This window comes from Pseudomonas sp. PB3P13, assembly GCF_054897735.1.
The window spans coordinates 3,599,316-3,713,971 of sequence record NZ_CM142702.1; the positions used below are offsets into that span (position 1 = coordinate 3,599,316).

The window sequence follows — 114,656 nt, forward strand, 5'->3', positions numbered from 1 at the left end:
GCCGAGGCACTCGTCTTACAGGAAGTGCAGCGCTCTGCCGTCATGGAGATATGCAGGCAGGCAATCAGGAAATAACAAAAAAGGCGGTTTAGCCATGTTCAAGCACACGAAAGTACGTCAAGCCGGACTCATTCTTTTCGCCACCACGCTTCTTCTGATTCTGCCGAACCTGACCAAGGTGATCGGCTGATCTCTCAATCAAACTGCTGCAGATTTTATATTGCCTCGCCAAATTGTAACTGGCCCGCTATCCGGGCCAGTGCGGCTGTGCCAACCTTGCGGCACTTCCACGACATGGACGGCGATTCTTGAAAGCCATCATTCTATTGGCGACCTTGCTGTGCGGCTCGCCGCTGTACGCTGCGCAGCTTGATCTGGAGCTGGGCGACCATTCGCGCACCTGGCAAACCGAGGAGTTGCTCAAGCATCCTCAAGTCCAAACCATCACGATCAAAAACGATGTGTCTTACAAGCGGGACATGAACTATCGGGCGGTGCCGCTGGCGGCACTGTTGCCCGGGGTCAAACCTGATCAGCATCTGCAAGCGGTAGCGTCGGACGGATTTGCGGCCGAACTGGCGGCGGCGCCGTTGCTCAATACCGAAGGCGCGCGAGCGTGGCTGGCGATTGAAGACCCGGCAACACCGTGGCCCGACCTGTCCGCAGGCAAGCCCAGCGCCGGGCCGTTTTATCTGGTCTGGACTGACCCGCAGCTGGGCAACATCAGTCCTGAACAATGGCCTTTTCAAGTGGCTGGCATCAAGCGCCTGGCCCCGGTGGCCGAGCGCTTCCCTGCCCTGCTGCCTGATCCTGCATTGAAGAGCGATGATCCGGTGAACCAGGGGCTTGCGTTGTTTCAGAAGAACTGTCTGGCGTGTCATCGATTGAACGGTGCGGGAGATGCGCAGTTCGGGCCGGACCTGAACATTCCGTTCAGCCCGACCGAGTATTTTGGCGCGGATTTCCTCAAGCGCTACATCCGTGATCCGCAGAGTTTGCGTCAGTGGCCGCAAGCGAAGATGCCCGGGTTTTCAGCGGCGCTGTTGCCTGATGGGGACCTGGAGAGGCTGGTGGGGTATTTGAAGCATATGGCGGGGCGCAAGGTCAGGCCTTGAATGTGTGCTGTTGGTGCCGGGGTCTTCGCGAGCAAGCTTTGCCACTTGGGTTGGAAACTGATCCTGTGGGAGCGAGGCTTGCCCGCGAAGGGGCCGGGTCATTGAACATTAATGCTGGCTGACACACCGCTTTCGCGAGCAAGCCCGGCTCCTACCCTACAGGTGCAACCCGCGCTCATTGCTGCTGGACGGAGATCACCGGGGCCGGGATCGGCATCGGTGTTGGAGAGACGAACACTTTGGCGTGCATCTGTTCGCACCCGCCGCCCCGGCGCATGCCGCGAACCGGGCAGGCGTCCAGGTAGTCGAGGCCTACTGCCAGTTTCAGGTGCCGTTCGGGGCGTGCCAGTTCATTGGTTACGTCGAAGCTGTACCAGGCGTCGTCGAGCCAGGCTTCGGCCCAGGCATGGCTGGCCAGGTGTTCGCAATCCTCTGTGTACAGATAACCCGACACGTAGCGCGCGGGGATGCCGAGGCTGCGTGCGCACGCCAGGAACGCATGGGTGTGATCCTGGCAAACGCCCGCGCGTCCGGCGAAGGCATTCGCTGCGCTGGTGTCCACGGCGGTCGAGCCCGGGGTGTAAGTCATGTGCTGATTCAGGCCGTGCATCAGGTCGATCAACGCCGTGCGGTCGCGACGTTGCTTGCACGCCTTGCCCGCAAAAACGCGCAAGGCTTCGTCTGCCTCGGTCAGGCGGGAGAAACGCAGAAAAGGCAGCGCTGACCGGCTCTCATGCTCGGCTTCGCGCAATTCGTCGATATCGACCTGCCCGCGCGCACCAATGATGATTGCCTCGTGCGGTTCATCCATGGTCAGCACGTGAAGGATGTTGCCGAACGGATCGAGCTGCGCGCGCACCGGACGCGGCAGGTCAAGCTGCCAGCTCAGCACGTGCTGGCGCTCGCTGTCGTGGGGCGTCAGACGCAGGTACTGGATGCTCGCCCGCACCTGATCCTCATAGTGATAAGTGGTCTCGTGGCTTATGGAAAGTCTCATGCAGCCTCCAGGTACGAACTGTGTATGGCATTGCCCAGCTGGCGCACCAGCGGGATGAACTCGGTCAGCCAGGCGTGCAGGCCCTCGTCGAGAATTTCGCTGATGCCGGTGTACCGCAGGCGAGCGTCCATCTCGGCGGCCAGTCGTTGCGCGGGTCGACCGTTGGCGCCGGGCAGTTGCGCGAGAATCTGGTCGATCTCCTCGGTGCAGGCGCGCAACGAACGCGGGACGTCAGCGCGCAGCAATAACAATTCCGCCACGTGCCGGGCGCCGGGGGCATCACGGTAAATTTCGGTGTAGGCCTCGAAGGAGGACAAGGCTCGCAACAGGGCGCTCCATTGGTAATACGCGTGTGCCGTGCCGTCATTGACCGCTTCAGCCTGATCGCCGGCCATTTCATAGCGCGCATCGAGCAGACGCAGCGTGTTGTCAGCCCTTTCGATAAACGTGCCCAGACGAATGAAGCGAAACGCATCGTTGCGCATGATCGTGCCGTAGGACGCGCCGCGAAACAGGTGGGACCGTTCCTTAATCCACTCGCAAAAGCGGCTCATGCCGTAGCGACTCAAGCCCTGATCGGCGATCCCGCGAATTTCCAGCCAGGTGGCGTTGATGTTTTCCCACATGTCCGCGGTAATTCGCCCACGCACTGCGTGCGCACTGGCGCGGGCCGAACCGAGGCAACTGTAGATGCTCGCCGGGTTGGCGGCATCCAGCGCGAAAAAATGCAACAGACGCTCGGCGTGCAGTTCACCGTGGCGCTCGAGGTAATCTTCGAGGGTGCCGGTGATCAGCAGCGGCATGGCGAGTTCGTGCAAGCCGTCACCGCGACCATCCTGTGGCATCAGCGACAGCGAATAACTGATGTCGAGCATCCGCGCGAGGTTTTCCGCCCGCTCCAGGTAACGCGACATCCAGTACAAATCCGAGGCAGTTCTACTTAACATGGCAGGCTTCCTTCAATCCTCGACCACCCAGGTGTCCTTGGTGCCGCCGCCCTGGGAAGAATTCACCACCAGAGAGCCTTCACGCAGGGCGACACGGGTCAGGCCGCCGGGCACAACCCGGGTTTCGCGACCAGACAATACGAACGGACGCAGGTCGATGTGGCGCGGCGCGATACCGTTTTCGACAAAGGTCGGACAGGTCGACAGCGACAACGTCGGTTGCGCGATATAAGCATGGGGCTTGGCCTTGATCCGCTGTCGGAACGATTCGATCTCCGCCGCCGTCGCCGCCGGCCCCACCAACATTCCGTAACCGCCCGAGCCTTGGGTTTCCTTGACCACCAGGTCCGGAAGGTTGGCCAGCACGTGGGAAAGTTCGGAAGGATTACGACACTGCCATGTCGGCACATTCTTCAGAATCGGCTCTTCGTCGAGGTAGAAGCGGATCATGTCGGTGACAAACGGATAAACCGATTTATCGTCCGCAACGCCGGTGCCGATGGCATTTGCCAGCACCACATTGCCCGTGCGATAGGACGACAGCAGCCCCGGCACGCCCAGCATCGAATCGGGGTTGAACGCCAATGGATCGAGGAAGGCATCGTCGAGCCGACGGTAGATCACGTCGACCGCTTTTGGCCCGTCCGTGGTCCGCATGAATACCTTGTCGTCGCGCACGAACAGGTCTGCGCCCTCGACCAGTTCAACGCCCATCTCGCGGGCCAGAAAAGCATGTTCGAAAAACGCGCTGTTGAAGCGCCCCGGCGTCAGCACCACCACGCTCGGGTTATCGATAGGGCTGGAGCTTTTCAGGGTGTCGAGCAGCAGGTTCGGGTAATGGTCGATGGGCGCGATGCGCTGGGCGGAGAACAATTCAGGGAACAACCGCATCATCATTTTGCGGTCTTCGAGCATGTAGCTGACGCCGCTCGGTGTACGAAGATTGTCTTCGAGCACGTAGTACGTGCCGTCGCCATCCCGTACGAGATCGACGCCGGAAATGTGCGAATAAATGTCGCGATGCAAATCCAGCCCCTGCATCGCCAACTGATATTGCTCATTGGCCAGAACTTGTTCGGCGGGGATGATGCCGGCCTTGATGATGCGTTGCTCGTGATAGAGGTCGGCGAGGAACATGTTCAGCGCCTTGACTCGTTGAATGCAGCCGCGCTCGACGATTCGCCACTCGCTGGCCGGGATACTGCGCGGAATGGTGTCGAACGGGATCAGCCGCTCTGTGCCCTGCTCGTCGCCATAGAGGGTGAACGTGATGCCGGCGCGATGGAACAGCAGATCGGCTTCGCGTCGCCGCTGGGCCAACAGCTCGTCAGGGGTTTCCGCCAGCCAACGGGCAAACTCCCGATAATGCGAGCGGACCTGGCCGCCGGCATCGTACATCTCATCAAAATAGGTGCGGATCATGCCGTACTCCTTGTCACCCGGACCTGTCATCCATCGCAAGGCTCGTGCCATCGGCACAATCGCTTTCAGATCAATCGGTTGCATGACCGGTGCGAGAACGTCGCACCGTTCCTGGGCGTTTAACGCCCGCGCCTGAAGGGCGGCGCCTCATTGCAAGGCGGGGTACTGGCTGTCAGCGGGTGAACGAAAAACGGCCAACCCGAAGGTTAGCCGTGAGTGGACATTGTCACTGTTCATGGTGTCAGGCAAGTCGCCCCCGCACCTCCTGTTTGACGCCCCACCCTTCGATGATGCCGCCCAAAGGCTCGACCACTGCCTCGAAATCCTGCTCGAAATCGCCGATGCCGTCATACGTTGCCGACATCACTTTGCTCAGTTCCAGATACCACGCGCCGTCATCGCGCACGCTGATCTGTGCGTTCATGGATTCGCCGTTGTAGTGACCTGCCGCCCTGCGTGCCCGCTCCTCGTCCGGGAAAATGGCGTAGAACTCGATAGGATGAAACCGGGAAAAATCGAAACCGCCTTCTTTCATGCGGCGCAGCACGCTGCTGCTGATGTCTTCTTGATAGGCTGTGCTCATGAATCGTCCCCCTCACACTGCTGGATAGACTTTCCGTGTTCCCAACTGCGCAGCCGTGGCGGCGAGTGAAGCGATAACCACGTTACCGCCGGGAAGCAAGCATGTAGCTGACAAGACCAGACCTTAGCGCGATCCGTTCGCTGATCTCGCTTGCAGAGTAGCCGCAAGTCAGAGCTGCTGCCAAGGCCTGGTGTTTCAAAAATGTGCCACGGGGAGTATCAGACGGGGGTGATGCCGAGGATTTGTATGCTGTTCTGGGTCATGAGACTTTTTACGCTGGCGTCGTCGGTGCGGCCATCCAGATCGTTCAGATCCAGTTTGGCTGCGACAGGGAAAAGCCGCTCCTTAAGCAAAGTGGCGGCGTGCTCGTTGTCCGGGCACTCGTCGCACTCAAAGACTTCCTCGACTGTTTCGCCGTGATCATCCACGTAAGTGACTGTCCACTTTTGCATCGGTGCCTCCTCGATAAAACCCGCAAGTGGGCTTACTCCTATCTGGACTTTTGCACCGCGATATCGTTCAACGGGATTAGGCTGTAAGCGTGTGAATGCAAAGACAACTGTGGGAGCCAGCCTGCTGGCGATGGCGGCGTTTGGCTCGACAACGGAGTCGCCTGACAGGCCGCCATCGCCAGCAGGCTAGCTCCCACAGGATGTCGTGTAGGACATTAGTCGTTGCTTGGCTTGTTGACCGCCTGCAGCACGTATTGCGGCAGAGCAAAGGCGCCGATGTGGATTTCCGGGTTGTAATAGCGAGTGATGATGCCGCTGCCGGCGAAGCGCTGTTGCAGGGTTTCGCGGGTCAATTTGCGATAAGCAGTGTTGGTCGCACCCCAGGCAAAGGTCATCGAGCCGCCGATGTATGTCGGTACGGCGGCCTGGTAAAAGTGCCAGTCCGGGAACAGGCTGCGCAAGCGGCCGGCGGTGGTTTTGACTTCTTCGATCTGCATGAATGGCGTGCCGTTCTGAGTCACCAGAATGCCGCCCTCGTTCAGGCAGCGACGGCAGGCCTGATAGAAGTTCTCGGAGAACAGGACTTCGCCCGGACCGATCGGGTCGGTGGAGTCGGAAATGATCACATCGAATTTTTCATTGGTGGTCGCGACGAAACGCATGCCGTCGTCAATCACCAGGTTCAGGCGTGGATCGTCGAACGCACCCTTGGAATGGTTCGGCAGAAACTCTTTGCACATGTCGACCACGGTGCCGTCGATCTCGACCATGGTGATGTGCTCGACGCCGCCATGCTTGGCCACTTCACGCAGCATGCCGCCGTCGCCGCCGCCGATGATCAGCACGCGTTTGGCAGAACCATGCGCCAGGATCGGCACGTGGGTGAGCATTTCGTGGTAAATGAATTCGTCCGCTTCGGTGGTCTGGATGACACCGTCCAGCGCCATGACCCGGCCCATGCGCGGGTTTTCGAAAATCACCAGGTGCTGGTGTTCGGTGCGCACTTCGTGCAGCAGTTTTTCCATGCGAAACCGCTGACCGTAGCCTTCGTAGAGGGTTTCCAGGTATTCGCTGGTGGGGGTGGTGCTCATGGGTAGTGCTCCGATGAATGCGGCGGCAACGGACGGTTACCCGCCCATGAAGGCCAATCGACAGGCTCGATTGCCCGGGAATGGCGCGCATTCTACGTCGCGGAAGATGACAGGTCGAACCTCAGTTGCAGGTCCCGCGTCATTCCTTGTGGGAACTGGCCTGCCAGCGATTGGATTGGCGCGGTGCATCTGACAGACCGCGGTGATGCCATCGCTGGCAAGCCAGCTCCCAGGTGGGTGGTGTTGCCGGGGATTGCGTCAGATCCGCACGTTGCCGCGCGGCCCGGCGATCGCCCAGATGATCAGGCCGAGGACAGGCAGCAGCAGGATCAGCAGCACCCAGACGATTTTCATCCCTGTGGAAGCGCCACTTTTCAGTACGTTGATGATCGCCCAGATATCCAGAGCAAGAATGATCAGGCCGATAAGGCCGTTAAACGTAGAACCCATGATGTCGCTCCCTAAAAGTGGTGTGCATGCTTAGGATAGTCGGCGAATGTCAGGGTTCCGTTTATTCCATCAAACGTGGATCGCCACTTTCAGCGCTTCCAGCGACGGCGCGGCGGTGATGCCGAGTTCGGCGCACAACTGGAGCACGCGCGGCACGTCATTGCCGTAGACCAGCACCACTTGCAGTTCATCGTCGAGCAATTGACTGAAGTTCATCAGCGTGTAACCGCCGTTCTCCTTGTTCATGCTGCCCATCTGTACCTGAATGCGGTTCAGCGCCGTCAGGGCTTCGGTCTTGGCCAGTTGCCTGGGTTTGATATTGAAATCGACGCCCGGGCCGAACGAGGCAACGATCTGCGCGAACAGGTCTACATAAGTGTCAGCCTGAAACAGCACGGTTTCCGGCAGGCTGCCGACCACCACCCACTCGCCCAGCGGAATCGGGAAAGTCTCGTCGTAGTTGATGTCCGGATTGGCTGTCAGAAAAGCCGCGGGGTCGGCGTAGGCCTGAGCCGCTTCGTCAGCGACCTTGAGGATTTCTTCATCGCTCATGCACCCGGAGCTGATTTTGCTGATGAGTTCGACGAGTGCGGCTTTCATGGCGATGGATCCTGTAGCGAGGGAATTTTGAAGGTGCGAAGGATAGCGCATTCTGGATGGGGTTGGCTGTTGATGGGTACGGCTTGAGGGCGCCTTCGGGGGCAAGCCTTGCTCCTACAGACTTGTCTCACATACGAAATCCGGGGAGCAAAGCTCGCTCGCGACGGCGGTTTCACAAGCAGTATCGAGTTTGACCATGGCCGCTATCACTTCGATAGCCAAGCTTGATTCGCCGGGCAGATTGGGCGGGCCTATTCTTCAAGCATGAGTACAACATGGATCGAGGATCAGCATCATGGGCAAACGTCATCCCAACCTGCCCGCCTGGCAATGGCGAGCTTACCCGAACAATCATCAGCATCCGGCCAACCTGGTCTTGCACCTGATTGCCGTGCCGCTGTTTATCGTGGCGTTTTTGCTGCTGGTTTGCGGGGTGTTCGGTCTGAGTTTCGCCAACTTCGCGATTGGCGTCATCGGCCTGATCGCCGCGTTGGGCCTGCAACGTCACGGGCATAGCCTGGAGGCCGAGGCCTCCGAGCCGTTCAGTGGTCGCAAAGATGCAGTCTCGCGGCTGATGCTCGAGCAGTTTCTGACCTTCCCGCGGTTTTTCCTCAGCGGCGGCTGGTGGCGAGCCTGGCGTGAGCGTCACCGTCGGCACTGATCAGGAACAAGGTATCAGGCAAAAATCGTTACAGTCTGCCGACTCATGGCGATCAACTGCCCGTCTGCGCTCCACAGTTTCGCGGCCGCATGACCATAGCCGTCAGCGGCATGTTCGATTTCCACAAGGTATTTGCACCAGTCCAGCGTGTTCAGCGCCAGCAACGGCTGAACGAATTCGATGGTCCACGTCAGTGTGCTGCCCATTGCCGGTTTGTTCAGGTGCGGTAACAGCGCCGGAGGCCAGGCATCGACCAGCGCCAGAATGTGCGACTCGCTCAGCGCCTCCTCCTTCACATCGCCGCGCAAACGCACCCAGCCGCCCATGTCGCGCGACTTGTTACCGGTAAACGGCAAGCCGCCGACGCTCCAGCGCATAGCCGTGTGCCGCATGAATTCCGGGGTCACGCCTTTGATGTAGGGCAATTCCTGGCACTCGTCCCAGTGCTTCATCTCAGGCGCCGGCAACGCCGTGACCGCGACCTCGGACGGACGCGAGGCGCCGAAGCTGCCCTGGATCAGCGTCACCACCTGGCCTTTCTGCAGCGCCCGGCCCAGGACCTGGCTGACGGCTTTGCCTTCGCGCAGCACTTCCACTTCAAAACTCACCGGCACGTCCGGCTCGACGGGGCCGACGAAAGTAATCGCCAGCGAGCGCACCGGGCGATCCGCCGGGACTTTTGCGCGCATGGCTTCGTATTGCAACGCTGCGACCAGCCCGCCAAAGCTGGCCCGTCCCTGCGCCCATTCGGCCGGGATGGTCAGCGCTTGTGGCTGACTGCGAACGGCGTCGAGCAAATCGGAAAAGCGCATGGGGACCTCGGGTAACGGGAAAAAGATGAGGGGATATTAACCAGCTGGCGCGGACGACACAGGGCTTGTTTTGGCCAAAGGAGCGGACAGATAGGCCGGGGCCAGTCATCGACGAGCCCTGTGGGAGCGAGACTGCTCGCGAAGGCGGTTTCACTGGCAGAGTGACAGTGACTGACGGTGCGCCATCGCGAGCAAGCTCGCTCCCACAATTTGGATGTGTGTTGGCTCAGGATTTGAAGCAACTGGCGCTGAGCTTGTCGAGCACACGGTCGGCGCGGGCTTCGGCTTTGGCCATGGTGGTTTGCCACATCGGCACACAGGGTTGCAAATCCGCTTCCTGTTCGGCCCGGGCCAGCCATTGCCAGCAATCATGCCAATCGCCCAGTGCGGCCTGCGCCGATTTCAGACGCGGCGCCGCCGGTTTGGGCAGGCGATCAAGTTCTGGATACGCCTCGATGCCGTAGCGCACGCGCTTGATCAGCAGCCGCAAACGGTGGCGATCATGCGCGGGGTCGTGCAGCGCCTGATCGAGTTTCTTCCATTGTTTGCCGAGACGTTTTTCCACGCGTTTACGCAGCCCCTGGAGCAAGCCCTGATGCTGCGCCGCACGCAAAAAGCGTGGAAATGCATCGAGGATCATCAGCAACTGCGTCACTTGCGCGCTTACGGCAACTTGCGGATAAGCCTTGGCCATCTGCGCCATGCGCCGTTGTGCGGCCTCGGGCTGTTCGTGTTCAAGCAAGTACGCCGCCAGCACTTCGCGGTCGCGCAACGGCGTGGTCAGGTCACCGACGCTCTTGGCCGCCGATTCCAGTTGCTCGACGCCGGGCAAGCCGCGCAAGGGTCGCAGCAAACTGCGCAAGCGGCGAACCGTAGTGCGCAGATCGTGCAACGCTTCCGGGTCGGTGCGCTCACTCAACCGCGCCTGACACACCATCACCCGCACTTCCAGGCCCATCACATGAGCCACTAACCGATCAACCAAGGCCGACATCACTTACTCCCTGACTTGAATTCCCCTGAAGTTTTCAACAGGCCTCAACGGCCCGCGCGCGACTCGCGAATGTAGAAGCGGGCTTTCTCGGCCTTCTTGCTACAGCCTTCAAACGCTTCGAATTGCTGTTGTGTCTTGGCGCCGGTCAACAGCGACAGCGCCTTGGAGTAACTGACGTTGCCGGCGAAACCTTCCGCCTTGGCCAGGTCCAGTTCGCGCCACGCGGCATCGAGACCGCTGGCGCAGCTGTCACGGTAAGCGGTTTTGCCGGCACAACCGGCGAGTGCCAGCGCGATCATGGGCACACAGATCCAGGCTTTCATCAAACACACCTCAACATTAGGTAAACAGTCGTGCACGTATGACGGTCTGGCACTGGAAAAGTGCCTTGCCCCACCGCACAAACCGCAGCGCTGCGAGAATAACCCTGAGCCGCCATGCAGTGTCGAAAAAACGACGCTGTCGCCCCGCCAAGCGACCGTGGCGATTGAAGCGCGACCCACGATGGGTGCATTGTTGAACCTTGTCAAACGAGGGCGGTTCATGAAAAAACGTGTCGCACTGGTGCTGGGCTCGGGTGGAGCCCGGGGCTATGCCCATATTGGCGTCATCGAGGAAATCGAACGGCGCGGCTACGACATCGCGTGCATTGCCGGTTGCTCGATGGGCGCAGTGGTCGGCGGGATCTACGCGGCCGGCAAACTCGAGCACTACCGCAACTGGATCGAGAGCCTGGACTACCTCGACGTGTTGCGTCTGGTGGACGTGAGTTTTCGTTTGGGGGCGATTCGCGGGGAAAAAGTCTTCGGACAGATCCGCAAGATCGTCGGCGAAATCAACATCGAAGAATTGCGCATCCCCTACACGGCAGTGGCCACTGACCTGACCAACCAGCAGGAAATCTGGTTTCAGGAAGGCTGCCTGCACCAGGCCATGCGCGCTTCTGCGGCGATTCCCAGCCTGTTTACGCCGGTGATGCAAGGCAATCGCATGCTGGTCGATGGTGGCCTGCTCAACCCGTTGCCAATCGTGCCGGTGGTGTCGAGTCATTGCGATTTGATCATCGCCGTCAACCTCAACTCCACCAACCAGCGGCACTATCAGTTGCCGGTGATCCCGCGGCCACCTGCGTTCAAAAGCCGCTTCGACAATCTGGTCAGTTCGTTGGGGTCCAGGATGCCGTTTCGGCGCAAGACGGCAGAGAAGTTGTTGTTGCTGGAGCAGGAAGCGCTGAAGGCGGAGGCGGCGGAGATCAATCCGTGGATCGAATCGGCCGAGCCGGAGGCGCAGCAACCGGCGGCCGCGCCGGAGCAGGCGGGTGCGCCGAAGTCGGCTACCGGGTCGTTCATCATCGATAACGTCGGGCCGGCGTCGCTGCTGGATTTGATCAACCAGAGTTTTGAGGTGATGCAGACGTCGCTAGCGCAGTACAAGATTGCCGGGTATCCGCCGGATATTCTGATCAACGTGCCGAAGCGGGTGTGCCGGTTTTTCGAGTTTTACAAGGCGCCGGAATTGATCGCGCTGGGGCGCGAGATTGCCCGGGATACGCTGGACCGGTATGAAAGTGAGCAGAAGCGCGAGCCTTGAATGATGGGTGCGAACAGCTGTGGCGAGGGGGCTTCTGTGGCGAGGGGGCTTGCCCCCGCTGGGGTGCGCAGCACCCCCTAATACCTGCAGTTGCGATTTTTCAGGCACACCGGATGTGTCGGACTGGGGCTGCTGCGCAGCCCAACGGGGGCAAGCCCCCTCGCCACAGAAGCCCGCTTGCCACAAGAGCCCACTTGCCACAGAAGCCCGCTTGCCACAGAAGCCCACTTGCCACAAGAGCCCACTTGCCACAGAAGCCCGCTCGCCACAGAAGCCCGCTTGCGACGAAGGCTTTCGAATGCACATCTCAGCCGCCACCCCCATCCAGCAACCGATACCCTACCCCCGCCTCGGTCACGATAAACCTCGGCCGGGTCGGGTCGTCTGCGAGTTTCTGCCGCAGATGGCCGATGACGATGCGCAGGTAGTGACTGTCCTCGGTATGCGTCGGCCCCCAGATATCCTTGAGCAATTGCTGCTGGGTGATCACCCTTCCCGGATGCCGCGCCAGTTGCGCGAGGACGGCGTATTCCTTGCGGGTCAGCGCGACTTCGGCGCCGTCGAGCAATACCCGGCGATAGGCCAGGTCCACGGTCAACGGGCCAAACGTCAGTGCCGCCTGTTGAATTTCCCCTGCCGGCGCCTGGCGTAACAGCGCGCGCACCCGCGCCAGAAATTCCTGAATGCCGAACGGCTTGGTCACGTAATCGTTAGCGCCGCCGTCCAGCGCTTCGACTTTCTGCCCTTCGCTGGCGCGCACTGACAGCACCAGCACCGGCACCGTCGACCATTCGCGAAATTCACGCAGCACTTGCTGGCCATCCATGTCCGGCAGACCGAGGTCGAGCACCAGCAGGTCCGGTTTGTTCAGCGCGGCTTGCGCCAGGCCCTCACTGCCGGTGCCGGCTTCGAGCACTTTGTAACCTTGGGACACGAGACTGATGCGCAGGAATTTACGGATTTGCGGTTCGTCGTCGATGACCAGAATGGTCGCGGTCTGACTCATGGTTGGCGGTCGCGGCAGAAGGATGGGCGAAGAGTATCAGGCTTCGATTTCAACGCTCACTCTCCAACGCTGGCTGTTCCTGCAAAGGCAGGTGCAGGGTGATGCAAGTACCACGTCCATCGATGCCATCGGCGACGCTGATCCGGCCGCCGTGGGCGCCGACCATGCCCTGACAAATTGCCAGCCCCAACCCGGTGCCCTGCCCGCCTCGATCACCGCGCGCAGCGGTGTAGAACATGTCGAAAATTTTCGCGCGCTCCTCCTCGGGAATGCCCGGGCCTTCATCGCTGACCGAAAAACAAATCTCGCCATCGCTCAAACCAGCGCGCAGTTGCAGCCGTCCGTGGACCGGTGAAAACCGCGCGGCGTTTTCCAGCACGTTGACCAGCGCCTGTTCGATCAAGGCGGCGTGCACGTACAGCAGCGGCATTTCAGCCGGTACCTCGGTGCTGACCTGCAACGGCGTCAACACGGCGCGCAGGCGATTGAGTGAACTGCCGACGATGTCTGCCGGCGCCACCCAGTCCCGCGCCAGCTTCAGCGCGCCATGACCGAGGCGAGTCATGTCCAGCAGGTTTTGAATGTAGCGATCGAGGCGTTCGGCTTCATCGCGAGTGCCTTCGAGCAACTCGCGGCGATCCTCCAGCGGGATCGCCTCACCGAGCGCGAGCAGGCTGTCGATACTACCGCGCATGGACGTCAGCGGTGTGCGCAAATCATGCGAGACCGAAGCCAGCAACGCGCTGCGCAATTGCTCGGTTTCACCATGCAGGCGCGCCGCTTCGAGGTCGTCGACGAGTTGCGCGCGGGCCAGGGCCTGGGCCAGCGGTTGACTCAACGCCGTCAGCAGACGCCGGCGTTGTCCGCTCAGGGTCTGACCTTCTTTGGCGCAGACCCCGAGGATGGCCAAGGGTCCATCCTCCACCGACAACGGCCACCACCACCAACGTCCGCCCGGCAGTGTACCGGTGCCGGCACCTGCCGGTTGATCGTGCTGCCAGGCCCAATCGGCAGCGGCGCGTTCGGTTTCGCTGAACTGCAGCGGGCCACCGGTTTCAACTTTCCAGCCTGCCGGGCCGTCGCGATTGAGCAGGCACACGTGCACATCGGTCCAGCCATCGAGGTGTTGCGCGGCGGCGCTGATTACGGCCTGGCGGTCGGTGGCGGCGGTGAGTTTGCGCGACAGATCGAGCAGTTCGCTGGTTTCTTCCTGAGTGTCGCGCAGCGCTTGCAATTGCCGGCGCTGGCGAGCCGCGAGGTTGCCGGTGAGCGCGGCCATCAAGAGGAAAAACAGCAAGGTCAGCACGTCTTCTTCGCGCTGAATGCTCAGGGAAAAATTCGGCGGAATGAACAGAAAATCGTAAGTCAGAAATGACATTGCCGCGCAGGCCAGCGCCGGGCCGAGGCTGCTGCGCACCGCCACCAGCAACACGGCGGCGAGGAACACCAACGAGATGTTCGGCAGCGGCAAGACGCTCGCCACGGCCCAGGCAAGCGCAGTGGCCAACAGCGTCGCAACCAGCGCCAGCGCATAGTCGAACCACACCAGCGACGGCGCCGAGCGTTGGCGCGGCGGATGCTGCGGAGGATCGCTGTCGAGGACGTTGATTTCCAGGCCGCGAGCGTCGCGCAGCAAACGTGACGCCAGGCCGCCGCCGAACAGCCGCCGACGCAGGCGCTGTCGGGACTGGCCGACCAGCACCAGGCTGGCGCGACGTTCGGCGGCGTGCTGGATCAGGGTTTTCGCCACCTCGCCGGCCCGCAGCAACACCACTTCGCCGCCCAGACGCTCGGCCAGTTGCTGGGCACTTTGCAGGCGCAGGCGCGATTGCTCGTCGCGGGCGCTGCCGTTGTCGACGTGCACCAGGCTCCAGGGCAGATGCCGACGCTGGGCGACGCGACTGGCGTGACGCACCAGACGTTCGGCGTGTTCATCGCCATCGACGCCGACCAGCAAGCGACCGCGCACGGCGGGCGCTGCCTGACCGAGTTGGCGATAACCCTGGGCCAGGTCGTTGTCGACTTGCGCAGCGGCGGTCTGCATCGCCAGTTCGCGCAGCGCGGTAAGGTTGGTCTGGGTGAAGAACGCGTCGATGGCCGCCCGCGCCTGTTCCGGCACGTAGACCTTGCCGTCGCGCAGGCGCTCGAGCAGCTCGCGGGGCGGCAGGTCGATCAGCAGCAGTTCGTAGGCTTCTTGCAGAACCCAGTCGGGCAGGGTTTCGCGGACCTGTACGCCGGTGATGCCACGGACCTGATCGTTGAGGCTTTCGAGGTGCTGGACGTTGACGGTGGTGAACACGTCAATGCCTGCAGCAAGCAGTTCCTGAATGTCTTGCCAGCGTTTCGTGTGGCGGCTGCCGGGGGCATTGCTGTGGGCGAGTTCATCCACAAGCACAAGCTTCGGTCTGGCGGCGAGCAGGCCGTCGAGGTCCATTTCTTCGAGCATCACGCCACGGTATTCCGAACGCACCAGCGGTTGCTGGGGCAAGCCGCCGAGCAGCGCTTCGGTTTCGGCGCGGCCGTGGGTTTCAACGACACCGGCGATGACTTTGACGCCCTGGCGCAGTTGCGTGTGCGCGGCTTGCAGCATCGCGTAGGTTTTGCCGACACCGGGAGCAGCGCCGAGGAACACCTTGAGTCGGCCACGGCCATTGCGGGGCAGGTCTGCCAGAAGTGCGTCGGCGCGGCCGGAATTGCTCATGCTTGAAGCTCACTTTATTCAGATGTTGAAAGGGTGATTGGTCTATCGCCATCGCGAGCAAGCTCGCTCCCACAGTGGGAGCATTTTGCCTGTGCGAGCGAGCTTGCTCGCGATGGCGGCGGCACTGATTTACAGGTTTTCCAGCGCGATGTTCAGCGCCAGCACATTCACCACTGGCGGCCCCACCAGCGGCTGTTCGATGTGCGCATCCAGCAACTGCTGCAGCGTCGACACCGGCAGGTTTCGCGCCGCTGCGACACGCGCCAGTTGATAGGCAATCGCCGACGGAGGCAAGTGCGGATCGAGGCCGCTGCCGGAGGTGGTCAACAGGGCCAGCGGCACCGGGCCTTGTCCTGGCACCAGCAGTTTAGTGGCGTCTTCGTTCACGCGAGTGGCCAGGGCCGGGTTGCTCGATGCAAGGTTGCTGGCACCGCTTGATACGGTGGCGAAAGCGCCGGCGGAGGGGCGCGGGTGAAACCAGGCGTCACCGGTGAAATCCTGAGCGATCAGGGATGAGCCACGGACCTTGCCGTCGGCGTCGCGGACGAGGCTGCCGTTGGCTTGATCGGGGAATGCAATCTGGGCGACACCGGTGACCAGCAAGGGGTATGCGATGCCGGTGATCAGGGTCATGAGCACGAGCAGGCTCAGGGCCGGGCGTATCATTTTGGTCATTTCAGACTCCTCGAATTCTTTGGGAAAACACCAAACTTCTGTGCCACGACATATCTGTGGCGAGGGGGTTTACCCCCGCTGGGCTGCGAAGCAGCCCCCTTCGATCTGCTCACTCATTTCTTCTGGCACACCGCATTTATTGGGCTGGGGGCTGCTGCGCAGCCCAACGGGGGTAACCCCCCTCGCCACAGAGATCTCCTCACCACAGAGATCTCCTTACTACAAAGAGCTCCTCACAACCGACGCGGTGCCATTGCGACCAATCATCAAACCAGATTCAGCGCCGTCAGCAGCATATCGATTGCCTTGATGCCCACAAACGGCACCACCAATCCACCCAATCCATAAATCAGCAGATTGCGTCGCAACAACGCCGCCGCACTCGCCGCTTGCACGCGCACGCCGCGCAGGGCCAGCGGGATCAGCACGACGATGATCAGTGCGTTGAACACGATCGCCGAGAGAATCGCGCTCTGCGGGCTGCTCAATTGCATGATGTTGAGCACACCCAGTTGGGGATAAATCGAAGCAAACAGCGCCGGCAGAATGGCGAAGTATTTGGCCACGTCGTTGGCGATGGAAAAGGTGGTCAGCGCGCCACGGGTCACCAGCAATTCCTTGCCGATCTGCACCACGTCCAGCAGCTTGGTCGGATCGCTGTCGAGGTCGACCATGTTGGCCGCCTCGCGCGCCGCTTGCGTGCCGTCGTTCATCGCCATGCCGACGTCCGCCTGCGCCAGGGCCGGGGCGTCGTTGGCGCCGTCGCCGCACATCGCGACCAGGCGACCGTCGTTCTGCTCGTGACGGATGCGCGCGAGTTTCTTCTCCGGCGTGGCCTCGGCCAGCACGTCGTCGACGCCCGCCTCCGCCGCAATCGCCGCCGCCGTCAGCGGGTTGTCGCCGGTGACCATCACCGTGCGTATGCCCAACTTGCGCAGCTCGGCAAAGCGCTCGCGGATGCCGGGTTTGACCACATCTTTAAGATGGATCGCACCGAGCAATTTACCGTCGGCGCAAACCAGCAATGGCGTGCCGCCGCTCTGCGCGATCCGCTCGATTTCCCGCGTCAATGCCGGGGCCAGATCGGCGCGCTTCATTCCGAGAAAATCCAGCAGCGAATCCACCGCGCCTTTGCGAAACACGCGGCCCTGATAATCCACGCCGGACAAGCGCGTCTCGGCGCTGAACGGCACGCCCGTCAGCAACTCGGCGGCAGGCTCCGGTTGCGGATGCAGGTTGCGCAGAAACTCGACGATGGATTTGCCTTCCGCCGTGTCATCCGCCAGCGAAGCAAACAGCGCACCCTGGGCCAGGTCCATGGCGCTGACACCGGGCGCGGCATACACCGCCGTGCAACGACGGTTGCCGAACGTGATGGTGCCGGTCTTGTCCAGCAACAGCACGTGCACATCCCCCGCCGCTTCCACCGCGCGACCGGATTTGGCGATGACGTTCAGGCGCACCAGCCGATCCATGCCGGCAATCCCGATGGCCGATAACAAACCGCCAATCGTCGTCGGAATCAGCGTCACCAATAACGCCACCAGAAACACCAGCGGCAGGCTGCCGTTCGCAAAATGCGCGAACGGTTGCAGGGTGACGACCACCAGCAGAAAGATCAGGGTCAGGCCGATCAGCAATATGTCGAGCGCCACTTCGTTCGGGGTTTTCTGGCGTTTGGCGCCCTCGACCAGCGCGATCATGCGATCGAGCGTCGACTCGCCGGGGTTGCTGGTGATGCGCACCAGCAACCAATCGGAGACCAGACGCGTGTTGCCGGTGACCGCCGAACGATCGCCGCCGGACTCACGAATCACCGGCGCCGATTCACCGGTAATCGCCGCTTCGTTGACCGCCGCGATGCCCTCGATCACCTCGCCATCGCCGGGGATCATTTCCCCCGCCGCGACGCGCACCACGTCGCCTTTGCGCAGGCTGGTGGCGGGCACGATCTGGAAGCTGCCGTCGGCCGCTTCGCGCCGTGCGCTGAGGCCCTCGCTGCCGGCCTTGAGACTGTCGGCGCGAGCCTTGCCGCGACCTTCAGCCAGTGCCTCGGCAAAGTTGGCGAAGAGCACGGTGAACCACAACCACAGGGCGATTTGCGCGGCGACGAAGGTCGGTACCGCAGGGTCGGGAATAAAGCACAGCACGGTGGTGAAAATGGCGGTCAGTTCGACCACCAGCATCACCGGCGAACGCTTCAACTGACGCGGGTCGAGCTTGACGAAGGCTTGCAGCAGCGCCGGTCGCCACAGCGCCGAAAGCGCGGTTTTTGCTTGCTCCGGCGCCTTCGCGGCAGCCGGTTTGATGGCAGGCATGTTCATTGTTCTGCTCCTAAAAAGAGACCTGAAATCCAGTACCGATCAGCCATGCCGTAATCCGAACTCTGTAGCAGCGCGGGTTTTGTCTGACTGATTGGCATCAGGTTCAGAAACCCAAGCTCAAGTGTTCAGCAATCGGACCGAGCGCCAGCGCCGGCAGGAAGGTCAAACCGCCCACCAGCAAAATGGTCACGGTCAGCAACGTCACGAACAACGGGCCATGGGTGGGGAAACTGTTCGGGCTGATCGGCGCGGCTTTCTTCATCGCCAGGCTGCCGGCCAGCGCCAGCACCGGCAGGATGTAGCCGAAGCGGCCGAGCAACATGCCGAACCCGAGCATCAGGTTGTGAAACGCGGTGTTGGCGCCGAAGCCGCCGAACGCCGAGCCGTTGTTGGCGCTGGCCGAGGTGTAGGCATAAAGCAACTGGCTGAAGCCATGCGCGCCGGGGTTGCTCACCGATGCCACCGGGCCTGGCAGGCTGGCGGCGATTGCGCCGAACACCAATACGCCGACCGGCATCACCAGCAGGGTGACCACGAGCAATTGCACTTCCTTGGCCTGGAGTTTCTTGCCGAGGTATTCCGGGGTGCGGCCGATCATCAAACCGGCAAGGAATACCGCGATCAACACGTTCAGCAACATGCCGTAGAGCCCGGCGCCGACGCCGCCGAAGATCACTTCGCCGACCATCATGTTGACCATCGCGACCATGCCGCTCAGCGGGTTGAGGCTGTCGTGCATGCCGTTGACCGAACCGTTCGACGCGGCGGTGGTGGTCACCGACCAGAGCACGGTGGCGGTGGTGCCGAAGCGCGCTTCCTTGCCTTCGAGCGGCGCGGTCTGTTCGACGGCGGCGTTGTTGAGCGTCGGGTTCGGTTGATATTCAGCCCACAGCGACGTCGCCCCGCCGATCAGGAACAGCGCGAGCATGCAGGCGATGATTGCGCGGCTCTGGCGCAGGTCTTTGACGTAATGGCCGAAGGTGAACACCAGCGCGGCCGGGATCAGAATGATCGAGGCCACTTCGAACAGGTTGCTCCAGGCGCTCGGGTTCTCGAACGGGTGCGCCGAGTTGACGCCGAAGAAACCGCCACCGTTAGTGCCCAGTTGCTTGATCGCAATCTGACTGGCAGCCGGACCGAGCGGGATCACCTGATCGACGCCCTGCAGGGTCACGGCGTTCACATATTGCGCGAAGGTTTGCGGCACGCCCTGCCAGACAAGGTAGAGCGCCAGCAGCAGGCACAGTGGCAACAATCCATAGAGCGTGGCGCGGGTCATGTCGACCCAGAAGTTGCCCAGGGTGCGGCTGGATTTACGCCCGATGCCGCGACACAGCGCGACCAGCACGGCCAGACCGGTGGCGGCGCTGACGAAGTTTTGCACGGTGAGGCCGACCATCTGGCTGAGGTAGCTGAGCGTGGCTTCGCCGCTGTACGACTGCCAGTTGGTGTTGGTCATGAAGCTGACGGCCGTGTTGAACGCTTGCGTCCATTCCTGGCCCGGCAGGTTCTGCGGGTTGAGCGGCAGGTCGTTCTGGAACAGCAGGATCGTGAACAACAACACAAAACCGGCGAGGTTGAAGGCGAGCAAGGCCAGGGTGTATTTCTGCCAGCTCTGCTCGCTCTGCGGATCGACGCCAGCGACGCGATAACAACCGCGCTCGACCGGGCCGAGGACCGGTGACAGCCAGGTCCGCTGGCCTTCCATCACCTTGTAGTAGAACCGCCCGAGAAACGGTGCCGGTATCAGCACCAACGCGAAGAAGGCCAGAATCAGCCAATAGTCATAACTGTGCATTAGCCGCCCCTAGTTCCGGTCCGCGCGCAACAGCGCCACCAACAGATAAATGAACAGCGCCGCTGCCAGCAGCAGCGACACCCCGTCCAGAATGCTCATGGGTCAATCTCCGTGTTACGGCTCGTTGCCGCGAGTGGAGGCATTGTCGGGAGGGAGGGTGTAAAGGCGCGAGATCGAGGGGGTGGGCGGGGCATAAAGAATGTGTAAAGAGTGGGTTTATGCCTTGGTTACAGCGGTGGCGGGATGGGCCTCATCGCGGGGCAAGCCGGATCGCCGCCCGCTTGCTCCTACGGGCGTTGATGCGGTGTGCCTGATGGGACGGTGCTGCTGCGCAGCCCAGCGGGGGCAAGCCCCCTCGCCACGAGTAGCATGGTGTGATGCCTATCGGGAGCTATGGCAAGGCCATTGTGGCGAGGGGGCTTGCCCCCGTTGGGAGCTGGCGCATTTCAAAAAATGTGGACACCACACACACCTCGACAAAATCCAAATCGGATCAACACTTCTATTGCACTACCCCGCTCCTGCCGACAAGCTATGCCCATTAGCGTTATCGACTTCTGAAAAAGGCTGGCATCCATGCGTATCCTCATCACCGGCGGTGCCGGTTTCATTGGCTCCGCGCTTATTCGCGAGCTAATTCAAAACACCAGCCATGAAGTGCTGAACCTCGACAAGCTGACCTACGCTGGCAATCTTGAATCCTTGACCAGCATCGCCAACGACACGCGTTATGAATTCGTCCAGGCCGACATTGTCGATCAGGCGACCGTCAGCGCCGTGCTCGCGCGATTCCAGCCGCACGCGATCATGCACCTGGCTGCAGAATCCCACGTCGACCGTTCCATCGACGGCCCGTCGGATTTCATTCAGACCAATATCGTCGGCACCTACAGCCTGCTCGAGGCCACCCGCGCTTACTGGCAAACCCTCGCCGAGCCGGAAAAAAGCGCGTTCCGCTTTCACCATATCTCCACCGATGAGGTCTACGGCGACCTGCACGGCGTCGACGATCTGTTCACCGAAACCACACCTTACGCGCCAAGCTCGCCGTATTCCGCCAGCAAAGCCGCGTCCGACCACCTGGTCCGCGCGTGGCACCGCACCTACGGTTTGCCGGTGCTGCTGACCAACTGCTCGAACAATTACGGCCCGTTCCATTTTCCGGAAAAACTGATTCCACTGGTCATCCTCAACGCCTTGGCAGGCAAATCGCTGCCGGTGTATGGCAATGGCCTGCAAGTGCGCGACTGGCTGTTTGTCGAAGACCACGCCCGTGCGCTTTTGAAAGTCGTCACCGAAGGTCAGATCGCCGAAACCTACAACATTGGCGGCCACAATGAACAAACCAATATCGACGTGGTGCGCGGTATCTGTGCGCTGCTCGAAGAACTGGCGCCGCAGAAACCTGAAGGCATCGCGTACTACGCCGACCTGATCACCTTCGTTCAGGACCGCCCGGGCCACGACCTGCGCTACGCCATCGATGCCAGCAAGATCGAACGCGAACTCGGTTGGGTGCCGGAAGAAACTTTCGAAACCGGCCTGCGCAAAACCGTTCAGTGGTACCTCAATAATCTGGAATGGTGCCGCCGGGTTCAGGACGGCAGCTATCAGGGCGAACGCCTGGGCGCCATCAATACAAAGGAGTTGCTCGCATGATCAAGGGAATAGTTCTGGCGGGCGGCTCGGGCACGCGTCTGCATCCAATCACGCTCGGCGTATCGAAACAGCTGCTGCCGGTGTACGACAAACCGATGATCTACTACCCGATCTCGGTGTTGATGCTGGCCGGCATCAAAGACATCTTATTGATCTCTACTCCGCAAGATTTGCCGCAATACCGTAATCTTCTGGGTGACGGCAGTCAGTTTGGGGTCAATTTCAGCTACGCCGAACAGCCGTCCCCGGATGGCCTGGCACAGGCCTTTTTGATTGGCGAAGAATTCATTGGCGAAGATCCGGTGTGCTTGATCCTCGGCGATAACATCTTCCACGGCCAGCACTTCGGCGATCAGTTGAAGAGCGCCGTCAAACGCCCGTCCGGCGCCACCGTGTTCGGCTATTGGGTCAAAGACCCAGAGCGCTTCGGGGTGATTGATTTCGATAGCGAAGGCCGCGCCCTGTCCATCGAAGAAAAACCGAAAAGCCCGAAATCCAGCTATGCCGTTACCGGTTTGTACTTCTACGACAACGACGTAATCAAAATCGCCAAAGCGGTCAAACCGTCGCCACGCGACGAACTGGAAATCACCGACGTCAACAACGCGTATCTGGAACGTGGCGATCTGCAAGTCGAACGCTTCGGACGTGGTTTCGCCTGGCTCGACACCGGCACCCACGACAGCCTGCTCGAGGCCTCGCAGTATGTGCAAACTATTGAACATCGTCAGGGCCTGAAAGTCGCGTGCCTGGAAGAAATCGCTTACGAAAACAAATGGATCGACCGCGAGCAATTGCTGGAGCGCGCGCGTTACTTCGGCAAGACCGGTTATGGCCAGTATCTTGCGAAGTTGGCCGGGGAATACTGATGATCGTAAATCTTCCGCTTTTGACTGATAACAAGCCTCATGCAACTGACGTGTGCTTATGAGAATTCTCATCAGCGGCCAGCATGGTCAGGTCTCCCGTGAATTGCAGCGCCGCCTGAGCAGTGTCGGTGAAGTGATCGTAGCCGGCCGCGATCAGCTCAATCTGTTGCAACCGGAGCAGATTCGCCAGCAGGTGCGCACCATTCGTCCCGATCTGATCATCAACGCGGCGGCATACACCGCCGTTGATCTGGCAGAAAGCGAGGCGGAAACGGCGTTTGCCATCAATGCCACCGCGCCCGGAATTTTTGCCGAAGAAGCGCTGGCGCTGGACATTTCGCTGATTCATTACTCCACTGATTATGTGTTTGATGGCACCAAGGTTGGCGCGTACACCGAAGACGATGTGCCCAATCCGCTCGGGGTTTACGGTGCGAGCAAACTGGCGGGCGAACGAGCCATTTCTGATGTTCAGGGTAAACATCTGATCCTGCGCACCAGCTGGGTTTACTCGACCCATGGCCGCAACTTTCTGCTGACGATGCAGCGTTTACTGCAGGAAAAGGCGGAATTGCGAGTTGTTGCGGATCAGATCGGCGCGCCGACCTGGGCCGGCACCATCGCCGACAGCACCCTCGCGCTGATCAAACGCTGGCAATCGGGGACTTCCGCCTGGGGCACCTATCACCTGACCGCTCAGGGCAAAACCTCGTGGTTTGGATTTGCCCAGGCGATTGGCGACGCTTTGCGTCAGCAGGGTAAGCCTTGCGCGGAGTTGCTGCCGATTCCGTCCAGCGACTACCCCACGCCTGCCGCCCGACCACTCAATTCGTGTCTGGATTGCAGTCGATTGCAGCGTGATTGGGGCGTGAGTCAGCCTGATTGGCAAACCGCATTGCGCGAGTGTCTTGCCGAACAGAAGTAGCCGTTAACGCAGAGCTGTAGCCGCTCGCCAGGACACCGCCCCCCCTGTGCGAGCTTGCTCGCGATTGGGCTCTTGCTGCCAACATCAATGTTGCCTGAACCACCGCTATCGCGGGCAAGCCCGGGGCTTGCCCGGCTCCCACATGAACCGGTGTCGTCAGCAAGCCGTCAGCCGCTTCTACAAAGATGTGCGGCACTGGATGCGGTCAGGCATAGAATGGAACCACTGCGATAATCAGTCGCTCAAATAGATATGCACGATCGGTTGACGAAACCCGCCAACCGGCCTGCCCTCAAGGAGAGCCCTATGCCCTGGTATGCCTGGTTGATTCTGGTTGTTGCAATCGGCTCGATCGTTGGTGGCCTGATGATGTTGCGCGATACCGCCAACAAGGTTGAACTGACCGATGAGCAACGCAAACGGGTTGCTGAACGCAATGCGCAAGCGGATGCCAAGGATGCGCAGGACCGCTGAAGCAACCGCAATGACCAACCATGTAGCAGCTGGCGCAGCCTCGGGAGGCTGCGCCAGCTGCTACATGTTCGTTGGCGCAGCCTAGGAATCGTTACTCCTCCCAATCCGCCTTCTCAATCTTCAACCCATGCATCCCGTCATACGCCGCACGCTCGGGCTGGCTCCAACCTTCCAGCAACGAATCCTCCAACCGATAAATCTCCACCCCAAGCGGGCGACAGACGCTCAGCGGATCCTGCGCATCAGGCCCCCACATCGCCAGTGACAAATCCCCACCCGGGCACGTCGAGAGCGCACACAACAAATCAATCTCGGCAAAAAACTCCACGTAATCACCCTTCTGCGCCGGACACGCCTTCATGAAATACATGTCGTCATGATTCAACCCGGTGCACTGGAAGATATTCAGCACATCATGCACGTCGAACTCGGTCAGGCCATGGGGCAAAACTGCCCGTGTCAGATTCGAATGACAGTGATGATGAAAATCCTCGCCCGTCAGCATCTTGTTTACATAGGGATCGCAGCGCGTGCCGAGCAAGTCATGCAAACGGCCGCCATGCTCATCGATGCCGTAACCCGCCAGACTGTCGTCAGTGATCGTCACCAGCGGCCGAAGGAACGGCAGATTCGACCACAACCGGTCATGGGTACTGACATGCGCACCCTGAAGCTGCCGGGTGCGCGCCGCCCATAAACGTTCGCGCGGATCGTTGGCATTCCATACGTTAAAATCACCCACTTGCGGGCCAACCGGTGTGGTCACTCGAAACACATGCCCGGCAGGAACCTTCCATGCGCGACCAGTGCGGATCGGCACTTCGAACTGCTCGATCAGCGTACGACCCTCTTTATCGTCTCGAATCCGTTGATAAAACGCCTTGTCCACCTGCAACGCCGAGCCTTTGCTGACTTGATAGGCCGCCGGGTAATCTTTGTACATGGCACAAATCCTTGATCAGTGACGGGAACGCGTTGTTACACACCGAACGCGTCCGAACAGGCAATCACTATTCGTGCCACACGCAAATTTGCCCAATGTCACTAACACTCCGGCACTAACCCGCCCAGCGCTTGAACAACACGCTGGCATTCACCCCGCCAAAACCGAAGCCATTGGACAGCGCATACTCGATCGCCACTGGCCGCGCCTGACCCTGCACAATGTCCACGCCCTGTGCGGCCGGATCCGGGTTCTCCAGATTAAGCGTTGCCGGCACCATCTGGTCGCGAATCGCCAACAGCGTGAAAATCGCCTCCAGACCGCCAGCCGCACCCAACAAATGCCCGGTAGCCGATTTGGTCGATGTCACCGCAATTTTGTTTTCTGTTCCGAACAACGCCTTGATCGCCGCCAACTCGCCCAGATCGCCAACCGGCGTCGACGTCGCATGCGCGTTCAAATGTTGGACCTGCGCCGGTGAAACGCCCGCCTGGGCCAACGCCTGCGACATCGCCCGGCGTGCGCCGCTGCCATCTTCCGGCCCCGCCGTCAGATGATAGGCATCGGCGCTCGTGCCATAACCGACCAGTTCGGCCAACGGTTGTGCGCCCCGCGCCAATGCATGCTCCAGCGACTCAATCACCAGAAGCCCCGCGCCCTCGCCCATCACAAAACCATCACGATCACGATCAAACGGTCGAGAAGCACACTCCGGTGTACCGTTGAAGCCACTGGACAATGCCCGCGCCGCCGCAAAACCGGCCAGACTGACACGATCAATCGCCGCCTCCGCCCCACCACACACTGCAATGTCCGCTTCGCCGCACCGAATCAACCGCGCCGCATCGCCAATCGCCTGAACACCTGCCGCACACGCCGTTACCGGAGCACCCAACGGACCTTTAAAGCCGTGCTGGATCGATACATGACCCGCCGCCAGATTCACCAGAAAAGAAGGGATCGTGAATGGCGATAACCGTCGCGGACCACGGCTGTCGGTCGTGCGCACCGCATCAGCGATTGCGCCAAAACCACCAACGCCAGAACCGATGATGGTCGCCGTGCGCTCCTGGGCTTCAGCGTCTTGAGGCTGCCAGCCCGCTTGCGCCAGCGCCTGACGCGCCGCCTCCATGGCGAACATAATGAAGCGATCCATCTTCTTCTGCTCTTTAGGCGGCGTCGCCAGGTCCGGGTCAAAACCCGCCTCAGCATCTTCAGCCATCGTAGGCACCGCGCCGCCAACCTTCGCCGGCAAATCCGCCACGACGTCGTCGGGCAAATTGCGCAAGCCAGACTGCCCGGCCAACAACCGCGCCCACACCGCCTCGACCCCGCTACCCAGCGGAGAGACCAAACCCATACCGGTTACAACCACACGACGATCACTCATACCGCAATACCCTCAAATCAATGGAGAACCACTCACTTGTAACGCGAAGCGGCCTTGCTTTTGGACAGGTTCGGCGCCATCACAAAACGCGCCGCCACAAACGCATCCCAATCGGCAGCATCCGGCAACGAAGGAATGGTGATCAGCTCACCCTGGTCCAGACCCGCCAGCGACGCATCGACCATCTCATCCGCGTCCATCACCATGTCCGGCGGAATCTGCGTCGCATCAATCCCCGAGCGCTCCCAAATCTCAGTGCGCGTCACGCCCGGCAATACTGCTTGCACCTTGACACCCGTGCCGTCCAATTCCGCATTCAGCGACTGAGTCAGACTCAGAACATACGCCTTGCTGGCGCTATAGGTCGCATTGAAACGCTCAGGAAAAAGCGCGACCACCGAGGCGATATTAATAATCGTGCCCCGCCCAGCCTTGGCAAAACTTGCGGCGGCGGCTGATGCCAGGCGTGTGATGGTGGTGACATTGAGCTGGATCAGACGGTCGAGTTGGTCGAGATCCGCATTGGCAAGCAGACCGTCGGCGGCGACACCGGCGTTGTTGAGTAAGAGCGTGATGCCGGAATCGCGGCGCAGGCGTTGTTCGAGTTTGAGTACGTCGTCTTTCTGGGTCAGGTCCGCCTTGAGGACTTCGACCTGGATGTTGTGGTCTGCGCGTTTTTTGGTGGCGGCGGTCTGGAGGCGGGTTTCGTCGCGGGCGACCAGTAGAAGGTCGTAGCCGCGTGCGGCCAGGCGCTGAGCGTAGATCGCGCCGATGCCGGAGGATGCACCGGTGACGAGGGCTGTGCCTTGGGGTTGGGGGGAATACATTTGGGTTGCTCCTGTGATGGACGGGGAAACGCACAAACCTCTTCGTGAGGAATCGGAATTATTATAGGCATAATCTTTAACCAATATGATAGCCGTAATTTTTTGCCTGACGACGAAAGGTTCGCAACTGGCCTACCCAGAATGCAAAAAGGCCGGTCAAAGACCGGCCTTCAGCGCTGGGTTACAAGCTTAGTTCAGCTGCAACTTCTCGCGATTTTTATCCAAGATTGCCTTGCCGATACCTTTCACTTCGAGCAACTCGTCAATCGAAGAAAAGGGACCATTACTCTCCCGGTAGGCAACAATGGCCTGTGCCTTTGCCTCGCCGATACCTGCCAGCTCTCGCTGCAGGGTGGCTGCATCGGCTTGGTTCAGATCAACCTTGCTTGAGGAGGCCTTGGTTGCCACCTCCACAACCAGAGGCGCATTGCCAACCTCAGTTTTTGGGGTTGGCGCCGCAACTGCAGATATCGAGACGTTCGTGAGGAAAGCAAAAATCAGAGAGGAGAGATAACCAGTTCGCATAAGTGAAGCTCCATAACGATCGAGTAAGAAAGCAGCTTTTCCGAAGCTGCCATATAAACTTAGGCGACTTTCCGGGATCGTCAAAAAAACGTCCGTTTCAGAATGTGAACGTTTATGGGTGGTACATAGAGATCAGATAACTGTCTGTATAATAAAAAATATGGCTAATCACAATTTATCGCAAGTTTAGGTAATATAAGGCCAATTTAAGCTCTATGAACTTCCGCACCACAACACTAAACACAACTACGTAAAACTGGACGCAATTCGTTATTATTTCAGTTCCTGCGCTTACCGCATACGTCGGATCAGCTTGGCAGTGTCGGATCAAGGAGCCACTATCCGAAATTACGGCGCCACTGCGAACTCTAAATATTCCATGTCGATCAATACAGCGGTGCTGACTAGTCTTGCACTGGATGAATGAGTGGTAGAGACACTGGAGTCGCGGACATCATCCTCAGCGGTGAAAGCCAAGCACGTCATTGTGGAACAGAGGCAGACCCACCAAATCGGCGAAGCATTAAGCAAAAACATCCAACTGTTTCGTACGCCTCGTATTGTCTGGAATGACAAAATTGGCGAAAGTAAGAAATCTGGAGAAGGGTGCCAAAATTGCTAACTGATGCGTTGGTTATAGTTAGAAACAGACAAAGCTACGGTAGTATTGGAGACAATGACAAGAACAATCCAACACCGCGCCCCGTCTGACACTGGCGCATCAATCCCTCCGGGCAGCGGAGTTGTTGGCTCAAAATTCATATTCCTAAAGCATTCGGGGCCTACAATGGTATGGGAGACAGAGAGTTACGGCCTGTTGGTAACGTCATAGGTGTGGGCAATCCTGATACGGCCGGCTGTTTCAATCGTCCGAAGCTATGAAATTCTGGTTGCGAAAATCGGACGGCTTAAGAGATGATGAAAATAGACTAAACCGATAAAGTGAGTCCTAGCAAATTTGCAGAACATTCACGTTACGCTACTCTTAGATGCGTACAGAACTTATTGCTCTTCGGGTTCTAGCGGTGCTATGGAGCATAGCAAATTACGATAGTGATAAATTCCAACTATCAAACATCCGATCAATGGTGAATCGAGTGTTTAAGAAATCCGTCCTCAATCTGATGAATAGAAACAAATAAAATATCGACTTATACCCTTCATATACTGATTTACTACTGTTTAGCCGGGATCCGCCCGCTGTATCCGATGCATCTATCCAAACTCCCTGTTTGTTGGTGTAATTATTTCCTTATGATGGTCGAGTCATTAAGATGAGAGAACGACGTAAATATTTTGATGCGCAATACTCCTGGGGAGCAATCATACAACTACCAGAGAATCAAAAGCCGACAAACTTCTTCATATAATAATTTCGCTTGCAAATAATTACGAGCACATACGAACAAATCAAGACAACTAAAGATATAAACGGCAACATCCAGATAAAATTATCTGCGCCACGCCGATAATAATTACCACAGAAATCGCCAACTAGATTAACCAAAATTACATGTACCAAGTATACCCCAAAACTTGCCTCGCTTAGAGAAACCACCATAGACTTACATCTGCTGTAAGAACCCAATAATTTGATTGAACAAACAGATTTGATTAGAACAAACCACGCAACTGAAGCTATTATCACGCTAGGAGAAAAATTCGACGTAAAATCGCTGACCAATGTTCCATTGTTCTCGGAGGTCAGGACAGAAGTGGCATAGCCAGTGATCCACGTAGAAAGAACAACAAACAGAAAAGCGATAATTGCATGTCGTTTACTATAGGTTCTCGTCCCAAACAAATACCCGAGTAAAAAATAACCCAGATACCCTGTGGCATATGACAAATCAATCTGATTCTTTAAGGAAAAATGTTTCTGCAGCAGAGGCATTATTGCTACTGCACAAAACCAAATCGCACAGTAATAATATAAAAGATCCGAATGGCCGCATGTAGTTAGCTTGCGCACAATAGGCAAGCACAAATAACAGCCGACAATCGCATACATGAACCATAAGTGATAACTGACAGGATAAAAAAACATTTGGTAAACGCCGCCAAAATCTACGTATCTTTGCTTATGGTAATAGACTATCCAAATAACATAAATCGCGGTCCAAAATGCTAATGGCAGAAGCACTCTATTTATGCGTTTTAGAATAAAATTTATTGCAGACTCATCAAATCCTAGTAATAGAAATCCTGATGACATGAAGAACAGAGGCACGCAAGGACGTACAATAGCCTCATATACGTTCACAACGCTCCAGCTTGACGACGCCATCTCGTTGTACTGATAGTGATAAGGTGCGGTGACGTGCAATACAACTACCATAACAATCGCTATCGCCTTGACGCAATGAATCCAAAAGTGAGTTTCACGTTCCAATTGTGCCTCCCGTTGAGCTAACAATGCGTAAACCACTATGCCAGCAAGTCGACAATTAAATTACGACGATCTTCGTCAGAATGGCTATACACTAGCGCAATCGTGATATCGATTCAAAATTTTCGTTAAGTCGTATGCAGAGCAAGCACCGGTGTCTGATCGGGTATGAAAATTCCAGATGAATAAACAGTGCGCGCCCGGTATTAGCCAGCTGTTTCATCCATAAAGATATTTTTTTGTACATGACACAGAGGACATCTGCAAAGCTTTTAGGTACAATTTGATACGAATGGTGCTGAACAGTGCTCAGCATCGACTGGCGAAACATATCTGCCACTATAAACGCCTGCTTTTTGCGTTCCATGAGCCCTTACAATGAAGACTGAATACAACATTGAAACTTTCATAATTTCCACCACGATTATTATGTCATTTATTGTATTTTCATATTTGTGCAGGAGTAAAATCGAAAGCGCGGAAGTTCCTCACCAGTACAAGTTCATTAACGGCCTTCGTGGTCTCGCGGCCGTATTTGTATTTATTAACCACGCTCCGTTTGTTCTCACAAACTTAGGGGTTACCAACTCGACATTTTCATCGTGGGGTCAGATTTATCCTAACCTAGGATCTTTTGGCGTGCAGATTTTTTTCTGTATTACCGGTTTTCTTTTTTTTGACAAAGTAATAAAAGGCCAAAATATAGACTGGAACGTCTTTTTTATTTCACGGCTCAAAAGAGTTGCTCCACTCTATTACTTGTCATCGCTAGTAGTAATTTTGATAGCAGTCGCGTTCACAACGCAGCCTATTTTTACAAGAGAAACTCTATTAACACTCGCAGGAATTAGCACTTTTAATTTTATTGATAATCCGTTAAAAATAGGTGATATATCACTCGTTCCGCTAAGCTCCGTAACATGGACATTGGTTCACGAATGGAGATTTTATGCAGCACTTCCAATTATAGCTATTTGTTATTATTCAAAATATCGATATGCGGCTTTAGTAGCGGCTCTAACATTAGCGGCAGTAGATTTGGGTACATCTGCTGTCGTCTGCTGGACATATTTCTTAACCGGTATTATTGCTGCTGTTATTCACCGTGCAGAATTCACCAAACCATTCAAACTAGTAGCCACTATAATCGCAGCCACTACATTCATACTTACATGCGGACTTTTAGACGTTCCTGGCTATGGTTACATACGTTTTGCAATGACCTCGTTGTTTTTCGTTTGCATTACCGTAGCTAATCCTCGAATTTTACATTATCAATTCTTAAATAGGCTGAGTGATATTAGCTACAGCATTTACCTCATGCACTTACCCGCGATGTACCTGACATTCAAATTCGCCTCCACTCTCGTCGACTTATCCCAAATTAGCAAGTACACATTCTGGTCGATAAATTTCATATCCATACCTGTTATCGTAGCTATTTCTACTATAACGTTTGTATACGTGGAGAAAAAATATATGCAGCAATCGAAATACGTTAAACAATATCAGACCGTGGAACGCTAAGATAATTTTAAAATTTACATAGAAAAGCCAGCTGTCGATAGCGCTGGCTTTTTACATAGAGTTAAGGAACCAGACGGCGTTGCTGATGAATATAATCGACTATTTCACCATCAGGCACATAACCAGTCACAGTCTCACGCAGTAACTGCCGAACTACCGCATAGTCATCATTCTCTACCGCAGTAAGCAGCTCGGATAGCTTCGTTTTAAGAACATCCCAAGTAATTGAGTCCTCATTTGCACGCATTATCATAGGATGCTGGGTAGCGGCTACATTGTCACCAATCAGCAGCTCTTCGTACAATTTCTCACCGGGGCGCAAACCCGTAAACTCTATGGAAATATCACCATGGATATTTTTGTCCGAACGCACGCTAAGTCCGGAGAGGTGCACCATTCTTTCCGCGAGTTCGATAATCTTAACAGGCTCGCCCATATCCAAGACAAATACATCCCCACCCTGTCCCATGGAGCCAGCTTGGATGACTAACTGTGCGGCTTCAGGAATAGTCATAAAATAGCGTGTAATTTTAGGATGTGTAACGGTAAGCGGACCGCCAGATTTTATTTGCTTATGGAACAGTGGTATCACTGATCCGGAAGAACCCAGCACGTTACCAAATCTCACCATCGTAAATCTTGTTTTATTCAGCTGCGGCTTGGTTCTCGCGTCTTCAAACATAACCGGTTCAGCTTCCTTACTAAGCGCTTGTAAGGTTAACTCCGCGAGACGTTTGGTACTTCCCATAATATTAGTTGGCCTAACAGCTTTATCAGTGGAAATTAAAACAAAGTTTTCCACTCCGGCTTGCACCGCCGCTTGTGCAGTATAAAGTGTACCTATGACATTATTTAAAACACCCTCGGCAATATTATGTTCCACCATAGGAACATGTTTGTAAGCTGCGGCATGATAAACTGTATTTACATGCCATGAGTTCATCACATCAAGGAGCTTATGCTGATTTTGTACCGAACCAAGAATCGGTAACAACTTTATAGAAAGTGACTCGCGCGAAATTCGCTGCTCTAATTCGGATAAAATGCTATAAAGATTGAACTCACTATGTTCGAACAACAGCAAGGTAATTGGCTGCAATGAAATAATTTGGCGACACAGCTCGGAGCCGATAGATCCTCCAGCGCCGGTAACTAGCACTACTTGCCCCTTAATGCAATGCTCGAGCAATTCGCTTTGCGCTGGTACCGGATCGCGGCCGAGCAAATCAGCTATATCAACTTCCTGTATGTCGTCAACTTTGACACGTCCGCTAGCCAAATCCATAAAGCCTGGAACACTGCGGACGTGCAGAGGGAACCCCTCTAAAAAACCGAGTATTTCGCGACGGCGAGATCTATTCGTGGAGGGGATTGCCAACAATATTTCTTGGGCACCGGTGGATTCAATCATCCGCTGTACATGCTTTGGTTTGTAGACATGTAAACCTGAGATAACTCTGTCGGCAATGCTGTTATCGTCGTCTATAAAGGCAACCGGTCTCATTACTCGGCCTATTCGTAGGGCGGCGACAAGTTGATTCCCCGCTGCTCCAGCGCCATATATAGCAACCCTGGTTAGACCGTCATCTCGACTGGAAAATGGGGCGTATGGTGCGGCTGAAAACCAGTCTCCTAAAAAATAGTGCCGCATGGCCAACCTCAAGCCACCCACCATGATTAGGCTCAACCACCAGTAATTAAATATAATGGAGCGAGGGACGACATTCTCATGATTGCTATACCAAAAAACAACAACACCGAGAATTAATGAAGATAGAGAGACTGCCTTGATGATAGCAATAAGGGCGTCATTGCCAAAGTAGCGCATCACCGCGCGATACATACCGAATCTTATAAATAAAGGTACAGCAACGGCAGGGGCACTCAAAAACAACCAAAGGTGCTGTACGAATGGATTTACTAATTCATCCACACCCAGACGAACCACAAACGCCATCCACAAAGCAAGCCACACTAATATAATGTCAGTGACGACCTGAAGTAGTCGCTTCTTTCTACGGGGTAGACGCAGAAGTACTTCTCTAAAATTGTCCATAAATCCTCCAACCACTTTACCTACTCCCTGCAGTCACTCGCGCAATATCTAAGCCGAAAGCTAAAATAAATACCGCTAAATTTTATTCTCTATACCGCCCGCATTAAACTTCATCGCTAAGAATATGAGCGGGGCATAAGCAGAGAGTAAAGCTACTGCACCGTCGAGAACACCCAACGCCGCCAGGCTCGCAATAGGAAGCAACCAAAATAGATTAATTACTGCTACTGCAAGCGAAACCGTGATGTGATTTCCGAAATGGCGAGATGCGAATTGGTAAGCGTGACTCCGATGCGCTTCATATACTTTTTCACCTCTGAGCAAGCGGCGTGAAAGAGTAAAGGTTGCATCAACAATGAATACTCCAAGCAGGATCAACCACACCCATAAGAAAATAGGAGCAGCAGCAGATGCTTGTAGTGATAAGCTAGCAAGCATAATCCCCAAAAAACCGCTACCCGCGTCCCCCATGAATATACGTGCGGGAGGAAAATTCCAGTAAAGAAATCCGATAACAGAACAAGCGAGCAACAACGGCGTCCACATTAACTGTTGAAAACCGCTTATGTAATAAAGGAAAGCAGCCCCAAAGCAAGCTGTGATCGCCTGGATGCTCGCAATACCATCTATACCATCCATAAAATTATATAAATTAAGCATCCACACTAAATATAGAGCGGCAATGATGTATGCAATTATTCCAAAATCGACGGCCAACCCGAATATCACTAAAGTAGGAAAGCCAGCGATCCAATATAATACCCAACTTGCAGCTATAAAATGCCCAATAAGCCGCCATCGCGCAGCGATGTGTCCGTGGTCATCAAGAAATCCTAATATTGCAATCCCACTACCTGCGCCAATTAATCCCAACGTATGCGCCCAAGAAACGTAATCTGCAGCGGACAAAATAGGCAGGCATACTAAGAAACTCAAAACTATTGCAACTCCGCCGCCGCGAGGCGTAGGGATAGAGTGAGAGCTCCGGACATTGGGGACATCAATCAGACTATGCGATAAAGCGTATGTTCGCAGTATCTTCGTGAGCCATAGTGAGAACAAGAAGATTGCGGGCAGAATAAACCAAATGCTCATTGTTCAATGCTTCCTTTAAAGTGCATAGCAGTCTTCCTTAGCGCATCTTTCATAGCCACAGGTGGTGTCCAACCCAGGAGTTGACGGTTTTTAGTAATATCTACTTGGAGAGTACCGCACAAGCGCTCAGACATACTCCTCTTGCCGAGACAATACGCGAGCAATTTTATAGAATTAACTGGTACTGGAAGAAGTACGCTCTTTTTCCCTAGAGCGAGAGATATTCTTCTCAACAACTCCGGCGTCGACACATCTTCTCCATCGCTAATTAAGAATGTTTGGTTCGCAGCACTAGGATGCAACAAGCAATGAAATACAAAATCGACTAAATTATCCAGCGCCACCATGCTCCGCTTATTATTGATTCGTCCAAACGGAAGCGGTAGTCCCTTATCGATTATTCGCATCATTGTTAGAAAGTTTGCTTTCACCCCAGGGCCGTACACCAAGGTCGGCCGAATAATAACGACCTCCATAGAAGTCTCTGCCGCGATTTTCTTAAGCCCTATCTCTGCTTCATGCTTGGAAATACCATAGTCATCAACTGGGGCAGGAATTGAATCTGCTGTGTAAGGATGATTAGGCAGTGTACTCTCGCCATTTACTTTGATGGAGCTGATGAAAATAAATCGCTGCACACCGTGGGCTGCGGCCTGCGACGCTAGGTTCAATGTGCCGTCAACGTTTATCTCTCGGTAGAGCGCCATAGAATCGGCACCTTGTGCATCCATGATATGCACGCGTGCTGCAGAGTGCACAACAAGATCTACACCATTAAGCGCTTGTGTCCAAGACTGCCCTGCATCCAACCCATTAATCGTCACAGACTCGAAATTTGGGCTGCTTAGTGAGCTGGCATTACGAGTCGATGCCCGGATATTGAACAAATTTCGTTCAGATAAGTCTTTCAGTAATGCCCCGCCCACAAACCCTGACGCTCCGGTTAGCAGTACTGTTTTTCTTGCAGAATTCATCAACTCACCATGCCCGGCTTATGAATACACTTAGAGAAAATAGCTAATCAATCGAGCATTGACTGAACGGACGTCAAAATTATCCTGCGCCAGATTGAAGCTTTCAATTCCCATGAGTTTAACTTGTTCAGAATTATTTATGAAATAGATCATTTTTTCAGCAAGTGCTTCAGCCGACCAAGGTGGAACCAAAAAACCATTCACCCCATCTATCACCGTATCCCGGCAGCCTGGCACGTCGGTTGTTATGACAGCACGACCAACTGCCATTGCTTCTTGAGTGCTTCTTGGAACGCCCTCTCGATATGAGGGAAGAACAAAAACGCTTGCATCGTTTATCCATTCTGCGACATTATCCACATGCCCTCGATGATCAACCAGCCCTTCGCTAATGAGGCCTTCCAATTCCTCGGAGGATAAACTGCCAGGATTTGTTTTATCCAGTCCACCCAACATAATAAACTTAGATTCGTGCGATACGAGTTTCACAAGTCTCGCTGCCTGAATAAACTCATGAACCCCCTTGTCAGCGAGCAGTCGACCTATAAATATAAAACTCATAGGCTTCGTCGGCGGCGTAGTATATGGAAAATTAGACAAATCCAAACCTATACCGCCAAGGACTGAAACTTTGGACACCCTTAGCCGATATTTTTGCACCAAATCGACGGGATCGTCTTTATTTAAGAAAATTAACCGCTCAAGAAAAGGGAAAGATATTCCATAAAGCATAACCTGCACTAGTTTCAAAACTTTATTCTTCACTCCGCCACTCTCAGGTCGGTCAGTGAACACGTATCCGAGCCCTTCCAGCATTGCGATGCGTCTTTTAACTCCAGCTAATGCACCAGCAATTGTCCCAAAGATGACTGGCTTAGAGAAGTAACTAAACACTACATCAGGTGCGATATTTTTCAGAATCCGAGATAACTTATATGTATTTATGATATCTCTGAAGGGATTTAGACCCGCGCGACTGAAGACGTAATCAACAGGCTCTGCGCCCAGAGCCCTCACCCGTGCGCGGGTGTCCTCGTCAAAATCCAAAGCAAAAGCATGAACCTGATCACCCTGCCGGACTAAAGCCTCGATTAAATCTGCTCTGAATCCTAGAACACACGCCGCCGTGGTTCCAATTAAAGCTATTTTCATTTGCACAACGTCCATAAGCCATAGCAGGCGATCAAAAAAGCGGTTCCCCGACCGATGTTCTTCCACTTGGCAGCTAAATTCGAGTCAGGAGTACTCATTGAGCGAAGCTGTATTATGAAAGCCTCTAGAAGGCTACGCTATTGATCAATCTGGCTATTATGCCTGATTTAGGGCCGATATAGCTGCAGCCAACGGGCCACGACGCGATCGATAGAATAAATATTGATCACCCTCTCCCTAGCGCGCTTACCCAGTAACCTAGCGTCAGCCGCATCCATAACGAGCGCCCCCTTCAGAGCGACTGCCAACTCCTCGGAATTGCCAGGTTCAACCAAGAAACCATCTTCTCCGATCACTTCCTTCACGCCTCCGCAGTCGGTAGCGACCACAACCCTCTCAGCGGCCATTGCTTCTGCTACAACAAGACCGAATCCCTCCCACGCAGATGACAGGACATAGACATCAGCGGCACTGTAAAATGTCTCTACGTCCGGTCTCATCCCCCAAAACTTCACGCGGTGAGCAATACCTAACTTAATACAAAGAGAGACTAATTCATTTTTTAATTCGCCGTCGCCCACGATCCAGAGAGTTGTGTACTGGTCAAACTCGCACACTGTGCCGAATGCGGATAACAACCCAGCATAGTTCTTTGCCTCTACTAGTCGCCCAACAGCTAGAATGATTTTTTTGTCATCCTCAATTCCTTCGACATTTCGAAGCACTGAACGGCTCGATGCACTAAAGCTAAATCTTGCCGTATCTACCCCGTTGGGTACGGATAACATCTCACCTTGTTTAATCGCGCCTTTTTTTTCAAAAGCCTCAACTGCACCTCGACTCACGTTGGTAGTAACGCTTGCGAGGAAATTCGTGAGCCGATATGCAAGCATCCGAATAGTCCCCCCTTCGTTATTACTGTGCGCCGTACATATCAAGCGCGGCACATGAGCAATAACTCTGACTATGCGGGCGATAATATTCGCATGATACATATGCGAGTGCACTACATCGGGCCTAAAGCTAGCGACCAATGCGCGCACCTTGAAGATACTTTGTAAAAAACCACCGGCCGACTTGGTGCAATTTAATCCGACGGTTCCGAATGCAAGCTTTGAAGAAACAAGAGTACCGCGACCAGTCAGGTACACTATTAAGACTTCATTGTCCAGCTCTACGAGACGTTGAGCCAAGTCGAGTACTTGGCGCTCGGCACCACCCACATCCAAGCTAGTAATTACAAATAATATTTTCATGTAAGCCTTTTTAATGTTCGGTACCAAAAACACTGAGCGGCGCGTATTAAATATTTCACCTTAAATAAAAGAATTCGTTCGCGATTAATCTGCGACCAATAAAATATCAAAAACCCGTTAGGGTTTTTTCGCAAATTCGAAGAAAAATTCTTAGAATATCCGTCTTCTAGGTAATCACATAAGTAGAGAATTGTTTCACCATAGAAAATCACTTTTCCTTCGTCTGCTATTTTGTTCCAAATATATAATTCGGGTACAAATTTTTCGTTAGCAAAAACTGGAAATTTGTGTTTCTTGAAAACCTCTGTTTTAAATACATACGCAAGATCACCTTTAAACAGATGGCCTGCTTCAGTCGGGCTCATCACCAATGGAGAATCGCCGGTCTTTACATCCCTCCCTACGAGTCTCATGTCAAAATAAGCTTTACGGTAACATAAACCTACCGCGGCACCATCCTGCTCGCTTAGAGCAGTGTAGATAGTCTGAACAGCAGTTGTCACTATCGCATCGTCACTGTCCACAATGTATATCCACGGGGTTGTGGACTGTGCGACCCCATTATTTAACGCGACGTGCTTACCGCTATTAGTCTGGTGAATTATATTAACTTTAAAACTTGCCAGCTCTGAGTAAGCCTTTAGAAGTTCGAGAGTATTGTCAACACTCCCGTCATCCACAACCACCCATTCAAAATCCATGCAAGACTGAGCGCATAAGCTGTCAAAAAGTCGCGACAGAGTATGTTCTCTGTTATAGGTCGCTGTAAGTATAGTGATCACGAGGCAATCCTGCTGCTGGGCCGCATGGCGAGTGGCACGACTATAATCGTTAAAGCAACGAACAAAAGTATCTCCGCCGATACGAACCCAATCACGGCGCCCTGTACTCCGTACCAGATCGATAACAAAATCGCCAACATAATGGAAAGTACGGAACAAAGCATCATTAAAAAGCTCATTATTTTGTCCTTGCCCATTGGGATGAGCATACATAAACCTAGGGCCTGGTTTGCTAGCCTGAAGGGGATGATCCAAACAAATATTTTGAGCAGGCTGCTTGAAACAAGAAACTCAGGACCAAGAACAATCTGTATTAACAGGTCACCGATGTAATAAATGATCCCAGCCGCTAGCGCGCCAGCCGCAAACATGCCCATAACAATCATGGAAGAGAGGTGCAAGGTTTTTTCTTCCGAAGATAGATATTGCCGGTTTAAATATGGATAGAAGCCAATGAGTATCGGATTTACGAAACCCACAAAACCTCTAATTATTTTCTCAGCGGGGACATAGGATGCTACCGCCGCGGCGCCTGAAGTAGCCCCCACCAAAGAGGGCCCAGCGCTCAACAATATATTATTTGAACTTTTATAAATGAAAACGTGGAAACCAGCTTTCAGCTGATGAACACCGCCAAGCAGCCGGAGTTCGATGGAGTTGATGTAAGCTTTACAAATACAGTTTCCAACTAGGGTGTTAAGTAGTCCAAAACCAGCCATTATGCCAAGCGCCAACAGAGAATCTTGACTATCAGTTACCATGAGATACAGACAAAAAAGACTGGAAAATCTGAAAATGACTTCCAATATTATCACTAGGCTTATGCGTTCTAAACCTTGAAAAAACCAGAAAGGACTAAATCCAAAAGCCAGAAAATATATATATCCAAACACAACCATTTTACCGTCAAAGAAAAATGAACCTTCTACGACACAAGCTAACAGCCCAAAAAAAGTTACTATTGTAACAATAATTAATTTAGCCGAAAGAACTTCCGAGAAAATTTTCGAGAGTTCGACCTTATTGTTTTGCGAGATGGATATCTGACGCGAGCCACTCAACGAAAAACCGTATTCAACTATTAAAGAAGATAATAACGCAATCGACTGAATCAGAACTACTTTTCCATATTCCTGGACACCCAGCGCCCGCGCCAAGACAGGAATTTCAAGTATGGGAATTATATAAGCGCACAACTGCGCGAAGAAAAGAAATCCCATATTTTTGATCAAGTATTTCAAACTGAAGCTCTCACTTCTGAAACGACACCAGCAGTAGCATTAGTATCCGGACTCATAGTACCCAATCGTGACAACCAAGAAAACATGATTGCCCAATATCCCCACTCTGACATTTCAGAACTCAACGGGTGAAAAAGTAGAATAAAGCAATAACACGCTGCTCCCAGACACGCAGCCAACTTATAGTACGTGAGCGGGCTCAAAGCCGGGCCACCGAACCATTCTCTCATCGCAAATATAGCAAGTGGGCTCATCACAATGATTAGCAGACCTATTTCACCAAGCACCCCAAGGTCGCCGAGTATTGCAAGATATACATTATGGATAACCATTGGTTCGCCGCCTACTAACGACGTAGAGCTTTGAAAGCCGCAACCAAGCGGTAGACACCATTCCGCATTCATCACGCCATCGGTTATCATTTTAGATCTTATGGGATCACCCTCAAGCAGCCGGTTCACCACTAAAAGTGAATTACTTTCAAATAAGCCATATATTATATCGAGGTTAAACACTGCAACGACACCAACAACCAACAATACAATACACATCGCAGAAAGGAATTTCGCGGTATTAACTACAAATACTAGGAATGAGAATGCAAAAAGTACAACTGCTAGCCATAGAAAACCAGTCCGACTAGAGTCTTGCAATAATAAAAACACTGAAACTAGAATCATCAGTGCTGGAAATGTATTTTTATAGGACACGCTACTGAGTAATTTAGCTATCAGAAAAGCCGAGAAAAACGCGCTAGTTTTCCACAACACTCCAGGATACGCGAACGAAGAGCCTTGGCGACCATCCCCTAATTGTATGTAGTATCCAACGAACACATACTTACAAAGCATAAACACCACAAAACCGGAAAAAGTCGAAATCGCCGCAATTTTGTAGAAGTGCTCAACGCTTAAGAAACTACAATTCGCAAAAATCACTATTAGAACAGCGAAGATCATTATAAATTTAAGTGCCTGATAAGCGGTATAAGAATCTGCGTTGACTAGACTGGCGATTAATAATGAAAAAATCAGAATAACAAATCCTATCGTCACACTTAGAAAAGCCACATCGGTTAGGATTTTCTTTACGCCTCCAGTGCACAATCCTGTGAACAGGATGGTGCCCCACAATGCCCAATATCCCAAAGGGGTAATTACGTTCCTGAGATCGCCGAGCACGACGAGAAGACAGGCGAATAGAACAATATAGAAGGGCATTTTTCTTTCGACTACCATATTGTTCATACTCCGCCCACACACGAGCTGCATAGCTTTGGATTTTGCATCGTGAAATCACACATCCTTTTGATTACCACTCAAAACTACCGCTCCCGATTAACAAAACAAGAACAATCTGTGAATATTGCTAATTAACACTCCATCCGCCGGAGTGCTTCATTTCGGCCTGATCGGATCTATTAAATTTGTGTCCAATTTGCACTAAACGGGCTTGTAATAGGTAGTTCGACTTTTTTCAATGAGAAATAAGATTACAGCAATCACGAGGCCAGTCATCAAACCCAGTATCAACCCCAATACTACTATCAGGGTTTTTTTGGGTTTAATGGGCGAATCTGGACGACTTACATCTCCATCCTGCCTGTAAACCCAGACATCAGAAGGTTTTATTTGGAGATTTTGGTAAAATTCATATTTGGCCTGCAGGTCTCGCAAACTATGCACGAACGGATCGTCCGATTGACGTGCCTCAAGGTTTTCGATTTCTGCTTTCAATGCTTTCGATCCGCGCATATAGATCAGTTGTCCGTCCATACTACCGGCGAGTTCAACCGAAGGATTACCAGTGATAATAGGCGGTTTTTCCAGACCAATAGCCTCTGCAACACGAAGCGCTTCGCGTAACTTGGTTATCGAATCTTGCCTAAGCTGGATGCCAGTGCCTCGGATCAGATCAATTTGTTGTAGTAGGTTTCGTGCTCTTACCTGACTTTCGGTAGTAATGTTTTTTATCAGCTCATCTTTAGCCAGCTTCCCTGCTCGATCTGCATAAGCCTGCACCCAATTCGCAGCCAAATCTGGATCAGCAGCTTGTACAGAAACTGCTGATTGATCGCCCGATTCTTTTACAGGAGGCGTTACAACCAACATTTTGGAAAAACGAGAATAGAGCGCGTCCCGTGACCCCTTTCGCTCTTCCTCGGACAACGCTGGCAAATATACGTTGGTGAAGAAATCATGGTGCAGTGACTCAGAGTCAAGTATGCGAATGAAAATAGAGTAAACATCTTTTATGGTAAGCGGCACCAAGTCATATTCGCGAATACGACCATAATTGAAGTTCGCGATATCATTTTGGGTGGGCGGTATGAGAAAAAGCTTGGCTTCGTAGACAGGTTTCACGGTAAATGCATAAGCTGCCGCTAAAACGGTTGACAGAACGGCCGCACCTAAAATAAGCCACTTTTTACGCCAGATTGAGCGAACCAATTCCTGAAGATTAATTTCAGCATTGTTCCATGGTTCGGATGTACTGCTTTGCATACCCCACTCGCCCTCTTTTTTCGGATCGGCACCCACCGCGTGTGAGTCGCACGTGTCTCGATCAGTAATTATTTTCTGTTAAGCTCATTCGTCACATGGCTCATAAGCTTACACATTGTAACATTCGTACAAAAATTTCACGCGAGTGACGGCATTATTTCAGCGGTACGTTTTCCTCAACCGTGTATTCCGTCCGACAACTGTCTTCACAATAAACCCGGTAATCGGCCCGAGGACCATACCTGCAAGGAAAGAAACTGCAATGTAGAGCGATATTGGAAGCGAGGCTGTATTCCAGCTAAAAAAACTGAGCGAAAGTTGCTGCTGATTTTCTAGGAAAAATATGAGCACGGTTCCAACCAAGAATAATATCAAAAAAGTCAGTGCTATCCGTTGAAGTAAGCGCATTTTTGCTCTCCAAATAAAGTACTAACTCTCCTCCTCTTCCTCATTCACCCGATCCCGCAGCTCTTTCCCCGGCTTGAAATGCGGAACAAACTTCCCATCCAGGCTAACCGACTGCCCCGTCTTGGGATTCCGCCCAACCCTTGGCGCCCGGTAATGCAGAGAGAAACTACCAAAGCCCCGTATCTCAATCCGATCCCCGGTGGCCAGACATTGGGACATTTGTTCAAGCATGGTCTTGATGGCCAGCTCCACATCCTTGGATGAGAGCAGCCCTTGATGGGTGACAATGCGTTCGATCAACTCCGACTTCGTCATATTTTTCCCTTCTTTTTCAAGCAGCTAGGAAAATTGCTACCAAGGTTTTAGCATGACCGGATGGATTTGAACAGTCCGACTTTCTCCACGCTACCGCCAGCAGCGCGTTGCCCGATTACGGGGCACTGGAGCGCCTTTCGAGTCTCGCTTTATCTACAGATTACAACCATGGTCCGAGTCAACATGCCCGCAGGGTTGAAGCCGAAAGGATATTCATCTTCATCTTTGGCGTCATCAGATCTCGCCACCACTTTGTAGCCGTTACCCTTGCATTCCTTCGCTGCCCGCTTGTGACACTTCTCCCATCCCGAGCCCAGGCCTGAACAATCAACTTCGATACCACTGACTCCGCGCACTGCTCGAGTCTTAGCGTTTGTGGTACAACCCGCTAATACCACTAAAACAAGTATCACTATGAGCTTGTTCATCCACTTCCTTCTGTCGGGCGCTCTGCCCGACTGGCGTTTGCTTCAGGCTATAGAGTAGCTGCAAATAAGCTTTTGATCCTGTTAAAGAAAGGGACAGTTTTTGTGGGGGGATGGTTCATGAAAAAAGTGGGAGATGGGGATTCATAGCTGAGTTGAATTTGGGGAATGGGGGTTGGTGCTGGGGGGTTTTGTCTGGGAGGGATTGGTGGATTGGAGAATCGCCAGCAGGCTGGCTCCCACAGGAGTGCGTGTGGGGTGTGGTGAATTGCAGGCATGAAAAAGGGCGACCGAAGTCGCCCTTTTTCTATGGTCTGACAGAACTTAGTTCTGTTTTTCCATTTGTGCACGCAACAGGTCGCCCAGAGTGGTAGGACCAGCAGCAGGAGTATCCGAAGCTGGCTTGTCGCGCAGGCTCTGGATAGCTTCTTTCTCTTCAGCATCGTCTTTCGACTTGATGGAGAGCTGGATTACACGGCTCTTGCGGTCAACGCTGATGATCTTGGCTTCTACTTCCTGGCCTTCTTTCAGAACGTTGCGCGCGTCTTCAACGCGGTCACGGCTGATTTCGGAGGCTTTCAGAGTCGCTTCGATATCGTCGGCCAGGGTGATGATGGCGCCTTTAGCGTCAACTTCTTTCACGATGCCTTTAACGATTGCGCCTTTGTCGTTCTCTTGAACGTACTCGGAGAACGGATCGCTTTCCAGTTGCTTGATACCCAGGGAGATGCGCTCACGCTCTGGGTCAACCGACAGGATAACGGTGTCCAGCTCGTCGCCCTTTTTGAAGCGGCGAACGGCTTCTTCGCCCACTTCGTTCCAGGAGATATCGGACAGGTGAACCAGACCGTCGATGCCGCCGTCCAGACCAATGAAGATACCGAAATCGGTGATCGACTTGATGGTGCCGGAGATTTTATCGCCCTTGTTGAACTGGCCAGAGAAATCTTCCCATGGGTTAGATTTGCACTGCTTGATGCCGAGGGAGATACGACGACGCTCTTCGTCGATGTCCAGAACCATAACTTCCACTTCGTCGCCGACTTGTACGACTTTCGAAGGGTGGATGTTCTTGTTGGTCCAGTCCATTTCGGAAACGTGTACCAGGCCTTCAACGCCTTCTTCCAGCTCAGCGAAGCAGCCGTAGTCGGTCAGGTTGGTTACACGAGCGGTAACGCGAGTGCTTTCTGGGTAACGGGCTTTGATAGCAACCCATGGATCTTCGCCCAGTTGCTTGAGGCCCAGGGAAACACGGTTGCGTTCGCGATCGTATTTCAGAACCTTGACATCGATCTCGTCGCCAACGTTGACGATTTCCGATGGATGCTTGATGCGCTTCCAGGCCATGTCGGTAATGTGCAGCAGGCCATCGACGCCACCCAGATCGACGAATGCGCCGTAATCGGTGAGGTTCTTGACGATACCTTTGACTTGTTGGCCTTCCTGCAGGGATTCCAGCAGAGCTTCGCGCTCGGCGGAGTTCTCGGCTTCGAGGACGCTACGACGGGAAACGACAACGTTGTTGCGCTTCTGGTCCAGCTTGATGACCTTGAATTCCAGCTCTTTGCCTTCCAGGTGCGTGGTGTCGCGCACAGGACGGACGTCAACCAGGGAACCTGGCAGGAACGCACGGATGCCGTTAACGTCGACTGTGAAGCCGCCTTTAACCTTACCGTTGATAACGCCCTTGACCACTTCCTCGGCTGCGAAGGCAGCTTCCAGAACAATCCAGCATTCAGCACGCTTGGCTTTTTCACGGGACAGCTTGGTTTCACCAAAGCCGTCTTCAACCGAATCCAGCGCTACGTGAACTTCGTCACCAACGTTGATGTTCAGCTCGCCAGCATCGTTGTAGAACTGCTCAAGCGGGATGAGTGCTTCAGACTTCAGGCCAGCGTGAACGGTTACCCAGCGAGCCTGGTAATCGATATCAACGATAACACCGGTGATGATGGAGCCTGCCTGAAGGTTCAGGGTTTTTAGGCTTTCTTCAAAGAGTTCCGCAAAGCTTTCGCTCATTTTAATTCCTGAGTATAAGGGCGAAGAATACGCCCATCTCCACATCCCAGACGACGTGGGTTACGTTCATTTAAAGAAGCACCGCAGGACTATGACTGGCCCCCTGAAACGCTTCTTGGTCACCCGGCGATATCGCGGAGTGCGATCTCGCTCATGATGCGTTGCAACACCTGATCGATGGATAATTCCGTGGAATCCAGCTGAATGGCGTCAGCCGCCGGCTTGAGCGGGGCTACCGCTCGCTGGGTGTCACGCTCATCGCGTGCACGTATCTCATCTAGCAGACTCGACAGACTAACACCATCGACTTTGCCCTTCAACTGCAAGTAACGACGGCGCGCACGCTCCTCGGCACTGGCGGTCAGGAAGATTTTCAGCGGCGCATCCGGGAATACCACGGTGCCCATGTCGCGCCCATCGGCGACCAGACCCGGCATCTCCTGGAAGGCGCGCTGCCTCTGTAGCAAGGCTTCGCGGACCGCCGGCAGTGCGGCGACCTGCGACGCACCGGAGCCGACGCCCTCGGTACGGATCACGTCGCTGACCTCGTCGCCTTCCAGAATGATGCGCTGCAGCTGACCGTCGGTCGCCGCGATGAATTGCACATCCAGATGAGCGGCAAGTTGCTTGAGCAGTTCTTCGTTGGTCAGGTCGACGCCGTGGTTGTGCGCGGCGAAGGCCAGCAAGCGGTAAAGCGCACCGGAGTCCAGCAGGTTCCAGCCCAGTTGCCGGGCGAGGATGCCGGCGACCGTGCCTTTGCCAGAGCCGCTTGGCCCATCAATGGTGATGACCGGTGCGATATTTTTCACGATTGAGCCTCTTGTGCCACACGAATGCCGACCTGGGCGCACAGCGCGAGGAAGTTCGGGAACGACGTCGCGACGTTGGCGCAGTCATGGATGCGAATCGGCGCGGTGGCGCGCAGCGAGGCAACGCTGAAGGCCATGGCAATGCGGTGATCGCCGTGGCCGTGCACTTCGCCGCCGCCGATCAGGCCGCCGTCGATGATGATGCCATCCGGGGTCGGCTCACATTTGACGCCCAGTGCCAGCAGGCCGTCGGCCATGACTTGAATGCGGTCCGATTCCTTGACGCGCAGCTCTTCGGCGCCGCGCAACACGGTGCGCCCTTCGGCACAGGCGGCGGCCACGAACAGCACCGGGAATTCATCGATGGCCAGCGGCACCAGCGCTTCGGGAATCTCGATGCCTTTGAGCTTGGCCGCACGCACGCGCAGATCCGCTACCGGTTCGCCGCCCACTTCACGCTGGTTTTCCAGGGTGATGTCGGCGCCCATCAGACGCAGGATGTCGATGACGCCGGTACGGGTCGGGTTGATGCCGACGTGTTCCAGCACCAGTTCGGAGCCTTCGGCAATCGACGCCGCCACCAGGAAGAATGCCGAAGACGAGATATCGCCCGGCACTTCGATGTGGGTCGCGCTGAGTGTGTGCCCGGACTCGACCGACGCCGTCGCGCCGTCAACACTGACCGGGTAGCCGAAGCCGCGCAGCATGCGCTCGGTGTGATCGCGGGTCGGTGCTGGCTCGGTGACGGTGGTTTTGCCGTCGGCGTACAGACCGGCCAGCAGCAGGCAGGATTTAACCTGGGCACTGGCCATCGGCATGGTGTAGGTCAAGCCTTTGAGCTTGTTGCCGCCACGGATGATCATCGGCGGACGACCTTCGGCAGCGGTCTCGATCACGGCGCCCATTTCACGCAGTGGATTGGCCACGCGATTCATCGGACGCCTGGACAGCGAGGCGTCACCGGTCAGGGTGCTGTCGAAGTTCTGCGCCGCCAGCAGGCCGGACAGCAGACGCATCGAGGTGCCGGAGTTGCCCAGATAGATCGGCCCCGGCGCTGGCTTCAAGCCATGCAGGCCGACGCCGTGAATGGTCACGCGACCGTGGTGCGGACCTTCGATCACTACACCCATGTCGCGGAAGGCTTGCAAGGTCGCCAGAGCGTCTTCGCCCTCGAGGAAGCCTTCGACTTCGGTGACGCCTTCGGCGAGGGAACCGAGCATGATCGAACGGTGGGAGATCGATTTGTCGCCCGGTACACGAATCCGCCCAGTCAGGCGGCCACCAGGTTGTGCCAGGAAAATCAGGTCGTTGGAGTTCATAGCGTCCACATAGGCCCGGCGGGCCAGGATTTTACTGAAATGCTCGCGGGCAACCCGGGCGCGTGTGAACACGCCCAATAATTGGTGCCCATCCCCTGCATCGACCGCGTCGCGCAAGGCGTCGAGGTCGCTGCGAAATGTATCGAGTGTGCGCAGGACAGCTTCGCGGTTGGCGAGGAAGATATCGTGCCACATGACCGGGTCACTTCCCGCGATTCTTGTGAAATCGCGGAAACCGCCGGCAGCGTAACGGAAGATCTCAAGGTTTTCATTGCGCTTGGCCAATGAATCGACCAAACCGAACGCCAGCAGGTGTGGCAAATGACTGGTTGCGGCCAACACTTCGTCATGTCGTTCGACTTGCATGTGCTCGACATCGGCGCCCAATTCGCGCCACAAACGGTCCACCACGGCCAGCGCAGCCGGATCGGTCTGGTCCAGCGGTGTCAAAATGACTTTGTGGCGGCGGAACAGATCGGCGTTTGAAGCCTCCACCCCACTCTGCTCGGAACCGGCTATCGGATGGCCCGGGATAAAACGCGGCGGCATGCCACCAAAGGCTTCGGTGGCGGCGCGCACGACGTTGCCTTTGGCACTGCCGACGTCGGTGAGAATCGCCGTCCCCAACTCCATCGCCGCCAGACGCGCGAGCATTTTTTCCATGGCCAGAATCGGCACGGCGAGCTGGATCACGTCGGCGCCCTGACAGGCAACGGCCAGGTCTTCTTCACAGCGATCAACCACTCCGAGTTCCACCGCCAGCTTGCGCGACTGCGGATCGAGATCGACGCCCACCACTTCGCGGCACAGGCCACTTTCACGCACACCTTTGGCGAACGAACCGCCGATCAAGCCCAAACCGACTACCACCAGGCGACCGATCATAGGTGCATCAGATTGCATTGCAGTGACATCAACCACGAGCCAGAACCTTGGTCAGCGCCTCAAGGAAACGCGTGTTTTCCGTCGGCAGACCGATGGTGATGCGCAAATGATTCGGCATACCGTAGTTGGCCACCGGGCGTACGATCACGCCTTCACGCAGCAAACCCTGAAAAACCGGCGCGGCCACCTGGCCGAGATCGACACAGATAAAGTTGCCCTTGGACGGAATCCAGCTCAGCCCCAGCTCACGGAAACCGGCTTGCAGCTGTTGCATGCCCGCTTCGTTGAGGCGACGGCTTTCGGCCAGGTAATCGGTGTCTTGCAGCGCAGCGCACGCAGCGGCCAGGGCCAGACTGTTGACGTTGAAAGGCTGACGCACGCGGTTCAGCACATCGGCCACGACGACAGTCGACAAGCCATAACCGACCCGCAGCGCCGCCAGACCGTAAGCCTTGGAAAAGGTGCGCGAGACCAGCAGATTCGGGTAGGCGGCCAAGTAATCCAGACCGTCCGGCAAGTCGCTGCCTTCGGCGTATTCGATGTAGGCCTCGTCCAGCACCACCAGCACGTGGGCCGGTACGTCCTGGAGGAATTCGTCCAGCGCTTCGGCGCCGAACCAGGTGCCGGTCGGATTGTTCGGGTTGGCGATGAACACCACGCGAGTGTCGACATCGATTGCGGCCAGCATGGCCGGCAGATCATGGCCCCAGTCTTTGGCGGGGATCACTTTGGCGGTGGCGCCGACCGCTTGCGTGACGATCGGATAAACGGCGAAGGCGTGCTCGCTGAACACCGCGTTCAGGCCTGGCGCCAGGTAGGCGCGCGCGACCAGTTCGAGAATGTCGTTGGAACCGTTGCCCAATGTCACTTGATCAAGCTCGACGCGGCATTGGTCCGCCAGCAAGGTTTTCAGCGCAAAACCGTTGCCGTCCGGATAACGGGTCAGTTCGGCCAATTCTTCACGAATCGCGGCCAATGCCTTGGGGCCCGCGCCCAACGGATTTTCGTTGCTGGCCAGTTTGACGATGCTGGCCGGATCGATGTCCAGCTCGCGCGCCAGTTCGTCCACGGGTTTGCCCGGCACGTAAGGCGAAAGTTGTTGTACGCCCGGCTGTGCCAGAGCGAGGAAGTCGCCACTCATTTGCTACCCCTTAGAGAACGGCTTTCGGGTAGGAACCCAGCACTTTGAGTGCTACTGCTTCCTGACTGATCTTTTCCAGCACACCTTTGATCAACGGATCGCGGTGGTGGCCGACGAAATCGATAAAGAACACGTAGGTCCATTTACCGCTGCGCGACGGACGTGTCTCGATGCGCGTCAGGTCGATGCCGTTGTCGTGGAACGGCACGAGCAATTCGTGCAGGGCGCCGGGTTTGTTGCTCATGGACACGATGATTGAGGTCTTGTCGTCGCCGGTCGGTGGCACTTCCTGGCTGCCGATCATCAGGAATCGCGTGGAGTTGTCCGGGCGATCCTCGATTTTTTCGGCAAGACGGGTCAGCCCGTACAGGCCGGCTGCCATGTCGCCGGCAATCGCCGCCGAATTCCATTCACCCTTGACCCGCTTGGCCGCTTCGGCGTTGCTCGACACCGCCACGCGCTCGACATTCGGGTAGTGTGCGTCGAGCCACTTGCGGCACTGGGCCAGCGACTGCGCGTGGGAATAGATGCGGCTGATGCTGTCGGTCTTGGTGTTTTCGCCCACCAGCAAATGGTGGTGAATGCGCAACTCGACTTCGCCACAGATGACCATGTCGTGCTCGAGAAAACTGTCCAGCGTGTGGTTGACCGCGCCTTCGGTGGAGTTTTCCACAGGGACCACGCCAAAATTCACCGCACCGGCCGCCACTTCACGGAACACTTCGTCGATGGCCGCCATCGGCTTGCTGATCACTGCGTGGCCGAAGTGCTTCATGGCCGCCGCCTGGGTGAACGTGCCTTCAGGGCCGAGGTAGGCGACTTTCAGCGGCTGCTCGAGGGCGAGACACGAGGACATGATTTCGCGGAACAGCCGCGCCATTTCTTCGTTGCCCAGCGGCCCCTGATTGCGCTCCATCACCCGTTTGAGCACCTGAGCTTCGCGCTCGGGACGGTAGAACACCGGCACTTCGCCTTCAGCCAGCGAGGCCATTTTTACCCGCGCCACTTCCTGGGCGCAGCGGGCGCGTTCGCTGATCAGCTCGAGGACTTTGGTGTCCAGCGCATCAATGCGAACGCGCAGTGCCTTGAGTTCTTGCTCAGACATTAGCCGTGTTCCTTCTCGAACTCTGCCATGTACGACACCAGCGCGTTGACCGCTCCGATGTCGACGGCGTTATAGATGGAGGCGCGCATGCCGCCTACGGAACGATGCCCCTTGAGGTTCAACAGCCCACGCTCGTCGGCGCCGGCGAGGAACGGTTTGTCGAGACGGTCGTCCGCAAGGCGGAACGGCACGTTCATCCACGAACGGTCGGACGGGTTGATCGGGTTGCTGTAGAGCCCGCTGGCGTCGATGAAGCTGTACAGCGTGCGCTGCTTTTCTTCATTGAGCTTGCCGATCACTTCGACACCGCCCTGCTCTTTCAGCCACTCGAACACCAGACCGGACAGGTACCAGGCCAGGGTTGGCGGCGTGTTGTACATCGAGCCGTTATCGGCCGCGACCTTGTAGTTGAGCATGGTCGGGCACAGGGAACGGGCCTTGCCGAGCAGGTCTTCGCGGATGATGTTGACCACCACACCGCTCGGGCCGATGTTTTTCTGGGCGCCGGCGTAGATCATGCCGAAACGCGAGATGTCCACCGGACGCGAGAGGATGTCCGAGGACATGTCGGCAACCAGTGGCACGTCACCGGTTTCCGGGATCCACTGGAATTCCAGACCGCCGATGGTTTCGTTCGGCGCGTAGTGAACGTAGGCCGCGTCTTTGGACAGCTTCCATTCGTTCTGGCCAGGGATGGCGAAATAATCGTAAGGCCTGGCGGTGGCGGCAACGTTGACGTGGCCGTAGCGCGAGGCTTCTTCGATGGCTTTCTGCGACCAGATGCCGGTATCGATGTAGTCGGCGGTGCCGCTTTCCGGCAACAGGTTCAGAGGGATCTGAGCAAATTGCTGGCTGGCGCCACCTTGCAGAAACAGGACTTTGTAGTTGGACGGGATATTCAGCAGATCACGCAGATCCTGCTCGGCCTTGGTCGCAATGGACACGAACTCGTCGCTGCGATGGCTCATTTCCATGACCGACAGGCCTTTGCCGTGCCAATCGAGGAGTTCACCCTGAGCGCGCTTCAGGACAGCTTCGGGAAGCGCCGCAGGACCGGCACAGAAGTTATAGGCTCTCTTGCTCACATCCAATCTCGCTCTGATTTGGTGGGTCACGCAAACATATTCAGTCAATACAGATTCAGCGTGGGAGACGGACTTCCTGTGGAAATCAGTCAACACAGATCCAAATGTGGAGACGGACTTCCTGTGGCGAGGGGGCTTGCCCCCGTTCGATTGCAAAGCAATCGCCAACCTGTCACCCCATTCTCATGCGAGATAGCGGCGGCTGGTTTTGGGGGCGCTTCGCACCCCAACGGGGGTAAACCCCCTCGCCACAAAAGACCGCTCCTACAGGGGCATCAACATTCCAAAGGGACAAGCCACAAAAGACCGCTCCTACAGGGGCATCGACATTCCAAAGGGACAAGCCACAAAAGCCCGCTCCTACAGGGGCATCCATATTCCAAAGGGACAAACAACAAGGGGGCGAATTTTCATCCGCCCCCTGTTTGTCCGCTTATTCTTGCGGTTCTTCGTCTGCGGCGGCGTCGAGTTGCTGGTCTTCGACCGCGTCGTCGATCACGACCTCGCCGTCGAACACTGCACCTTCTTCGCCCTCCTCGCCTTCGAGTTCTTCGCCCTCGACTTCCGACGGCTCCTGAACCCGCTCCAGACCGACCAGCGTTTCGTCGCTGGCCAGTTTGATCAGGGTCACGCCCTGGGTGTTACGACCCAGGCTGGAGACTTCGTCGACGCGAGTACGCACCAGTGTGCCCTGGTCGGAAATCAGCATGATCTCCTCGCCATCGAGCACCTGGACCGCGCCGACCAGACGGCCGTTACGGTCGTTGCTGACCATGGCGATAACACCCTGACCGCCACGCTTGTACTCGGGGAATTCGGAAATCGCCGTGCGCTTGCCGTAACCGCGAGCCGAAGCCGTGAGGATCTCGCTGCCTTCTTCCGGGATCAGCATGGAAATCAGCTTCTGCCCTTCCGGCAGACGCATGCCGCGAACACCGCGAGCGGTACGGCCCATGGCGCGAACGTCGGTTTCCTTGAAGCGAGTCACTTTACCGCCATCGGAGAACAGCATGACTTCGCGCTCGCCATCGGTAATGGCGGCAGAAATCAGTACGTCACCTTCGTCCAGTTCCAGCGCGATCAGGCCGACGCTGCGTTGACGGCTGAAGGATTCCAGCGGGGTCTTCTTCACGGTGCCTTTGGCGGTGGCCATGAAGATGAAGTGACCTTCGGTGTATTCCTCGACCGGCAGCATGGTGGTGATGTATTCATCACTGTCCAGCGGCAGCAGGTTGACCAGCGGACGACCACGGGCAGCGCGGGAGGCTTCCGGGATTTCGTAGGTTTTCAGCCAGTACACTTTGCCTTTGCTGGAGAACAGCAGCAGCGTGGTGTGGCTGTTGGCGACCAGCAGGTGCGCGATGTAGTCCTCGTCCTTGACGCCGGTCGCCGATTTGCCTTTGCCGCCACGACGCTGAGCCTGGTACGCCGCCAATGGCTGGGTCTTGGCGTAGCCACCGTGGGAAATGGTCACGACGCGCTCTTCTTCCGGGATCATGTCACCCAGGGTCAAGTCGAGACGGGCATCGAGAATCTCGGTGCGACGCACGTCGCCGTATTCGGCGCGGATCACTTCGAGTTCTTCGCGGATCACTTCCATCAGGCGCGTGGCGCTGCTGAGGATGCGGATCAGTTCGCCGATCTGGTTGAGGATCTCCTGATACTCGGCCAGCAGCTTCTCGTGTTCCAGACCGGTCAGGCGGTGCAGGCGCAGTTCGAGAATCGCCTGGGCCTGTTCCGGCGACAGGAAGTACTTGCCTTCACGCAGACCGTATTGCGGGTCGAGGGTCTCGGGACGGCAGGAATCGGCACCGGCGCGCTCAACCATCGCGACCACGGCGGACGATTCCCACGCGGTCTTGATCAGCGCTTCCTTGGCTTCCGACGGCGTCGGCGAGGCCTTGATCAGGGCGATGACCGGGTCGATGTTCGACAGGGCAACCGCTTGACCTTCAAGGATGTGGCCACGTTCGCGCGCCTTGCGCAGTTCGAACACGGTACGGCGGGTGACGACTTCGCGACGGTGACGAACGAAGGCTTCCAGCAAATCCTTGAGGTTGAGGATTCGCGGACGGCCGTCGATCAGCGCAACGATGTTGATGCCGAACACTGCCTGCAACTGGGTCTGGGCGTAGAGGTTGTTGAGGATCACCTCAGGCACTTCGCCGCGACGCAGTTCGATCACGACGCGCATACCGTCCTTGTCGGACTCGTCGCGCAGTTCGGTGATGCCTTCGAGTTTCTTCTCTTTAACCAGCTCGGCGATCTTCTCGATCAGACGGGCCTTGTTCAGCTGGTAAGGGAGTTCGGTGATGACGATCTGCTGCCGGCCACCGACCTTGTCGATGTCTTCGATCGTCGAGCGGGCGCGCATGTAAATGCGCCCGCGACCGGTGCGGTAGGCTTCGATGATGCCGGCGCGACCGTTGATGATCGCGGCGGTCGGGAAGTCCGGACCGGGGATGTATTGCATCAGTTCATCGATGGTCAACTCGGGGTTGTCGATGAGTGCCAGGCAACCGTCGATGACTTCACCGAGGTTGTGCGGCGGGATGTTGGTCGCCATGCCCACGGCGATACCGCTGGAGCCGTTGACGAGCAGGTTGGGAATACGGGTCGGCATGACCGCGGGGATCATTTCGGTGCCGTCGTAGTTCGGCACCCAGTCCACGGTTTCCTTGTGCAGGTCAGCCAGCAGCTCGTGCGCCAGCTTGGTCATGCGCACTTCGGTGTATCGCATGGCCGCGGCGTTGTCGCCGTCCACCGAACCGAAGTTGCCCTGACCGTCTACCAGCAGGTAGCGCAGCGAGAATGGCTGCGCCATCCGAACGATGGTGTCGTACACCGCGGTATCGCCGTGCGGGTGATACTTACCGATCACGTCACCGACAACACGGGCAGATTTCTTGTACGGCTTGTTGAAGTCGTTGCCCAGCTCGCTCATCGCGAACAGCACACGCCGGTGCACGGGCTTCAAGCCATCGCGCGCATCCGGCAGTGCCCGCCCGACAATTACGCTCATCGCGTAGTCGAGGTAGGACTGCTTCAGCTCGTCTTCGATATTGACCGGGAGGATTTCTTTGGCCAGTTCGCCCATGAGAAGCCTGATTCCTTTTTCTGGTGAAACCTCGTCACATCCATATGGGACGAACGAAGCTCGCCGCCACCGGCTGAGTGCCATGCAGCGACTTACGACAAATCAACAATTTATGCCATGGATCTGCGCAGTAAAGGCAGCCACATCGGGCTACCCTGGAAACCGCCGAATGTTATCACAAGAGCCGCCACGCACCTATCCCCCAGATGCGCATGGAGTGTAGTTAGTTGAGTGGTGAGGGGCTGATAGGGGATCAGAGGGGCTTAGAGCTGCGTCGAATGCACAATACGGACAAATTTGTTGGCATTGCCGGCCCTATCGCGAGCAAGCTCGCTCCCACAACTGACGGAGTTTTTCTGTCAGACCCGGTCAACTAATGTGGGAGCGAGCTCGCTCGCGATCGCTATTACCTGACGACACGAATCTTCAATGCAACCGCTTGCGGCACATCAACTGCGCCATTTTCGCCGTGTCCGGCCGTTCGATGATGCCCTTCTCGGTGACGATGGCATCGATCAGATCCGCCGGCGTCACGTCGAACACCGGGTTGAACGCATCGACGTCCGCCCCGACCCGCTTGCCGCCGACTTCCAGTAACTCACGACCGTCGCGCTGTTCGATCGGGATGTCATCGCCGCTGGCGAGGTTCATGTCGATGGTCGAACTTGGCGCCACGACCATGAAGCGCACGCCGTGGTGCATGGCGTTGACCGCCAGCTGATAGGTGCCGATCTTGTTCGCCACATCGCCATTGGCGGTGATGCGGTCAGCGCCGACGATGACCCAGGTGATGCCTTTGGTCTTCATGATATGCGCGGCGGCGGAGTCGGCGTTGAGTGTCACGGGAATGCCTTCATTGGCCAGTTCCCACGCGGTCAACCGCGAACCTTGCAGCCACGGACGGGTTTCATCGGCATAAACGCGCTCGACCATGCCTTCTATAAAAGCACCGCGAATAACCCCCAGCGCCGTGCCGAAGCCACCGGTGGCAAGTGCGCCGGTGTTGCAGTGGGTCAGGATGGTCTGCGCGTTGCCCTGATGTTTGCGGATCAGGTCGACACCCAGCTGCGCCATGGTCAGGTTGGCTTCGCGATCACTTTCATGAATGGCGATGGCCTCTGCCTCCAGCACGGCCAGCGGATCGGCGTGCTTTTTGAGACGGTCCAGCCGATCGCGCATGCGACCCAGCGCCCAGAACAGATTGACCGCGGTCGGACGGGAGTCGGCGAGCAACGCGAGATCTTCTTCCAGCGCCGCGTGCCAGTTGCCACCTTCGGCAAACCGGGCGCGGGCCGCCAGCACGACACCGTAGGCCGCACTGATGCCAATCGCCGGCGCGCCGCGCACGACCATTGAGCGAATGGCCTCGGCCACACCCGCCGCATCGGTGTAGGCGATCCAGGTTTCCTCGAACGGCAAAATACGCTGGTCCAGCAGATACAGGGCGCCATCACGCCAATCGATGGCTTTCACCTTCTCCGCAGCCAACAGTCGATCGCGCATCCTACACCCCGTATTCAGTAACAAAGCCGCCGATTATAGCGATCCCCCAGCGAAGACGCTCGGGTATACTTCGCCCTCTTTACAAATGCCCTGGAACCGACCTTCGATGCCAAACCCTGCCGCTGTGCTCGACCTGTTATTGCTGCCGACCTGGCTGGTCCCCGTGGAACCTGCAGGCGTCGTCCTCAAAGAACACGGCGTCGGCATTCGCGACGGGCGCATTGTCTTCATCGGCCCACGTTCCGCCGCGCTGAAGCTTGAAGCAAGCGAAATCCGCGAATTGCCGGACGTGCTGCTCAGCCCCGGCCTGATCAATGCGCATGGCCACGCGGCGATGACGCTGTTTCGCGGCCTGGCCGATGATTTGCCGCTGCTGACCTGGCTGGAAAATCATATCTGGCCGGCTGAAGCCAAGTGGGTCAATGAAGCGTTCGTGCGTGACGGCACCGACCTGGCCATCGCCGAGCAGATCAAGGGCGGCATCACCTGTTTTTCCGACATGTATTTCTTCCCGAAAGTGGCCAGCGAGCGCGTGCACAACAGCGGCATCCGCGCGCAGATCGCCATTCCGATTCTCGACTTTCCCATCCCCGGCGCCGGTTCGGCGGACGAAGCCATTCGTCAGGGCGTCGAATTGTTTACCGACCTCAAGCATCACGAACGCATCAAAGTGACGTTCGGCCCGCATGCGCCTTATACCGTAGGCGATGAGAACCTCGAGAAGATCCGGGTGATCGCCGAGGAACTGGACGCGTCGATTCACATGCACGTGCACGAAACCGCGTTCGAGGTGGAGCAAGCGCTCGAGCAGACCGGCGAACGGCCGCTGGCCCGCCTCGCACGACTTGGCCTGCTGGGCCCGCGCTTTCAGGCCGTGCACATGACCCAGATCAGCGAAGAAGACCTGGCGATGCTGGTAGAAAGCAATACCAATGTGATTCATTGTCCGGAGTCGAACCTGAAGCTGGCGAGCGGTTTCTGCCCGGTCGAGCGGTTATGGCAGGCGGGTGTCAATGTCGCTGTCGGCACTGACGGCGCGGCCAGCAACAATGACCTCGACCTGCTCGGGGAAACCCGCACCGCCGCGTTGCTGGCAAAAGCGGTTGCCGGCTCTGCCACGGCGCTGGATGCTCACCGCGCCCTGCGCATGGCCACGTTGAACGGCGCCCGCGCGCTGGGTATGGAAGCTGAGGTGGGCTCGCTGGAAGTCGGCAAGGCCGCGGACATGGTCGCGTTCGACTTGTCCGGTCTGGCGCAGCAACCGGTTTACGATCCGGTGTCGCAGCTTATATATGCCACCGGGCGCGACTGCGTGAAACACCTTTGGGTCGCCGGCAAGCAGTTGCTCGACGACCGTCGCCTGACACGTCAGGACGAACAACAACTGACCGCCACCGCCAAGGCCTGGGGCCAGCGCATCAGCGGTCAGAACGAATCGTAAGTCCCCCGGATCGAACGCCGGGGCAACAGGATTTTTCAGGTTTTAGAGGATTGAACATGAGCAACGTCGACTACGCCGAGATCGCCAAATTTGAAGCGTTGGCCCATCGCTGGTGGGACCGCGAAAGCGAATTCAAGCCGCTGCACGACATCAATCCGCTGCGGGTCAACTGGATTGACGAGCGCGTGAGCCTGGCCGGCAAGAAAGTCCTCGATGTCGGTTGCGGCGGCGGCATTCTCAGCGAAGCCATGGCGCAACGCGGTGCGACCGTGATGGGCATCGACATGGGCGAAGCGCCACTGGCGGTCGCGCAGTTGCATCAACTGGAATCGGGTGTGACCGTCGAATACCGGCAGATCACCGCCGAAGCCCTGGCAGAAGAAATGCCGGAGCAGTTCGATGTGGTGACCTGCCTGGAAATGCTCGAACACGTGCCGGACCCGTCGTCGGTGATTCGCGCCTGCTACACAATGGTCAAACCGGGTGGCCAGGTGTTTTTCTCCACCATCAACCGCAATCCGAAGGCTTACCTGTTCGCCATCGTCGGCGCTGAATACATCATGAAGTTGCTGCCGCGCGGCACCCACGACTTCAAGAAATTCATCCGCCCTTCCGAACTGGGCGCGTGGAGCCGCATGGCCGGCCTGACCGTCAAGGACATCATTGGCCTGACGTACAACCCACTGACCAAACACTACAAACTGGCGGCCGACGTGGACGTCAATTACATGATCCAGACCCTGCGCGAGGAGTAAGGCGATGCGTCTCAGAGCGGTTCTTTTCGACATGGACGGCACGCTGCTCGACACCGCGCCGGACTTCATTGCGATCTCTCAGGCGATGCGCGCGGACCGTGGCTTGCCGCCGATCAACCCGCAGTACATTCGCGACGAAATCTCCGGCGGTGCGCGGGCGATGGTCGCCGCGACCTTTTCCATGGACCCGGAATCGCCGGGCTTCGAGCAATTGCGTCAGGAGTTTCTCGACCGCTATCTGAAGGGTTGCGCGGTGCACAGCCATCTGTTCGACGGCATGGCCGAAGTGCTGGAGAAGATCGAGAAGGCCAACCTGATCTGGGGCGTGGTGACCAATAAACCGGTGCGCTTCGCCGAGCCGATCATGCAGCAGCTGGGTCTGGCAGAACGGTCGAAAGTGTTGATCTGCCCTGATCATGTGACGAACAGCAAGCCCGACCCGGAACCGCTAACGCTGGCGTGCAAGCTGCTGGATCTGGACCCGGCCAGTGTGCTTTTTATTGGCGATGACCTGCGGGACATCGAATCCGGCCGTGATGCCGGGACCAAGACCTGTGCGGTGACTTACGGCTACATTCACCCGGATGACAACCCGAAGCACTGGGGCGCGGACGCCGTGATCGATCACCCGCTGGAGTTGATTGAAGTGCTGGATAACGCCCTTTGTAGCTGCTGATTGGGCTGGATGCAGAATGCTCATGTTGCGAGCACTTATTGTGGCAAGGGGGCTTGCCCCCGTTGGGGTGCGCAGCAGCCCCTGTGGTTTTCCAGATAGGCCCTGCATGCTGATTTTTAGACTGCTTCGCAGCCGGACGGGGCGGTGCGACGTTGCGACGGCCCCCCTCGCCACAGAAAGCCCCTTGGCCACAGAAATGCGCCTCGCCACAGGTTCCATGCACGATTTTTGATGAGGTTTTTATGTTTGATTATTCCGCCCGCCCCGAATTGCTCAAGGACCGGGTCATTCTGGTCACAGGCGCCGGTCGCGGCATCGGCGCGGCCGCCGCGAAGGCCTATGCGGCACACGGCGCCACCGTTTTGCTGCTGGGCAAGACCGAAGCCAATCTGACTCAGGTCTACGACGAAATTGAAGCTGCCGGCCATCCTCAACCGGCCGTGATCCCGTTCAACCTGGAAACCGCCCAACCGCATCAATACGATGAGCTGGCGGCGATGATCGAAACCGAATTCGGGCGTCTCGACGGCCTGCTGCACAACGCTTCGATCATTGGCCCGCGCACGCCGATCGAACAACTGTCCGGCGAAAACTTCATGCGCGTCATGCATGTCAACGTCAACGCGATGTTCATGCTCACCAGCACGTTGCTGCCGCTGTTGAAGCTGTCGCAGGATGCTTCGGTGGTGTTCACCTCCAGCAGCGTCGGCCGCAAGGGTCGAGCGTACTGGGGCGCTTACGGCGTATCGAAGTTTGCCACCGAAGGTTTGATGCAAACGCTGGCGGACGAACTCGACACCGTGGCGCCGGTGCGGTCCAACAGCATCAACCCTGGCGCCACCCGCACCAGCATGCGCGCGCAGGCTTACCCCGGTGAAAATCCGCTGAATAACCCGACCCCCGAGGAGATCATGCCGGTTTATCTGTACCTGATGGGGCCGGACAGCACCGGCATCAATGGCCAGGCATTCAACGCCCAGTAATGCCGTACGTCGCCTATGTTTCGCGACGAAATTTCGTCGCGAAACGAGAACAGCGTCGTAAATGAGCATGTAGACAGTCAAACAACTGCCGGGACTACACCCCCAGGCCTCTGTTCAAGCCTTCAAAACTCTGATTTTAAAAGCTTTCATATCCAGTGAACTGAATGGCCCGCCTTCGCTCTAATTCTGCTCAGACACGCCGTGTGACAGCAGATGGAGCGCCGCTTGAGTCGACCGATTACGTAAGTTCGACAAAGCAGATTAGACTTGTACGGAATGTCCTACGGGACTGACGGACCAGTACGACGCGCAGCCTAAAGCCGCTCTCACCCAGCCTGTAAGACAGCTTACTGCTTAGGGGCTTGCCTTATGAAATCACCTTCCCAGACCAACGCAATTGACTTTGATAGCGCCAAATTGCAACGCCTGGGCTTTGGTCAACAGCCTGCAATACTGGAGAGGCCTGTCAGTCTTGCGCAACTGCGCCAGCAATTAAGCCTGCAGTTGCAGACGAGCCTGGAACCGCAGCGCATTCTGGGCCTGTTCTTCCGGGAGATTCAGCGTCTGGTACCGCTCGATGCCTTGAGCTACACGCACAAGGCCAGCGACCTGCGTCTGGAATTCGGCGTTCGCGGCCATCATTCGGTCAGCTACAGCCTTAGCCATGAAGGCGAACATCTGGGCGAACTGGTGTTCCGCCGCAATCAACGTATCACCGAGCAGGAACAGGGTCATCTCGAGTCGTTGCTGTCGGCGCTGCTGTACCCGATGCGCAACACCCTGCTCTACCGCGCGGCCACGCAAAGTGCGTTGCGCGATCCGCTGACCGATACCGGCAATCGCATCGCCATGGACCAGACACTGCAACGGGAAATCGAAATGTCCCGGCGCCATCTGCAACCCTTGTCGCTGCTGATGCTGGACATCGACCACTTCAAACACATCAACGATACCCACGGGCACAGCGCCGGTGACGATGTGCTGAAAGCCGTGGCAGCGTCGATCAAGAGTCAGCTGCGCAATGTCGACATGGTGTTCCGTTTCGGTGGCGAAGAGTTTTTGATCCTGCTGTCGAACACCGGTCGCGACGCTGCCGCGATGGTCGGCGAGCGTCTGCGATTCGCCGCACAGGCACAAAAATATTCTGCCGACGGCAATACGATTGAACTGACGGTCAGCCTCGGTTGCTCGACGCTGCTGCCCGGCGAATCATCCGAAAGCCTGCTGCGCCGTGCCGACAGCGCGCTGTACGTGGCCAAACGCGAAGGCCGCAACCGCCTGGCGATGGCAGGCTGACGCAACGCCGGAGCGGGCGCGCGACTGCCGCCCGCGTTAATCCATCAGCGTTATCGCACGTTCCCGCGCAACTCCCCGACCAGGGCTTGCAGTTTCACCGGTTCAGCCGATTCCACCGCGACCGCCGGACCGGCGACCAGCGTCACCCGCGACCACAACCGACGAAACACGCCTTTGTCGGGGTCGCGACTGAAGAAACTCCCCCACAACCCTTGCAACGCCAACGGAATCACCGGCACTGGCGTCTCTTCAAGCACGCGCCGCAGCCCGCCCTTGAACTCATTGATTTCGCCATCGGCAGTCAACTTGCCTTCCGGAAAAATACACACCAACTCGCCGTCCTTCAAATACTGGGCGATCCGTGTGAAGGCGCTTTCGTAAATCTGAATATCTTCCTGGCGCCCCGCGATCGGAATCGTCCCGGCCGTGCGGAAGATGAAGTTAAGCACCGGCAGGTTGTAGATTTTGTAGTACATCACGAAGCGAATCGGCCTGCGCACCGCGCCGCCAATCAGCAAGGCGTCGACAAAGGACACGTGGTTGCACACCAGCAATGCGGCGCCTTCGTCAGGTATCACATCGAGGTTGCGATGCTCCACGCGGTACATTGAATGGCTGAGCAGCCAGATCATGAAGCGCATGCTGAACTCGGGGACGATCTTGAAGATGTAAGCGTTGACGCCGATGTTGAGCAGCGACACCACCAGAAATAACTGGGGAATCGACAGTTTGGCCATGCTCAACAATATGATCGAAACAATCGCGGAGACGACCATGAACAGCGCGTTGAGAATGTTGTTGGCGGCAATCACCCGCGCCCGCTCGTTTTCCGGGGTGCGCGACTGAATCAACGCGTACAGCGGCACAATGTAAAAACCGCCGAAAATACCCAGACCCAGAATGTCGATCAACACCAGCCAGGTGTGGCCGAAGCCAAGCACTTCAATCCAGCCGTGACCGGTGGCACTGGCGGGAATTGCACCGGAATGCCACCACAACAGCAGGCCAAATACCGTGAGGCCGAACGAGCCGAAAGGCACCAGACCGATCTCGACTTTGCGCCCCGAGAGCTTCTCACACAGCAGAGAACCGAGCGCGATACCGACCGAGAACACGGTCAGAATCAGCGTCACCACGGTTTCGTCGCCGTGCATCCACTCCTTCGCGTAGGCCGGAATCTGCGTCAGATAGATCGCCCCGACAAACCAGAACCACGAGTTGCCGACAATCGAGCGCGATACCGCCGGCGTTTGTCCCAGGCCCAGCTTCAACGTGGCCCAGGATTGGCTGAAGATGTTCCAGTTCAGGCGCATTTGCGGTGATGACGCGGCGGCGCGGGGAATGCTGCGGCTGGCCAGGTAACCGAGCACGGCGATGCCGATGATCGCCACGGAGACAATGGGCGCGTACTGCGCAGACGACATCATGATTCCGGCGCCGATGGTACCGGCAAGGATTGCCAGGAAAGTGCCCATCTCCACCAGGCCGTTGCCGCCGACCAGCTCATCTTCATGCAGCGCTTGCGGCAGGATCGAATATTTCACCGGCCCGAACAGCGCCGAATGCGTGCCCATGGCGAATAGCGCGATCAGCATCAGCGGCAGGTGATCAAATGCAAAGCCGACGGCGCCGACAACCATGATCGCAATTTCGCCGAGCTTGATCAGACGGATCAGCGCGTCCTTGGCGAACTTTTCGCCGAACTGCCCCGCCAGCGCCGAAAACAGGAAGAACGGCAAGATGAACAGCAGCGCACACAAGTTGACCCAGATCGAGCGATCCCCCTCGATGGTCAACTTGTAAAGAATGGCGAGGATCAGCGACTGCTTGAAGATATTGTCGTTGAACGCGCCCAGCGACTGGGTAATGAAAAATGGCAGGAAGCGCCGGGTGCGGAGCAAGGCAAACTGTGAGGGGTGACTCATCTTCCGTGTGTCCCTTGAATGGGTAGAGATTCAGCGCCACACATTACCTAATCTTCGCGACTTGTTTCGCTAATCCTGCAAGGCAGGGCGAAACAAATAACTCGCCGCACCAGGCGCCTTGCACGGTGCGCCGGGCTACGATCAGCCACATCAGCGCCAGCACCGCTACCAACACGCCGCCCAAAACGCTGAAGAACGTCAGCCCCAGGGTACTGGCCAGCTTCAAAGTCGCCAGCGCATAAACACCCAGTGGAAAGATGAAGCCCCACCAGCCGAGATTGAACGGAATGCCGCCCCGCAGGTAACGCAGGGTAATCAGCAGCGCGATCAGCATCCACCACAGCCCAAATCCCCACAACAGAATCCCGCCGATCAGTCCCAGGCCGGCAGCCATTTCGCCGATACCAGGCAGGCCATTGGCGGCGAAGATAGCCGGCGCATCGGCGCCCAGCAGCAACATACCGAGCGCGCCAGTGCCGACGGGACCGAGGGCAAGCCAACTGGAAGCGGCCATGCTGGCGGGAGGCAGTTTATGCAACGCCATGCGCAGCAACAGGATTGTCAGAATGCTGAACGCTACCGGTAGGGAAAATGCCCAGAGCACGTAGCTGGTTACCAGCATAAGGAATTGCGAATGGGCATCGGCCAGGTGCGGAGCGAGCAAGCCGCCGCTGGCTGCCGCCACTTCCGCCGCCACGACCGGCAACAGCCAGACCGCCGTCATCTGGTCGATGCTGTGTTCCTGACGAGTGAACATCAGGTAGGGAATCAGCACGCCGCAGGCCAGCGACATCGCCACATCCAGCCACCACAGCGCCTGCGCGACGGCGATGACGCCCTCCCCCCAGCGCGGTAACCCGAACAACAGCAAGCCGTTGATCAGTGTGGCCAGCCCCATCGGAATGGTGCCGAAAAACATGGAAACCGTGGAATGGCCGAAGATGCGTCGCGCTTCGTGGAAAAAGAAGACCCAGCGCGCTGCGTAAAGAAGGGTGAAAGTGGCGAACAGCAAAATGTTGAACAACCATAATGCTTCGGCCACCGCGTGCAGTCCGCGATTGGCAAGCGGTAATTGCGCAAGGGCCAGCGCCAGCACGCCGGTGCCCATGGTGGCGGCGAACCAGTTCGGGGTGAATTGGCGGATGACTTCGCGCGGGTGCTGCAAATCGGCGAAGGGTTTGAAAGCGCTGAGGTATGTCATGGCGAACTCCTGTCCTCTGGTGAGGTGGAGTTCATGGTGGAACAGAATCGAATATCTATATAACGGGGAATATCTCTAACAGTTATCTGATTTGTAGATATGGGCACAGGCGAGGCGCGCGAGTTTTTGTGTATGGCGAATTTCCTGTGTGGCAAAGCTTGCTCGCGAATACGGCGTCACAGGTTACCCGAAGCGCTTGCCCTCTGCCCTGCTCGCTCACGGATGGACATCCACAATGCCACGAGCGAAAGAACGATCAACACCGCGCCATAACCGTCGGTGGTCGCCACCAGACCGAACGTGCGCGTCATGCTCCCCGCCATCAGCGACGGCAAACAGAACGCCAGGTAACTGAGCACATAAAACGCCGACATCAAACCGGCCCGTTCATGGGGCATGGCCAACGGCACAACGCTGCGCAGCACGCCCAGAAAACTCGCGCCAAAGCCGCAGCCGGCGATCAGCGTCCCGATGAAAAACAGGGGCAGGCTCGCGCTGTGCACGGCCAGCAGCACCAGTGCAACGCCGGTCGGCAAGATGCTTGCGCCTATGCTCAGAAGCTTGTCTGCCGCTCGATTGCGCAGGGCATAGATCATCACGGCACCGGTGACGGTGAGCACTGCGACAGTGGCGCCGCCAATCAGGTTGGACGTCGAGCCCGTGGCCTCGCGCACCAGCGACGGCGCTAGCGATGCATAAAAACCACCGAGCGCCCAACCGGCGATATTCAGCGGCAGGACTCGCCACAACGTCCGCCGCGCCTGCACCGGAACGTGCAACGTCGGCCGCAACGATGCCCATGCACCGGGCTGTGCGCTGACAGTTTCCGGCAAGCGCCAGACGTACAATGCCTGCAACACAAACAATGCGAACAGCACCCAATAGGTGAGCCGCAGTGGCCACGGTGCAAATTCCGCCAGCAAGCCGCAGCCCATTCCGCCGAGGGCCATGCCCAGCAATGGCGCGACACTGTTGACCAGCGGCCCTTGCTGACGGTCGGTGTCCATCAACGCGGCGCTCAACACCGCCGTGGCCATCCCGGTCGCGAAACCTTGCAACACTCGCGCACTGATCAGCCACGCGACGCTGTCGGCTTCGATGAACAACACCATCGCCACGATGTTGAGCATGACAGCAGTGAAAATCACCGGTTTGCGCCCCAGGTGATCGGACAGCGAACCGACGGTCAGTAATGCAGCGAGCAAGCTGATGGCGTACACGCCGAAGATCACCGTCAGGGTCGCGGCGGAAAACTGCAGCTGCTCCTGATACAGATGATAGAGCGGCGTCGGCGCTGTGGAAGCAGCGAGAAAACTCAGTAAGGTGATCGCCAGAAACCACAGGCTGGAACGGTTCGAAATTGAACTTGGCATGGGCATACTCCGCAAAAGCTAATTATTTGCTTTTGTGGAGTGTGCTACCGGCCCGCGCTTAAAGCAAATTCTTTGTGTTAAGGTCTGACCTATGGCTATCAGAGAAGGTTTACGCCCCGGCGGCAGAAGCGCCCGGGTACAAGAGTCGATCCATTCGGCTGTGCGCGAGCTGCTCCAGGAGCAGGAGCGCTCGAGCGTGACCGTGCCGCAAATCGCCACGCGCGCGGGGGTGACGCCATCGACGATTTACCGGCGCTGGGGAGATTTGTCGGCGCTGCTCGCCGATGTGGCGTTGGCGCGGATGCAGCCTGACGGCGAGCCCGCCAACACTGGCAGCTTGCGCGGCGACATCCTCGCCTGGGCGGAGCAGTTTCTGGATGAGATGAGCTCCGAACCCGGGCGCGACATGCTGCGAGACGCGCAATCGAGCCCGACGCCGGGCACTTGTGTGACGATCATCGGCGCGCAGTTGCAGACGATTCTGGATCGCTATCCCGCTGAGACGCAGCCAAGTGTCGATCGGCTGATCAATCTGCTGGCGGCACCGATGGTGTACCGGATTCTGTTTGCGACCGCACCGTTGGATGTGGGGGAATTGCATTGGTTGGTGGAGATTGCGTTGAATCAGTGAGCACCCCTTCGCGGGCAAGCCGTGCTCCTAAAAGGGAGTGCGTGAGGGCCAGATAACAACCATCCGACTAGCCCCTGCGACACCCCGCCACGCCTCGACCTTGGTCGACACTGACGAATGCCGGCCGGCGTGCGAGACTGTCGTGCCGGGCGGGAGTCCCGGGGATTTTTGTCGGGAGTTTCCATGTCGCTGTCCAGCGGGCTGATCGCCGCCGTCGCCCTGGCCTATATGGCCATCATGTTCGCCATCGCCTTCTACGGTGACCGCCGCCGCACGCCGTTGCCGCCGCGGGTGCGCGCGTGGGTTTACAGCCTGTCGCTGGCGGTTTATTGCACTAGCTGGACGTTCTTCGGCGCAGTCGGTCAGGCCGCCGAACAGCTCTGGTCGTTCCTGCCGATTTACCTGGGGCCGATCCTGCTGCTGGTTTGCGCGCCATGGGTCCTGCAAAAAATGGTGATGATCAGCAAGCAAGAGAACATCACCTCGATTGCCGACTTCATTGCCGCCCGTTACGGTAAATCGCAATCGCTGGCCATTGTCGTCGCGCTGATCTGTCTGGTCGGCGTGCTCCCTTACATCGCACTGCAACTCAAAGGCATCGTGCTCGGCGTGAACCTGTTGATCGGCGCCGGAGCCGACGCCATGGGCACGCGCGCGCAGGACACGGCGCTGATCGTGTCGCTGGTATTGGCGCTGTTCACCATCGTCTTCGGTACGCGCAACCTCGATGCCACGGAACATCACCGAGGCATGGTGCTGGCGATTGCCTTCGAGTCGCTGGTCAAGCTGTTTGCCTTTCTCGCGGTTGGCGCGTTCGTGACGTACGGGCTGTACGACGGTTTCGAAGACCTGTTTGACCAGGCCATGCTCGCACCGCGTCTCGAGGAATACTGGAAGGAAACCATCAACTGGCCGTCGATGGTGGTGCAGACCGGGGTCGCGATGATGGCGATCATCTGCCTGCCGCGGCAGTTCCACGTCACCGTGGTGGAAAACATCGACCCGCAGGATCTGCGCCTGGCCAAATGGGTGTTCCCTGCCTACCTCGCTTTGGCCGCATTGTTTGTAGTCCCGATCGCCCTCGCCGGTCAGATGCTGCTGCCCAGCTCAGTGCTGCCAGACTCCTTCGTCATCAGCCTGCCGTTGGCGCAGGCCCATCCTGCACTGGCGATGCTGGCGTTTATCGGCGGTGCGTCGGCGGCGACCGGCATGGTCATCGTCGCGAGCGTGGCGCTGTCGACCATGGTGTCCAACGACATGCTGTTGCCGTGGCTGCTGCGCCGCAACAATGCCGAGCGGCCGTTCGAAGTGTTCCGCCAATGGATGCTGTCGGTGCGCCGGGTCAGCATCGTGGTCATTTTACTGCTGGCGTACGTCAGTTATCGCCTGCTGGGCTCAACGGCGAGCCTGGCCACCATCGGCCAGATCGCTTTCGCCGCCGTGACCCAACTGGCCCCGGCCATGCTCGGCGCGTTGTACTGGAAGCAGGCCAATCGTCGTGGCGTTTTCGCCGGCCTCGCTGCCGGTACGTTTTTGTGGTTCTACACGCTGATCCTGCCGATTGCCGCCCATAGCCTGGGCCTTTCGTTAAACAGTTTCCCGGGACTGGCGTGGTTGCACAGCAACCCGTTAAACCTGCCGATCACACCGCTGACCCAAGGCGTGGTGCTGTCGCTGGCGGGCAACTTCACTCTGTTCGCCTGGGTTTCGGTGCTGTCGCGCACCCGGGTGTCGGAGCATTGGCAGGCCGGACGTTTCATCGGCCAGGAAATCAGCGCCCGCCCAAACGCTCGCTCGTTGCTCGCTGTGCAAATCGACGATCTACTGCAACTGGCTGCGCGATTTGTCGGTGAAGAACGCGCCCGCCAAAGCTTTATTCGCTTCGCCTATCGTCAGGGCAAGGGCTTCAACCCGAACCAGAACGCCGACAGTGAATGGATCGCCCACACCGAACGCCTGCTCGCCGGTGTGCTGGGGGCTTCTTCAACCCGCGCCGTGGTGAAAGCCGCCATCGAAGGTCGGGAAATGCAATTGGAGGATGTCGTCCGGATCGCCGACGAAGCCTCCGAAGTGCTGCAGTTCAACCGCGCCTTGCTGCAAGGCGCGATCGAGAACATCACCCAAGGCATCAGCGTGGTGGATCAGTCATTGAGACTGGTAGCGTGGAACCGACGTTACCTGGAGCTGTTCAATTACCCGGACGGCCTGATCAGCGTCGGTCGACCGATTGCCGACATTATTCGTCACAACGCCGAGCGCGGATTGTGTGGTCCCGGTGAGGCGGAAGTGCACGTTGCCCGCCGCTTGCACTGGATGCGTCAGGGCCGCGCCCATACCTCTGAACGACTTTTCCCCAACGGCCGTGTGATCGAGCTGATTGGCAACCCGATGCCAGGCGGTGGATTTGTCATGAGTTTCACCGACATCACCGCATTCCGCGAGGCCGAACAGGCCTTGACCGAAGCCAACGAAGGCCTGGAAAGACGGGTCACCGAGCGCACCCATGAACTGTCCCAACTGAACGTGGCCCTGACTGAAGCCAAGGGCACTGCCGAGTCGGCCAATCAGTCGAAAACCCGTTTTCTGGCGGCGGTCAGCCATGACCTGATGCAACCGTTGAATGCCGCCCGTCTGTTCTCCGCCGCCCTCTCCCACCAGGATGACGGCTTGTCCGGCGAAGCACAGAAACTGGTTCGGCATCTGGACTCTTCACTGCGTTCGGCCGAAGACCTGATCAGCGATCTGCTGGATATTTCTCGACTGGAAAACGGCAAGATCAATCCCGACCCGCAGCCGTTCGCGATCAATGAGTTGTTCGACGTGCTCGCGGCCGAATTCAAGGCGCTGGCCGGGGAACAGGGACTCGATTTCCGTGTGCGCGGCAGTAACTTGCGCGTGTACAGCGACATCAAACTGCTGCGGCGGATCCTGCAAAACTTCCTCACCAACGCGTTCCGTTACGCCAAGGGCCCGGTGCTGCTGGGCGTTCGGCGGCGCCAGGGTCAGTTATGTCTGGAGGTGTGGGATCGCGGTCCGGGGATTGCGCAGGACAAGCAAAAAGTCATCTTCGAAGAATTCAAACGCCTGGACAGTCACCTGACCCGCGCCGAGAAAGGCCTGGGGTTGGGACTGGCCATTGCCGACGGCTTGTGTCGCGTACTGGGTCACACGTTGCAGGTTCGATCCTGGCTGGGCCGTGGCACCGTGTTCAGTGTCAGCGTGCCACTGGCCCAGGCGCAGGTGCACACCGTGGCGCCGGTCGCGGTCGGTGAGATTAACGGGAAATTGTTGAGCGGCTCGCAGGTGCTCTGTATCGATAACGAAGACAGCATTCTGATCGGCATGAACAGCCTGCTGACGCGCTGGGGTTGCCAGGTCTGGACGGCGCGTAATCGCGCTGAATGCGCGCAGTTGCTCGACGCCGGGATGCGCCCGCAACTGGCGTTGGTGGACTATCACCTGGACCATGGCGAAACCGGAACCGAACTGATGGCGTGGCTGCGCACGCGTTTGGGTGAACCGGTACCGGGCGTGGTCATCAGCGCCGACGGCCGCCCGGAGATGGTGGCTCAGGTACACGCGGCCGGACTGGATTATCTGCCCAAACCGGTGAAACCGGCGGCGCTTCGGGCGTTATTGAGTCGGCATTTGCCGTTGTAGCAGCAAAATTACTCCGGCAACTCGGCCAGGCCATCCACATCCGTCATCGCCCTTTCCAGTAGATCCGCCGGCAAACTCTTGCTGGCTCGTGCGCCCAGCAACTTCAACTGCTCGCTACGACTGACCAGATTGCCACGCCCTTCTGTCAGCTTGTTGCGCGCCGAGCTGTAGGCTTTGTCCAACTGTTGCAGGCGATTGCCGACCTCATCGAGGTCCTGGATGAACAACACGAACTTGTCGTATAGCCAGCCGGCGCGTTCAGCGATTTCCCGGGCGTTCTGGCTCTGCCGTTCCTGCTTCCACAGGCTGTCGATCACGCGCAGGGTCGCCAGCAAGGTGGTCGGGCTGACGATGACGATGTTGCGATCGAAGGCTTCCTGAAACAGCGTCGGCTCAGCCTGCAACGCTGCGGAAAACGCTGCTTCAATCGGCACGAAGAGCAACACGAAATCCAGACTGTGCAGGCCTTCGAGGCGTTTGTAATCCTTGCCGGCCAGGCCTTTGACGTGGGTGCGCAGCGACAGCACATGCTGCTTGAGCGCGATCTGACCGATGCCATCGTCATCCGCAGTCACGTACTGTTGATAGGCCGTCAGGCTGACCTTCGAATCGACCACTACCTGCTTGTCGCCCGGCAGGTAAATGATCACATCGGGCTGGAATCGCTCGCCATCGGGGCCTTTGAGATTGACCTGAGTCTGATATTCGCGACCCTTCTCCAGGCCGGCATGCTCAAGCACCCGCTCCAGAATCAGTTCGCCCCAGTTGCCTTGGGTCTTCTGGCCTTTGAGCGCACGGGTCAGGTTGGTGGCTTCATCGCTAAGACGCAGGTTCAGCTGTTGCAGACGCTCCAGCTCCTTGGCCAGCGAAAAGCGCTCACGCGCCTCGGCCTGGTAACTTTCCTCAACGCGTTTTTCGAAGGACTGGATGCGTTCTTTCAACGGATCGAGCAACTGCCCGAGGCGCTGCTGGCTGGTTTCGGCAAAACGCTGTTCACGCTCATCGAAGATCTTGCCGGCCAGTTCGGCGAACTGTGCGCGCAACTCGTCCCGGGAGCCCTGCAAATCGTTGAGGCGTTGTTGATGACTGTCCTGCTGCTCACGCAGCTCGGCGTTGAGCGAAGCCGCCTGCGCGACGAGGCGCCGCAACTCGGCTTCTTTCCCGGCACGTTCGATATTCCACGCGTGGGCGGCGTCGCGAGCGTCATCACGCTCGATCTGAAGTAATTCGACTTCACGCCGCAGCGCTGCCAGATCAGCCTGCTTGGTGGCATTGGCCTGGCCCAGGTCAGCGATTTCGTCGCGACAGGTTTCCAGCTGGGCGTTGAGCCCGTCCTGAGCCAGATGGGCCATGGCCAGACGCTCTTCCAGCAGGGCGACGTCAGACTGCTTGCTGCTGGCCCGGCGTTGAAGCTGCCACGCCAACACCAGAAGAGGCAGTGCAGCGCCCGCCAGACCGAGCAACATGCTGGTCAAGTCCATAGCCATAGCCATTCCTGCGATGAATTAAAGCTTGAAGGTTAACCAAGGCGTCAGGTCTTGGACAGCTCAGTCTTCGACCAGGCCGAGTTCCTGCAAGGCACGGCGATCGCCCGCCCGCGCCGCCTGACGCAAAAGGTCGTGGCCAATGCGACGGTCGCGAGCATTTCCGCATTCACGGCACATCAACTGGCCGAGGCGACTTTGCGCGGCGACGACACCTTCGCGGGCCGGTTGCTTGAGCAGACGCCCAGCCAAGTGTTTGACGCTAGTGTTTTCACTCAGGCGCGGGCTGTCGAGCAGCCACTCGGCCACGCGCATCGAAAACCGCTTGGTGGGGTTAGCACTAGACGGTGCGGAGGTAACGGAACCTGGTACGGAGCGAAACTTCATAAAACACTGTGGGACAGATCGGAAGGCGCGCCACTCTACTCTTTTTTTCTGACAGGTAAAGCCCGAACATTCCCGGCACGCCCGTCCTAGAGCAAGCGCTCGGGACAATCCACAGAAGCTGTGGATAACTCAGTGGACAACCGCCCTTGAACTCTCGCAAAGCCCTGTGGAACGGGGCTCCCAGTCAAACTGACGATTTTTTCACCAGTAAAAAAAAGCGATGTTTTTCATTGACTTAAATTTCGGATACAGGCACCCACTGTCCGTCCAGGCAATGTGACACTCCCGTGACAGGTTGCCGCACCTTTGTGCACAAGTACCGAAGAGAAAGTTATATAGCTACCTTTTTTTTGAAGTAATTCACTCAGGCTCTGAGTATAAAATCCCTTGCAACACGCTGCCCGGGCTGCCGGAGCCGATGAGCGGTGGCACCCGGTGGTCGGATTTCGTCACGCTCGCAGAAGCGAATACAGGATTAACAGCGCAGCCATGCAGTGGCTTGACAGTGTTCAAGCGTCGCCTTCGAGATCATTTTCCGCGCGCCCTTCCTTTTCCCGATTCGTTCCGTTACTATCCGCGGCGTTAGTACCAAGCTGAAAGTCAATTCTGGTCGAACAAATCCCCCCGGTCAGTCTTCCTCAGGGAAGTCCATATCGAACAAGCGGGATCGACCACCTCGATGGTTTCCAGGTAAATCTTGCGTCGACACAGCCTTTGAATCAAAAGCAAAGGGTGTTGCGAAGACCACTTACTCTGACCGAACCAGCCTGCAAATTGATCAGGATCTTCACCCCGGGCCCAGAACCTTTGCCCTTGATGTGTTGCCTGCCCTCCTAAGTACCTACCTGCCAGCCCAAGCGCGCCAATTATCAGCGCTTCAAACTGGCTGCTTTGTTCCAGTCGGGTTCTTCGTACGACCAACGGTGGTCGACGTCACTGGAACGTTTTAATTTTGCACGGCTCTTATCCGTGTCGCTTGTAGGAACACCATGACTATGTCTACTCAAATCCACACCCAGGACGCTATCCGCGCCCTAACCAATGCTTTTGCACCAATGAACTGCCTGATCATGGCCGCACGCAAAGGCTGCTTCAGCTTCACACTGGTCAACGAACACGGCATCGCCCGCCATAGCGAACGCCTCTACCCCGATCAGTACTCCAGCGCCGAGCCGCTGCAGGCCGTGATCGAGCGTACTCGTCAGGCACTGGTTGCCTGATACGCTGCAAAGGCTGTAACCCCGAAAGCCTCGCTGAAATGCGGGGCTTTTTATTGCCCGGTATTTCACGTCTGGCCAGTAAAGCTTAAGTACCAAGCGATATAACGGTTATAACTGGAAGCCGGAAATATTTTAAAAACAGTCCTTTACAGCGCGAATATGACACTACACTTCAACTCAAGCGGCTAGAGCCGCTTCCGGCGAGCCTGATTCGATCCACCGCTGCCAAGGCCCCCTTCAGGACTCGCCGACCACTTCGCTTTCCGAGGGTGTTATGGGTATCGCTGCCAGCGAACTGTGCCGTTATGTCATCCGTCCAACGCTCATTTATCTTGGACGCCATAGCGCAACTGCCGAATCCCTGCTGCTTGGCATTGCCGCCAGCCAGTCAGCCCTTGGTTCCGCTCTGCACGACCGCCGTGGACACGGCTTGTACCGAATCAATGAAGTTCGCCATCAGGCGCTCTGGGACCACTACCTCGCCCTGGATCCGGAACGCGCCAGCCTGGTCCGGGGGCTGGCCAGCCAGCATGCCTTCCTGAGTGGTCCGCACCTGGAATTGACCGTCAATTTGCGATACGCCACTGCCATCGCCTGGTTACTGGTCGAAGAGCAGAACACCCCGCTCCCCGAGGCCAACGACCTGTTGGGCATGGCGCGAATCTGGCGCCAGACATTCCAGCCCCAGGGACGCCTGAGAGATTTCACTTACGCCTGGCAGACATGTGTTTCACCGCTGAATCAGGTCGCCTGCTGACTCCCCGGTTTCGAAAGATCGTGCAACTCGATCTGAAACTGGTCGGATTGTCCTACAAAACCGCTCTAACTCAGCGCATACAGCCTATAGCGCTGGGACGAAAATGTTGGTAATTTTCGCCCCGGTGATCACCAGGAGTTCTAATAATGAAAAAAGTAATGCTCAAAACCACGCTTACCCTCGCTGCTGCAATGGCATCCACCCAGCTATTTGCGAGTGGCTTTGCCATCAACGAACAAAGCATCAGCGGGATGGGTACTGGTTTTGCCGGGCGATCTTCAACTGCCGATGACGCAAGTACAGTATTTGGCAACCCTGCCGGCATGGCTCGCATCAAGCGCGAACAAGTCACCGGCGGCGCTGCATTCCTCGACGCACACACCGATATCAGCGACGTCACTTCGAGCCCGAACGGCGGCAGCAATGACGGCGATATGGTCCCCTTCATTGCTGTTCCGATGGGCTACTACGTCAAGCCAATCGATGAGCACTGGGCATTCGGTGTCGGCGTATACGCACCTTTCGGTCTGGTCACCGATTACGAAAACGGCTTTGCAGGTCGCTACTTCGGCAGCAAAAGCGAAGTCACCATCGTCACTGTGCAGCCTACTGTCAGTTACGCCTTCAACGACAAGGTGTCGATCGGTTTCGGGCCGACCATCAACCGTATTGACGGCAAGCTGGAATCGAACCTGTCGCTGGTCACAGGGCCCGCGGACGGTGAAGTCAAGATCAAGGGTGACGACACTGCGCTGGGTTACAACATCGGCGTTCTGGTTCAAGCCACCGACAGCACCCGCGTCGGCCTGACCTATCACTCGAAAGTGAAATACAAGCTGGAAGGTGACACCAAGGTCGACTACGGCGTGCTCGCCGCTCTGGGTCAGAACCCGAACCAGAAGTTCGATGCTTCCCTGGAACTGACCACACCTGAGTCGGTCGATTTTTCGGTCACGCATCAACTCGATGACCAGTGGACGCTTTATGCAGGCAGCACCTGGACTCGCTGGAGCCGCCTGAAAGACATCACTGTCGAGAACGAAGGCGTACCTGCCGCCCTGGCCGCCCGGGGTCTTGGCACGATCACTGAAGAACAGAACTGGCACGACACCTGGGCTCACGCCATCGGTGCTTCGTATCAGTTGAACAAGCAATGGGTCCTGCGTACCGGTTTCTCGGTTGATCAGGCACCGACCAACAACGAAAACCGTTCTCCACGCATCCCGACTGGCGATCGCAAGATTTTCAGCCTGGGCGCCGGCTGGAGCCCGACCGACGACCTGACCATCGACGTAGCGTATTCGTACCTGCTCGAAGAGTCGGTCAAGGTCAACAACAGCAACGGTCGTCAAACCTACAGCGCCAAGTACGAAAACTCGGCGAACGGCTTCGGTGTCGGCGCGACCTACCGCTTCTGATGATTCACCGCGGGGCTGACCGCTCCGCCGCCTGAATAGAAAAAGCCCCGCACTCTTTTACAGAGCCGGGGCTTTTTTTTGTGCGCGGCGATCAGGGTTGTGAAGCGATGGCTTTTTCAACGGCGGCAATAAACTCCGGATCGTCCGGCTTGGTCAGGCTGGAGAAATCCGCGATCACCTTGCCCTTGCGGTCGATCACGTATTTGTAGAAATTCCACTTCGGCGCGCTGCTCTGTGCGGCAAGCACCTGAAACAGATTGATGGCGTCGTCGCCCCGAATCTTCTGCGGTTCGGTCATGGTAAAGGTTACGCCGTAATTCACGTAGCAGACCTTGGCAGTTTCTTCGCCATCCCTGGACTCCTGTTTGAAGTCGTTGGAGGGAACGCCAATGACTTCCAGTCCTTGAGACTTGTAGCGCTGATTCAACGCTTCAAGGCTTTTGAACTGTGGGGCGAATCCGCAAAAACTGGCGGTATTGACCACCACCAGCGGTTTGCCCGCAAAGCGCTGGCACAGATCGATGGACTCCTTGGCGCGCAACTTGGGCAACGAGCCCTGCAGCAGCTCCGGGCACCCCGCCGCGTGGGCCAATCCGGTAAACGCCATCATTAATACGGGAACTGCGAGCCAGCGCATCCGCATGATCATGCATCCTTGAGAGTCCGTCCGAATCGAAGTTACTCGCCCTCACCGGTTGCTAGCAAGCACCCATGCCCAACTGCATCAACGCCAGCCCGCCTTGCTGCCAGCCCCACCACGCCAGCATCAGCAGCAATGCGCCGCTGGCAACCACGATGATCCGCGGCCAGAGACCGTTCATTGCGCGGTCACCGCCGTTTGCAGGCGCGCCACCGGCCGCTCGCGAACCGGCCAGTTAAGCGCTGCGGCCAACAGACTCAAGAGAATCGCCACTTGCCAGATCAAGTCATAGCTCCCGGTTCGGTCGTACACCACCCCGCCCAACCAGCCGCCGAGAAAGGAGCCGAGCTGGTGGAAGAGGAAAACAATCCCACCCAGCATGGACAGGTTTCGTACGCCGAACAAGGTCGCCACGGTGCCGTTGGTCAAGGGAACGGTCGACAGCCACAAAAAGCCCATCGCCATCCCGAACAGGTACGCAGTGGTGGTTGTCACCGGAGCCCATAAGAACAATCCGATTACTACGGCCCGCAGCAAATACAAACCCGTGAGCAGGCGCGGCTTGGACATGCGCCCGCCGAGCCAGCCCGCCGTGTACGTGCCAAATATATTGAACAGGCCGATCAGCGCCAGCACCGTGGTGCCGACGCTTGCCGGTAAATGCTGATCGACCAGATAAGCCGGCAAGTGCACACCGATGAAGACGACCTGAAACCCGCAGACGAAAAAACCGAACGCCAGCAGCCAGAATCCCGAGTGGGCGCATGCTTCTCGCAGTGCTTCGGACAGGGTTTGCTCATGCGCGAGCAGCGGCAAGGGTTTGTCCTTGAGCATGCTTACCAGCGGCACAATCAGTGCCACCAGCAAACCCAGCACCAGCAATGCCGCCGACCAGCCGAGCCAGCCGATCAGTCCCAACGTGCCGGGTAACATGGCAAATTGCCCGAAGGAGCCGGCGGCACTGGCGATGCCCATGCCCATGCTGCGTTTCTCCGGCGGCACGGCGCGGCCGACCACACCAAGGATCACCGAAAAGGACGTGCCGGACAGGCCGATGCCAATCAACAGGCCGGCGCTAAGGGACAGGGTCACCGCCGAATCGGACAGACCCATGAACACCAGTCCCAAGGCGTAAAGCACGCCCCCGATCAGCACCACTTTCGCCGCGCCGAAGCGGTCGGCCAGTGCGCCTGTGAACGGTTGCGCCAGGCCCCAGATGAGGTTTTGCAGGGCGATGGCGAACGCGAATGTCTCACGCCCCCAGCCGAATTCGGCGCTCATCGGCGCAAGAAAAAGCCCGAAGCCATGGCGCACGCCCAGGGACAACGCCAGAATCAGCGCGCTCCCCAACAGTACCCAACCGCACGTACGCCACATCGATGTCATCATTATTCTCCGCTCGCGGGTATATACCCGTTTAAGATCGAAAAGAACCGGCCTCAGGCCAGTTCATCCAGTAACTTCAGCAACATTTCCCGTTTTTCAGTGCCCAGACGATCGACCAGACGTTGCTGCGCTGCCTCCCACGCCGGCAAGGCCGCTTTCAGACGCTCGGCTCCGGTGTCGGTCAGTTTGACAATGCGGTTACGCATGTCATCGCCCTCAACCAGCCGCACCAGGCCCTCACCTTCCAATACGCGCAAATTGCGCCCGAGCGTGCTGCGATCCAGGCCCATGGCTTCGGCCAAGGTGGAAATACTGGGCTGATCGAGACGCTGCAGATTGCACAGCAACGAGTACTGGGCAACGTTGATTCCGAAGCCGTCGAGAGCGCCGTCATAGTGCCTGCTGACGCCACGAGCGGCGCGACGCAGGTTGATGCATAAACATTGGGATTCGAGCATGGTGCGTGTATATACCCGCGAAAAGATAAAAGCAAATATTTAGAGGCCAGCAGGCGCAAAGCTCGCTCGCGTTCCCCCGCAGAAGCAAAACTTGCTCGCGAAGAACGATGACGCAGTTTCAACCCGAGGACCGAGTCGCCTCCTTCCCGATCAAGCTCTGTTCCCCCAGAAGCAGCACAGCGCTGGCCGCTGGGAGCTTTGCTCCTACGGGATGAGCGCAATACTGACCAGCAAGGTCATTTCCAATAACTCCAGAAGCGCTCCGGCGGTGTCGCCAGTGGTACCGCCCAGTCGTCGCACCATCACGTGCCGCAGCCAAGCAAACATCAACGCCGCCACAACGATGGCGATAACCCCGTCGAAGCCTGCCAGGACAAAGCAAGCCACTGCGCAAATCACCAACATCTGTTTGGCAGCCGTACGCGGCAGATGATCGGCCAGTGCCTGACCCAACCCTCCAGGGCGAACGTAAGGCGTAGTCAGAAATAACGCCAATAACCCCGCACGACCCAACAGCGGAACAATGATCAGATACACGCTGTTTTCCTGTTCGATCAACGCCAGCAGCGCAGCGAACTTGAGCAACAGCACCAACACCAGCGTCACCACCGCAATCGGTCCGCTGCGCGGGTCTTTCATGATGGTCAGGGTGCGTTCCCGATCACCAAAACCACCCAGCCAGGCATCGGCGCTGTCCGCCAGACCATCCAGATGCAACGCGCCGCTGAGCACCACCCAAACCGTCAGTAACAACGCCGCGTGCAGCAGCAAAGGCGCGCCGAGCAACACCCCGTTTACTGCCCACAGGATCACGCCGAACAGCAGCCCCACCAAAGGATAAAACAACAGCGAGCGGCCCAGCGCTTGCGGGGACGGCATGCCGGGCAGACGAACCGGCAGGCTGCTGAGAAATTGCAGGGCGATCCAGAATGGCAGCATGTTCAGGTCACTTCCCTTAACAAACCCGCAGACTCCACCGACAGTGAAAACATCGCAGCATGGCCCACTTCGACGTTGAGCAACTGCTCGCGTGGCAACCCGCGCGCTTGGGCCAGCAGTAAACGCATCACTCCGCCATGACTGATCAGCAGAACTCGCTCTCCCGAGCAGGCAGCGTGCAAACGCTCAATGGCGGCCAGCACGCGGGCGGAAAAATCCTCGACCCGCTCACCTTGCGGGGGCGTGAATGAATACGGATTCGCCCAGAACAAGCCCAGCGCTTGGGCATCTGTCTCCATCAACGCTGCCGCGCTCTGCCCTTCCCATGCGCCGAAGTGCAGCTCTTGCAGATCTTTTTCCAGCCGCACCGGTACACCCAACTGCGCGCCCAGCTCTGCAGCGAAGCGCGCACAACGTTGCAACGGCGAGCTGATCAGGCGATCCCAAGGGCCTTGCGCAAGCACCGCAGCGCGCATTTGCGCCCAGCCCGTGTCAGTCAGTTCGTCATCGAGACTGCCACGCAGGCCACCGCCCAGCTCGGTTTCGCCGTGGCGCAAGAGGTCCAGGCGCAAGGTCATGCGGGGCGATCCGCGACGGCCGCTTCGGCGAACGTTGCCATTTGACCGTGCAGATCGCACGCCAGTCGCAGCAGCGGCACGGCAAGCGCGGCGCCGCTGCCCTCGCCCAGACGCAGGCCCAGATCGAGCAACGGTTCGGCGCCCAGGGTTTCGAGAACATGACGATGGCCCGGCTCGGCACCGCAATGTCCAAACAGCAGCCACGCGCGACATTCGGGATTCAAGCGCACCGCGACCAATGCGGCGACGCTGCAGATGAAACCGTCCACCAGCACTGCAACGCCTTGCTGCGCACAGGCCAGATACGCGCCCACCAACGCGGCAATTTCAAAACCGCCGAGGTTGAACAGCGTCTGCAAGGCATCGCCGCGCTCAGCGCCGTGCAACGATAATGCGCGTTCGATGACTTGTGCTTTATGGCTGACGCCCGCCGCGTTCAGCCCCGTGCCCGGCCCCGCCAGATGCACCACCGGGCACTCCAGCAACGCGCAGGCCAGCGCGCTCGCCGCGGTGGTATTGCCGATGCCCATCTCGCCACCGATGAACAACTGGCTGCCCGCCGCTGCTGCGCGCAAAACGCTGTCGCGTCCGGCACGCAACGCAAGCTCGCCCTGAGCGACCGTCATTGCCGGACGCTGAACGAAATTGGCGGTGCCGGGGCCGATGTTGAGGTGACGCACGCCCGCCAGGTTCAGCGCCGGGTCGACGGTACCCAGGTCAATTACTTCCAGCGACGCGCCAAGCTGACGCGCCAACACGCTGATAGCCGCGCCGCCGCTGACAAAGTTGTGCAGCATTTGCCCGGTCACTTCCTGCGGGAATGCCGACACGCCTTCGGCGACCACGCCGTGATCACCGGCAAATAGGGCAATCCACAGCTGATCGACGCTGGGTTTCACCTGGCCCTGCAACCCGGCCAATTGCACCGCTACCGTTTCAAGACGGCCGAGCGAGCCGGCGGGTTTGGTCAACTGTTGCTGGCGCGCCAGGGCCTGCTCGACGACGGCAGTGTTGATCGGCTTGCACGGGGTCAGCCACCAGGATTGAGTCATAAAGCAGTTCCTTTGAGAGTCAGGGGCAGACCGGCGACGGTCAGGACAACGCGCTGGCAGCGTTCGGCCAGGGCTTGATGCAGCCAACCGGCCTCATCGACGTAGCGGCGGGTCAGCTCACCCAGCGGCACGACGCCCATGCCGGTTTCGTTGCTGACAAAAATGATTTCACCCGGCAGTGATGCCAGGCAGTCCAGCAAGGCATCGCGCTCGGCAATCAGCCGTTCGGCGTTATCGAGCATCAGCAGATTGGTCAGCCACAACGTCAGGCAATCGATCAGCAGGCAACGATCAGCGCCGGCGTTTTCGCGCAGGACGCGGGCCAGTTCAACGGGTTCTTCGAACAGCGACCATTCGGCCGGGCGACGGGCACGATGATGACCGATGCGCTCGTTCATTTCGCCGTCCAAGGGTTGGCTGGTGGCGATGTAGGTGACCTTGAGCCGGGTGTCGGTGGCGAGCTTTTCCGCCAGGCGGCTTTTGCCGGAGCGGGCGCCGCCGAGGATCAGTTGGAGCATGGTTTATTCCTCGAAATCTTCGGAGACTGTAAACGCCTCATCGCCAGCAGGCTGGCTCCCACAGGTTTTGCGCCGGTCACACAATTCAATTCAACGGCAAATTTGTGGGAGCCAGCCTGCTGGCGATGGCATCCTGAAAAACACCTCACATCCCACACAGCGCTCGCAACAATTCGGTATCCAGATGCTGCTCGACCAGATCCGCCAATCGCTCGATATCGCGCTCGCGCAACCCGTGGTAATCGACATCCTGCACGTCCTGCAACCCGGCCCAGCGCAACAGCGCGCTGCACGCCTGCGGCGATTCGAACAGCCCGTGCAGGTAGGTGCCGAAAATCTGCCCATCGGCACTTTGGGCGCCATCATAGCGACCATCGTCCAGCAGCACCGCAGCCTTCTCCAGCGCCGGCCCTGTGGTAACGCCGGCATGAATTTCATAGCCACTGACCGGCGCATGTTCGAGTGCCAGACGCCCGCACACGTTACGTAACTGCTTCTCTTGCTCGAGCCGGGTTTCGAACGCCAGCAATCCCAAGCCGACACTGGAACCCGGCGCACCCTCAAGGCCCAGCGGGTCGTGCACCTGCTCGCCAAGCATTTGCAGGCCGCCGCAGATGCCCAGCACTTTTCCGCCGTAGCGCAAGTGACGGGCGATGGCCGTTTCCCAGCCGTTGGCGCGCAAAAAAGCGAGGTCGCTGCGCACGCTTTTCGAGCCGGGCAAAATGATCAGGTCGGCGGGCGGGATCGCCTGGCCGGGGCCGACGAATTGCAGATCGACTTGCGGGTGCAGGCGCAGCGGATCGAAATCAGTGTGGTTGCTGATCCGCGGCAGCACCGGCACCACGACTTTGAGTACGTGTTCAGCCTTGCCGGTCTGGCGCTGATCGATGCCGTCCTCGGCTTCCAGATGCAGGTCCATCACGTAAGGCAACACGCCGATCACCGGTTTGCCGGTGCGCGCTTGCAGCCAGTCGAGCCCCGGTTGCAGCAGCGCGATGTCGCCGCGAAAACGATTGATGATGAACCCCTTGACCCGCGCCTGTTCGCTCGGCGACAGCAGCTCCAACGTACCGACAAGATGAGCGAAAACGCCGCCACGATTGATGTCGGCGATCAACACCACCGGGCAATCCACCGCCTCGGCAAAACCCATGTTGGCGATGTCGCCGGCGCGCAGATTGATTTCGGCCGGCGAGCCTGCGCCTTCGACCATGACGACCGGGTACGCCGCGCTCAGCCGTTCATGGGACGCCAGCACCGCTTGCATGGCGATGGTTTTGTAGTCGTGATAAACGACCGCGTTCATCGTCGTCACCGCGCGACCGTGAATGATCACTTGCGCGCCCGTGTCACTGTTGGGCTTGAGCAGCACCGGATTCATGTCGGTGTGCGGCGGCAAAAAAGCCGCCTGCGCCTGCACCGCTTGCGCGCGACCAATCTCGCCACCGTCTGCGGTCACGGCACTGTTGAGCGCCATGTTCTGCGGTTTGAACGGCACAACACGCACACCCTGGCGCGTGACCCAGCGACACAATGCCGTCACCAACGTGCTTTTGCCGGCATCGGAGGTGGTGCCCTGCACCATCAACGTGGTCATCGGGTTTCCTTGTTGAAAGCTACGAATGCTTGCTCAAGGCGCTGCCACTCGCTGTCGTCAGCGGGCAAACCGAAACGCAGGCTGCTGGTGTGGATGAACAACCGCAGTAGAATGCCGCGCCGGGCCATGAACCCATGCAACTGTTCGGCACGGCCCGTGACCACCCACTGAAATAACGCGCAACCGCCCTGCGCTGCGAAACCGTATTGTTCCAGCAGCAACCCCAAACGCTCGCTGGCTTCTTCGGTGCGCTGGCGTTGGCGGGCGTGGCCGTCAGTGTCCAGCAGACAGGCCTGGCCGATGACGCGGGTGGGTCCGCTGACGGCCCAGGGCCCAACCTGTTCGGCGAGCAATCTGAGCAGTTTGCGTTCGGCCAGCACGAAGCCCAGACGCACCCCGGCCAGACCAAAAAACTTGCCGAAGGAACGCAGCACGATTAGACCGACCTGATGGGCGAACGGCGCCAGGCTCAACTGCGGCGTGTTGTCCATGAACGCTTCGTCGACCACCAGCCAGCCGCCGCGCTGCGCCAGTTTCGCGTGCCAGTCGAGCAGTCGGCTCAGGGGCAGGCTCAGGCCGGTGGGATTGTTCGGATTGACCACCACCAGCACGTCGAGGTTATCGATATAGAAGTCGACTTCCTGCTCAAGCACTTCGCGCACGACATAGCCGCTGCGGCGCCAGGCTTCGGCATGCTCGGCGTAGCACGGCGACAACACGCCGACCTTGCCGATGCGGCGCAAACGCGGCAGCAACTGAATGGCCATTTGCGAACCGGCCACCGGCAGCAAGTGTGCGGCACCGTAATATTCACAAGCGGCTTGTTCCAGACCGTCCTCGATTTCCGGCAAGCGTGCCCAGGCGCGCAAGGGAATTTCCGGGACGGGAAACGGCCAGGGTGCGAGCCCGCTCGACAGGTCCAGCCAATCGGCTTCGGCGATGCCGTATTCGAGTGCGGCGTTGCGCAAGCGTCCACCGTGTTCAAGCATAAAATTCAGCTCCGACGCAGAGAATCAGCAGCCATAACCATACGCCGCGCTGGACCAATTGCCAGCCACGGTCAATTGAATCGGCATCCGCCGGCGCGCCTTCGCCCAGTTGCGGGCGCTGGTGCAATTCACCGTGATAAATCGCCGCCCCGCCCAGCTCGACACCCAACGCGCCAGCACCGGCGGCCATCACCGGACCGGCGTTCGGACTGTCCCACTGAGGCGCCTGGGTGCGCCAGCATTTCAGCGCGAGTCGGGTTTTGCCCAGCAGCGCGTAGGTCAATGCCACTAGCCGTGCAGGAATGTAGTTGAGCACATCGTCGATCTTCGCTGCCGCCCAGCCGAAACGCTCGAAGCGTTCGTTGCGATAACCCCACATCGCGTCGAGCGTGTTGCTCAGGCGATACAGCACCACGCCGGGTGCGCCGGCCACGACAAACCAGAACAGCGCGGCGAACACGGCATCGCTGCCATTTTCCAGGACCGACTCGGTGGCGGCGCGGGCGACTTCGGTTTTATCCAGTTCGCTGGTCTGGCGGCTGACCAGATAACCGACTCGCGCGCGCGCTTCATCCAGATCATCGCTGCGCAACGCTTTGGCGACCGGCTCGACATGCTCACCAAGGCTGCGCATGCCAAGGGCGCAGTACAGCAGCACAATGTCGACCATCCAGCCGATGTAAGGCGCCCAGGAAAACGCCGTCGCCAGCAACGTCAGCGGCACCACCGCCATCACCCACGCCGTAACGCCGTGACTGCGCCAGCCACGGCCTTCACCGTTGAAACGGCGCTCGATGCGCTCGGCAAAACGGCCGAACGCCACCAGCGGATGCCAGCGTTTCGGTTCGCCCAGCAGCGCATCCAGCGCAACCGCGGCGACACTCAATAACGCCACACTCATTGCCTCACTCCCCAATAATTTTCATACAGCATGTCGCTCAGCGGACGCGCCTGCGCCCAGCCTTCAAGTGCCAGCATCGGCGCCGGATAGAATTCCTTGACCGGGCCCAGGCAGATCACGGCCAGCGGTTTGGCGCCGGCCGGCATGCCCAGCAGATCCGCCAGTGCCTGCGGCTCGAACAGGGACACCCAGCCCATGCCCAGCCCTTCGGCGCGAGACGCCAGCCACAGGTTCTGGATCGCACAGGACAGTGACGCCATGTCCATTTCCGGCAGAGTGCGACGGCCGAAGATGTGTCGCTCGCGATCGTCCATCAGCGCAGCGACCAGCACTTCGGCGCAGTCGTTGATGCCTTCGACTTTGAGTTTCATGAAGTCGTCGCTGCGCTCGCCGAGGGCTTCAGCGGTGCGGATGCGTTCTTCTTCAACCAACTGCTGGATGCTGCCGCGCAAGGCTTTATCGCTGATGCGGATAAACCGCCACGGCTGCATCAGGCCGACGCTCGGTGCCTGATGAGCGGCTTCGAGCAGGCGTTGCAGAAGTTGCGGCTCGACGGTGCCGCCGATGAAGTGGCGCATGTCGCGCCGTTCGGCAATGGCTTTATAGACGGCCTCGCGCTCGGCCTCGGTGAAGGCGTTGTCGCTCATGACCCCATCGCTGGCAAGCCAGCTCCCACATTGGAACCGTGCTCCCCTGTGGAAGCGAGCTTGCGCGCGACAGCCGCCTCAAGGTCAGGCGCGAACAACGCGGCAACCGCTGAAGGATTCGACGGGAAATAGAAGTGCACGTAAGAGGCCGTCATCCGCCCCTGCCGATACACCGCTTCCGCCCCGCGCCCGCCATTGGGGCTCCGCCCGCGAGCGATCGGCTCAAGTTCGGTGGTGGTCAGCGAGTGATGATAGGTGTGGCCACGCAGCACGCCTTCCGGCAGCTCAACCGCTTGCAGCGCGAGTGCCGCCAAGCGTTTCTGCATCACCGCATCGCCGCGCAGCAACCCGACCAATTCAGCCCGAGTGCCTTCGACATCGGTCAGCGAATCGAGCAGGTAGAGCATGCCGCCACATTCGGCCAGCAACGGTTTCTCAGCCGCATGATGGGCGCGAATCGCTTCGAGCATCGGAGTGTTCTGCGACAACGCCAGGTGGTGCAATTCCGGATAACCGCCGGGCAGATAGAGGCTGTCCGCTTCGGGCAGATGCGCATCGCGGATCGGCGAGAAAAACAGCAACTGGGCGCCCATGGCCCGGAGTACATCCAGGCTCGCGCCGTAGGTGAATGCAAACGCTTCGTCATGCGCAACCGCAATCCGCACGCCGGTCAGTAAGGGCTCGACAGCGATGACGTCTGGCGCAGCGAATTTCACCGCCGGTGGCAGCGCGACTTCGCAACTGCTGGCCAATGCGTTGGCGGCCGCATCGAGGCGCGCATCCAGATCGTTCAATTCGCTGGCCTGGACCAGACCGAGATGGCGACTGGGCAATTCGATCCCTGTCTCCCGGGACAACGCGCCGTACCAGCGCAAACCTTCGGTCAGGCTGCCTTCGAGCAACTGCGCGTGGCGCAGGGTGCCGACGCGATTGGCCAGGACGCCGGCGAACGGCAAGTCCGGCTGATATTTCGCCAGGCCCAGCGCCAGGGCACCGAATGTCTGCGCCATAGCCGTACCGTCAATAACCGCGAGTACCGGCACACCGAAGTGCCGCGCCAGGTCGGCGCTGGACGGCGTACCGTCAAACAGCCCCATGACCCCTTCGATCAGAATCAGGTCGGCTTCGGCGGCGGCTTCCCACAACAGCCGACGACTGTCCTGCTCACCGACCATCCACAGGTCCAGTTGATACACCGGCGCACCGCTGGCACGTTCGAGAATCATCGGGTCGAGAAAGTCCGGGCCGCATTTGAACACGCGAACCTTGCGCCCCTGATGACGGTGCAATCGGGCCAGCGCGGCGGTGACGGTGGTCTTGCCCTGACCGGAGGCCGGCGCGGCAATCAGTACCGCCGGGCAATGACGTGGCTGATTCACAGCTCGACGCCCTTCTGCGCTTTGATCCCGGCCTGGAAAGCATGCTTGATCATGCCCATTTCGGTCACGGTGTCGGCCAGTTCAATCATCTCCGGTTTGGCGCCACGACCGGTGACCACCACGTGCTGCATCGGCGGCCGTGCTTGCAGGTCGCTGAGGACTTGATCGAGATCGAGGTAACCGTGCTTCAGCGCGATGTTCAATTCATCGAGCACCACCAGGCCAATCGACGGATCGCGCAGCAGTTGGCGAGAGACTTCCCACGCGGCTTCGGCAGCGGCGATGTCACGCTGGCGGTCCTGGGTTTCCCAGGTGAAGCCCTCGCCCATCACATGAAACCGCACCTGCTCCGGGAAGCGCCGAAAGAACAATTCTTCGCCCGTGCTGTTGCGCCCCTTGATGAACTGCACCACGCCGCATTGCATGCCGTGACCCATCGACCGGGCGAGCATGCCGAACGCCGAACTGCTTTTGCCTTTGCCATTGCCGGTCAATACCAGCAGCAAGCCGCATTCGTTCGGGGAGTTGGCGATGCGTTCGTCGATCACGGCTTTTTTGCGCAACATGCGCGCCAGATGACGTTCGTCACGATCAGGGGAATCGGTCATGGGGAGCTCTCCGTTGAGACTGGATAACGGCGGGCAGGCACAAGAATAGACGGCAAAAAGCCTGGCATCGCCCACCGTGATGCCGCTGGATGAATCAGGCCGGTCTCCGGGCTCATGAGCGGCGTTTGCCAGACTGCGCGCCTTCCCATGCCGGTTTCGACACAGTGGCTCAAGACGCAGTGTTCACTCATTTACCGTTGCGGGGGCAGCGCCGGGATTGTGCAGCGCACTCACCGGTTTCCCTGTTTCACTCCGTCGGCCATGGCCACAGAGCACCTGAAACAAGCGGCGAAGGTTAGAGGGTTGGGGGTGGAGCGTCAATTGAAGCCGGGAGGCAACGGGCTAAAAAACTGCCCCCGGCCCATCTGCTGTCGCCGATCTTGTGCCACACTTCAAGCAGTGATATCAAAGAGCCACATCTACCCCATTACAATAACAAGGGTGAGCCACATGCAAGGCATGATCATCAGCAATCCAAAACTGGAATTCCTGCGCCCGGCGCTCGAACGCTGGTTCGATTGCATCGACCGTTTCAACGCCGTGCGCGGCGATAACGACACGCCGTACTGGCATGACGAAAAAGCCAACCTCAGCGTGCTTTCAGCTGCTGCGTGGATGGCGGAAATGGTCACGCTGCAGCAAACACCCACCCGTAAACAGCACGAAGAAGGTGAGCGCAACGCTCGCGCCGACTTGCTGATCGCCACGGGCGAAGAGCGCGCCTACCTTCAAGCGTCACAACGCTGGCCTAAGGTCAACAGCCTGAACCTGACGCAGGCACTGGCCGATATCACCAGCGACGCAAGGAAAATCAGCTACGCCAGCGACCTGAAACTCGGCTGTCTTTTCGTCGCACCGCAAAAATCCCAGCACAGCGCCACCCCGGAAGAACTCCAGGACATGCTCGACGATTTGCAAAAAGAACACACCTGCGCCGTCGCCTGGTATTTCCCCTACGCCTACCGCAAGTTGCACAACGAGGCCGGCAACTATCACCCCGGCATTGCGCTGTTGCTCAAGGAAGCGCGAGGCTGATCGGTTGAACCATCGCGGGTTTGCGCTTCTCTATTGATCAGGTCACTGCATTCATAGGGAAGATCAGCATGCGCAAGCCCCAGCTCGCTCTCGTCATCGCACTCGCCGGAGGGCTCGCGGCCTGTGGTGAAACTTCTACCTTGCAGGTGTCCGACGGCACTGGCCCGTCACCGAAATTGCCGGAACCGAACAAGACGTTGATACCGACGGTGAACATCGCTCCAGCGATCGGCTGGCCCGCAGGTGCCAAGCCCGTCCCGGCAGCCGGAACACAAGTGGCGGCGTTTGCCGAAGGCCTGGATCACCCGCGCTGGCTCTACGTGCTGCCCAACGGTGACGTGCTGGTGGCCGAAACCAATGCACCGCCCAAGCCTGACGACAGCAAAGGCATCAAGGGCTGGATCACCGAGAAAGTCATGGGACGCGCCGGTGCCGGCGTGCCCAGTCCCAACCGAATCTCACTGCTGCGCGATGCCGATCACGATGGCGTTGCCGAAACCCACACGGTGTTTTTGGAAAACCTCAATTCACCTTTTGGCATGACGCTGGTCGGTACGGACTTGTACGTCGCGGACACGGATCGCTTGCTGCGGTTCCATTACCAGGCTGGCGAAACGGCGATCAAGTCGCAGCCAATCAAAGTCGTCGACTTGCCGGGCGGCACCCTGAATCATCACTGGACCAAGAATGTCATCGCCAGCAAGGATGGCAGCAAGTTGTACGTGACCGTGGGCTCCAACAGCAACGTCGGCGAGAACGGCATGGATCAGGAGGAAGGTCGTGCGGCGATTTGGGAAGTCGATCGCGCCACGGGCAACCATCGGATTTTCGCTTCGGGCATTCGTAACCCGAATGGCCTGGCGTGGGAGCCACAAAGCGGCGCATTGTGGACGGCGGTCAACGAACGGGACGAAATCGGCAGCGACCTGGTTCCGGACTACATCACCTCGGTGAAAGACGGCGGATTCTACGGCTGGCCTTACAGCTATTACGGCCAGCATGTGGATGTGCGTGTGACACCGCAAAATCCGGACCTGGTGGCCAAAGCGATCGCCCCGGACTATGCGGTTGGCCCGCACACGGCGTCGCTGGGTTTGACGTTTGCTGAAGGCAATTCGCTGCCGGCGCAGTTCAAGGAAGGCGCTTTCATCGGCCAGCATGGCTCGTGGAACCGCAAGCCGCACAGTGGCTACAAAGTGATATTCGTGCCGTTCGGCGGGGGTAAACCGACTGGACAACCGATCGATGTGCTGACGGGCTTCCTCAATGACGAGGAAAAGGCCATGGGCCGGCCGGTGGGCGTAGTGATTGATCAGCAGGGCGGGCTGCTGGTCGCGGATGATGTGGGTAACAAGGTGTGGCGGGTGTCGGCGGCTAAGTAACTTGGTTTGCGCCACACCATAAAACCCTGTCGCAGCTGGATTCTAAAGGCTGTACTCACTGTGGGAGCTGGCCTGCCAGCGATGGCGTCAGTAGCGCGCCATCGATGCCAGCAGTCAGTCCGCTATCGGGGAGTATCAGATTTTTTGTGTGCGGGCCGGTAATGGCCTGCCGTCAGGCAGGCCGTATTTTTACCAGGTCGGCCTGATAAATCTGTCTCCGTACAGAATTGCAAATTGATTCATTGCACTCTTCCAGTCGTGCGCCGCGCTGCCCCAATTGGCGGTGATGTTTTGTAGTGCCAGCCAGATCAGCTTGGTTGCCGCATCGTCGGTTGGGAAGTGCCCGCGGGTCTTGATGATCTTGCGTAGCTGAGCGTTGATGCTCTCGATTGCGTTGGTTGTGTAGATCACTTTTCGAATGGCGGGCGGGAAGACGAAGAATGGAATTACTCGATCCCAAGCGCGCCGCCAGGCTGCCACTACCGTCGGATACTGCTTGCCCCATGGACCGTTTTCAAAAGCATCCAGCGCCTGTTCGGCCGCTTCGGCGGTGACTGCCTGATAGACCGGCTTGAGCGCTTTGGCCAGTTCCCGGCGCTTATCCCACGCCGCGTAATCAAGGCTATTGCGGATCAGATGAACGATGCAGGTTTGCAACGTCGTCGCCGGAAACACCGCGCTCAAGGCTTCTGGCATGCCTTTTAGGCCGTCTGTTACAGCGATCAGCACATCACCGACGCCGCGTGTCTTGAGGTCGTTGAAAACCTTCATCCAGAACTTTGCACCCTCAGTGTTCTCGATCCAGATCCCCAGAATATCGCGCGTTCCATCGGGCAAAACCCCTAATGCCAAATAGATTGCCTTGTTGCGCACCAAGCCCTCTTCACGGATTTTGACGCGCAGGGCATCAAAGAAAATGACCGGGTACATCGGTTCTAAAGGCCGCTGTTGCCACGAAGTGATTTCGTCCATGACTTCGCTGGTGACAGAGCTGATGAAGTCAGGCGAGACATCCGTCCCATATTGCTCGGAGAGAAATGCACGGATTTCCCGGACAGTCATTCCACGGGCATACATGGCGATGATCTTGTCGTCGAAGCCGGTGTACCGCCGCTCGTGTTTCGGAATCAGAATGGGTGAAAAACTACCGTCTCGGTCGCGGGGAATATCCAGCCGCAGCGGGCCGTCACCGGTCAGAACCGTCTTAGCGCTTTTCCCATTGCGCTGGTTGGTTTCATCCTCGGGGCGCTGCGCGCCCGGCGGATAGCCCAGATGATGGCCGAGTTCGGCGTTCAAGGCTCGCTCGATCAGAGCCTTCTTGAACGCCGCAGACGCATCCTCGATGGCTTCAGCGGTCATCGGCCCGTCAGCAAACTGCTCGAGCAGCTCTTTCGGTATTTTTGGTAATTCTCGCAACGCGGGTTTCTTTTTGGTTGGCATACATGCACCTCTTGCTCATGTTATGCCCGAACACAAAATTTCTGACAGTCCCCGCTATCGCGAGCAGACTCGCTACCACAGGAGGTGCGCTCTACCGCTTGCGACACAACGTCAAACCATCGCCCAGCGGCAACAGTGACAAATCAAACCGCGCATCATTCTTCAAAGCCAGATTGAGCGCCTGGATGGCGCGGGTGTCGGCACTCTCGGAATTTTCCTCAAGTACCCGCCCGCTCCACAGCGTGTTGTCGAATATTGCCAGACCGCCAACCCGCAGCAGGCGCAAAGCGTGTTCCAGATAGCTCGGGTAATTGGCTTTGTCGGCGTCGATGAAGATCAAGTCGAAATGCTCAGGCTGATCAATTTGATCCAGCGTCTGCAGAGCAGGCGCGAGGCGCAGATCGATTCGAGCGTTTACTCCGGCTTCCTGCCAATAACGCCGCGCGATGGCGTTGTAATCCCCGGGCATGTCACAGCAAATCAGCGAGCCGTCTTCGGCCAATGCTGCCGCCATGCACAGGGCGCTGTAGCCGGTGAAAGTGCCGATTTCCAACAGACGCCTGGCGCCAATCAGTTTCACCAGCAACGCGAGAAATTGTCCCTGCTCCGGCGCCACTTGCCAGCGGGCCATGGGCATCGCCTGGGTTTCGTCGCGCAAACGCTTGAGCAACGGCGTTTCCCTCAAGGAAACGTCGAGCAGGTATTGGTAAAGAGTGTCGTCGAGATTGAGCGTGCGAGCGGTCATGACAACCTCTGCAGATTAAGGATTGCGCGCCAGGTGCTCAGGTTGCAAAACGCGCTTGGCGCTGAGGTATGCCTTTTGCCAATAAGCTTTGGACAAACTGTCGAGCTTGACCGTGCCGCCCGTGGCGGGCGCATGCACAAAGCGGCCTTCGCCGACGTAAATCCCGGCGTGGCTGACTTGTGAGCCGCCGTTGGTGGCGAAGAAAATCAGGTCACCGGTCTGCAGGCCCTCCTTGCCGACGCTGGCGGCCTGCATGGTGATCATCTCGCGAGTCGTGCGCGGCAGGGCAATGCCGGTGACGTCGCGGTAGACGTAACCGATCAGCCCGCTGCAATCAAAACCTGAGTCCGGGGTGTTGCCGCCCCAGCGATAAGGCGTGCCGACCAGGCCCAGCGCGCGGAACAGCACGTCTTGAGCTTCGGGTGAAAAATCCTGGGCAGGTGCGAAAACGATGGGCGCGCGGATCACCGGCGCGGGCGGCGGTGTACGGCTTGCGCAGCCGCTTAGCAGCGCGGCGAAGATCATGATTGCGAGGCGGGCCGACGGGGTCATGTGCAGAACATCCTGATCTGGCTGCGGCTTTTTCCACCGTAATGGCAGAAAAGAAAACCGCGAGCGTGGAGCGCAGGCGGTTCGCCATCAATATTAGATCGGATTCTAGCGGCTACGCGACAAACTTCAAGTAAGACTTTAACTTCGCCTTACAAACTGTCCGCCTACTCGATTGCCGAGAGGCATTTTTCGCTACCGAAGTCGCGATTACTTGCGCGCCGTGACCACGGTTGGGGCCATTGCGAGGGCGCGTTTGGCCTCAATGAAAGTCTTGCTCCAGTAGCTGTCGCCCAGGTTATCGACCCGCACACCACCGCTGCGGCGGCTGCTGGAGTGGATGAACTGGTTATCACCCAGGTAGATCCCGGCGTGACTGACACGACCGCGACGACCATTGGTCGCGAAGAACAGCAAGTCACCCGGCTTGAGATTGCCGCGCGAAACCAGCGGGGCATCAACGTTGATCATTTCACGGGTTGAACGCGGCAGGTTCAGACCGGCCTCTTCGCGAAACAGATAGCCTATGAAACCGCTGCAATCGAACCCGGCTTCGGAAGTGCCGCCGAAACGGTAACGGGTACCGATCAGGGACATGCCGCGTTCGAGGATGCTGTCAGCCAGAACCGGCAGCTGATATGACTTGCCATCGGTAAAGCTGGCCAGTTCCTTGTCGGTCGCCAGTTCCTGCTGATCGAGCGCTTGCTGGAAAAGTACCGAGGAGGATTGGGCTGTAACGGAGTTTCCAACCTGCTGCCGGGGGGCCTGCTCAACCACTGGAGAGTGGGAGGCGCAACCGAACAGAAGGGTGACGAGTGCGAGAGGCACGAGGGGTGCAAAGCGATTTAGCATGGGCACGACCGTGGCTGATAGTTGTAAAAGAGCCGAGACTATGCCCGCTATCATCCTCATTTGCAAATTCAATCGAACTTTATGTGACTTCCCGGTTCTCGCTCCACATCTAAGCGCTACACCCTCATTTAGACCGTTCGCAGCCTGCAGCCTGTAGGAAAGCGGGCTTTTTGGCGCCTGAAAACTGCCGAAATTCTCGCAGAATGGGCGCCTACCAGCCCAAAGTTTCTTTCAGAAATGGAATAGTCAACTTGCGTTGGGCTTGCAGTGACGCCTGGTCAAGCCGTTCCAGGAGTTCGAACAGCGCACTCATGCTGCGAGTTCCACGGGTCAGAATGAAATGGCCCACTTCGTCGGTCAGGTGCAGGCCGCGACGGGATGCGCGCAACTGCAAGGCACGCAATTTGTCTTCGTCCGACAGCGCACGCATCTGGAAGATCAGTGCCAGGGTCAAGCGAGATTTGAGGTCTGCCAGCTTCACCGGCAATTCCCGAGGTGAAGTCGAGGCCGCGATCAGCAGGCGCCGACCGCTGTCGCGCAGACGATTGAACAGATGGAACAATGCTTCTTCCCAGTCAGCACGACCGGCAACCGCCTGCAGGTCATCCAGGCACACCAGTTCGTACTGTTCGAGGTTATCGAGGATTGCGATGCCGCGGTCCAGCAACTCAGCCAGCGGCAAGTACACCGCAGGCTCACCCAACTGCTCGAACCGCAGGCAAGCCGCCTGCAACAGATGCGTACGCCCTACCCCGTCCTTGCCCCAGAGATAAATCAGGCTTTCCGTCCAGCCGGCGTCGGCTTCGCAAAGCCGCTCGACATAGCCGAGTGCAGCGGCATTCGCGCCTGGGTAGTAGTTGATAAAGGTGGCGTCGTCACGCAGACGCACACCTAGGGGCAGCTGAATCGGTTTCATCCTGACTGAACGGTTCCAATGGAGCCGCTAGTGGCCTCTGTGTAAAGTTTGCGAAGTTTATACCCGTGACGCTGGCCGCACAATGCGACAGACCGCAAGCAAAATCAAAGGTTTGCGTAATTTGCTGCGCTTTCATGACAGTTTCTCTGGTGGTACCCGGATCACCGCGCACCTGATTCGGTCAGGCCCGGGATTTCACCGGGCTGACAGAGCACCCTGGCGACTGACCTTAAAGCTCGGGCCCCTCGGCACCGCTGTAGATTTCCGAATCCTTGTACAAATCATGCACATGACGCACCAGCACCATGATCACTGCAGCCACCGGCAGCGCCAGCAATACGCCGGTAAAACCGAACAACTCCCCACCGGCCAGTATCGCGAAAATCACCGCTACCGGGTGCAGGCCGATTCGGTCGCCGACCAGCAGAGGCGTCAGTACCATGCCTTCCAGCGCCTGGCCAACCATGAACACTGCGACAATGCCAATCATCGGATAGAGATCCCCTCCGAACTGAAACAGGCCGGCAATCAACGCCGCGCCAATGCCGATGACAAAACCCATGTACGGCACGATGGCCGCAAGACCTGCAATCAGGCCGATCAACAGCCCCAGCTCCAGGCCGACAATCATTAAACCGGCGGCGTAGATGATGCCCAGCGCCACCATCACCAACAGTTGCCCGCGGATGAACGCGCCCAGTACTTCATGACATTCGCCGGCCAGCGTGACGATGCGTTCCTCACGGTCCCGCGGCAACAGGCTGCGGATCTTGGCCATCATCAGGTCCCAGTCCCGTAGCAGGTAAAAAGCTACCACCGGGATCAGGACCAGGTTCGCCAGCCAGCCGATCAATGCCAGCCCCGACGCTGTCGCCTGACTCAGCACCACGCCGACAATGTCCGTGGTCTGCCCCATGTGTTCACTGATCGCCGCCTTCAGCTTGTCGAACTTCCAGAAACCATCTGACAGACCAAATTTGGACTGTGCCCATGGCAAGGCGCTGTGCTGCAACCAGTCGAGCATCTGAGGCGCCAGCTCATACAGGCGGATCAACTGCTTGGCGAGCATCGGCACCAGCACCAGCAGCAGCGCTGTAAATATCAAGGTGATCAGCGCAAACACCGCCACCACCGACCAGGTGCGGGACAGACCGGCTTTTTCCAGCCGATCCACCAGCGGGTCGAACATGTAGGCCAGAAGCAGCGCCACCAGAAATGGCGTGAGAATCGGATGTAACAGCCAGATGAATGCGCAAAGCAGGACCACCCCACCGAGCCAAAACCAACGCCGCGTATCGGCCATGTACAACTCCTGCTTATATAAGGAAATAATCTACCAACGGTAACGCAATTGCGGTCTCACGACCGGTGTCGGTGCTACGACGGGTGCCACGCTGCCGTCTACAGGCTGAACCGGTGCAACCGCCGCAGGTGCTTCACCGGCTGGCACTTCTTGCAATTTCGCCAGCGACAATTGCGCACGCAACTGTTCTGCACTGCCATTGACCCGATAGAGAATGCGATCGCCGTCGACACTTTGCAGGCGCCCGCGAAACGGTTCGAGCAAGCGCCCCAGTGTTGCATACCGCTCCAGATTCATACCTTGCACTTCCAGCAATTGCTCCCCGGACGCTCCCGGCTTGACCACAAAACGCGGTGCCAGCCGTTGATTGACCGCCAGCATGACCGCATCGGCCAGTGCCGCTTGATCAACGCCTTCAACACTGCCCGCTTCTTTTTTGTCGCCGAGCCACAACTGCCATTTGGCCTGCCACTGGCCGCCCTCTTCACGGGCATGCACCGCCAGCAAGGCATCAGCATTGTAACGGTCTGATGCGTCGCGTAACGGCGCAGGGTCCGCGCCTTCCAGATTCGGCGCGGTGGCCACCAACTGCTCGTTCAGGTCGGCCATCGGCAAGCGCAGTGGCAGACCGCGATGCTGAGCCGCCCGAAGTAGCGATGCGGCACTGGCCTGTCCGTCACCCACCAAGCTCGAACCCTCGGTGGAATCATTCAACCACCAGCTCAGGATCGACGGCCGATTCGCGCCCCACAGCGACAGACCGGCACGACGCAAGGCCGCCCGGGTAGATGCCGGATCGAAATCGACCTTCAGCACCTCAGGCGGCCCGGCTTCAAAGCCGTATTGACTGATGATCTGCTGCGGATCTGTCTGAATCGCGGCCAGGCCTGGATTCTGTGCAGCCTTGGGATCGCCGGTCAAACGCATGACCAGCGTATCCAGTGCACGCCGGGTCGCCTGAGTACGCTCATCGGGCGTCTGACTGGCGACTGGCTCGCGCACCTGGTAAAGACCTTTTACAGTTTCTGCCTGACTGACCAGGCTGATCAGGGACAAACATCCTGCAAATAACAATCCGGAAAAACGCATGGAAGATTCCTGACGACAAGGGCGGCTGGGACAGGCCGCGTGAAGACAATCGAGCAAGGCTGTGACCATTGCCCCGCTCAAATCATTCACACGTCCCGGTTAAGTTTTCGCACTGCCCTAACGATAGACGGTTAATGGCGCTACCTTATACCGTCATAACTGCGCTAACCCATTCGCACGCCGAAGGTTTTTTAAGCGGATATGTCCCTGCCGTCGGCGCGAGGATGGCCGCTGTCCCTCAAGCCTGATAAAATCGCGCGCCTTCGCAGACCGGCAACAGCCGGGCAGTGTCCGAATAGCGCGCAAGGCTCTCGCCTGCGCAGTGTCGGCATTCCCACTGGACCTGGTCGTTACCCCTGAATCCCCCCTAAAGGCCTGGATCATGAGCAAGCAACCCTCCCTGAGCTACAAGGACGCCGGTGTAGACATCGACGCCGGTGAAGCATTGGTCGAACGCATCAAGAGCGTCGCCAAGCGCACTGCGCGCCCGGAAGTCATGGGCGGCCTGGGCGGTTTCGGCGCCCTCTGCGAAATCCCGGCCGGCTACAAACAGCCTGTGCTGGTTTCCGGCACCGACGGCGTCGGCACCAAGCTGCGCCTGGCACTGAACCTGAACAAGCACGACAGCATCGGCATCGATCTGGTTGCCATGTGCGTGAACGACCTGGTGGTCTGCGGCGCCGAGCCACTGTTCTTCCTCGACTACTACGCCACCGGCAAACTCAACGTTGAAACCGCGACCCAGGTTGTCACCGGCATCGGCGCAGGCTGTGAACTGTCCGGCTGCTCCCTGGTCGGCGGCGAAACCGCAGAAATGCCTGGCATGTACGAAGGCGAAGACTACGACCTGGCCGGTTTCTGCGTCGGCGTCGTGGAAAAATCCGAAATCATCGACGGCTCCAAAGTCGCTGCCGGCGATGCGCTGCTCGCCCTGCCGTCCTCCGGCCCGCACTCCAACGGTTACTCGCTGATCCGCAAGATCATCGAAGTGTCCGGTGCAGACATTGAAAACACCCAGCTCGACGGCAAACCACTGACCGACCTGCTGATGGCTCCGACCCGCATCTACGTGAAGCCGCTGCTCAAGCTGATCAAGGACACCGGTGCCGTCAAGGCCATGGCCCACATCACCGGGGGCGGCCTGCTCGACAACATCCCGCGCGTGCTGCCAAAAGGCGCTCAAGCGGTGGTCGATGTTGCCAGCTGGACCCGCCCTGCCGTATTCGACTGGCTGCAAGAGCAAGGCAACGTCGACGAAAACGAAATGCACCGCGTGCTGAACTGCGGCGTCGGCATGGTCATCTGCGTGGCTCAAGAGCACGTTGAAACCGCGCTGAGCGTGCTGCGTGAAGCCGGCGAGCAGCCTTGGGTGATCGGACAGATCGCCACCGCGGCCGAAGGCGCGGCTCAGGTCGAGCTGAAGAACCTTAAGGCTCACTGATGCCAGCAACCTGTGATGTCGTGGTGCTGTTGTCCGGCACCGGCAGTAACTTGCAGGCCTTGATCGACAGCACGCGGACCGGCGACAACCCGGTCCGCATCGCTGCGGTGATCTCCAACCGCGCCGACGCTTACGGGCTGCAACGCGCCAGGGACGCGGGCATCGAAACCCGCTCCCTGGATCACAAAGCGTTTGAAGGCCGCGAGGCCTTCGATGCCGCGTTGATCGAACTGATCGATGCATTCAACCCCAAACTCGTGGTCCTGGCCGGCTTCATGCGCATTCTCAGCGCTGATTTCGTGCGCCACTACGCGGGCCGCCTGCTCAACATCCATCCTTCGCTGCTGCCCAAATACAAAGGGTTACACACTCATCAGCGTGCGCTGGAGGCCGGGGATGCTGAACACGGCTGCTCCGTGCACTTCGTCACCGAGGAACTCGATGGCGGACCACTGGTCGTACAGGCAGTAATACCGGTAGAGTTGCAGGATTCGCCGCAGAGTCTGGCGCAACGGGTCCACACCCAGGAACACCTGATCTACCCGATGGCCGTGCGCTGGTTTGCCGAGGGTCGTTTATCGCTCGGTGAACAGGGTGCTTTGCTGGACGGCGAGTTACTCGCGGCCAACGGCCACTTGATTCGAATCTAGGAGATATTATGCGTCGCGCCCTGCTCCTCGCTTGCGCCCTGCTCGCCCTGCCTTTTGCGCAGGCTGCAGACCTTCAACCCTTCTCCGCCAGCTACACCGCCGACTGGAAACAGCTGCCCATGAGCGGCACCGCCGAGCGCAGCCTGACCAAGGAAGCCAACGGCGTCTGGAAGCTCAGCTTCAAGGCGTCGATGATGATCGCCAGCCTCACCGAAGAAAGCACCCTGACCGTGGACAAGGACACTCTGTTGCCTCAGTCCTATCACTTCGAACGTGGCGGCCTGGGTAAAGCCAAGAAGGCTGACCTGGATTTCGACTGGACCAACAAGATGGTCACCGGCACTGATCGCGGGGACGCGGTCAAGATTCCTTTGAACCGCGGCATGGTCGACAAATCCACTTATCAGTTGGCTCTGCAACATGATGTGGCCGCTGGCAAGAAAAGCATGAGTTATCAGGTCGTCGATGATGGCGAGATCGATACTTATGATTTCCGAGTCCTGGGTTCCGAGAAAGTCGATACCAAGGCTGGCCAGATCGACGCGATCAAGGTCGAGCGTGTGCGTGATCCGACTCAGAGCAAGCGCATTACTGTGCTGTGGTTTGCCAAGGATTGGGATTATCTGTTGGTGCGGCTGCAGCAGGTTGAGACTGATGGCAAGGAGTACAACATCATGCTTCTTGACGGGACTGTTAACGGGAAGGCTGTCAAGGGGAGCTGATAGACCACTCTGCTGCTGATGTCGATTATTCGACATAGGTTTGTTGATCCATTATCAGGTGACGGCGGCTATTGGTTTCGCCCTTACGGCGGGTCACTTGGAGAAGCACCAAGTGACCCGCCGTAAGGGCGAAACCAATAGCCGCCATCACCCAAATAACGGATATGCCCCCCTAAAAACTCAAATCCGCCCCAAAGCCCGCGCCAAATCCCCTCTCAAATCCTCAACATCCTCAACCCCCACCGACATCCGCACCAACCCATCCCCAATCCCAAGCACCGCCCGCGTTTCAGCCGGAATACTGGCATGCGTCATGATCGCCGGATGCTCGATCAAACTCTCCACCCCACCCAAACTCTCAGCCAACGCAAAAATCTCCACTGCCTCAAGAAACCGCCGCGCCCCGGCCAGATCGCTATTGAGATCAATGGAAATCATCCCACCGAAACCGCGCATCTGGCGCCGCGCCAGCTCATGCTGCGGATGCGACGCCAACCCCGGGTAATAAACCCGCGACACTTGCGGCTGGCGCTCCAGCCAGTGCGCCAACTCCAGCGCATTGCTGCAATGGCGCTCCATGCGCAGCGCGAGCGTCTTGACCCCGCGCAATGTCAGAAACGCATCAAACGGCCCGGCAATCGCCCCCACCGAGTTCTGCAAAAAGCCCAACCGCTCCGCCAGATCTGCGTTTTGCCCGACCACGGCAATGCCGCCAATCACATCGGAGTGACCGTTCAGGTATTTGGTCGTGGAGTGCAGGACAATGTCGAAACCCAGCTCAAGCGGCCGCTGAATCCACGGGCTGGCGAAGGTATTATCCGCCACACAGATAATGCCGCGATCCCGGCAGATGCGCGCAACGGCGGCGAGGTCGGTCAGGCTGAGCAACGGGTTGCTCGGCGTCTCGACCCAGACCATGCGCGTGTCATCCTGCAGCGCCGCTTCAAACGCCGACAAGTCGCTCAAATCGACAAAGCTGAAACGATGCCCGGCGCTGCGTTTGCGCACCTTGTCGAACAGCCGAAACGTGCCGCCATACAAATCATTGCCCGAAACAACATGCGCGCCCGCGTCGAGCAGTTCCAGCACATTGGCAATCGCCGCCAGCCCGGACGCGAAGGCAAATGCCTGAGTACCGCCCTCCAGATCGGCCACGCAACGCTCCAGCGCGAAACGCGTCGGGTTATGGGAGCGCCCGTAGTCGAAGCCCTTATGCACGCCGGGGCTTTGTTGCAGGTAGGTGGAATTGGCGTAGATCGGCGGCATCAGCGCCCCGGTGGTCGGGTCCGGAACCTGCCCGGCGTGGATGACCCGGGTAGCAAAGGCGCGAGGTTCGCGGGTGTCATCGTGCTGACTCATGCCAGCGATCTCCGTAAATGATTAAGCATGTCGACCCGAGTGATCAGGCCATGAAAGCCTGAATCATCGGCGATGATCGCCACCAGGCCGCGGTCGAGTTCAGCCTGCAAGCTGGCAAGACTGGCCCCGGGCGGCAGGGTTTGCAGCTTGTCGGTCATGGCGCTGGCGACACTCATGCGAAAGTGGGAAGCGTCTTCCTGCATGCCGAGCAAAATGTCCGACTCGTCAATGACGCCGACCAGCCGCTGGCCGTTCTCCAGCACCGGCAACTGGGAAACATCTGCCAGACGCATACGCTGGAATGCCGTGAGCAACGTGTCGTCGGGGCCGACGCTGATCACCCGGCCATCTTCGAAACGTCGCGCAATCAAGTCGCGCAAATCACCGTAATGCTTGTATTGCAGCAGGCCTTGATCGTTCATCCATTGGTCGTTGTAGACCTTCGACAGGTAACGCGTGCCGGTATCGCAGACGAAGCTGACCACTCGTTTCGGCTCGGTCTGCTCGTGGCAATAGCGCAACGCCGCCGCCAGCAAGGTGCCCGTCGAAGAACCGCCGAGAATGCCTTCGGCGCGCAGCAACTGGCGAGCGTGATCGAAGCTTTCTTCATCGCTGATCGAATAGGCGTGGCGCACGCTGGACAGGTCGGCAATTGATGGAATGAAGTCTTCGCCGATGCCTTCCACCGCCCACGATCCGGGCGCACCAACGGTGCCACTGCGGCTGTACTCGGCCATCACCGAGCCGACCGGATCAGCCAGCACCATCTCCAGGTTGGGTTGCACACGGTTGAAGAAACGGGTCAGCCCGGTCAACGTGCCGCCCGAGCCGACACCGACGACGATGGCATCCACATCGTGCTGGGTTTGCGCCCAAATCTCCGGTGCAGTGCTGCACTCGTGGGCCAGCGGGTTGGCCGGGTTGTTGAATTGATCAGCGAAGAACGCATCGGGAATATCCTTCGCCAGACGAGCGGCAACATCCTGGTAATACTCGGGATGGCCTTTGCCGACATCGGAGCGGGTGATGTGTACTTCCGCGCCCATGGCCTTCAAATGCAGGACCTTCTCGGTGGACATTTTATCGGGCACCACCAACACCACCCGATAACCCTTGGCGCGGCCGACCAGCGCAAGGCCCAGGCCCGTGTTGCCGGCCGTTGCCTCGACAATGCTGCCGCCGGGGCGCAGGCGACCGTCGCGTTCCGCGGCATCGATCATTGCCAGGCCGATGCGATCCTTGATCGATCCGCCGGGGTTCTGTGATTCGAGTTTGAGAAAAAGCGTGCACGGCCCGGTATCGAAACGGTTGACCCGAACCAGCGGCGTATTGCCGATCAGTTCGAGCACCGCGGGGCGTAAATCATTGGGCATGGCGTCACCTCGCTGCGGAAAATCCGCACTGGATGGACAGACACCAGCGACCGCTCATCCAGTGCCCGTCGCCGGCAAAACCTTGTTTGGACCATAGGCCGGGATGCCGTCACCCGCAACTGTGCGTCATCAGGCAGCAGATCAACGGATTGTGTCAGCGCACCGCTCGCGGTAGAACCGCAAGAAAATTATCCCGTGCGACTTTTCGCGCGACGTCTTCCGGCAAGGCATCGAGAAACGGGTCGAAGCTGTGCAGTTCCTTACCGAGCTTGTTGAATCGTCCTACCACGTCCGAGCCGAGCATAAAGCGCTCAGGAAAACGCTCCACCAGGCCCAGCCACTCCTTGCGCGGCGTGCCCTGCTCGTCCAGCAGATACGGCGTGAGCAGGCTCCACGACAGGTCGATGAACAGATTCGGATAGGCTTCGAGCATGCGTGTCAGCGTTGGCAAAAGAAAATCCAGCTGAGTCTGGTGCCGATGGATTTCCGCACTGGTGCCGGCGTGCGCCCAGATAAACCGGGTGTGCGGGTGATTGCGCAGCGGCTCTTCAATTTCCGCCAGGTACAGTGGGTTTCGCTCGCGCTTGGAGGTGATGTTGGAGTGCACCATCACCGGCAAATCGTTCTCGGCCGCGAGGTGGTAGATCCGGGTCATCGCTTCGTTGTTCGCCCTTGGCGTATCGCCGGAGGTCAGCGCGGTGAGGTCGTCGTGGCGAGTAAAAACTTCGCCGATGCCTTGCCACAGCCCTGGGTTGAGATCGAGCATGCGCTGGATATGCGCGGCGGAGTTCTTGTCGTTCGGATTGAAGCCGGACAGGAACGGGTGAAAGTGCTGGCGCTGCTCCGGAGTCAGTTTCTTCACGGCAGCGGCGACTATCACGTCGGTGGCGCTGTACCAATAGGCGTCGGCGTCATCACCGGCGTAATAACGTGGCCGCTTGGGTTCGTCTTCATGCCACTTTTTCGCGACCGGAATGCCGGAAATCATCACGTGCTCGATGCGATTTTCCTTCATGGCCGTCAGCAATTCCGGCATGCCCGCGGTTTCCTGAAAGAAATCCACGTAATGCAGATGCGCATCGCTGTAGGCATATTCGCGAGCGCTGGCACTCGCGCAGCAAAGGGCCATCAAGCAGGCAATACTGGAGCGAAACAGAGGCACGGGCGATTTCCGAAAGTCAGGAACAGCGTAGACCCGGCGCGCGGATGAGGGTTCACCGATACAAGCGTGCGGAACGCGGTTGCGTCAGAATGCTCTATAACTTCAGGGCGCGCAGCCACTGCGCGCGTTGTACGTCGATCGAATTTTCCACACCCTGCGAGGTTTCACATGACTGTCACCGTCAATACCGTAACCGCCGAAGGTCTTCGTCACAGCGTGCAGATCGATGAGCACGAACTTTTCACCGACGCACCCACCACCGCGGGCGGCGAAGGCTCGGCACCGGAGCCGCACGATTATTTCGATGCCGCGCTCGGCGCCTGCAAAGCACTGACGCTGAAGATGTACGCCAGGAAAAAGGACATCCCCCTGACGGGCGTCACCGTCGAAGTCAAACGCGATAACAGTGAAGAGCAAAAAGGCAAATACGCCCTGCACGTCAAGCTGACCTTGAAAGGTGTGCTTACCGATGCTCAGCGCGATGAATTGCATCGCGTGGCCGACCGCTGCCCTGTCCACAAGCTGATGACCACGACCGACGTCAGCATCGAAACGCATCTGTCCGAAGGCGCATTCAGCCAATAGCGGCAAGGTCCGGGCCGGCGGGTTATGCTCCATGCGTCACCCGCTCAGCCTGGAATGCGCCATGATCACTCCGCTTGTTATTCGCCCCCGCGTTGAAGATGTCGAAGGCCAACCGATTCTTCGCCCATTACCGTCAGCCAAATGCCGCAGCGTCGGGCCCTTCGTGTTCTTTGACCACATGCTCGAAACCGATTACCCGGCCGGCAACGGTATGAACATTCGCCAGCACCCGCACATCGGGCTGTCCACCCTCACCTACCTGTTTCAAGGACAAATCCAGCACAAGGACAGCCTCGGTTCCGATCAGATGGTGAATACCGGCGATGTCAGCTGGATGACTGCGGGCAGCGCGATTGCCCATGTTGAACGCACCCCTCAGGCGTTGCTGGACAGCGGTTTCAAGATGCATGGTTTGCAGGTCTGGCTGGCCTCACCCAAGGCACATGAGCAAGGACCAGGACACTACAGCCATCATCCGGCCACGACATTGCCGGTCAGCGATAACCTTGGGGTGAAAATCCGCATGATCGCCGGGTCAGGCTTTTGCCTCGAATCGCCAGTACCTGTGCTTTCTCCTACGCTGTACGCCGAACTGAACCTGCAGACGGCAACCACATTGCTGATTCCCACCGAGCATGAAGAGCGCGCGCTGTATGTGCTGAGCGGTCAAGCGCAATTGGACGGCGAGCTCATCGAACCGCACGCGATGGTGGTGTTGCCCGCCGGAGAAGAAATGACACTGTTCGCTGAAAGCGACTGCCACGCCGTGCTGTTTGGCGGTGCTGCGCTGGATGGGCCGCGGCGGATCAACTGGAATTTCGTCGCCAGCGACCCGGCAGCGATTGACGAAGCGCGCCGCCGCTGGGCGGCCGGCGACTGGCCAACAGTGCCGGGAGAGACAGAGCGCATTGAATTGCCATAGTACTGCGGCGCCATTAAAGGCCCCTTCGCGGGCAAGCCCGGCTCCCACAGTGCTTTGTGTTGATCGCCAGTTTTGCGTTTAACACCAAACCGTGCGGGATCCGGACTTGCCCGAAAAGACGACCTATACGCCACCGACACTCAACATTTGGCAGCGATTTAATGGCCAAAAAAAACCCGCCTTCAATGTGTTTTCACACAGTCTGGATAGGCGGGTTTTTTCTTACGGTGCGATTAAACCGACAATTCAACCAGCAGCTTGTTAAGCCGGCGCACATAGGCAGCCGGATCTTTCAAGCTGTCGCCTGCGGCCAGAGCAGCCTGATCGAACAGGATGTGCGAGAGGTCGCCGAAGCGTTCTTCGCTCTGCTCGCCGTCAAGTTTCTCGATCAGCGGGTGCGCCGGGTTGAATTCGAAGATTGGCTTCGATTCCGGAACCTTCTGGCCGCTGGCTTCGAGAATCTGGCGCATTTGCATGCCCAGGTCCTGTTCGCCGATGGCCAGAATCGCCGGGGAATCGGTCAGACGATGCGAAACCCGAACCTCAGCGACAGAATCGCCCAGTGCGGTTTTCAAACGCTCAACCAGACCTTCTTTCGACTTGGCGACTTCTTCCGCGGCCTTCTTGTCCTCTTCCGAGTCCAGATTGCCGAGGTCCAGGTCACCGCGCGCCACGTCAACGAAGCTTTTGCCGTCGAAGTCGCTGAGGTAGCTCATCAGCCACTCGTCGATACGGTCGGTCAGCAGCAGCACTTCGATGCCCTTCTTGCGGAAGACTTCCAGGTGCGGGCTGTTTTTGACCTGCGCGTAGGTTTCGCCAGTGAGGTAGTAAATCTTGTCCTGACCTTCCTTGGCACGCGCCAGGTAATCCGCCAGGCCCACGACCTGCTCGCCTTCATCACCGCTGGTCGAAGCGAAACGCAGCAGCCCGGCGATTTTTTCTTTATTGGCGAAATCTTCTGCCGGGCCTTCTTTCATGACTTGGCCGAAGTTCTTCCAGAAGTTCTTGTATTGCTCAGGCTCGTTCTTCGCCAGTTTTTCCAGCATGTCGAGAACGCGCTTGGTCAACGCCGATTTCATGGAATCGATGATCGGATCTTTTTGCAGAATTTCCCGCGACACGTTGAGCGACAGGTCGTTGGAATCCACCACACCTTTGATGAAGCGCAGGTACAGCGGCAGGAACGACTCGGCCTGATCCATGACAAACACGCGTTGCACATACAGCTTCAGGCCTTTCGGCGCTTCGCGCTGGTACAAGTCGAATGGAGCGCGGGCCGGCACGTACAGCAGCGAGCTGTACTCCAGCTTGCCCTCGACCTTGTTATGGCTCCAGCTCAGCGGGTTCTCGAAGTCATGGGCGACGTGCTTGTAGAACTCCTGATACTCCTCGTCTTTGACTTCTGTGCGAGGACGGGTCCACAGAGCGCTGGCGCGGTTGACGGTTTCCCATTCGGCGGCAGGTTGCTCTTCACCTTCGGCAGCGGCGACTTCTTTCGGCAATTCGATCGGCAGCGCGATGTGGTCGGAGTACTTTTTGATGATGTTGCGCAGGCGCCAGCCATCGGCGAATTCATCTTCACCGGACTTGAGGTGCAGGACGATACGGGTACCACGTTCGGCTTTCTCGACAGTGGCAATTTCGAACTCGCCTTCGCCCTTGGACGACCAGTGCACGCCTTCGCTCGCAGCGAGGCCGGCACGACGGCTGAATACGTCAACCTTGTCGGCCACGATGAACGCCGAATAGAAACCGACACCAAACTGACCGATCAGGTGCGAATCCTTTTTCTGATCGCCCGACAGGTTTTTCATGAAATCGGCAGTGCCCGATTTGGCAATGGTGCCCAAATGGGTGACCGCGTCTTCGCGGCTCATGCCGATGCCGTTGTCTTCGAGAGTGACGGTGTTAGCGTCCTTGTCGAAGCTCACACGGATTTTGAGCTCGGCACCGCCTTCCAGCAACTCAGGCTTGGAAAGCGCTTCGAAGCGTAATTTGTCGACAGCGTCAGAGGCGTTCGAGATCAATTCGCGAAGGAAAATTTCCTTGTTGGAATACAGCGAATGGATCATGAGGTGCAGCAGTTGCTTCACCTCGGTCTGGAAGCCCAGGGTTTCCTTTTGAGTTTCCACACTCATGGTCATCAAACTCCAATCAGATGGCAGTGGCCGCGACCTTCAGGGTCGGCGGCGGGTTGTCATCAAAGTTGGGGGCTGAGATCAGGATTTCAAGGGCTCTTGAATTTTGAAATGCGCCCGGGCCGTGGCAATGGGCTCGGATTCGACGCTTTGCCAGGCTGTCACGGCAACGTTGGCGACGCGCCGGCCCTGGCGACAGACTTGACAGCGGGCCCACGTGTCACGAAATTGCCCGGCGCGCAAATAGTCGAGGGAGAAGTCAATGATCTTCGGCACGCCCGGCGAACCGGTGGAAATCAGCAAGTGCAGTGCAGCGGACAACTCCATGAAACCGGCGATCACACCGCCATGGATTGCCGGCAATAAGGGGTTGCCAATGTTGTCCTTGTTGGCCGGCAGCCGAAACAGCAGCTCGTCACCGACCCGCGAACACTCGACGCCGAGCAGCCCGGCATAGGGGATCAATTGCAGCAGGGGTGCATAGTCGCCCTGCGCGTGGGTTTGTTGCAATTGCTCGTTGAACGTCTCGGTCATTGCGCGGCCCCGGCGATCACGCCACCAAAACCTTCGGTGCCCTTGACGGCTTTGCCCATGCGCATGAACGTGCCCACCACATGCGCGATGGGTTGTTCCGGGTCGTCCTGGTAAGCAAAGCCTCGAGCGAAGATCACGTCTGTCGTCACCCGATAGCACTGGGCGAATCCGTACACATCCTTATGAGGCTCGGCGGCGTGCATGTAGTCGATGCGCAAGTCGAGGGTCGGGCAGACTTCAAATTCGGCCAGCACACACAGGGTCGACATACCGCAAGCCGTGTCCATCAACGAGGTGAGTGCCCCGCCGTGAATCACTCCGGTGTTCGGGTTGCCAACAATCCTGGGGCTGTAAGGAAGGATCACGGTAAGCCCTGCGCTGCTGGCGCTGTGCACATGCATTCCCAGTACCTGGCAATGTCGCAAGGCTGACAAAAATCGCGTCGCACGCTCAAAAACGGGGTTTTCCGACATATGATAAATATTCTCGTTAGAGCCGGTATCCAGCAACATGCTAAGCGGGAAAAGCTCTACTGCAAAACAATCTTATATATCTGAACAAATTAAGGAACTTAACCGAGAGGGCCATGCTCGAAAGGCCAGTAGATATTTTCCATAAGGAGATACACCCCATGCGTAAGACTTTTGCTATTGCCTTGATGTTGACCGCTTCCCTCGGTCTCGCTGCCTGCGATAAAAAATCCGAGGACAAAGCTCAAGATGCCGCCGAACATGCTGAGCAGGCTCAGCAAGATATGAACAAAGCTCAGGATAAAGTGAACGACGCTGCGAAAGAAAACGCCGAAGCTGCCAAAGCTCAGGCTGAAGCGAACGAAGCAGCTGCAAAAGAAGCGCCTAAAAACTAATACGGTTTTTAGCGCGTGATAAAGGAAACCCGCCAAGTGCGGGTTTTCTTTTGCCTGTGATTTTTGCCTGCACTTTTTTGAAGTAGGCGTTAGAGCAAAATAGTTCTAAAAGTCGGACTAATCATCAATAGCAGAGAACACACCAGCCCAACCAGCCAGACCAGACTGCGTTGCCAGGCCAGATCGGCCCAATAGCACAGCAGGTAAATCACCCGCGCAATCACGAAGATGATTGCCAGCGTATCAATCAGCCAGCCGGCCGTTTGCGTGGTGTGAGCCATCAATACTCCCACTGCAAACAACATGAACGCCTCAATACTGTTCTGATGCGCCGCCAGCGCTCGCGCTCCGAAGCCAGTCAGTTGCGCCTGTTGCTGTCGTGGCAGGTGATTGTTGTAACCACCCTGCTCTTTCATCGCCTTGGCCACCGGCATACGGGCCACATAGATCAGCAAAGCACTGATAAACACACACCAGAACGGAATACTCATCAAACTGCCTCTTTGTTTGCGTCGGGCAAGGGTGCCTCTGTAGGGGTATAGACCATAACGTCGAGAACATCGGAATGAAACTCGCGGCGATACAGCACCAGTACAACGCCGGCACTCATCAACATGAACAGCCAGGGGCTGACGAACCAGGCCAGCATGGTCATGCCGAAATAATAGGCGCGAAGGCCGAAGTTGAACTGGTTGGCCGCCATGGAGATGACCCGCGCGGCACGGGCGGCGAACGCTTTACGCTCTTGCTCGGATACGTGGCGCTCTCCGACCATCGGCGCCGAGCCGATCAGAATCGCCGCGAAATTGTACTGACGCATGCACCAGCTAAAGGTGAAGAACGCATAGACGAACACCAGCGCAAGGCATAGCAACTTGATTTGCGACATGCCTTGGGATGCTTGCTGCACCATGGGGATATCCGCCAACAGCGACACCGCCCGTTCGGACGCACCGAGCACGGTCAGAATACCGGCAAGAATGATCAATGTGCTGGAGGCGAAGAACGAGGCGTTGCGTTCCAGATTGCCCACCACGCTGGCATCGGCGATGCGGTTATCGCGCAGGAGCATGCGACGCATCCAGTCTTCCCGGTACAGGTGCAACACACTGGCCAGGCACGCCGTGTCGCGGCCCTTCCACGTCGCGTATCGGGTATAGCCGCCCCAGCAGATGACGAACCAGACAGCGGCAAGGATGTGGATCAGGTTGGCTTGGATGAACGACATGCGGGTCCTTTTGAGATGTCAGCGCGAAACCGAAACTGTGTGGGAGCGAGCTTACTCGCCAGAGTGGTGTCCGTTAACAGAGATGTTGAATGTAAGCGCTGTTCGCGAGCAGGCTCGCTCCCGGATTGGGTTTTCGCAACGTCCAACGTTAGCTTAAGAGAAAAGACACCGCATCACGCCCATAAAAAATGCCCCGTATCGATTGATACGGGGCATTTCCTTATCTGCTGGAAGCCCGCTTGTGACGGGCCGAAAAGCAGCTTAAGCCAATGCTTCTTCGCGCTTGCCCAGCAGACGATCGCAGATCACCGCGAGCACCAGCGTCATGACCGATGGCACCAGCCACGCCAGGCCCTGCTCGCTCAGCGGCAGGTTCATGAGTTGAGCAGGCATCCAGCCGGCCAGGCCCGCGCCTTTGAGCGCATCGATCAGACCGAAGATGAACGAAACCAGCATCACCGGACCGACGATGCGTCCCTGTTCATTCCAGAAATCCTTGCAGAAGCTCAGAGCTACCAGCGCGATGCACGGCGGATAGATCGCTGTCAGCACCGGGATCGAGAAGGCGATCAGGTTGGTGAGGCCCAGGTTGGACACCAGCAGGGAAAACGCGGCGAGAATGATGACCAAGGTCTTGTAGGACAGCGGCAGCACACGGCTGAAGTACTCGGCGCAAGCACAGGTCAGGCCTACCGCTGTCACCAGACACGCCAGCGAAATCAATACTGCAAGGAAACCGCTGCCCAGCGAGCCGAAGGTGTGTTGAACATAAGCGTGTAACACCGCCGCGCCGTTGGTAGCGCCAGCAGCCACTTCATGGCTGCCCGAACCCAGGCGGAACAGGCTGACATACACCAACGCCAGACCGACACCGGCGATCAACCCGGCGATGATCGCGTAACGGGTAATCAGCGCCGGCGACTCGACACCGCGCGAGCGAATGGCGTTGACGATGACAATGCCGAACACCAGCGCTCCGAGGGTATCCATGGTCAGGTAACCATTGATGAAACCCTGGGAAAACGGTGCGGCGACGTATTCCGGCGTGGCCACGCCACTATCACCGGCCGGCAACACGAACGCCGCAATGCCGAGCATCGCGAGGGCAATAATCTTCAGCGGCGCAAGGAAACGTCCTACGGTATCCAGCAACCGTCCTGGATACAGCGAGATAAAGAACACCAGCAGGAAATACACGGCGCTATACAGGAACAGCGCCAGCGGGCTTTCGCCAGTCAGCGGCGCCAGGCCGACTTCGAACGATACGGTCGCAGTGCGCGGTGTGGCAAACAACGGTCCGACTGCCAGGTAACATGCCGCCGCCAGTACGCCGCCAGCTACCTTGCCGATCGGGCTGCTCAAGGCATCCATGGCGCCGCCGACTTTAGCCAGCGCCACCACGGTGATCACCGGCAGACCGACCGCAGTGATCAGAAAGCCCAACGCCGCCATCCAGACGTGAGGCCCGGACTGCAAACCGACGATAGGCGGGAAGATGATGTTGCCAGCCCCGACGAACAGGGCAAACGTCATAAAACCAAGTGCCAGGATGTCCTGACCTTTCAACACTTTCATTAGGGAAATACCACACTACTGAATCGGAATTTAGAGAGGGATTTCCCTGAGGGGTGAGGGAAATGCTGTCGATCCGCATAGGATCGACCCTTAGCGCGAAGCTTCCTTGTGGGATGCAGACGCAAAAATGGCGGCTAGCCTAACGAATTTGCACGCCAAACGCACTGTTAGAGGGCGAACATTCCGATCTGCGACATTTCCGTGTCGCATTTACATAATAAATTTACCTGCGCAGAATTCTGTGGCGAGGGGATTTATCCCCGTGGGATAGCGAAGCGACCCCAGAACCATCGCATGCGGAGCATCAGGCACCGCATTGCTGATTTCACGACTGCTGCGCAGCCGAACGGGGATAAATCCCCTCGCCACAACAGCCCTGTGGAGAGCTCGGTTCCAAAATCGAAAAAGGCCACCCGAAGGTGGCCTTTGCCTGGTGAAGTGTCAGCCAAGCGCGAGGCTTACTTGACAGCCCAACCGGTCAGCTCGGACAAAGCCTTGCCGATATCTGCCAGCGAACGCACGGTTTTAACGCCTGCGTCTTCCAGGGCAGCAAACTTCTCGTCTGCAGTGCCCTTGCCGCCGGAGATGATTGCGCCAGCATGGCCCATGCGCTTGCCTGGAGGAGCAGTCACACCAGCGATGTAGGAAACAACCGGCTTGGTCACGTGTGCCTTGATGTAGGCAGCCGCTTCTTCTTCCGCCGAACCGCCGATCTCACCGATCATCACGATCGCCTCGGTCTTCGGGTCTTCCTGGAACAGCTTCAGGATGTCGATGAAGTTCGAACCCGGGATCGGGTCACCGCCGATGCCAACGCAAGTCGACTGACCGAAACCGGCGTCAGTGGTCTGCTTCACAGCTTCGTAGGTCAGGGTGCCGGAACGGGAAACGATACCGACCTTGCCTGGCAAGTGAATGTGACCTGGCATGATGCCGATCTTGCATTCGCCTGGAGTGATCACGCCTGGGCAGTTAGGACCGATCAGGACTACGCCCAGTTCGTCACACTTGACCTTGGCATCCAGCATATCCAGGGTAGGAATGCCTTCAGTGATGCAGACGATCAGCTTGATGCCGCCGAAAGCTGCTTCAAGGATGGAGTCCTTGCAGAAAGGAGCCGGAACGTAGATTACGCTGGCGGTGGCGCCAGTTTTTTCTACAGCGTCTTTCACGGTGTTGAACACTGGCAGACCCAGGTGCTCGGTGCCGCCCTTGCCCGGCGTTACGCCACCCACCATCTTGGTGCCGTACTCGATAGCTTGCTGGGTGTGGAAACTACCTTGCGAACCGGTAATACCCTGGCAGATAACTTTGGTGTCTTTATTGATCAGGACGCTCATTATTTGCCCTCCGCAGCTTTAACGACTTGTTGAGCAGCGTCGGTCAGGCTGGTTGCAGCGATGATATTCAAACCGCTTTCTGCCAGTACTTTAGCGCCCAGCTCAGCGTTGTTGCCTTCAAGGCGAACAACAACCGGGATTTTCACGCCGACTTCTTTCACTGCACCGATGATGCCTTCGGCAATCATGTCGCAACGAACGATGCCGCCGAAGATGTTGACCAGTACTGCAGCGACGTTAGTGTCGGACAGGATGATCTTGAACGCTTCGGTAACGCGTTCTTTGGTAGCACCGCCGCCCACGTCGAGGAAGTTGGCTGGTTTGCCGCCATGCAGGTTGACGATGTCCATGGTACCCATGGCCAGGCCAGCACCGTTGACCATGCAACCAATGTTGCCTTCCAGCGCTACGTAGTTCAGTTCGAACTTGCCAGCGTGCGCTTCGCGCGGATCGTCTTGCGACGGATCGTGGAAAGTCTTCAGCTTGGGCTGACGGTACATGGCGTTGGCGTCGATGTTGATCTTGGCGTCGAGGCAATGCAGATCGCCGTCAGCCTTGATCACCAGCGGGTTCACTTCCAGCAGAGCCAGGTCGTGATCCTTGAACAGCTTGGCCAGACCTACGAAGATCTTGGCGAACTGGGCAACCTGCTTGCCTTCCAGACCCAGCTGGAAAGCCAGCTCGCGACCCTGGAATGGCTGAGCGCCAACCAGTGGATCGATGGTGGCCTTGAGAATTTTCTCAGGAGTATCGTGAGCGATTTTCTCGATGTCCACGCCACCTTCGGTGGAAGCCATGAACACAATGCGACGGCTCGAACGGTCAACGACAGCGCCCAGGTACAGCTCTTTAGCGATATCAGTGCACGATTCAACCAGGATCTTGGTGACTGGCTGACCATTGGCGTCAGTCTGGTAAGTCACCAGACGCTTGCCCAGCCACTGCTGTGCGAATGCTTTGGCGTCTTCTCTGCTACGAACCAGCTTTACGCCGCCCGCTTTACCGCGACCACCGGCGTGAACCTGGGCTTTTACAACCCACTCGCTGCCGCCGATCTTGTCGCACGCTTCTGCTGCTGCTTCCGGAGTGTCTACTGCGTAACCGGTCGAAACTGGCAGGCCGTATTCAGCGAACAGCTGCTTACCCTGATACTCGTGAAGATTCATGCTTATTACCGTCTTCGTTAGGTACTGCGCATTCGGTGCTGCACTTGTTGAAGTGCCGCACCACCTGTGACTGCTGCTTGCGTAGCCTTTCCGGACAACCGGTGCAGCTACACAAGGCCGCGTCCAGCGGATATTCCGCGGTGAGCTTTGCATGCAAGGCTCACGACGGGCCATACCGCCGTGGTTTCTTATTGTGTCTTAACGCTTCTTGCGGTTGGCGACGTGGATGGCGCCGCCATTCACTGCCAAAGCTGCTTCGTGCAAGGCTTCAGACAGGGTCGGATGGGAGAAAACCATCATGCCCAAGTCTTCAGCGCTGGTGCCGAATTCCATACCGATCGCGCCTTGCTGAACCAGTTCTGCAGCGCTCGGGCCAATCACGTGGACGCCCAGTACGCGATCAGTCTTGGCATCGGCAATGACTTTGACGAAACCGCCGGTATCGTTGGCTGCCATGGCACGGCCACTG

General features: G+C 57.7%; 105 protein-coding genes, 1 pseudogene and 1 riboswitch (1 of these 107 only partly in view). Of the genes and pseudogenes, 26 read left to right on the forward strand and 80 right to left on the reverse strand.

From position 1 onward, the window contains the following. The first annotated feature begins 294 nt into the window (after positions 1-294). Positions 295-1,115, forward strand: a pseudogene (locus ACYZT1_RS16585) (c-type cytochrome). A gap of 175 nt (positions 1,116-1,290) precedes the next feature. On the opposite strand, the gene ACYZT1_RS16590 reads toward ACYZT1_RS16585, so the two are convergent. From ACYZT1_RS16590 to ACYZT1_RS16625, 8 genes are all read right to left on the reverse strand, one after another. Continuing rightward, positions 1,291-2,112, reverse strand: coding sequence for a transglutaminase family protein (locus tag ACYZT1_RS16590; RefSeq protein WP_462015773.1), 822 nt, complete (start codon positions 2,110-2,112; stop codon positions 1,291-1,293). Next, positions 2,109-3,059 carry an alpha-E domain-containing protein gene (locus ACYZT1_RS16595; protein ID WP_462015774.1) on the reverse strand — a complete coding sequence of 317 codons (951 nt, stop codon included), beginning with the start codon at positions 3,057-3,059 and terminating at the stop codon, positions 2,109-2,111. Before ACYZT1_RS16595 ends, ACYZT1_RS16590 begins: the two co-directional genes overlap by 4 nt. A gap of 12 nt (positions 3,060-3,071) precedes the next feature. Continuing rightward, positions 3,072-4,481 (reverse strand): circularly permuted type 2 ATP-grasp protein, encoded by a 1,410-nt coding sequence (locus ACYZT1_RS16600; protein WP_462015775.1) that lies wholly within the window; start codon positions 4,479-4,481, stop codon positions 3,072-3,074. Positions 4,482-4,722: 241 nt separating this feature from the next. Next, positions 4,723-5,064 carry a ribonuclease E inhibitor RraB gene (locus ACYZT1_RS16605; protein ID WP_150582968.1) on the reverse strand — a complete coding sequence of 114 codons (342 nt, stop codon included), beginning with the start codon at positions 5,062-5,064 and terminating at the stop codon, positions 4,723-4,725. A 218-nt stretch (positions 5,065-5,282) separates the two neighbouring features. After that, a complete protein-coding gene (locus ACYZT1_RS16610; RefSeq protein ID WP_462015776.1) occupies positions 5,283-5,516 on the reverse strand; it encodes a hypothetical protein in 234 nt (77 codons plus the stop codon). Positions 5,517-5,731: 215 nt separating this feature from the next. After that, complete coding sequence (speE, locus tag ACYZT1_RS16615) at positions 5,732-6,607, reverse strand: polyamine aminopropyltransferase (protein WP_462015777.1); 876 nt, start codon at positions 6,605-6,607, stop codon at positions 5,732-5,734. A gap of 258 nt (positions 6,608-6,865) precedes the next feature. Beyond that, positions 6,866-7,057 (reverse strand): PLDc N-terminal domain-containing protein, encoded by a 192-nt coding sequence (locus ACYZT1_RS16620; protein WP_028622263.1) that lies wholly within the window; start codon positions 7,055-7,057, stop codon positions 6,866-6,868. A gap of 69 nt (positions 7,058-7,126) precedes the next feature. Continuing rightward, on the reverse strand, positions 7,127-7,657 hold the full coding sequence (locus tag ACYZT1_RS16625) for a hypothetical protein (RefSeq protein WP_462015778.1): 531 nt from the start codon (positions 7,655-7,657) through the stop codon (positions 7,127-7,129). Between the two features lie 295 nt (positions 7,658-7,952). Here ACYZT1_RS16625 and ACYZT1_RS16630 point away from each other — a divergent pair, with 295 nt between their 5' ends. Next, complete coding sequence (locus tag ACYZT1_RS16630) at positions 7,953-8,318, forward strand: terminase (protein WP_462015779.1); 366 nt, start codon at positions 7,953-7,955, stop codon at positions 8,316-8,318. 14 nt (positions 8,319-8,332) lie between these two features. On the opposite strand, the gene ACYZT1_RS16635 is transcribed toward ACYZT1_RS16630, so the two are convergent. The 3 genes from ACYZT1_RS16635 to ACYZT1_RS16645 form a co-directional block, all read right to left on the reverse strand. Next, positions 8,333-9,130, reverse strand: coding sequence for an acyl-CoA thioesterase (locus tag ACYZT1_RS16635; protein ID WP_462015780.1), 798 nt, complete (start codon positions 9,128-9,130; stop codon positions 8,333-8,335). A 226-nt stretch (positions 9,131-9,356) separates the two neighbouring features. After that, positions 9,357-10,124 carry a CHAD domain-containing protein gene (locus tag ACYZT1_RS16640; RefSeq protein WP_462015781.1) on the reverse strand — a complete coding sequence of 256 codons (768 nt, stop codon included), beginning with the start codon at positions 10,122-10,124 and terminating at the stop codon, positions 9,357-9,359. 44 nt (positions 10,125-10,168) lie between these two features. After that, positions 10,169-10,447, reverse strand: coding sequence for a hypothetical protein (locus ACYZT1_RS16645; RefSeq protein ID WP_462015782.1), 279 nt, complete (start codon positions 10,445-10,447; stop codon positions 10,169-10,171). Positions 10,448-10,667: 220 nt separating this feature from the next. Here ACYZT1_RS16645 and ACYZT1_RS16650 point away from each other — a divergent pair, with 220 nt between their 5' ends. Further along, positions 10,668-11,714 carry a patatin-like phospholipase family protein gene (locus tag ACYZT1_RS16650; protein WP_462015783.1) on the forward strand — a complete coding sequence of 349 codons (1,047 nt, stop codon included), beginning with the start codon at positions 10,668-10,670 and terminating at the stop codon, positions 11,712-11,714. A gap of 307 nt (positions 11,715-12,021) precedes the next feature. Here ACYZT1_RS16650 and ACYZT1_RS16655 read toward each other — a convergent pair whose 3' ends face one another. From ACYZT1_RS16655 to kdpF, 6 genes are all read right to left on the reverse strand, one after another. After that, positions 12,022-12,720 carry a response regulator gene (locus ACYZT1_RS16655; protein WP_462015784.1) on the reverse strand — a complete coding sequence of 233 codons (699 nt, stop codon included), beginning with the start codon at positions 12,718-12,720 and terminating at the stop codon, positions 12,022-12,024. 49 nt (positions 12,721-12,769) lie between these two features. Further along, positions 12,770-15,421 carry a DUF4118 domain-containing protein gene (locus ACYZT1_RS16660; protein ID WP_462015785.1) on the reverse strand — a complete coding sequence of 884 codons (2,652 nt, stop codon included), beginning with the start codon at positions 15,419-15,421 and terminating at the stop codon, positions 12,770-12,772. Positions 15,422-15,550: 129 nt separating this feature from the next. Continuing rightward, on the reverse strand, positions 15,551-16,096 hold the full coding sequence (gene kdpC, locus ACYZT1_RS16665) for a potassium-transporting ATPase subunit KdpC (protein ID WP_462015786.1): 546 nt from the start codon (positions 16,094-16,096) through the stop codon (positions 15,551-15,553). A 266-nt stretch (positions 16,097-16,362) separates the two neighbouring features. Next, complete coding sequence (gene kdpB / locus ACYZT1_RS16670) at positions 16,363-18,420, reverse strand: potassium-transporting ATPase subunit KdpB (RefSeq protein ID WP_462015787.1); 2,058 nt, start codon at positions 18,418-18,420, stop codon at positions 16,363-16,365. A 103-nt stretch (positions 18,421-18,523) separates the two neighbouring features. Further along, entirely contained in the window at positions 18,524-20,218 is a 1,695-nt protein-coding gene (kdpA, locus tag ACYZT1_RS16675) for a potassium-transporting ATPase subunit KdpA (RefSeq protein ID WP_462015788.1), read from the reverse strand. Positions 20,219-20,227: 9 nt separating this feature from the next. Continuing rightward, complete coding sequence (gene kdpF, locus ACYZT1_RS16680) at positions 20,228-20,317, reverse strand: K(+)-transporting ATPase subunit F (RefSeq protein ID WP_461992507.1); 90 nt, start codon at positions 20,315-20,317, stop codon at positions 20,228-20,230. 477 nt (positions 20,318-20,794) lie between these two features. Here kdpF and rfbB point away from each other — a divergent pair, with 477 nt between their 5' ends. From rfbB to ACYZT1_RS16700, 4 genes are all read left to right on the forward strand, one after another. Beyond that, on the forward strand, positions 20,795-21,877 hold the full coding sequence (rfbB, locus tag ACYZT1_RS16685) for a dTDP-glucose 4,6-dehydratase (RefSeq protein WP_462015789.1): 1,083 nt from the start codon (positions 20,795-20,797) through the stop codon (positions 21,875-21,877). Beyond that, positions 21,874-22,746, forward strand: a complete 873-nt coding sequence (rfbA, locus tag ACYZT1_RS16690; protein ID WP_462015790.1) for a glucose-1-phosphate thymidylyltransferase RfbA — start codon at positions 21,874-21,876, stop codon at positions 22,744-22,746. Before rfbB ends, rfbA begins: the two co-directional genes overlap by 4 nt. Positions 22,747-22,804: 58 nt before the next feature. Continuing rightward, on the forward strand, positions 22,805-23,671 hold the full coding sequence (gene rfbD, locus ACYZT1_RS16695; protein ID WP_462015791.1) for a dTDP-4-dehydrorhamnose reductase: 867 nt from the start codon (positions 22,805-22,807) through the stop codon (positions 23,669-23,671). A gap of 306 nt (positions 23,672-23,977) precedes the next feature. Further along, positions 23,978-24,145 (forward strand): DUF2897 family protein, encoded by a 168-nt coding sequence (locus ACYZT1_RS16700; RefSeq protein ID WP_017337332.1) that lies wholly within the window; start codon positions 23,978-23,980, stop codon positions 24,143-24,145. Between the two features lie 91 nt (positions 24,146-24,236). On the opposite strand, the gene ACYZT1_RS16705 is transcribed toward ACYZT1_RS16700, so the two are convergent. From ACYZT1_RS16705 to ACYZT1_RS16725, 5 genes are all read right to left on the reverse strand, one after another. Next, a complete protein-coding gene (locus ACYZT1_RS16705) occupies positions 24,237-25,088 on the reverse strand; it encodes an urea carboxylase-associated family protein (RefSeq protein WP_462015792.1) in 852 nt (283 codons plus the stop codon). Between the two features lie 115 nt (positions 25,089-25,203). Continuing rightward, positions 25,204-26,478, reverse strand: a complete 1,275-nt coding sequence (fabF, locus tag ACYZT1_RS16710) for a beta-ketoacyl-ACP synthase II (RefSeq protein WP_462015793.1) — start codon at positions 26,476-26,478, stop codon at positions 25,204-25,206. A gap of 32 nt (positions 26,479-26,510) precedes the next feature. Next, on the reverse strand, positions 26,511-27,305 hold the full coding sequence (locus tag ACYZT1_RS16715; protein WP_462015794.1) for an SDR family NAD(P)-dependent oxidoreductase: 795 nt from the start codon (positions 27,303-27,305) through the stop codon (positions 26,511-26,513). Positions 27,306-27,494: 189 nt separating this feature from the next. Next, positions 27,495-27,830 (reverse strand): ComEA family DNA-binding protein, encoded by a 336-nt coding sequence (locus ACYZT1_RS16720; RefSeq protein ID WP_462015795.1) that lies wholly within the window; start codon positions 27,828-27,830, stop codon positions 27,495-27,497. Positions 27,831-29,172: 1,342 nt separating this feature from the next. Further along, complete coding sequence (locus ACYZT1_RS16725) at positions 29,173-30,222, reverse strand: acyltransferase (RefSeq protein ID WP_462015796.1); 1,050 nt, start codon at positions 30,220-30,222, stop codon at positions 29,173-29,175. 375 nt (positions 30,223-30,597) lie between these two features. On the opposite strand from ACYZT1_RS16725, the gene ACYZT1_RS16730 reads away from it, so the two are divergent. Continuing rightward, a complete protein-coding gene (locus tag ACYZT1_RS16730; protein WP_462015797.1) occupies positions 30,598-31,746 on the forward strand; it encodes an acyltransferase family protein in 1,149 nt (382 codons plus the stop codon). A gap of 61 nt (positions 31,747-31,807) precedes the next feature. Here ACYZT1_RS16730 and ACYZT1_RS16735 read toward each other — a convergent pair whose 3' ends face one another. The 20 genes from ACYZT1_RS16735 to mtnA all read right to left on the reverse strand — a co-directional run bounded on the left by ACYZT1_RS16735 (position 31,808) and on the right by mtnA (position 56,917). After that, on the reverse strand, positions 31,808-33,802 hold the full coding sequence (locus tag ACYZT1_RS16735) for a polysaccharide biosynthesis protein (RefSeq protein ID WP_462015798.1): 1,995 nt from the start codon (positions 33,800-33,802) through the stop codon (positions 31,808-31,810). Positions 33,803-33,877: 75 nt separating this feature from the next. Next, a complete protein-coding gene (locus ACYZT1_RS16740) occupies positions 33,878-34,897 on the reverse strand; it encodes an MraY family glycosyltransferase (protein ID WP_462015799.1) in 1,020 nt (339 codons plus the stop codon). Continuing rightward, entirely contained in the window at positions 34,894-35,871 is a 978-nt protein-coding gene (locus tag ACYZT1_RS16745; protein ID WP_462015800.1) for a UDP-glucose 4-epimerase family protein, read from the reverse strand. Before ACYZT1_RS16745 ends, ACYZT1_RS16740 begins: the two co-directional genes overlap by 4 nt. A gap of 30 nt (positions 35,872-35,901) precedes the next feature. Then, complete coding sequence (locus ACYZT1_RS16750; RefSeq protein WP_462015801.1) at positions 35,902-37,023, reverse strand: glycosyltransferase family 4 protein; 1,122 nt, start codon at positions 37,021-37,023, stop codon at positions 35,902-35,904. Positions 37,024-37,190: 167 nt separating this feature from the next. Beyond that, positions 37,191-38,279 (reverse strand): glycosyltransferase, encoded by a 1,089-nt coding sequence (locus ACYZT1_RS16755; RefSeq protein WP_462015802.1) that lies wholly within the window; start codon positions 38,277-38,279, stop codon positions 37,191-37,193. Further along, positions 38,276-39,061: a glycosyltransferase family A protein gene (locus ACYZT1_RS16760; RefSeq protein ID WP_462015803.1), complete on the reverse strand. Its 786-nt coding sequence runs from the start codon at positions 39,059-39,061 to the stop codon at positions 38,276-38,278. The genes ACYZT1_RS16755 and ACYZT1_RS16760 overlap by 4 nt, the downstream gene beginning before the upstream one ends. Then, the gene (locus ACYZT1_RS16765) at positions 39,058-40,302 is read right to left on the reverse strand and encodes an oligosaccharide flippase family protein (protein WP_462015804.1); all 1,245 of its coding nucleotides are present in this window, start codon (positions 40,300-40,302) and stop codon (positions 39,058-39,060) included. Before ACYZT1_RS16765 ends, ACYZT1_RS16760 begins: the two co-directional genes overlap by 4 nt. Beyond that, positions 40,299-41,549 (reverse strand): hypothetical protein, encoded by a 1,251-nt coding sequence (locus ACYZT1_RS16770; RefSeq protein WP_462015805.1) that lies wholly within the window; start codon positions 41,547-41,549, stop codon positions 40,299-40,301. Before ACYZT1_RS16770 ends, ACYZT1_RS16765 begins: the two co-directional genes overlap by 4 nt. A gap of 195 nt (positions 41,550-41,744) precedes the next feature. After that, positions 41,745-42,806 (reverse strand): LPS O-antigen chain length determinant protein WzzB, encoded by a 1,062-nt coding sequence (locus tag ACYZT1_RS16775; protein WP_462015806.1) that lies wholly within the window; start codon positions 42,804-42,806, stop codon positions 41,745-41,747. 159 nt (positions 42,807-42,965) lie between these two features. Further along, positions 42,966-43,214, reverse strand: a complete 249-nt coding sequence (locus ACYZT1_RS16780; protein ID WP_462015807.1) for a lipopolysaccharide assembly protein LapA domain-containing protein — start codon at positions 43,212-43,214, stop codon at positions 42,966-42,968. 21 nt (positions 43,215-43,235) lie between these two features. Continuing rightward, the gene (ihfB, locus tag ACYZT1_RS16785; RefSeq protein WP_436277242.1) at positions 43,236-43,529 is read right to left on the reverse strand and encodes an integration host factor subunit beta; all 294 of its coding nucleotides are present in this window, start codon (positions 43,527-43,529) and stop codon (positions 43,236-43,238) included. Between the two features lie 149 nt (positions 43,530-43,678). Beyond that, positions 43,679-43,957, reverse strand: a complete 279-nt coding sequence (locus tag ACYZT1_RS16790; RefSeq protein WP_462015808.1) for a hypothetical protein — start codon at positions 43,955-43,957, stop codon at positions 43,679-43,681. 321 nt (positions 43,958-44,278) lie between these two features. Beyond that, entirely contained in the window at positions 44,279-45,973 is a 1,695-nt protein-coding gene (gene rpsA, locus ACYZT1_RS16795) for a 30S ribosomal protein S1 (RefSeq protein WP_462015809.1), read from the reverse strand. Between the two features lie 119 nt (positions 45,974-46,092). Beyond that, the gene (gene cmk, locus ACYZT1_RS16800) at positions 46,093-46,782 is read right to left on the reverse strand and encodes a (d)CMP kinase (RefSeq protein WP_462015810.1); all 690 of its coding nucleotides are present in this window, start codon (positions 46,780-46,782) and stop codon (positions 46,093-46,095) included. Continuing rightward, positions 46,779-48,986, reverse strand: a complete 2,208-nt coding sequence (locus ACYZT1_RS16805; RefSeq protein WP_462015811.1) for a bifunctional prephenate dehydrogenase/3-phosphoshikimate 1-carboxyvinyltransferase — start codon at positions 48,984-48,986, stop codon at positions 46,779-46,781. The genes cmk and ACYZT1_RS16805 overlap by 4 nt, the downstream gene beginning before the upstream one ends. Positions 48,987-49,014: 28 nt before the next feature. Further along, positions 49,015-50,127: a histidinol-phosphate transaminase gene (gene hisC / locus ACYZT1_RS16810; protein ID WP_462015812.1), complete on the reverse strand. Its 1,113-nt coding sequence runs from the start codon at positions 50,125-50,127 to the stop codon at positions 49,015-49,017. A 10-nt stretch (positions 50,128-50,137) separates the two neighbouring features. Next, positions 50,138-51,232 carry a prephenate dehydratase gene (gene pheA / locus ACYZT1_RS16815; protein WP_028620536.1) on the reverse strand — a complete coding sequence of 365 codons (1,095 nt, stop codon included), beginning with the start codon at positions 51,230-51,232 and terminating at the stop codon, positions 50,138-50,140. Further along, the gene (gene serC / locus ACYZT1_RS16820; RefSeq protein WP_462015813.1) at positions 51,232-52,317 is read right to left on the reverse strand and encodes a 3-phosphoserine/phosphohydroxythreonine transaminase; all 1,086 of its coding nucleotides are present in this window, start codon (positions 52,315-52,317) and stop codon (positions 51,232-51,234) included. The genes pheA and serC overlap by 1 nt, the downstream gene beginning before the upstream one ends. Before the next feature lie 433 nt (positions 52,318-52,750). Continuing rightward, positions 52,751-55,414 (reverse strand): DNA gyrase subunit A, encoded by a 2,664-nt coding sequence (gene gyrA / locus ACYZT1_RS16825; protein ID WP_462015814.1) that lies wholly within the window; start codon positions 55,412-55,414, stop codon positions 52,751-52,753. A gap of 426 nt (positions 55,415-55,840) precedes the next feature. Next, the gene (gene mtnA / locus ACYZT1_RS16830; protein ID WP_462015815.1) at positions 55,841-56,917 is read right to left on the reverse strand and encodes an S-methyl-5-thioribose-1-phosphate isomerase; all 1,077 of its coding nucleotides are present in this window, start codon (positions 56,915-56,917) and stop codon (positions 55,841-55,843) included. 106 nt (positions 56,918-57,023) lie between these two features. Between mtnA and ACYZT1_RS16835 the strand changes: the two genes are divergently transcribed. From ACYZT1_RS16835 to ACYZT1_RS16855, 5 genes are all read left to right on the forward strand, one after another. Continuing rightward, positions 57,024-58,358 (forward strand): TRZ/ATZ family hydrolase, encoded by a 1,335-nt coding sequence (locus ACYZT1_RS16835; protein WP_462015816.1) that lies wholly within the window; start codon positions 57,024-57,026, stop codon positions 58,356-58,358. A gap of 56 nt (positions 58,359-58,414) precedes the next feature. Then, positions 58,415-59,113, forward strand: a complete 699-nt coding sequence (gene ubiG, locus ACYZT1_RS16840) for a bifunctional 2-polyprenyl-6-hydroxyphenol methylase/3-demethylubiquinol 3-O-methyltransferase UbiG (protein ID WP_462015817.1) — start codon at positions 58,415-58,417, stop codon at positions 59,111-59,113. A 4-nt stretch (positions 59,114-59,117) separates the two neighbouring features. Further along, positions 59,118-59,789, forward strand: a complete 672-nt coding sequence (gene mupP, locus ACYZT1_RS16845) for an N-acetylmuramic acid 6-phosphate phosphatase MupP (RefSeq protein ID WP_462015818.1) — start codon at positions 59,118-59,120, stop codon at positions 59,787-59,789. Between the two features lie 242 nt (positions 59,790-60,031). Further along, positions 60,032-60,772, forward strand: coding sequence for a YciK family oxidoreductase (locus ACYZT1_RS16850; RefSeq protein ID WP_462015819.1), 741 nt, complete (start codon positions 60,032-60,034; stop codon positions 60,770-60,772). Between the two features lie 369 nt (positions 60,773-61,141). Then, entirely contained in the window at positions 61,142-62,068 is a 927-nt protein-coding gene (locus ACYZT1_RS16855) for a GGDEF domain-containing protein (RefSeq protein ID WP_462015820.1), read from the forward strand. A gap of 50 nt (positions 62,069-62,118) precedes the next feature. On the opposite strand, the gene ACYZT1_RS16860 is transcribed toward ACYZT1_RS16855, so the two are convergent. The 3 genes from ACYZT1_RS16860 to ACYZT1_RS16870 all read right to left on the reverse strand — a co-directional run bounded on the left by ACYZT1_RS16860 (position 62,119) and on the right by ACYZT1_RS16870 (position 66,567). Next, entirely contained in the window at positions 62,119-63,993 is a 1,875-nt protein-coding gene (locus ACYZT1_RS16860; RefSeq protein ID WP_462015821.1) for an MFS transporter, read from the reverse strand. Positions 63,994-64,036: 43 nt separating this feature from the next. Further along, the gene (locus ACYZT1_RS16865) at positions 64,037-65,194 is read right to left on the reverse strand and encodes a TDT family transporter (protein WP_462015822.1); all 1,158 of its coding nucleotides are present in this window, start codon (positions 65,192-65,194) and stop codon (positions 64,037-64,039) included. 176 nt (positions 65,195-65,370) lie between these two features. Continuing rightward, positions 65,371-66,567 carry an MFS transporter gene (locus ACYZT1_RS16870; protein ID WP_462015823.1) on the reverse strand — a complete coding sequence of 399 codons (1,197 nt, stop codon included), beginning with the start codon at positions 66,565-66,567 and terminating at the stop codon, positions 65,371-65,373. A 91-nt stretch (positions 66,568-66,658) separates the two neighbouring features. Here ACYZT1_RS16870 and ACYZT1_RS16875 point away from each other — a divergent pair, with 91 nt between their 5' ends. Further along, positions 66,659-67,198 carry a TetR/AcrR family transcriptional regulator gene (locus ACYZT1_RS16875; RefSeq protein WP_462015824.1) on the forward strand — a complete coding sequence of 180 codons (540 nt, stop codon included), beginning with the start codon at positions 66,659-66,661 and terminating at the stop codon, positions 67,196-67,198. A 183-nt stretch (positions 67,199-67,381) separates the two neighbouring features. Then, on the forward strand, positions 67,382-70,858 hold the full coding sequence (locus ACYZT1_RS16880) for a hybrid sensor histidine kinase/response regulator (protein WP_462015825.1): 3,477 nt from the start codon (positions 67,382-67,384) through the stop codon (positions 70,856-70,858). Positions 70,859-70,866: 8 nt separating this feature from the next. Here ACYZT1_RS16880 and ACYZT1_RS16885 read toward each other — a convergent pair whose 3' ends face one another. Together ACYZT1_RS16885 and ACYZT1_RS16890 are read right to left on the reverse strand one after the other, a co-directional pair. After that, positions 70,867-72,231, reverse strand: a complete 1,365-nt coding sequence (locus ACYZT1_RS16885; protein ID WP_462019267.1) for a DNA recombination protein RmuC — start codon at positions 72,229-72,231, stop codon at positions 70,867-70,869. Positions 72,232-72,405: 174 nt separating this feature from the next. Then, positions 72,406-72,729: a sel1 repeat family protein gene (locus ACYZT1_RS16890; protein WP_462015826.1), complete on the reverse strand. Its 324-nt coding sequence runs from the start codon at positions 72,727-72,729 to the stop codon at positions 72,406-72,408. A 995-nt stretch (positions 72,730-73,724) separates the two neighbouring features. On the opposite strand from ACYZT1_RS16890, the gene ACYZT1_RS16895 reads away from it, so the two are divergent. The 3 genes from ACYZT1_RS16895 (at position 73,725) to ACYZT1_RS16905 (ending at position 76,124) form a co-directional block, all read left to right on the forward strand. After that, entirely contained in the window at positions 73,725-73,949 is a 225-nt protein-coding gene (locus tag ACYZT1_RS16895) for a hypothetical protein (protein WP_028621654.1), read from the forward strand. A gap of 274 nt (positions 73,950-74,223) precedes the next feature. Further along, positions 74,224-74,706 carry a hypothetical protein gene (locus tag ACYZT1_RS16900; RefSeq protein WP_462015827.1) on the forward strand — a complete coding sequence of 161 codons (483 nt, stop codon included), beginning with the start codon at positions 74,224-74,226 and terminating at the stop codon, positions 74,704-74,706. A gap of 146 nt (positions 74,707-74,852) precedes the next feature. Then, positions 74,853-76,124 carry an OmpP1/FadL family transporter gene (locus ACYZT1_RS16905; protein WP_462015828.1) on the forward strand — a complete coding sequence of 424 codons (1,272 nt, stop codon included), beginning with the start codon at positions 74,853-74,855 and terminating at the stop codon, positions 76,122-76,124. A 91-nt stretch (positions 76,125-76,215) separates the two neighbouring features. Here the strand turns inward: ACYZT1_RS16905 and ACYZT1_RS16910 are convergent, their stop codons facing one another. The 14 genes from ACYZT1_RS16910 to cobO all read right to left on the reverse strand — a co-directional run bounded on the left by ACYZT1_RS16910 (position 76,216) and on the right by cobO (position 87,816). Beyond that, the gene (locus tag ACYZT1_RS16910; protein WP_462015829.1) at positions 76,216-76,767 is read right to left on the reverse strand and encodes a glutathione peroxidase; all 552 of its coding nucleotides are present in this window, start codon (positions 76,765-76,767) and stop codon (positions 76,216-76,218) included. A gap of 55 nt (positions 76,768-76,822) precedes the next feature. Beyond that, the gene (locus ACYZT1_RS16915) at positions 76,823-76,945 is read right to left on the reverse strand and encodes a hypothetical protein (RefSeq protein ID WP_462015830.1); all 123 of its coding nucleotides are present in this window, start codon (positions 76,943-76,945) and stop codon (positions 76,823-76,825) included. Further along, the gene (locus ACYZT1_RS16920) at positions 76,942-78,150 is read right to left on the reverse strand and encodes an MFS transporter (protein ID WP_462015831.1); all 1,209 of its coding nucleotides are present in this window, start codon (positions 78,148-78,150) and stop codon (positions 76,942-76,944) included. Before ACYZT1_RS16920 ends, ACYZT1_RS16915 begins: the two co-directional genes overlap by 4 nt. A 53-nt stretch (positions 78,151-78,203) precedes the next feature. Continuing rightward, positions 78,204-78,608 carry a MarR family winged helix-turn-helix transcriptional regulator gene (locus ACYZT1_RS16925; protein ID WP_462015832.1) on the reverse strand — a complete coding sequence of 135 codons (405 nt, stop codon included), beginning with the start codon at positions 78,606-78,608 and terminating at the stop codon, positions 78,204-78,206. 204 nt (positions 78,609-78,812) lie between these two features. Then, positions 78,813-79,547: an adenosylcobinamide-GDP ribazoletransferase gene (locus tag ACYZT1_RS16930; protein WP_462015833.1), complete on the reverse strand. Its 735-nt coding sequence runs from the start codon at positions 79,545-79,547 to the stop codon at positions 78,813-78,815. Between the two features lie 2 nt (positions 79,548-79,549). Next, the gene (gene cobC / locus ACYZT1_RS16935; protein ID WP_462015834.1) at positions 79,550-80,125 is read right to left on the reverse strand and encodes an alpha-ribazole phosphatase family protein; all 576 of its coding nucleotides are present in this window, start codon (positions 80,123-80,125) and stop codon (positions 79,550-79,552) included. Next, a complete protein-coding gene (gene cobT, locus ACYZT1_RS16940) occupies positions 80,122-81,177 on the reverse strand; it encodes a nicotinate-nucleotide--dimethylbenzimidazole phosphoribosyltransferase (RefSeq protein WP_462015835.1) in 1,056 nt (351 codons plus the stop codon). The genes cobC and cobT overlap by 4 nt, the downstream gene beginning before the upstream one ends. Continuing rightward, positions 81,174-81,695 (reverse strand): bifunctional adenosylcobinamide kinase/adenosylcobinamide-phosphate guanylyltransferase, encoded by a 522-nt coding sequence (cobU, locus tag ACYZT1_RS16945; protein ID WP_462015836.1) that lies wholly within the window; start codon positions 81,693-81,695, stop codon positions 81,174-81,176. Before cobU ends, cobT begins: the two co-directional genes overlap by 4 nt. A gap of 145 nt (positions 81,696-81,840) precedes the next feature. Then, positions 81,841-83,292 (reverse strand): cobyric acid synthase, encoded by a 1,452-nt coding sequence (locus ACYZT1_RS16950; protein WP_462015837.1) that lies wholly within the window; start codon positions 83,290-83,292, stop codon positions 81,841-81,843. After that, the gene (gene cobD, locus ACYZT1_RS16955) at positions 83,289-84,281 is read right to left on the reverse strand and encodes a threonine-phosphate decarboxylase CobD (RefSeq protein ID WP_462015838.1); all 993 of its coding nucleotides are present in this window, start codon (positions 84,279-84,281) and stop codon (positions 83,289-83,291) included. Before cobD ends, ACYZT1_RS16950 begins: the two co-directional genes overlap by 4 nt. Beyond that, complete coding sequence (gene cbiB, locus ACYZT1_RS16960) at positions 84,274-85,182, reverse strand: adenosylcobinamide-phosphate synthase CbiB (protein ID WP_462015839.1); 909 nt, start codon at positions 85,180-85,182, stop codon at positions 84,274-84,276. The genes cobD and cbiB overlap by 8 nt, the downstream gene beginning before the upstream one ends. Further along, complete coding sequence (gene bluB / locus ACYZT1_RS16965; RefSeq protein WP_462015840.1) at positions 85,179-85,829, reverse strand: 5,6-dimethylbenzimidazole synthase; 651 nt, start codon at positions 85,827-85,829, stop codon at positions 85,179-85,181. Before bluB ends, cbiB begins: the two co-directional genes overlap by 4 nt. Further along, on the reverse strand, positions 85,826-87,208 hold the full coding sequence (locus ACYZT1_RS16970; protein WP_462015841.1) for a cobyrinate a,c-diamide synthase: 1,383 nt from the start codon (positions 87,206-87,208) through the stop codon (positions 85,826-85,828). The genes bluB and ACYZT1_RS16970 overlap by 4 nt, the downstream gene beginning before the upstream one ends. After that, complete coding sequence (cobO, locus tag ACYZT1_RS16975) at positions 87,205-87,816, reverse strand: cob(I)yrinic acid a,c-diamide adenosyltransferase (protein ID WP_462015842.1); 612 nt, start codon at positions 87,814-87,816, stop codon at positions 87,205-87,207. The genes ACYZT1_RS16970 and cobO overlap by 4 nt, the downstream gene beginning before the upstream one ends. An 80-nt stretch (positions 87,817-87,896) precedes the next feature. Continuing rightward, positions 87,897-88,111, reverse strand: a riboswitch (cobalamin riboswitch). Positions 88,112-88,266: 155 nt separating this feature from the next. Here cobO and ACYZT1_RS16980 point away from each other — a divergent pair. Then, a complete protein-coding gene (locus ACYZT1_RS16980) occupies positions 88,267-88,851 on the forward strand; it encodes a hypothetical protein (protein WP_462015843.1) in 585 nt (194 codons plus the stop codon). 68 nt (positions 88,852-88,919) lie between these two features. Then, the gene (locus ACYZT1_RS16985) at positions 88,920-90,233 is read left to right on the forward strand and encodes a PQQ-dependent sugar dehydrogenase (protein WP_462015844.1); all 1,314 of its coding nucleotides are present in this window, start codon (positions 88,920-88,922) and stop codon (positions 90,231-90,233) included. A 189-nt stretch (positions 90,234-90,422) separates the two neighbouring features. Here ACYZT1_RS16985 and ACYZT1_RS16990 read toward each other — a convergent pair whose 3' ends face one another. The 7 genes from ACYZT1_RS16990 to ACYZT1_RS17020 form a co-directional block, all read right to left on the reverse strand. Continuing rightward, positions 90,423-91,673, reverse strand: coding sequence for an IS256 family transposase (locus tag ACYZT1_RS16990; RefSeq protein WP_462015414.1), 1,251 nt, complete (start codon positions 91,671-91,673; stop codon positions 90,423-90,425). A gap of 91 nt (positions 91,674-91,764) precedes the next feature. Further along, a complete protein-coding gene (locus ACYZT1_RS16995; RefSeq protein ID WP_462015845.1) occupies positions 91,765-92,418 on the reverse strand; it encodes an O-methyltransferase in 654 nt (217 codons plus the stop codon). A gap of 15 nt (positions 92,419-92,433) precedes the next feature. After that, entirely contained in the window at positions 92,434-92,970 is a 537-nt protein-coding gene (locus ACYZT1_RS17000; RefSeq protein WP_462015846.1) for a C40 family peptidase, read from the reverse strand. A 207-nt stretch (positions 92,971-93,177) separates the two neighbouring features. Continuing rightward, complete coding sequence (locus ACYZT1_RS17005) at positions 93,178-93,819, reverse strand: C40 family peptidase (protein WP_462015847.1); 642 nt, start codon at positions 93,817-93,819, stop codon at positions 93,178-93,180. Between the two features lie 211 nt (positions 93,820-94,030). Beyond that, positions 94,031-94,735, reverse strand: a complete 705-nt coding sequence (gene hda, locus ACYZT1_RS17010; RefSeq protein ID WP_462015848.1) for a DnaA regulatory inactivator Hda — start codon at positions 94,733-94,735, stop codon at positions 94,031-94,033. A 229-nt stretch (positions 94,736-94,964) separates the two neighbouring features. Then, entirely contained in the window at positions 94,965-96,038 is a 1,074-nt protein-coding gene (locus tag ACYZT1_RS17015; protein WP_462015849.1) for an AI-2E family transporter, read from the reverse strand. Positions 96,039-96,068: 30 nt separating this feature from the next. Further along, positions 96,069-97,127 carry a DUF2066 domain-containing protein gene (locus tag ACYZT1_RS17020; protein WP_462015850.1) on the reverse strand — a complete coding sequence of 353 codons (1,059 nt, stop codon included), beginning with the start codon at positions 97,125-97,127 and terminating at the stop codon, positions 96,069-96,071. Between the two features lie 382 nt (positions 97,128-97,509). Between ACYZT1_RS17020 and purM the strand changes: the two genes are divergently transcribed. The 3 genes from purM to ACYZT1_RS17035 are packed head-to-tail and all read left to right on the forward strand — an operon-like array spanning position 97,510 to position 99,940. Continuing rightward, entirely contained in the window at positions 97,510-98,568 is a 1,059-nt protein-coding gene (gene purM / locus ACYZT1_RS17025) for a phosphoribosylformylglycinamidine cyclo-ligase (RefSeq protein WP_462015851.1), read from the forward strand. After that, positions 98,568-99,218 (forward strand): phosphoribosylglycinamide formyltransferase, encoded by a 651-nt coding sequence (gene purN, locus ACYZT1_RS17030; RefSeq protein WP_462015852.1) that lies wholly within the window; start codon positions 98,568-98,570, stop codon positions 99,216-99,218. Before purM ends, purN begins: the two co-directional genes overlap by 1 nt. 8 nt (positions 99,219-99,226) lie before the next feature. Beyond that, positions 99,227-99,940, forward strand: coding sequence for a DUF3108 domain-containing protein (locus ACYZT1_RS17035; protein ID WP_462015853.1), 714 nt, complete (start codon positions 99,227-99,229; stop codon positions 99,938-99,940). Positions 99,941-100,120: 180 nt separating this feature from the next. Here the strand turns inward: ACYZT1_RS17035 and ACYZT1_RS17040 are convergent, their stop codons facing one another. The 3 genes from ACYZT1_RS17040 to ACYZT1_RS17050 form a co-directional block, all read right to left on the reverse strand. Further along, on the reverse strand, positions 100,121-101,299 hold the full coding sequence (locus tag ACYZT1_RS17040; RefSeq protein WP_462015854.1) for a cystathionine gamma-synthase: 1,179 nt from the start codon (positions 101,297-101,299) through the stop codon (positions 100,121-100,123). Next, a complete protein-coding gene (locus ACYZT1_RS17045) occupies positions 101,296-102,672 on the reverse strand; it encodes a pyridoxal-phosphate dependent enzyme (protein WP_462015855.1) in 1,377 nt (458 codons plus the stop codon). Before ACYZT1_RS17045 ends, ACYZT1_RS17040 begins: the two co-directional genes overlap by 4 nt. A 154-nt stretch (positions 102,673-102,826) precedes the next feature. Further along, on the reverse strand, positions 102,827-103,801 hold the full coding sequence (locus ACYZT1_RS17050) for an amidohydrolase family protein (protein ID WP_462019268.1): 975 nt from the start codon (positions 103,799-103,801) through the stop codon (positions 102,827-102,829). A gap of 201 nt (positions 103,802-104,002) precedes the next feature. Here ACYZT1_RS17050 and ACYZT1_RS17055 point away from each other — a divergent pair, with 201 nt between their 5' ends. Next, entirely contained in the window at positions 104,003-104,419 is a 417-nt protein-coding gene (locus tag ACYZT1_RS17055) for an OsmC family protein (protein ID WP_462015856.1), read from the forward strand. Between the two features lie 61 nt (positions 104,420-104,480). Next, entirely contained in the window at positions 104,481-105,341 is an 861-nt protein-coding gene (locus tag ACYZT1_RS17060; RefSeq protein ID WP_462015857.1) for a pirin family protein, read from the forward strand. Between the two features lie 233 nt (positions 105,342-105,574). On the opposite strand, the gene htpG is transcribed toward ACYZT1_RS17060, so the two are convergent. The 3 genes from htpG to ACYZT1_RS17075 all read right to left on the reverse strand — a co-directional run bounded on the left by htpG (position 105,575) and on the right by ACYZT1_RS17075 (position 108,486). Then, positions 105,575-107,479, reverse strand: coding sequence for a molecular chaperone HtpG (gene htpG, locus ACYZT1_RS17065; protein ID WP_462015858.1), 1,905 nt, complete (start codon positions 107,477-107,479; stop codon positions 105,575-105,577). 81 nt (positions 107,480-107,560) lie between these two features. Beyond that, the gene (locus ACYZT1_RS17070) at positions 107,561-108,013 is read right to left on the reverse strand and encodes a PaaI family thioesterase (RefSeq protein ID WP_462015859.1); all 453 of its coding nucleotides are present in this window, start codon (positions 108,011-108,013) and stop codon (positions 107,561-107,563) included. Further along, positions 108,010-108,486, reverse strand: a complete 477-nt coding sequence (locus tag ACYZT1_RS17075) for a PaaI family thioesterase (protein ID WP_462015860.1) — start codon at positions 108,484-108,486, stop codon at positions 108,010-108,012. Before ACYZT1_RS17075 ends, ACYZT1_RS17070 begins: the two co-directional genes overlap by 4 nt. Positions 108,487-108,644: 158 nt before the next feature. On the opposite strand from ACYZT1_RS17075, the gene ACYZT1_RS17080 reads away from it, so the two are divergent. Further along, positions 108,645-108,878: a hypothetical protein gene (locus ACYZT1_RS17080; RefSeq protein ID WP_462015861.1), complete on the forward strand. Its 234-nt coding sequence runs from the start codon at positions 108,645-108,647 to the stop codon at positions 108,876-108,878. A gap of 89 nt (positions 108,879-108,967) precedes the next feature. On the opposite strand, the gene ACYZT1_RS17085 is transcribed toward ACYZT1_RS17080, so the two are convergent. The 6 genes from ACYZT1_RS17085 to lpdA form a co-directional block, all read right to left on the reverse strand. After that, positions 108,968-109,369, reverse strand: coding sequence for an MAPEG family protein (locus ACYZT1_RS17085; RefSeq protein WP_462015862.1), 402 nt, complete (start codon positions 109,367-109,369; stop codon positions 108,968-108,970). Then, complete coding sequence (locus ACYZT1_RS17090) at positions 109,369-110,106, reverse strand: DUF599 domain-containing protein (RefSeq protein ID WP_462015863.1); 738 nt, start codon at positions 110,104-110,106, stop codon at positions 109,369-109,371. Before ACYZT1_RS17090 ends, ACYZT1_RS17085 begins: the two co-directional genes overlap by 1 nt. Before the next feature lie 261 nt (positions 110,107-110,367). After that, positions 110,368-111,681 carry a branched-chain amino acid transport system II carrier protein gene (gene brnQ, locus ACYZT1_RS17095; protein WP_462015864.1) on the reverse strand — a complete coding sequence of 438 codons (1,314 nt, stop codon included), beginning with the start codon at positions 111,679-111,681 and terminating at the stop codon, positions 110,368-110,370. A gap of 458 nt (positions 111,682-112,139) precedes the next feature. Next, complete coding sequence (sucD, locus tag ACYZT1_RS17100) at positions 112,140-113,021, reverse strand: succinate--CoA ligase subunit alpha (protein ID WP_462015865.1); 882 nt, start codon at positions 113,019-113,021, stop codon at positions 112,140-112,142. Beyond that, the gene (gene sucC / locus ACYZT1_RS17105; protein WP_462015866.1) at positions 113,021-114,187 is read right to left on the reverse strand and encodes an ADP-forming succinate--CoA ligase subunit beta; all 1,167 of its coding nucleotides are present in this window, start codon (positions 114,185-114,187) and stop codon (positions 113,021-113,023) included. Before sucC ends, sucD begins: the two co-directional genes overlap by 1 nt. Before the next feature lie 198 nt (positions 114,188-114,385). Beyond that, positions 114,386-114,656 carry the final stretch of a dihydrolipoyl dehydrogenase gene (lpdA, locus tag ACYZT1_RS17110; RefSeq protein WP_462015867.1) on the reverse strand. It continues 1,166 nt past the right edge of the window, so only the last 271 of its 1,437 coding nucleotides appear in the window; its start codon lies off the right edge, out of view; its stop codon occupies positions 114,386-114,388.

What these genes read in the sequence shown, in the direction of transcription:
- ACYZT1_RS16590 (WP_462015773.1), bottom strand. Translation starts at nt 2,112, where the DNA reads ATGAGACTTTCCATAAGCCACGAGACCACTTATCACTATGAGGATCAG.
- ACYZT1_RS16595 (WP_462015774.1), bottom strand. Translation starts at nt 3,059, where the DNA reads ATGTTAAGTAGAACTGCCTCGGATTTGTACTGGATGTCGCGTTACCTG.
- ACYZT1_RS16600 (WP_462015775.1), bottom strand. Translation starts at nt 4,481, where the DNA reads ATGATCCGCACCTATTTTGATGAGATGTACGATGCCGGCGGCCAGGTC.
- ACYZT1_RS16605 (WP_150582968.1), bottom strand. Translation starts at nt 5,064, where the DNA reads ATGAGCACAGCCTATCAAGAAGACATCAGCAGCAGCGTGCTGCGCCGC.
- ACYZT1_RS16610 (WP_462015776.1), bottom strand. Translation starts at nt 5,516, where the DNA reads ATGCAAAAGTGGACAGTCACTTACGTGGATGATCACGGCGAAACAGTC.
- speE (WP_462015777.1), bottom strand. Translation starts at nt 6,607, where the DNA reads ATGAGCACCACCCCCACCAGCGAATACCTGGAAACCCTCTACGAAGGC.
- ACYZT1_RS16620 (WP_028622263.1), bottom strand. Translation starts at nt 7,057, where the DNA reads ATGGGTTCTACGTTTAACGGCCTTATCGGCCTGATCATTCTTGCTCTG.
- ACYZT1_RS16625 (WP_462015778.1), bottom strand. Translation starts at nt 7,657, where the DNA reads ATGAAAGCCGCACTCGTCGAACTCATCAGCAAAATCAGCTCCGGGTGC.
- ACYZT1_RS16630 (WP_462015779.1), top strand. Translation starts at nt 7,953, where the DNA reads ATGGGCAAACGTCATCCCAACCTGCCCGCCTGGCAATGGCGAGCTTAC.
- ACYZT1_RS16635 (WP_462015780.1), bottom strand. Translation starts at nt 9,130, where the DNA reads ATGCGCTTTTCCGATTTGCTCGACGCCGTTCGCAGTCAGCCACAAGCG.
- ACYZT1_RS16640 (WP_462015781.1), bottom strand. Translation starts at nt 10,124, where the DNA reads ATGTCGGCCTTGGTTGATCGGTTAGTGGCTCATGTGATGGGCCTGGAA.
- ACYZT1_RS16645 (WP_462015782.1), bottom strand. Translation starts at nt 10,447, where the DNA reads ATGAAAGCCTGGATCTGTGTGCCCATGATCGCGCTGGCACTCGCCGGT.
- ACYZT1_RS16650 (WP_462015783.1), top strand. Translation starts at nt 10,668, where the DNA reads ATGAAAAAACGTGTCGCACTGGTGCTGGGCTCGGGTGGAGCCCGGGGC.
- ACYZT1_RS16655 (WP_462015784.1), bottom strand. Translation starts at nt 12,720, where the DNA reads ATGAGTCAGACCGCGACCATTCTGGTCATCGACGACGAACCGCAAATC.
- ACYZT1_RS16660 (WP_462015785.1), bottom strand. Translation starts at nt 15,421, where the DNA reads ATGAGCAATTCCGGCCGCGCCGACGCACTTCTGGCAGACCTGCCCCGC.
- kdpC (WP_462015786.1), bottom strand. Translation starts at nt 16,096, where the DNA reads ATGACCAAAATGATACGCCCGGCCCTGAGCCTGCTCGTGCTCATGACC.
- kdpB (WP_462015787.1), bottom strand. Translation starts at nt 18,420, where the DNA reads ATGAACATGCCTGCCATCAAACCGGCTGCCGCGAAGGCGCCGGAGCAA.
- kdpA (WP_462015788.1), bottom strand. Translation starts at nt 20,218, where the DNA reads ATGCACAGTTATGACTATTGGCTGATTCTGGCCTTCTTCGCGTTGGTG.
- kdpF (WP_461992507.1), bottom strand. Translation starts at nt 20,317, where the DNA reads ATGAGCATTCTGGACGGGGTGTCGCTGCTGCTGGCAGCGGCGCTGTTC.
- rfbB (WP_462015789.1), top strand. Translation starts at nt 20,795, where the DNA reads ATGCGTATCCTCATCACCGGCGGTGCCGGTTTCATTGGCTCCGCGCTT.
- rfbA (WP_462015790.1), top strand. Translation starts at nt 21,874, where the DNA reads ATGATCAAGGGAATAGTTCTGGCGGGCGGCTCGGGCACGCGTCTGCAT.
- rfbD (WP_462015791.1), top strand. Translation starts at nt 22,805, where the DNA reads ATGAGAATTCTCATCAGCGGCCAGCATGGTCAGGTCTCCCGTGAATTG.
- ACYZT1_RS16700 (WP_017337332.1), top strand. Translation starts at nt 23,978, where the DNA reads ATGCCCTGGTATGCCTGGTTGATTCTGGTTGTTGCAATCGGCTCGATC.
- ACYZT1_RS16705 (WP_462015792.1), bottom strand. Translation starts at nt 25,088, where the DNA reads ATGTACAAAGATTACCCGGCGGCCTATCAAGTCAGCAAAGGCTCGGCG.
- fabF (WP_462015793.1), bottom strand. Translation starts at nt 26,478, where the DNA reads ATGAGTGATCGTCGTGTGGTTGTAACCGGTATGGGTTTGGTCTCTCCG.
- ACYZT1_RS16715 (WP_462015794.1), bottom strand. Translation starts at nt 27,305, where the DNA reads ATGTATTCCCCCCAACCCCAAGGCACAGCCCTCGTCACCGGTGCATCC.
- ACYZT1_RS16720 (WP_462015795.1), bottom strand. Translation starts at nt 27,830, where the DNA reads ATGCGAACTGGTTATCTCTCCTCTCTGATTTTTGCTTTCCTCACGAAC.
- ACYZT1_RS16730 (WP_462015797.1), top strand. Translation starts at nt 30,598, where the DNA reads ATGAAGACTGAATACAACATTGAAACTTTCATAATTTCCACCACGATT.
- ACYZT1_RS16735 (WP_462015798.1), bottom strand. Translation starts at nt 33,802, where the DNA reads ATGGACAATTTTAGAGAAGTACTTCTGCGTCTACCCCGTAGAAAGAAG.
- ACYZT1_RS16740 (WP_462015799.1), bottom strand. Translation starts at nt 34,897, where the DNA reads ATGAGCATTTGGTTTATTCTGCCCGCAATCTTCTTGTTCTCACTATGG.
- ACYZT1_RS16745 (WP_462015800.1), bottom strand. Translation starts at nt 35,871, where the DNA reads ATGAATTCTGCAAGAAAAACAGTACTGCTAACCGGAGCGTCAGGGTTT.
- ACYZT1_RS16750 (WP_462015801.1), bottom strand. Translation starts at nt 37,023, where the DNA reads ATGAAAATAGCTTTAATTGGAACCACGGCGGCGTGTGTTCTAGGATTC.
- ACYZT1_RS16755 (WP_462015802.1), bottom strand. Translation starts at nt 38,279, where the DNA reads ATGAAAATATTATTTGTAATTACTAGCTTGGATGTGGGTGGTGCCGAG.
- ACYZT1_RS16770 (WP_462015805.1), bottom strand. Translation starts at nt 41,549, where the DNA reads ATGAACAATATGGTAGTCGAAAGAAAAATGCCCTTCTATATTGTTCTA.
- ACYZT1_RS16775 (WP_462015806.1), bottom strand. Translation starts at nt 42,806, where the DNA reads ATGCAAAGCAGTACATCCGAACCATGGAACAATGCTGAAATTAATCTT.
- ACYZT1_RS16780 (WP_462015807.1), bottom strand. Translation starts at nt 43,214, where the DNA reads ATGCGCTTACTTCAACGGATAGCACTGACTTTTTTGATATTATTCTTG.
- ihfB (WP_436277242.1), bottom strand. Translation starts at nt 43,529, where the DNA reads ATGACGAAGTCGGAGTTGATCGAACGCATTGTCACCCATCAAGGGCTG.
- ACYZT1_RS16790 (WP_462015808.1), bottom strand. Translation starts at nt 43,957, where the DNA reads ATGAACAAGCTCATAGTGATACTTGTTTTAGTGGTATTAGCGGGTTGT.
- rpsA (WP_462015809.1), bottom strand. Translation starts at nt 45,973, where the DNA reads ATGAGCGAAAGCTTTGCGGAACTCTTTGAAGAAAGCCTAAAAACCCTG.
- ACYZT1_RS16805 (WP_462015811.1), bottom strand. Translation starts at nt 48,986, where the DNA reads ATGATCGGTCGCCTGGTGGTAGTCGGTTTGGGCTTGATCGGCGGTTCG.
- hisC (WP_462015812.1), bottom strand. Translation starts at nt 50,127, where the DNA reads ATGAGTGGCGACTTCCTCGCTCTGGCACAGCCGGGCGTACAACAACTT.
- pheA (WP_028620536.1), bottom strand. Translation starts at nt 51,232, where the DNA reads ATGTCTGAGCAAGAACTCAAGGCACTGCGCGTTCGCATTGATGCGCTG.
- gyrA (WP_462015814.1), bottom strand. Translation starts at nt 55,414, where the DNA reads ATGGGCGAACTGGCCAAAGAAATCCTCCCGGTCAATATCGAAGACGAG.
- mtnA (WP_462015815.1), bottom strand. Translation starts at nt 56,917, where the DNA reads ATGCGCGATCGACTGTTGGCTGCGGAGAAGGTGAAAGCCATCGATTGG.
- ACYZT1_RS16835 (WP_462015816.1), top strand. Translation starts at nt 57,024, where the DNA reads ATGCCAAACCCTGCCGCTGTGCTCGACCTGTTATTGCTGCCGACCTGG.
- ubiG (WP_462015817.1), top strand. Translation starts at nt 58,415, where the DNA reads ATGAGCAACGTCGACTACGCCGAGATCGCCAAATTTGAAGCGTTGGCC.
- mupP (WP_462015818.1), top strand. Translation starts at nt 59,118, where the DNA reads ATGCGTCTCAGAGCGGTTCTTTTCGACATGGACGGCACGCTGCTCGAC.
- ACYZT1_RS16850 (WP_462015819.1), top strand. Translation starts at nt 60,032, where the DNA reads ATGTTTGATTATTCCGCCCGCCCCGAATTGCTCAAGGACCGGGTCATT.
- ACYZT1_RS16855 (WP_462015820.1), top strand. Translation starts at nt 61,142, where the DNA reads ATGAAATCACCTTCCCAGACCAACGCAATTGACTTTGATAGCGCCAAA.
- ACYZT1_RS16860 (WP_462015821.1), bottom strand. Translation starts at nt 63,993, where the DNA reads ATGAGTCACCCCTCACAGTTTGCCTTGCTCCGCACCCGGCGCTTCCTG.
- ACYZT1_RS16865 (WP_462015822.1), bottom strand. Translation starts at nt 65,194, where the DNA reads ATGACATACCTCAGCGCTTTCAAACCCTTCGCCGATTTGCAGCACCCG.
- ACYZT1_RS16870 (WP_462015823.1), bottom strand. Translation starts at nt 66,567, where the DNA reads ATGCCAAGTTCAATTTCGAACCGTTCCAGCCTGTGGTTTCTGGCGATC.
- ACYZT1_RS16875 (WP_462015824.1), top strand. Translation starts at nt 66,659, where the DNA reads ATGGCTATCAGAGAAGGTTTACGCCCCGGCGGCAGAAGCGCCCGGGTA.
- ACYZT1_RS16880 (WP_462015825.1), top strand. Translation starts at nt 67,382, where the DNA reads ATGTCGCTGTCCAGCGGGCTGATCGCCGCCGTCGCCCTGGCCTATATG.
- ACYZT1_RS16890 (WP_462015826.1), bottom strand. Translation starts at nt 72,729, where the DNA reads ATGAAGTTTCGCTCCGTACCAGGTTCCGTTACCTCCGCACCGTCTAGT.
- ACYZT1_RS16895 (WP_028621654.1), top strand. Translation starts at nt 73,725, where the DNA reads ATGTCTACTCAAATCCACACCCAGGACGCTATCCGCGCCCTAACCAAT.
- ACYZT1_RS16900 (WP_462015827.1), top strand. Translation starts at nt 74,224, where the DNA reads ATGGGTATCGCTGCCAGCGAACTGTGCCGTTATGTCATCCGTCCAACG.
- ACYZT1_RS16905 (WP_462015828.1), top strand. Translation starts at nt 74,853, where the DNA reads ATGAAAAAAGTAATGCTCAAAACCACGCTTACCCTCGCTGCTGCAATG.
- ACYZT1_RS16910 (WP_462015829.1), bottom strand. Translation starts at nt 76,767, where the DNA reads ATGCGGATGCGCTGGCTCGCAGTTCCCGTATTAATGATGGCGTTTACC.
- ACYZT1_RS16915 (WP_462015830.1), bottom strand. Translation starts at nt 76,945, where the DNA reads ATGAACGGTCTCTGGCCGCGGATCATCGTGGTTGCCAGCGGCGCATTG.
- ACYZT1_RS16920 (WP_462015831.1), bottom strand. Translation starts at nt 78,150, where the DNA reads ATGACATCGATGTGGCGTACGTGCGGTTGGGTACTGTTGGGGAGCGCG.
- ACYZT1_RS16925 (WP_462015832.1), bottom strand. Translation starts at nt 78,608, where the DNA reads ATGCTCGAATCCCAATGTTTATGCATCAACCTGCGTCGCGCCGCTCGT.
- ACYZT1_RS16930 (WP_462015833.1), bottom strand. Translation starts at nt 79,547, where the DNA reads ATGCTGCCATTCTGGATCGCCCTGCAATTTCTCAGCAGCCTGCCGGTT.
- cobC (WP_462015834.1), bottom strand. Translation starts at nt 80,125, where the DNA reads ATGACCTTGCGCCTGGACCTCTTGCGCCACGGCGAAACCGAGCTGGGC.
- cobT (WP_462015835.1), bottom strand. Translation starts at nt 81,177, where the DNA reads ATGACTCAATCCTGGTGGCTGACCCCGTGCAAGCCGATCAACACTGCC.
- cobU (WP_462015836.1), bottom strand. Translation starts at nt 81,695, where the DNA reads ATGCTCCAACTGATCCTCGGCGGCGCCCGCTCCGGCAAAAGCCGCCTG.
- ACYZT1_RS16950 (WP_462015837.1), bottom strand. Translation starts at nt 83,292, where the DNA reads ATGACCACGTTGATGGTGCAGGGCACCACCTCCGATGCCGGCAAAAGC.
- cobD (WP_462015838.1), bottom strand. Translation starts at nt 84,281, where the DNA reads ATGCTTGAACACGGTGGACGCTTGCGCAACGCCGCACTCGAATACGGC.
- cbiB (WP_462015839.1), bottom strand. Translation starts at nt 85,182, where the DNA reads ATGAGTGTGGCGTTATTGAGTGTCGCCGCGGTTGCGCTGGATGCGCTG.
- bluB (WP_462015840.1), bottom strand. Translation starts at nt 85,829, where the DNA reads ATGAGCGACAACGCCTTCACCGAGGCCGAGCGCGAGGCCGTCTATAAA.
- cobO (WP_462015842.1), bottom strand. Translation starts at nt 87,816, where the DNA reads ATGACCGATTCCCCTGATCGTGACGAACGTCATCTGGCGCGCATGTTG.
- ACYZT1_RS16980 (WP_462015843.1), top strand. Translation starts at nt 88,267, where the DNA reads ATGCAAGGCATGATCATCAGCAATCCAAAACTGGAATTCCTGCGCCCG.
- ACYZT1_RS16985 (WP_462015844.1), top strand. Translation starts at nt 88,920, where the DNA reads ATGCGCAAGCCCCAGCTCGCTCTCGTCATCGCACTCGCCGGAGGGCTC.
- ACYZT1_RS16990 (WP_462015414.1), bottom strand. Translation starts at nt 91,673, where the DNA reads ATGCCAACCAAAAAGAAACCCGCGTTGCGAGAATTACCAAAAATACCG.
- ACYZT1_RS16995 (WP_462015845.1), bottom strand. Translation starts at nt 92,418, where the DNA reads ATGACCGCTCGCACGCTCAATCTCGACGACACTCTTTACCAATACCTG.
- ACYZT1_RS17000 (WP_462015846.1), bottom strand. Translation starts at nt 92,970, where the DNA reads ATGACCCCGTCGGCCCGCCTCGCAATCATGATCTTCGCCGCGCTGCTA.
- ACYZT1_RS17005 (WP_462015847.1), bottom strand. Translation starts at nt 93,819, where the DNA reads ATGCTAAATCGCTTTGCACCCCTCGTGCCTCTCGCACTCGTCACCCTT.
- hda (WP_462015848.1), bottom strand. Translation starts at nt 94,735, where the DNA reads ATGAAACCGATTCAGCTGCCCCTAGGTGTGCGTCTGCGTGACGACGCC.
- ACYZT1_RS17015 (WP_462015849.1), bottom strand. Translation starts at nt 96,038, where the DNA reads ATGGCCGATACGCGGCGTTGGTTTTGGCTCGGTGGGGTGGTCCTGCTT.
- ACYZT1_RS17020 (WP_462015850.1), bottom strand. Translation starts at nt 97,127, where the DNA reads ATGCGTTTTTCCGGATTGTTATTTGCAGGATGTTTGTCCCTGATCAGC.
- purM (WP_462015851.1), top strand. Translation starts at nt 97,510, where the DNA reads ATGAGCAAGCAACCCTCCCTGAGCTACAAGGACGCCGGTGTAGACATC.
- purN (WP_462015852.1), top strand. Translation starts at nt 98,568, where the DNA reads ATGCCAGCAACCTGTGATGTCGTGGTGCTGTTGTCCGGCACCGGCAGT.
- ACYZT1_RS17035 (WP_462015853.1), top strand. Translation starts at nt 99,227, where the DNA reads ATGCGTCGCGCCCTGCTCCTCGCTTGCGCCCTGCTCGCCCTGCCTTTT.
- ACYZT1_RS17040 (WP_462015854.1), bottom strand. Translation starts at nt 101,299, where the DNA reads ATGAGTCAGCACGATGACACCCGCGAACCTCGCGCCTTTGCTACCCGG.
- ACYZT1_RS17045 (WP_462015855.1), bottom strand. Translation starts at nt 102,672, where the DNA reads ATGCCCAATGATTTACGCCCCGCGGTGCTCGAACTGATCGGCAATACG.
- ACYZT1_RS17050 (WP_462019268.1), bottom strand. Translation starts at nt 103,801, where the DNA reads ATGGCCCTTTGCTGCGCGAGTGCCAGCGCTCGCGAATATGCCTACAGC.
- ACYZT1_RS17055 (WP_462015856.1), top strand. Translation starts at nt 104,003, where the DNA reads ATGACTGTCACCGTCAATACCGTAACCGCCGAAGGTCTTCGTCACAGC.
- ACYZT1_RS17060 (WP_462015857.1), top strand. Translation starts at nt 104,481, where the DNA reads ATGATCACTCCGCTTGTTATTCGCCCCCGCGTTGAAGATGTCGAAGGC.
- htpG (WP_462015858.1), bottom strand. Translation starts at nt 107,479, where the DNA reads ATGAGTGTGGAAACTCAAAAGGAAACCCTGGGCTTCCAGACCGAGGTG.
- ACYZT1_RS17070 (WP_462015859.1), bottom strand. Translation starts at nt 108,013, where the DNA reads ATGACCGAGACGTTCAACGAGCAATTGCAACAAACCCACGCGCAGGGC.
- ACYZT1_RS17075 (WP_462015860.1), bottom strand. Translation starts at nt 108,486, where the DNA reads ATGTCGGAAAACCCCGTTTTTGAGCGTGCGACGCGATTTTTGTCAGCC.
- ACYZT1_RS17080 (WP_462015861.1), top strand. Translation starts at nt 108,645, where the DNA reads ATGCGTAAGACTTTTGCTATTGCCTTGATGTTGACCGCTTCCCTCGGT.
- ACYZT1_RS17085 (WP_462015862.1), bottom strand. Translation starts at nt 109,369, where the DNA reads ATGAGTATTCCGTTCTGGTGTGTGTTTATCAGTGCTTTGCTGATCTAT.
- ACYZT1_RS17090 (WP_462015863.1), bottom strand. Translation starts at nt 110,106, where the DNA reads ATGTCGTTCATCCAAGCCAACCTGATCCACATCCTTGCCGCTGTCTGG.
- brnQ (WP_462015864.1), bottom strand. Translation starts at nt 111,681, where the DNA reads ATGAAAGTGTTGAAAGGTCAGGACATCCTGGCACTTGGTTTTATGACG.
- sucD (WP_462015865.1), bottom strand. Translation starts at nt 113,021, where the DNA reads ATGAGCGTCCTGATCAATAAAGACACCAAAGTTATCTGCCAGGGTATT.
- sucC (WP_462015866.1), bottom strand. Translation starts at nt 114,187, where the DNA reads ATGAATCTTCACGAGTATCAGGGTAAGCAGCTGTTCGCTGAATACGGC.